Below are 113401 nucleotides of genomic sequence, written 5' to 3' on the forward strand. Positions count from 1 at the left end.
GCGAGCCGCCGAACAGCCTTGCTGCATTCCTCGGTCCCCGTGCAGACAGTGAACATACCCGGCGTAGTCGAGAGGGCGTCGCGCAGGTCCGGCGAGAGACCAACCGCGGGATCGGCGTGGCCGCCAATCATCGATAGCGGCTGGCCTGAGACCTTGATGCGCGGCCCTGGCACGCTGCCGTCACGGATCGCATCGCGCACCGCGATGGCAGATGTGCCGCTGGAGCCGACGTCGCGAACTGTCGTGAAGCCTGCGCGCGCCGTGATCAACGCGTTCTTGACGCCGGTGACGGCCGCGTAGCTTTCAGAATATTTGGGCCGGAGCGTCTCGTACCAGGGAAGGTTTGCGTCGCTGGTCAAATGAACGTGGACGTCGATCAGCCCAGGCATGACCGTCTTGTCGCGCATGTCGACCACCGTCGCACCGGCGGGTGCGGTGGCACCGTCGTCGATCCGGGTGATTCGTCCGTCGGTTATGATGAGGGTGGAGGCCGCACGCGCAGGGGCTGCCGCATCGACGATCAGCCGACCTGCCTGAATTGCATAAGTCTCGGCCTGAGCGGCGGCGGTGGCGAGCGCGAGCGCGATGGCGGCGATGGCTTTCAGCACGTGAATATCCCCAATCTAGGCAGCGCTTAATAGCGTGCTCGATACAGTGCGTTTGGTGCGCGAGAGGTCGCATATTGTCCAGCGCTATGGGCGCTTGTTTCCGACGTTGAGACCGCCGCGCGATGGCGCCAAGCGCGATCTTACCGCGACGATCGACCCTGAGCTCGTATGGGTGGCCTGGGCGACCAAGGGACAAAGGTGCCCGATGCGCTTTCTTGGCGAGATTTACGAATTCGCGACGCGAGCTCGCCCCTTCGCAGCCCGACGGATTAATCGCTGTACCGTGGGGCGGACACGCAGGAAGCCGATATATGCCGTCTCGAGTGTCCGCAGCACCGTGGGTGAGCGCGCGACCAATCCCAGTGGACGTAGCAGTGGGATCGCTCGCCACATTGCTGCGAATGCCGCTGCGCCCGACAACAATTCACCGTCCTCGTTTGCATGAAAGCGAGCCAGGAGCGCTCCTCGATCAAGGGGGCAGGCGTCGGCATCCGCCTTGATTACGTCGACAAAGTGGATCGCACCGCGCCTATCGAGACGGCGGATCAACGCAATTTCTGCGCGGCAGAGCGGACAGTCGCCATCGTGCCAGACGGTGAGGTTGGTCATTCGAGGCATATAGGACGCTCGCCTACGAAACGCATCAGTCCCACGGTGCGGTTCGCCCCCGGAATCATTGCTGGTTCAGAGAAGGCGCGCTTGTTGAGAAGCCGAATATGCGGACGATCGAGCCCAGGAGAAGACGCTCAGAATAGCCGACTATGAAACTTGCCGGCAGCGAGCGCGCCGGCATTGGCCGGACCGGTTACTTATCCACGGTGGTTCCAGGCGCAACGATTCTCCCGAAATCGACGCGAGTGCCTAAGCTATTTATTTGACGGCTAACCACATCGGAAGGCCCGCGTTAGCGGGTCGCCGGCACCCGCTCAACGACCCGCCCGAGCGCAACGCGCAGCGCCGCGAACGCAGCAGTATCGTCTTGGGTCTTGCCGAGCCGCACGAGCACAAGGTTCTGGTCCGGCGATGCGATGACAAACTGGCCGAGATGCCCGAGGCACGACACTAGCGTTGCCGGACCATGGCCTGGAAACAGCGCTGGGCGCGGGTCGCGCCCGCCTGCGCGGTTCAGCCACAGCTGGCCACCATATTCGGGGTTGTCGGGCGAAGGCGTCTTCATGAACGAGAGCCAATCAGGCGATACAATTTGTGTTCCGTCCGGCGCCTTGCCCGCGAGCAATATCTGACCAAGCCGCCCATAATCGTCGAGCGTCATGTAGATCAGCGATCCGCCGATCTGGGTTCCGGCACCGTCGAACTCGAGCACCGCGCTTGTGATCCCGGCAGGCCCGAACAACCGCTGGGTGGCGAAGCTGCGATACGCCTCGGCTCGTACCCGGGTATCGCTGCTGGACGTCAGCGTCCGCGTGATGATCTCCGCCAAGATGATCGTCGTGAGCGAGCTATATTCGAACTTGGCACCGGGTCGTGCTTCCAGCGGCACCCCGATCGCGCGCGCGGCCATCTTTTGGGTCCCGCTGACGAACAGCACCTGATTCGTGTCCGACGCTTCGACCGGATCGCCGACTTCGGTATGTTGCAGCCCCGACGACATGTTGAGCAGCATCCGCAGCGTGATCGCGCCACGCGGATCGTTCGCACGATGCCATTCGGCGATCGGCGCTGGCGCGTCGAGCGACAACTTGCCTTCCGCGACCAGCTCGCCGACGAGGATCGCGGTTACCGTGTCGTCGTGAGCGAGCTATATTCGAACTTGGCACCGGGTCGTGCTTCCAGCGGCACCCCGATCGCGCGCGCGGCCATCTTTTGGGTCCCGCTGACGAACAGCACCTGATTCGTGTCCGACGCTTCGACCGGATCGCCGACTTCGGTATGTTGCAGCCCCGACGACATGTTGAGCAGCATCCGCAGCGTGATCGCGCCACGCGGATCGTTCGCACGATGCCATTCGGCGATCGGCGCTGGCGCGTCGAGCGACAACTTGCCTTCCGCGACCAGCTCGCCGACGAGGATCGCGGTTACCGTCTTTGCCATCCTCCTGGCCAGTCAGGAGTCCCCAGTTTGCTCCCATTCGTGCGCGGTCCAGCGTTAAGAGTGCGAGATTGGCTGGTCGTGTTAGAGTATCGTTCCGATCGCTTCCGAAGGCCACGTAACGCTTACCTGGAACCATGGACACAAGATCCACAGGATTTGCCGATTCGTTGATTAGGTCGATCGAGTATAAAACCAGCTCCCTCAATGCGATATTAAGCGCACCAGAGCTCAGCCCGTTTGCGGCGCTTGCCTTGACGCGTTCATAGCGAGCACGAAGCGTGGCGAGGGTGTGAGGTGGTTGTCCCATCGCGCTAAAGTCCGACAGATTTAGTCGGAAGTCAAAGCAGCCGAACGAATAACTTTCCGAATGATCGCACGTCAATCGACTGAGCGTGACCCCGATCCCGGGTTTTCGCGCTGAAAGCACCGCGCCCGTGCAGATAGTTATGCGTCAAGCACAGCGTCGACACCAAAAACCCCAGCAATCCGACGTTTCTTTCTGAGCGACCAGCAGATCGTTTAGCGCATTGGAGCGCACCAGAGACCCAAGTTATGCCCGGAGTTATGCCCGGTTCCGAGAGCCAATATCGGCATCTATCAGGAATAAATCGTTTGTTTTCAGTAGCTTAGGCTACTGGTGACCCCTACGGGATTCGAACCCGTATTTCAGCCGTGAAAGGGCCGCGTCCTAACCCTTAGACGAAGGGGCCAACGGGGCGTCGACTAGGCGAAGGGGGCGGGGGGGTCAAGATGGTGTGTGCGTTGGCGTGCGGAAGTTGGTCAATCGGCCCAGGCGGCGTCCTCGAGGTGCATCTCGGCGGCGGGGCGGCTGCCCCAGTCGTCGATCTTGATGCGGCCCGCGAGCCACAGCCGGCGGTGCGGGGGGGCGGCGAGCAGCGCCTGGCCGAGCGCGGTGTCGGCGGCGCGGAACGCGACCGCCTTCAGGCTGGGGCCGTCGCCGCCGCTCGCGATGACGCGGACATGGCCGTTGCCGACGATATCGGCCTTGATGATGCGGACCGGCCCCGCCGCGATCCGGGGCGCGGGCCAGCCCATGCCGTAGGGGCCGCCGACCTCGAGCGACTCGACCAGTGCGGGGTTGACCCCACCGGTCGCGAGCACCGCATCGACGAGCAGCGCGCGGTCTTCGCGCGCGCGATCGACGGTGGCGGCGAGGCGATCCTCGAGGAAATCGGCGAAGGCGGCGATCCGGTCGGCGGAGACCGTCAGCCCTGCGGCCATCGCGTGGCCGCCGCCTGCCTCGATCAACCCATGTTCCTTGGCGGCGAGGATCGCGGCACCGAGATCGACCCCCGCGATCGAGCGGCCCGAGCCCTTGCCGACGCCGTGGTCGTCGATCGCGATGACGATCGCGGGACGGCCGAGGCGTTCCTTGAGTCGGCCCGCGACGATACCGATGACGCCAGCGTGCCAGCCCGACCCCGCGACGACGACGACGCGGCGGGCGGGGTCGGCCAGCGCGTCGGCCTGAAGCTGGACGTCGCCCTCGATTCCGCGGCGCTGGTCGTTGAGCGCGTCGAGCTCGGCGGCGATGGCGCGCGCCTCGGCGGGGTCGCGGGTGGTGAGGAGGCGGACGCCGAGGTCGGACTTGCCGACGCGCCCGCCTGCGTTGATCCGGGGGCCGAGCGCGAAGCCGAGGTCGCTGCAGGTCGGCGCGCGGGTGAGGCGTGAGGCCTCGATCAGCGCGGCGAGGCCGATGTTGCGGCGCTGCGCCATCACCTTGAGCCCCTGCGCGACGAACGCGCGGTTGAGGCCGCGGAGCTGGGCGACATCGGCGACCGTGCCGAGCGCGACGATATCGAGCAGGTCGATCAGCCGGGGTTCCGCACGATCCGCGAAGAAGCCGCGGGCGCGCAGGGTGCGGACCAGCGCGGCGGCGAGGAGGAAGCAGACCCCGACCGCGGCGAGGTGGCCGTGCGCCGCGCCGCCGCCGTCGCCCGGGGTCTCGTCGAGGCGGTTGGGGTTGACCAATGCGTGCGCGATCGGGAGCGCGGCGGTGCATTTGTGGTGATCGACGACGACGACGTCGATCCCGGCGGCGTGCGCGGCGGCGAGCGCGTCGAAGCCTTGCGCGCCGCAATCGACGGTGACGATCAGCGACGCGCCCTCATGGCCCAGGCGGAGCAGCGCGGCGGCGGTGGGGCCATAGCCCTCGCGCATCCGATCGGGGATGTAGGGGCGCGCCTCGATGCCGAGGTCGCGCAGGACGAGGACGAGGAGCGCGGCGGAGGTGGCGCCATCGACGTCGTAATCGCCGAAGATCGCGACGTTTTCGCCCGCCGCGACCGCGTCGGCGAGGCGGGTGGCGGCGCGGTCCATGTCGCGGAAGACCGAGGGATCGGGCATGAACGCGCGGATCGAGGGCGCGCGATTATCGTCGAGCGCGGCGCGCGAACAGCCGCGCGCGAGGAGCAGCTGGGTGACCAGATCGTCGGTCCCGAACCCGTCGCGCGCATCGGCGGCGAGCGCGCGCCACCGCCACGGCTGGCCGAGGATCGAGTGGGTGACGTTGAGGACGGTGGTCATCGCCCAGGGTCTTATCGCAACGCGGGGAGGAGGCAATGGACGCGGCGAAGTTCACACAAGGTCACGCCAGGACGCGGTGCGGACCGGGCCGGTCGACGCGCCGGGCCAGCGGCAAAGGTCACATAAGGTCACGCCAGTACGATGGCGGGGGCAGGGCAGTCGACGCGCCGGGGCAGGCGCAAAGTTCACACAAGGTCATGCCAAAACGTACGCCGGGCGGAGGGTTGGTGCCCGCGCGGTGACGTGGACGAGTTTGACGAAGTTGACGAGTTTGACGAAGTTGACGATCTTTACAGGGGCGAATATTTTTTGGGTTTCCCTGTCGGATGCGACCGGATGCGACGGACGCAGGTCGGCAGTGCGGACGCGATGGTGAGGCGGGCGTATCGAGCGGGCAGACAATAAATAATTTCTAAAGCATATTTGGGGGCTGTAGGACAGCGGTAAACGGGGGCTCGTATCTGCGTGCAGTTAACCGTTCCACGCGCAGCGCTTTAGCATCGTCCGATCTCGGCAGGGGCGAGCCTGAGAATTTTACAAATTCCATGACGGAACGGTGCAAGATTACAATTCAGTATCGGAATGAAAGCGATGATCGAGTTTAACTTGCACGGTCGTCATTTTCGGGCAAGATAAGCGCATTGAGGGGTTCAGATGCACAGCACAAGTATGACCGACCACGACGAGGCTTATCTGCTTACATCGTTGCGCGAAGGGCGTGTCGTCATCGTGCTCGGCGCGGGCGCATCCATGTCCAGTCGTAGCGGGAAGGGGGCGGTCCCTAACAGCGCCCAGCTTGCCGCCATACTAGCTGGGCGAGCGGCTCTACCGTATGCTGAAGAGTCCTTAACGGAAGTACTTTCCGCAGTTCAGCCAATTATCGGCGATCTTGGAATCAGAAGCGTTTTGGATTCTGAATATAAGGGCGTGGAGCCATCCAGATAACTTCAAGCACTTTTTAGATATAGTTGGAAGCATCTGTACACATGGAACATTGATGATGCTCTCGATAGCGTGAGAGGTCATCGAGCTCAGGCTGCTGTAACTTATAATGGAATGGTTGACCGAGCGGCAGAAACCTCTGGACCTCAGCGTTTACAGATAGTTTATTTACATGGTCAAGTGTCGCGGCCAGAGCATGGTTTAATTATGACCGAGGTTGAATATGCGAGACAGATAAAAAGCGATCGACATTATTGATACCAGGAAGCGGCAAAAGACTATTTAACTTATACACCGGTTTTTATCGGTTCATCGATGAACGAACCAATATTAACAGCAGAACTTGAACGGGCCAAGAGAGAGGGTGAACTGGCATCGGGGTGTGCTTATTTGGTGACGCCGGACGACCTTAGCCCTATACGGCAAGCTGGACTGAAGGCTCGCGGAATCGTGCACTTTCAGGGGACACTGGAGATATTTACAAACTGGTTAGCGCGCCAGTTTCCTAGCGGACTTTTACCGAGAGATATTGTTGCAGCATCGAATCATTATTCACCGGATGCGCTTGCAACGCTTACGCCAATGGATCTTGAAGCAGCTCAGTCACTTAAACCGATCTATCCATCGGAAAAACTGAACCTCGCTCGCCAAATGGACGAGGGGCAAAAGGCGCAGCTTGCGCGGCAGTTTCTGCAGGGATTTCCTCCATCGTGGACTGTGGCAGCGTCAGATATTCCGGTTGAACTCGATGCGATTGGCGGCCTGAAACGTAATATTGAGGCAGCTCTGGCAATTAGTGCTGAGTTGGTAGTCGCTACTGGACAATCAGGGAGCGGGAAATCAACCGCGGTAATGATTTGTCTGCTCCGTATAGTCGCAGAAAACGAAAACCTGGCTCTCTATGATCTTAGTCACGAGACTAAGTCTGTCACAAACGCATTCTCTGTCTTAAGACGAGTAGAGTCAAAACGGGTGATTGTACACGTCGGTGATTTATTCATTTTTGGAGGCTCTCTGCGAACGGATCTCGAGTCATTATTTGGCCAGGATGTACTAGTGGTAGGTACTGCTCGTAGCGGAGAGTGGAATGAGCATCTTTCGAGGTATCTGGATGATGTTGCAATTGTACACGATTTTCAAAGGTTCGTGAGGACAGACTTCGACCCGCTTATAAAGCGTTTGGTCCAATACGTTCCGGCTCCTATTTTCAGAAGAATGACCGACGCTCAGCGTAAAGCGAAGTTTGCGAGCTCTAAAAGCCAGCTGTTGATAGCTCTCCGTGAGGCAACAGACTCGACGAATTTCACGGACACCATTTCTAGCGAATTTGAAAATCTTCCGGACGACGAGACAAAGCGTTTGCTTGTGATGGTTGGCATAGCCACTATCGCGCGCGTTGGAATGAGCGAGGCAATGGCGCGGGAGGCTTACGAGCAGAGCGCCTCGCAGCGATCGTTTGATCAAGCTCTTTCTGCGCTTGGTGGTATCGTCGCGGACGCGGGCGGTGGCCGACTATTTGCTCGTCACGAACTCTATGTGCGTCACATCCTTGAATCTCTTACGCCAAGAGATGAGTTCTTCTACTGTATGTCTCGTATTCTCAAGACATTTGTAAAGTATGATACGCCAATCATTAAGTACGTTAATAGACAAGATGCTGCTCTGTTTAGATTCCTGCTGAACCATTACTATATATTCGAAAGCACAAAAAGATTCCGTTCTGAAACTCTGGGGATCGGCCATTATGGAGAAAACGAGATTTCCTTTCAGCTCGATGGCCACTTCTGGCTTCAATATGGGCTATTTATGGGGCGTCTTGGAAAGGATGAAGTCGCAGTTGAATTATTGACGAAGTCGATACGGGCCTACCCAGATAACATTTTTGCTTCGCACGCGCTCGCCGATATTCAGCTCAAGATGGCTCGAAGTCGCCCTGTCTATGACGCAAAAACAAAAGCGTTGATCAGCGATGCAGTTACGAACTTGCTCGCCCAAGATGCGAGGCATGAGACGCGAACAGATCAATATCCCATAGTGACGCTCTGTAATGGGCATATAGGCGCGCTTCTTGCCCACGGGCAAACAGGCGAGGCCACCGAGCTCGCGCCGAGTTATTACGATAAATTAACGCAGTTGGAGAAGACGGTAGCGGCTCCTATGGTGACATCAGCTAGACAACGCATGTTGCTGTTTGCTTCCACTGGGGAGTGGAATTTGCCGCTTCGTGATCTCCACGAATATGATGGGCGTGCTGCAAACCCGTCGCTGCGGAGCAGTGCGCGGAAAGGGCGAGTTGGTCGGGATCACGATCGAGGAAAATCGCGGAAGCGATAGATCAACTACGCTCGATTACTATAATAGGTCAGGCGGCAAACGGAAAGCATCCGACGTTCGACAGCGGTACGAATTTGAACTACTCCCCCCGCACCACCACGCCCCCCTTCATCACGAACCGCACCGCTGTCGTCGCTGCGACGTCGCGGGTCGGGTCGCCTGCGAGGCCGACGAGGTCGGCGAGGAGGCCGGGCTTGATTGTGCCGCGGTCGGTGAGGTGGAAGGCGTGGGCGTTGCCGGAGGTCGCGGCGATCATCGCCTGGGGGGCGGGCATCCCGGCGGCGACCATCAGCGCGATCTCGCGCGCGTTCTCGCCGTGGGGGAAGACGCCGACGTCGCCGCCGACGCACAGCTGTACGTGCGCGGCGAGCGCGGCGGCGAAGGCGGTTCGGCTGGTGGCGACGCCGGTGGGGGCGGGATCGGCGCCGCTCCACCCGGCGTAGCGCGCGGTCGCGTCGGCGGCGGCGAGGGTGGGGCAGAGCGTGGTGCCGTGGTCGTGCATCGCGCGGAAGATTTCGGGGGTGCCGCCATAGCCGTGTTCGATCGTGTCGGCGCCCGCGTCGATCGCGCGGCGCATCCCCTCGGGCGTCGAGGTGTGGACCGCGACGGTTCGGCCCGCATCGTGCGCGGCGGCGACCGCGGCGGTCATCTCGGCCTGGCTGAAGGTGGCGCGGCTCGGCTCGCCGGGTCCCCAGCGATAATCGCCGTAGAGCTTCACGACATCGGCCCCCGCGGCGATCTGGCCACGGACCGCGGCGACGATGCCCTCGACGCCGCTGGCTTCCTCCGCGCCCTGCGGCACGATCACGCCGGGCTCGAAGCCCTTGGGGCCATAGGCGCCCCTGGCGACGATCGCGCGGGTCGCGGCGAGAATGCGCGGTCCGGGGACGATGCCCTGTCTGATCGCCTCGCGCAGGCCGACATCGGCATAGCCCGCGCCCTCGGTGCCGAGATCGCGGGTGGTGGTGAAGCCCGCCATGAGCGTGCGGTTGGCGGCGACGACCGCGCGCGCGGTGCGGAGCGCGAGGGGTTCGTGGAGGACCTGATCGTCCCACTTCGCTTCGTTGTACGGGTGGAGGAAGAGGTGGCTGTGGCCCTCGATCATGCCGGGGATCAGCGTCTCGCCGGGGAGGTCGATGGTGCGGGTGCCGGGCGGGGTGGCGAGCGACGGGCCGACCGCGGCGATGGTGTCGCCGGTGACGAGCACCTGCCAGCCGGGGTGGGGAAGGGGGTCCTCGCCGTCGAAGACCTGCGCGGGGCGGAGGAGGATCGATGGGGGTTCTGCCGCGAGTGCTGGGGCTAGGGTTGGTGCGGCGATAAGCACGAACAGAGCGGTGATGAGTGATCGCATGTTGTTTCCCCGGCGTGGCCCCGATAGCCTTTGCCTATGGATAGACCCGCACGCGCGCTCCGCAACCCGCTCCCTGTTTCGTTTGTCGCCGTGATGCTGCTGGCGGCTGCCCCGGCTCAGGCGCAATCGCCCGACCTGGCGCGGTGGCGGGCGGAGGCGGCGCGGGTGACGATCACGCGCGACGACTGGGGGATCGCGCATGTCCATGGGAAGAGCGACGCCGATGCGGTGTTCGGCGCGATCTATGCGCAGGCGGAGGATGATTTCGCGCGGGTCGAGGCGAATTACCTGACCGCGCTGGGGCGGACCGCGGAGGCGCCAATTGAAATGGGGGGCGGAGAAGGCGCGATCTGGGCCGATCTGCGCCAGCGGCTCTATGTCGATCCGGTTGCGCTGCAGGCGGAATATCATCGCAGTCCGGCGTGGCTGCGCGGGCTGATGGATGCGTGGGCGGATGGGTTGAATTTCTATCTGGCGACGCATCCGGGGGTGCATCCGCAGGTGCTGACCCGGTTCGAGCCGTGGATGGCGCTGTCGTTCACCGAGGGGAGCATCGGCGGGGATATCGAGCGGATCTCGCTCAGCGAACTCGCGAGCTTCTATGGGGGCACGCCGGTGGCGATGACCGACGAGGAGCTGGGGCGGCGGCCGCAGGAGCCCAAGGGATCGAACGGGATCGCGATCGCGCCGAAAAACACCGTCGACGGCCACGCGCTGCTGCTGATCAACCCGCACACGAGCTTTTATTTCCGCAGCGAATTGCAGATGACGAGCGATGCGGGGCTGAACGCGTACGGCGCGTCGACCTGGGGGCAGTTCTTCATCTACCAGGGGTTCAACGCGCACGCGGGGTGGATGCATACCTCATCGGGGGTCGATAACGTCGATGAGTTCGCCGAGACGGTGGCGGCGGGGCGGTATCGGTATGGTAAGGCGCTGCGACCGCTGACGACGCGCGCGATCACGCTGCGGTTTCGGCGGGCGGACGGGACGATGGGGAGCCGCACCGTCACCACCTATGCGACGCATCACGGCCCGATCGTGGCGAAGCGCGGGACCACGTGGATCGCGGAGGCGCTGATGTGGCGGCCGATCCCGGCGCTCGAGCAGAGCTGGCTGAGGACGCGGGCGACCGATCTGGCGAGCTATGTGACGGTGGCGCAGCGGCAGGCGAATTCGTCGAACGACACGATCTTTGCCGACGCCAAGGGCGAGATCGCGTATCTCCACCCGCAATTCGTGCCGATCCGCAGCGAGCGGTTCGATTATACGCGGGCGGTGGATGGCGCGGACCCGGCGACCGACTGGCGCGGGCTCACCCCACTCGCCAAGCTGCCGCAGGCGGTCGATCCGGGGACGGGCTATGTCGCCAACAGCAACAATGCGCCGTGGACCGCGGCGGGGGCGGACAGCCCCAAGGCGGCGGATTTCCCGGCGTATATGGATACCGCGGGGCAGAACGCGCGCGGGGTCCATGCGGCATTGCTGCTTGAGAACCGGCATGACTTCACGCCTGAGCGGCTGATGACCGCGGCGTTCGACAGTTATCTGCCCGCGTTCGCGACGCTGATCCCGCAACTCGTCGCGGCGTATGATGCGCTGCCCAAGGGGGCCGCGCGGCGTGCGCAGTTGGCCGAACCGATCGCGCTGCTGCGCGGGTGGGATTATCGGTGGGGTGCCGCCTCGGAGCCGACGTCGCTGGCGGTGTTCTGGGGCGATACGCTGTGGCGCGATGTCGGCGAGTTCGCGCGCGCGGAGCGCGTCAACGTGCCCGATTATATCGCGACGCGGGTGACGCACGAGGTGAAGCTCGCGGCGCTGCAGGCGGCGGTCGACCGGTTGACGCGCGATTTCGGGAATTGGCGCGTCGCGTGGGGAACGATCAACCGGTTCCAGCGACTGGACGATGCGATCGACCCGCATTTCGACGACGCCCGCCCGAGCACACCCGTCCCCTTCACCTCGGCGCAATGGGGCAGCCTCGCCTCGTTCGGCGCGCGGGCGTACGACAACACCAAGCGCTATTACGGAACGAGCGGGAACAGCTTCGTCGCGGTTGTCGAGTTCGGGCCGAAGGTGCGGGCTTGGGCAGTGACCGCGGGTGGTGAAAGCGGCGATCCGGCGTCGCCGCATTTTCGCGACGAGATCGATCGGTATGCGGGCGGTAAACTCAGGCCGGTGTATTTCTATCCCGAGGATCTGACGGGGCATGTCGAGCGGCGCTATCGGCCGGGGGAGCGGAAGTAGGGCGTAGCGGCGGCTATCGCCCAATTTCAGTCGTCGCGAGATTTCTCCCGCTAGCCAAAAGGTGCGATTTTCGGCCCGCGATTTTGACGCTCTGAAACACGGATGAATCCGCTGCCCGCAACTTCGCGACCGGCCAACTCTTGCATAGAGCCGAACGATCAGGCTTGACCCATGCGAAAGACATCGATCCTTGGCCGAACTCGATTGAGTGGAAAATCACATCCCTGTTCGCTGTCGAGCTCAAGCAGCTTCGCGCCGGCTTGCCCATTTTGACTTCGCCGCCGCGTTACGCCGCCACCGGCAACGGCTCGTCCGGTAGCAACCGTTCTAATACTGCGATCAGCGCCTCACGCGTATAGGGCTTTCTGAGCGCCGGGCGGTCCTCGAGATCGGGACGATCGCCGTGGTCGCGATAACCAGTCGAGAAAACAAACGGAATGCCGCGCTGTGCCAGCGCATCGGCGATCGGATAGCTTTTCTCCCCGCCCAAGTTGACGTCGAGGAACGCGGCGTCGAAGTCGTGGCTGCCAAGCAAGGCCAGCGCTTCTGCGACGCTGGCTGCGGCGTGGATCTGGGAGCAGCCAAGATCCTCGAACGCCATCTCGATATTCATCAGGACAAGCATCTCGTCCTCGACGACGAGCATTTGGCGGCCAGCGAGGAGGCCGGTCATTGCTTCACCGGGTTGGAAGTGGGGATGTCGATCGTGCAGGCCACCCCGTGGCTATGATAGTCGAGCGTGACCTTGCCGCCCAGCTCGTGCGCCAGACCGCGCTCGATGACCCATGAGCCGAAGCCTTTTCGCGACGGCGGCGTCACTGCCGGGCCATCGCGCTCCTGCCACCGCAGCACCAGGCGATCGCCCGCTGTGTCCGGCACCACCGTCCAGTCGATCGCGATCGTTCCAGCGTCGTTCGAGAAGGCCCCATACTTGACCGCGTTGGTCGCGAGTTCGTGGATCGCGATCGCCAGCGAGAGCGTGGTCTTGGGTGATAATCGCACATTCTCGCCGACGACCGTGAAACGCTCGGGGCGGCCCGCGATCACCTCGAACGGATGTAGGGCGGTGTCGACCAGATCGTGCAAGCCCGATCCGTCCCAATTGCCGATCGTGAGCAGGTCATGTGACCGCGACAGAGCGAGAATGCGCGACTCGATTGCCTCACGGACCGCGGCGGGCTCGGCTGGCCTGCGGAGCGCTTGGGTCACGATCGACTGCACCGTCGATAGCGTGTTCTTCACCCGGTGATTGAGTTCGTCGATCAGCATCTTGCACCGCGCGTTCTCCCGCCGATGATCGGTTAGGTCGACGAGTGAGACGAACTGCTGCACGATCGCGCCGGTATCATCGCACACCGGGCTGACGAACATCGATGCCCAGAACTCGCTGCCGTCATTGCGCTTGTAATGAATCTCGGGATCGGTCTCGCACTCACCTCGGAACGCCGCTTCGACAATCGGCATCGTTTCCGCATCGACACCAACCGCCAGGAGCGATTGGAAGCTTTTGGCTAACACCTCATCGCGCGCGTAGCCCGTCAGCGCCAAAAAGGCGTCGTTCGCGAAGATGACAGGGTGACCGGGCTCCTCGCCTGTGAACACCATTGGCATGCGGGTCTTTTCGGCGGCCACTACGAACGGGCCAAGATCCCGGCGAAACGCGTCGACCGAGGCTTCGTCCTGTTGCTGAACGTCTGATTTTGCCGTTACGTCCGCCATTCGAATATCCCTAGTTGGGGTCGGCTTACTCCTTAAAAATCAGTCCACCTAAGTTTACTTGGCACCTCAGCGGTGGGCCGCCGTGCGAAGGCCCTCTGAGGCAATCGTGCGCAGCATGAACGAGCGCCGGCGTTCACCCTTGGTTGAGGGTACCGTCAGTGGCAGATTGTAAGCGGCCACTCGCAGTATCCCCGCGAATGGCAGCTCCCCCCAATTCCAGACATTTCTATCCCACTGGCCCGTAACCCAGCAGCGTCACCCCGTGATCCACGGCCTCTCGCGAAACCATTTGGTGATGATGTATTTGGTGCCTTCGACCACCGCCATGCCTTCGTGGAGCGTCAACAGGTTGGGGCTGCCGTCGGGGTTCATGTTGTTCCACGTCAGGAGCAGGCCCTTGCGCGGCATGACCTTGATCCCCGCTTGCGGGAACCACGTGGCGCCGCCTTCGGTCACGTCGTTGAGGTAGATCATCGCGGTCCAGGTGCGCTGGCCGCCCGATTTCTCCATCGCCTTCCAATAGCTTTCGCTGTCGTGGAAATAATCGTGATGCGCGCGGAATTGCTGGCCGGGGGCGTAGCGCTGGCCCTGCATCGTCTCGCCGTGATCGGGGGGAATGCCGAGCGCGGCGGCGATCGATTCGTCGATCGGGCGAACCTGGGGGTCGTGGCGCGCCATGTCGCAGCTTTCGCTGGTGCGGAAGCCCGCACCCGCCTTTTCGGACAGCAAGGTCGAGGGGCGGCGGTGGGTGTCGATCATCGCGACCAGCGCGTCGCACTGCGCGGTGTCGAGGAAATCGAGGCAGTGATAGATCTGCGCGGTGGGCATGTCGGCCTTCACCATCCGCGGATCGCTGTCGAGCCGTTGGGCGACCTCCGCGCCGAAGCGCTGACGGGTGGGGTCGGCCCCGGTGGCCTTCGACTTCCTGCGACCGAACATGGCATTCGGATTGGCGTCGCGACGCGCGGAAGGCAAGCGGCAATCGGGCGGCGGAACCCCGCCGCCCGACCGGACGAACGCTTAGTAGAAGATGCCGTACACGCTATCGACGACCCGTCCGCTGCGAATGTCGATCAGCAGCGCGTCGTCGTAATAGCGGACCCAGCGATAGGGGCCGTACGCCTCGGGCAGCCGATAGGCATAGGGATCGTCGATCCAGTAATTCTGATCCCACAGGAACGACGACAGCGTCACCCCGATCGAGAAGCGACGATAGCCATAGCCCCAGTTGGACGGCGCATAGTAGCGCGGCAGGCGATAGGCGCCGCGGTTCGACGTGCGGTAGCTGTTGTAATTGTAGCGGTGGTCGCCGCGCCAATCGCGGTTCCACGTCCCGCGGTTGTCGGACCGAGTGCCGTAGCGGTTGCCGTATCGCTGCGCGGTATCGCGGTCGTCGCGCCTGTCCTGCCGGCCGCGCGCGATGTCGCGGCGACTGTTCTGGTAGCGTTGCACCGCATCGGCACCATTGTCGGCGCGCTGGACTTCACCGCGGCGGCGTTGGTCGCCCCAACGGTTCTGATCGGTCGGCGTCCGATAGGTGGGAGCCTGATAGGCTTGGGGTTGTTCGACGCGGCCCTGATAACCGCCGCGGTTCGCGTCGCCCCGACGGTGCTGGTGATCGCGCCGATCGTCTGGTTGCACGACGGTCGGTTGGGCCTGGACCTCGGCTTGTAGCCGCGCCTGGGCTTGCGGCTGGGTGTCGACACGGTTGCGCCACTGGCCGCGTTGGCCCCCGCGCGTGGTGCCGTCGCCGTCGCGGTCGGCACGCGTCTCGCCCTGGTCGCCGCGGTTCTGCCAGGTCGCGTTCTGCGCATAGGCCGCCGCGGGCAACAACGTGGTCGCCGCCAGCAATGCCTTGATCACGGTCTTCATGGGTCTCGTCCTCAACATGCCGGCGCACGAGCCGGCCCCGATGATGGCGCCGTTATGTACCACGCGGGTTGAGCGGAAGCTGAATTCGTTGGTCAGCGTTGCGACAGCTAATCGCGCGCCGGGGTGAGCGCGGGAACGACGCGCGCGGCGTCGGCGGGGTCGATGCCGGGGCGCGCGCCCGCGGGAATCGTTTCTTCGCCGCGGGCGGCTCGCCCGGCGCGCTGGATCGCGTCGATCAGTCGGGGATAGACGCCGCAGCGGCAGATGTTGGTGATCGCGGCCTTGATCGCGTCTTCGCCGGGATTGCCATCGCGTTTGAGCAGCACCGCGGCGGCCATGATGACGCCGGGGATGCAGAACCCGCATTGCGGCACGTTGGCGGCGATGAACGCGAGCTGGAGCGGATGCGCGCGCTCACGCGAGAGGCCCTCGATCGTGGTGACGAAACTGCCCTCGATCGCGGCGATCGTCACCATGCACGATTTCACCGCAGCGCCGTCGACATCGACGATGCACGCGCCGCAATGCCCCGTCCCGCAGCCATATTTGGTGCCGGTGAGGTTCGATGCGTCGCGCAGCGCCCACAGCAGCGGGGTCGCGGGATCGAGCTTATATTCGATCGGCTGGTTGTTGACGGTAAAACGGGTCACGGTAAGCGTTGTAGGCGATCCGGCGCACCGCAAGCCAGCCCGTATGTCGCGCTTGCGAGCGTCGCGGCGCGCGGCCTATGCCTCGTCACCGAGAGTGGGCGAGAGGGGCCGGATTCCATGGTGATGCACGTCGATACTAGCAGCATGGGCAATCCGGCGGCGGGCGATCCGGCGGCGGCCGGCGATCCGGCGGCGGCGGGCGATCCGCAGCATGGCTATGACGCGCCCGACCTGCGCATCTTCGTCTTCGCGCTGTTCTTCACCTTCGGCGGGATCACCAGCCTCAACGACGTGATCATTCCCAAGCTGAAGGAACTGTTCACGCTCAATTATGCGCAGGCGTTGCTGGTGCAATCGGCGTTCTTTGCGGCCTATGCGATCGTGTCGATCCCCGCGGCGGCGATCGTGCGGCGGGCGGGCTATATGCGGTCGGCCGCGATCGGATTGCTGACGATGATGGTCGGGTGCCTGTTGTTCATCCCGGCGAGCGCGTCGGCGACGTTCGGGGTGTTCCTGTTCGCGCTGTTCGTGCTCGCGGCGGGGATCACGATCGTCCAGGTCGTGGCAAACCCGCTGATCTCGCTGCTCGGCAAGCCGAATACCGCGCACAGCCGGTTGACCTTCGCGCAGGCGTTCAATTCGCTCGGCACGACGATCTTTCCCTATGTCGGATCGGTACTGATACTCGGCGGGCTGGCGAGCATGGACGCCTCGACGCTGACCGGCGCGGCGCTCGATGCGTATCGCGCGGCGGAGACCAAGACCGTCGTCCACACCTATATCGGGCTCGCGATCGCGCTGGCGATCGTCGCAGCGGTGATCTGGACGCGGCGCAACCGGTTGCGCGAGGAGCAGAGCGAGCAGGGCAGTATCCTCCAGGCGTTCGACCTGCTCGCGCGGCCGCGGTTCGGCATCGGCGCGGCGTGCATCTTCCTCTATGTCGGCGCGGAAGTCGCGATCGGGTCGCTGATCGTCAATTACCTGATGCAGCCCGGCGTGATGGGGCTGACCGGTCAGGAGGCTGGCAAGCATGTACCCTTCTATTGGGGCGGCGCGCTGATCGGGCGGTTCATCGGCGCGTATGTGCTGAGCCGGGTATCGCCGGGCAAGGTGCTCGCGACCGTCGCGACCGGATCGATCGCGCTGATCCTGATCTCGGCGAACACCACGGGGCTGGTGTCGGGCTGGTCGCTGCTCGCGATCGGGCTGTGCAATTCGATCATGTTCCCCACCATCTTCAGCCTGGCAAGCGAAGGGCTCGGCAAGCGCGCGGCGGAAGGATCAGGGGTCATCGCGACCGCGATCGTCGGCGGCGCGATCATCCCGCCGCTGACCGGCGCGCTGGCCGATGCGAGCGGGTCGCTCCACTTCGCGCTGATCCTGCCCGCGGCGTGTTATGCGGTGATCCTGGGGTATGGGCTGTACGCGCGGCATCCCGCGCCCGAGGTGGTCGCGGCGACGGCCTAATCGGCCGTTTCCGTTCGTCCTGAGCTTGTCGAAGGGCATCGACGGCAACGGTGCTTCGACGGGTTCAGCACGAACGGTAATTGATTGGTACTAATGGCCCAGCGCCGCGATCTCGGCGGGGTCGAAGCCGAGGTCGGCGAGCCATGCCGCATCTTTGCGCGCGCCGGCCATCACCGGGCGGACGGTGTCGCTGGCCGAATAACGCGGGGCGGGGGCGGGCTGGTGGACGCCGCCCGCCTCGACGAAGGTGTCGCGGGCGCGGTTGTGGTCGTGGGCAAGCGCCTCGTCGAAATCGAGGACCGGGGCGAAGCAGACCTCGTGCCCCGCAAACGCCGCGACCCACCCGTCGCGGGTCTTGGTGCGGAAGCGGATGGTGAGTTCGGCTTTCAGGCCGGGCCAGCTTGCCGGGTTCAGCTGCGCGTCCCACGCCGGATCGTCGAGTTCCATGACGCGGCGGAAGGCGGCGTAGAATTGCGGCTCGATCGCGCCGAGCGAGATCCATTTGCCGTCCGCGGTCTCGTAAGTGTCGTAGAAATGCGCGCCGGTATCGAGCAGGTTGGTGCCGCGCTCGCCCGACCAGCGACCCATACCGCGGAAGCCCCAGATCATGCTCATCAATAACGCCGATCCGTCGGTCATCGCGGCGTCGACGACCTGACCCTGGCCGGTCTTGCCCGCGTGGAGCAACGCGGCGAGCATCCCGAACGCGAGCATCATCGCGCCGCCGCCGAAATCGCCGACCATGTTGATCGGCGGGGTCGGTTTCTCGCCGCTGCGGCCATAGGCGTGGAGCGCGCCCGAGATCGCGATGTAATTGATGTCGTGGCCGGGTTCGTGCGCCATCGGCCCGGTCTGGCCCCAGCCGGTCATCCGGCCGTAGACGAGCTTTGGGTTGGCGGCGATCAGTATGTCGGGGCCGAGGCCGAGCCGCTCCATGACGCCGGGGCGGAAGCCTTCGATCAGGCCATCGGCGGTGGCGACGATGCGCTTGACCGCGGCGACGCCCTCCGGCGTCTTGAGGTCGAGCGCGATCGATTTGCGGGTGCGCAGGAGGGGGTCGTGACTGTCGATCGTGAGCCCGCCAGCCTTGGCGCGATCGATCCGGATCACCTCGGCGCCGTGATCGGCGAGCATCATGCCGCAGAACGGGCCGGGGCCGATGCCCGCCATCTCGACGATGCGGAGGCCGTGGAGGGGGGGGTGGGTCATCATGCGCTCCATTCGTCATGCCGGACTTGTTCCGGGGTGACGGGGTCAGTCGTGTTCGCCCAGCATCGGTGCTGGCTTGCCCGTGACGAGCGTCGCATCCGAGAACCGGATGGGCGTGCGCAGGCCATCGATCTTGTCGCCCTTCGTCACCATGCCGCGCGCAACGATCTGGGGGTCGGTTAGCGCCTGTTCGACGGTGTTGATCGGGCCGGCGGGGACGCCGACCGCCTCGAGCTTGGCGAGCAGGTCGTCGCGGGCGACGGTTTTGGTCACCGCGGTGATCGCTGCGAACAGCGCGGGCTTGTGTTCGAGCCGCCCGGCGTTGGTCGCCCATTCATCGCGCGCCTCGATCCCGGTGACCGCGCAGAAGCGGCGGAACTGCGCGTCGTTGCCGACCGCGAGGATGAACCAGCCGTCGGCGGTTTCGAACACTGCATAAGGCGACACGTTCATGTGCGCGTTGCCGACGCGGGTCGGGGTGACGCGCTTGGCGAAATAATTGGCGGCCTGGTTGGCGAGGACGCCGACCATCGTATCGAGCAACGCCATGTCGATATGCTGGCCGCGCCCGGTCGTCGCGCGCTGGTGGAGCGCGGCCTGGATCGCGATTACCGCATAGAGCCCGGTGGTGATATCGGCCATCGCGACGCCGATTTTCTGCGGCGCGCCGTCGGGGTCGCCGGTCAGGTCCATCATCCCGCTCATCCCCTGGATGATGAAGTCGTAGCCCGCGCGCGGCGCATACGGGCCGTCCTGACCGAAGCCGGTGATCGAGCAATAGACGAGGCGGGGGTTGAGCGCTGACAGGGTGGCGTAGTCGAGCCCGTATTTGGCGAGGCCGCCGACCTTGAAATTCTCGATCAGCACGTCGGCATCGGCGGCGAGATCGCGGACCTGCTGCTGGCCTTCGGGGGTGGTGAAGTCGATGACGAGCGAGGATTTGCCGCGGTTGCAGGCGTGGTAATAAGCGGCGTCGCGGGTGCCGTCGGGGTTTTCGATCCACGGTGGGCCCCAGGTGCGGGTGTCGTCGCCCTGCGGGGATTCGACCTTCGTCACGGTCGCGCCGAGATCGGCGAGGACCTGGCCTGCCCAGGGGCCGGCGAGGATGCGGGCGAGTTCCAGGACGCGAAGGCCCTTCAAGGGTGGCTCGCTCATTTTTTCACCACCCCGGCGGACGCCGGGGCCCAGTGGGGAATGTGGTGGTGACGGAGCGCAAGGTTCAACAAGTGATGTTCACCAACTGGGCCCCGGCGTGCGCCGGGGTGGTAGAAGGATTAGAACGCGGCGATGCCCGTGATCGCGCGGCCCAAAATCAGCGCGTGGACGTCGTGCGCGCCTTCGTAGGTGTTGACCGTCTCGAGGTTCATCAGGTGGCGCATGACATGATATTCGCCGCTGATGCCGTTGCCGCCGTGCATGTCGCGGCTCATCCGCGCGATGTCGAGCGCCTTGCCGACGTTGTTGCGCTTGACGATCGAGACCATCTCGGGCGCGAACCGGCCCTCGTCCATCAGGCGGCCGACGCGGAGTGACGCCTGAAGGCCGAGCGCGATGTCGGTTTGCATGTCGGCGAGCTTCTTCTGGTACAGCTGGTTGGCGGCGAGCGGCTTGCCGAACTGGTGGCGGTCGAGGCCATATTGGCGCGCGGCGTGGAAGCAGAATTCGGCGGCGCCGAGCGCGCCCCAGCTAATCCCGTAGCGCGCGCGGTTGAGGCAGCCGAACGGACCCTTGAGGCCCTGGACATCGGGGAGCAGCGCGTCCTCGCCGACCTCGACCTCGTCCATCATGATCATCCCGGTGATGCTGGCGCGAAGCGAGAGCTTGCCCTCGATCTTGGGGGCGACGAGGCCCTTCATGCCTTTTTCGAGAATGAAACCGCGGATACCGTCGCCATGCGCCTCGCTCTTCGCCCACACGACGAAGACGTCGGCGATCGGCGAATTGCTGATCCAGGTCTTCGCGCCCGAGATGACGTAGCCGCCGTCGACCTTTTTGGCACGCGTGGTCATCCCGCCGGGGTCGGAGCCCGCGTCGGGCTCGGTGAGGCCGAAGCAGCCGATCCATTCACCGCTCGCCAATTTGGGCAGGTATTTGCGCTTCTGCTCCTCGGAACCATAGGCGTGGATCGGGTACATCACGAGGCTCGACTGGACGCTCATCATCGAGCGATAGCCGCTGTCGACGCGCTCGACCTCGCGCGCGACCAGACCATAGGCGACATACCCTGCGCCGACCCCGCCATATTCCTCCGGAATCGTCGGGCCGAGCAGCCCGAGTTCGCCCATTTCGCGGAAGACGTCGGGATCGGTATGCTCGTTCTGGAACGCATCGACGATCCGCGGCCCGAGCTTGTCCTGCGCATAGGCCGCCGCGGTATCGCGAACCATGCGTTCGTCCTCGGTCAGTTGATCGTCGAGGAGGAACGGGTCCGCCCAATCGAACTTGCCCATACCGGCCATTCCAATTCTCCTTTGGCCGACCGGTTAAGCGGCGGCGTGGGGGATGTAAATGGCCAGCGTCGCGATACCGCGCGCGTCAAATATCCTTGGAAATCCCGACGAAGAGGCCGCGGCGCGGGCCATATTGGGGGGCGCCGACGCCGATCCCCGACCCGTCGCGGATCTGATAGACATGGTCGGCGACGTTGATCACGTCGAACCGTAGCTGGAGCCCGGCGCTGGGGATGCGGTAGCTGGTCGAGAGGTTGAGCTGCACATAGGGGGGGAGCTTGCCGCCGTTGGGGACATCGCCGTCGCGGCGCAATCCGGAGCCGTAGATCAGGTCGCCGCCGAGCTGGACGCCGCTCAGCATCCCCTGGTCGACCTTGTACGAGAGGCCGCCCGAGCCGGTGTAGGTCTGGTCGTGGTCGAGATAGATGAACTGGCGGCTGATCGCGGCGAGGTCGGCGGGATCGAAGTTGAAATTGCTCGAAACGATGTTGCGACCCTGCGCCTTCGAATAAGCGAGATTGGCGTAGGCGAGGAAGGGGCCATGCGCGTAGCTGGCGTTCGCCTCGACGCCGTCGATCCGGCCCTTGGCATAGTTGAACGGGGTCAGGATGATCGGCGCGCCGAACTGGCCCTCGTCGACCAGATTGGTCGAGCGGCGGTGATAGCCGTCGACGCCGAAGGTCACGCGGCCGAGCACCTGTTGAAATCCGACGTCGACATAATCCTGGCGCTCGGCATAGGGCACCGCGCCTTGCGTGCCGGGGGCAGCCGCGCTGGTGCCGACGAACCGGGCGACCGTCGTCAGCGCGACGTTTTCGAACGGCGCGGGCGAGAAATAGCGCGCATAGCCGGCGTGGATCGCGAGCCCCTTGGCAGGTTGCCAGACGCCGTTGATCCGCGGGCTGAGCTGCTGTTCGCAGCGATAGCCGCAATAATGATCGAACCGTGCGCCGTAGTTGATCGTGACGCTGGGGGTCAGCTTCCATTCGTCCTGCGCGTAGACGCTTTCGGTCCATTCGGTCTTGCCGCTGCGATCGGCGATCGTCAGCGGCCCACCGGTCTGTGCGCCCGTGGCGTCGACCGGGAAGACGTAGCTGGTCGTGTCGCTCGCGCCGCGGTCGCGCGTCACCAGCACGCCGCCGCGCAGCGTATGCGCGTCGCCGAGCCGATAGACCGCGTCGACCTGGCCGCCCGCGGTGAAATCCTGCTTGAATGCGCGTTGCGCCTGGCCGTTGAAGAGCAGCTCGCCGACCATGTCGGGGCGATAGGTCAGCGCCGAATAGCGCGCGAACAGCGAGGTCTGGACGGTGAGGTTGCCCGCGTCGTGGAGCAGCGCGAGCTGGCCGAAGCCGGTGCGTTCGAGCTGGCGTTCGTCCAGATCGTCGCTGAGGAAATCCCTGCGGCCATTGACCGCATAGCCCGGCCCGACGAGCGCGGCGTGCAGCCCGCGCGGGTTGGGGATCTGGAAATACTGGTTGGCGTAGCCGCCCACGAAGGACACGCGGTTTGCGTCGTTCAGGATATGATCGACATAGGCGAAGCCCTGATATTGGTCGGTCTTGTCGTGGATCGCATCGCGGCGGCCGTCGACGCGCTCGATGCCGACATCGTCGTGGCGATAGTCGCCCGACACGAAGTAATTGGTCGACCCGGTCGACCCGCCATAGGTGAGGCTGGGTTCGATCGTGCCGTTCGATCCGCCGTAGATCGAGACGTTGCCGTTGTTGGTGAAGCCGGTCTTCGTCGTGATATCCAGAATCCCCGCGGTGCGCAGGCCATATTGCGCGGGCAGCGCGCCGGTGAGCAGGTTGAAGCTCTGGATCAGCCGCGGCGACAGCGTCTGGCCGAACACCGCGACGCCTTCCGGCAGGATCGTGCCGTTGATCCGGTATTGCAAATTGTTGTGGTCGTTGCGGACGTGGAACTGGCCACCGCCGTCCTGGACGACGCCGGGCAACTGGAGGACGATCTGGTTGAAATTCTGGTTGTCGCCGCCGGGGAGCGCCTGGATCGTCGCGTTGGTGATGCCGTAGCTGGTCGCGCCGAGCGAGGGCTGGATCGCCGCGCGCGCCGCATCGAGCCGTGCGCCGGTGACGACGATATCCTTCGCGGCTGCGGCGGTCGGCGCGGTGGTGCCGGGTGTCGCCTGGTCCGGATCGGTCGCGGGGGCGGCGCGATCGACCATCGCGGGCGACTGCGCGGTGACGGGCGCGGGGACGGTTTGGGCGGCGATCGGGGCTGTGATGATCAATGTCGAAGCGAGCAGGGCGGCTTTGAGGAGCAAGGCGATTTCCTGTGTGGCGAGTCGCTGCTCCCTAATGGCAATGATACGTTATATCAAAATGAAATTCGCGTCATGTTTCCCCGGTGCGACCAACGGTGTCAGAGCGAGGTCCGGACGTCGAGCAGCTCGGGAAAGAAGCGTTGTTCGATGACCTTGGCGAGATAGGGCACCCCCGCGCTGCCGCCGGTGCCGCGCTTGAACCCGATGACGCGCTCGACCGTCTTGAGGTGGCTGAACCGCCACAATTGGAGGTGATATTCGAGGTCGACGAGCTTTTCGGCGAGCTCGTACAGATCCCAATAGCGATCGGGATCGGCGTAGACCGTCGCCCAGCACGCCTCGACCTCGGGGGATGGGGTGACACGGTCGGCGGGGACCGGCAGGCCGCGCCGGCCGAGCAGCGCGATCGCTTCGTCGTACAGGCTGGGGCGCGCCAGTTCCGCCTCGAGCCGCGTGCGCACCTCGGGCTCTTCGAACACCGCGACCAGCGCAGGATTGCGGCTGCCGAGCAGGAATTCGAGCTCGCGATACTGGTCCGACTGGAAGCCCGAACTCGCGCCCAGGGTGCCGCGCATCGCGGCGTAATCGGCGGGGGTCATCGTCGCCAGCACCTCCCACGACTGGATCAGCTGCGCCTGGATGCGGCTGACCCGCGCCATCATCTTGAGCGCGGGCTGGAGGTCGTCGCGCGCGATCCGGCGGCGCGCCTCGCGGAGTTCATGGAGGCACAATTTCATCCACAGTTCGGACGCCTGGTGGATCGTGACGAAGAGCAGTTCGTCATGGACCCCCGAGCGCGGCGACTGGACCGCGAGCAGTTCGGGGAGCCTGAGATAGCTGCGGTAGGTGAGGGTGGTCATCCACCACCCTTATCCTAGTGCGATTCGAGCGTCACGATCTCCAGCGTCACGCGGTCGTCGTCGGCGGCGAGGATCGCGGGGGGCAGCGCGATATGACCGCGCATCGGCAGCTCCGCCTCGGCGAGCCCCGCGAGCCAGCGATAGCGCGCCGGGCCAGCGGGGAGCCCGAGCTCGATCCGGTGGCGCGCGCCGATGTAGGTCGCGCTCGCCCACGGCTGCTCGGTCGCGGAGAGGACCAGCGCATCGAGCCCCGCGGTGACGGCGGACAACCGCAGCGCGCGCGCCAAGCGACGGCCCGCGCCGGTGAAGGCATCGAGTTTCATGCGTGGTTTTCCCGCATGAAAAGCTCGATCCGGCGGCGCACCCGTTCGCCGACTTGTCGGCCGCGGCGCAAATCGCTGACCAGCCGTGGATCGTTGACCGCGCGCCGCCCGAACAGCGTTTCGGGCATGTCATGGGCGCGCAGGTAGCGATCGATCACGATCGAAAGCGCAGGCGTCATCTTCAGTCTCCCCGAGTCGCGTAATATGTTCTTGCTCTGTTCTGATTTCCAACTTGTCTAGGAAAATTTCCTGCGGTATGGAGGAAGACGATGGCGGCGATCGATCCACGGGCGCGGTTGCGCGAACTGGCGGCGGCGCGCGGGGACAGCCTCGCGGCGCTGTCGGCGATGCTCGGGCGCAACCTGGCGTATTTGCAGCAATTCGTGACGCGCGGGTCGCCGCGGCGGCTGGCGGACGACGACCGGCAGCGGCTGTCGGATTATTTCGGGGTCGACCCGACCGAGCTGGGCGGCGAGGCGGCGCCCGCGGGATTCGCGGTGCCGCGACTCGCGATCGGGGTGTCGGCGGGGGCGGGGGCGTTCGTCGACGAGGAGGTGACGATCGGCGCGACGATGCTCGACCCGCGGCTGGCGCGCGAGCTGGGGCTGCGCGAGGGGCAGGCGGGGATCGTCCGGGTACGCGGCACGTCGATGGAGCCGGGGCTGATCGAGGGCGACCTGATCGTGGTCGATCAAGCGACGCGGTCACCGGGGGTGCGCGGCGAGGTCCATGTCATCCGGGTCGACGGGGTGACGATGGTGAAACGCGTGCGCCGCGAGGGCGGACGGATCGTAGCGTCGAGCGACAATCCCGCCGCACCGCCGGTGGCGGGGACGATCGAGGTGATCGGCAAGGTCGTGTGGCTGATGCGCGCGCCGCGTTAGCGCGAACGGGTCAAAGCTACGCGTTAGCGGGTGCGGTGACGCCACCAGATCGCGAGGGCGGCGAGAATTCCCAGCGTGATACCGATCAGGAAACCGGGAGTCGCCTGACCCACGGCGAATCCGATCGCGGCGCCACCCAGGGCGCCGATCATGATCAGCACGCCGCCCGCGGGCGGCGAGGGGGGGGTGGGCGAAGAGCGAGGCGTCGGCATCGCCGCGCCCTGCCACGTCCCGTTGCGAGACGCCAGCGTCCCGCGCCGGGACGCGTGGGGCAGCGCGCCGAGCGCGGTTTACCATCGTACCCTGCGCGGCTCCGAACATGCGCGATCGTGGCACGATCCGTGTGTGGAGGCCTGAAGGTCGCTCACGGCCCGTGCGGAGTATGCGATGAACGACCTCTACCTTACCGATGCGCGTCAGGTGTCCGATGCGACCGCGCTGATCGCGACCTATGGTGAGACCGCGGCGGCGGAGGCGGCGACGCGTGCCGATCGCAGCGCGACGATCGGCAATGCCATCGCATTCTGCCGGTGGCGGCAGATCGAGCGGCTGATCGAGGTGATGGCCGCGACCGAGGCGTGCGGCACGATCCACTGATTGCGGCGGACGCGGTCATCGCTCGCTGGCGCGCATGATCGCTTACTGGCGCCGGGGCGGCGGGGTTGCTAGAGCGCGGAAATGGTGTCGCATTCAGGGTGGGTCGGACTCGGCGCGGCTACCGCATTCCTGGTGCTGACCACGCCGGTCGGCGCACAGACGACCGCGGCCACGCCGGTGCCTGCGCAACCCGTCCCCGACGCGCAAATTCCGCTCGATCCCAATTCGCCGCTGGCGCCGATGCCCGACATCGGCGTGGCCTGGCCCGAACTCGGCACCGACACCGCCGCGACCCCTGAAGCGCGCACCACCGATGTCGCCGCCGAAACGCGCTACGACTGGCGGGTCGATGGCATCGACGGCGTCGCGACGCCGTTGCTGCGCCAGCGGTTCGACCAGCTGTCGACGCTCAACGCCAACGACGGCAACGCCGCCAACGCCGCGCAGCTCGATCGCCGCGCGCGCGAGGATGCCGACCTGCTCAAGACGCTGTTGCGCGGCGAAGGGTTCTACGACGCAACGGTGACGACGCGGATCGAACCGGGCGAGACGCCGCGGGTCGTGATCGCAGCGGTGCCGGGGACGCTCTATACGTTCAAGGACGTGACGCTGAATGGGGTCGCGGCGGCGGGCGCCAAGGAAGACGAGCTGCGCCGCGCGTTCGGGGTGAAGGCCGACGATCCGGTCAATGCCGATACGATCGCGGCGGGCGAGGCGACGCTCAAGACGCAGATCGGGCGCGAGGGTTTTCCGTTCGCCACGGTCGGCGATTCGGCGATCGTGGTCGATCACGCCACCCATACCGCGACGCTCGACCTCGACGTCGCGCCGGGCGGGGCGCGGCGGTTCGGGCAGGTCGTCGCGCTGCCGGGCAACGGTGTGTTCGGGGCGGATCACGTCCAGGAGATCGCGCGCTTCGTGCCCGGTGACCCGTATGATTCGGGGTCTCTCGACGACCTGAAGCGCGCGTTGATCCAGACCGGGCTGGTCTCGTCGGTCGAGGTCAAGCCGATCGACAGCGCGGATCCCGCGGTAGTCGATGTCGGGGTGAAGCTGGACCCCGCGCCGCCGCGAACCATCGCGGGCGAGCTGGGCTATGGCACCGGGGAGGGCGCGCGCGCCGAAGTGAGCTGGACCCACCGCAACCTGTTCCCGCCCGAAGGCGCGCTGACGCTCCGGTCGGTGCTGGGGACGCAGGAACAGCTCGGTTCCGTCGTCTTCCGCCGCAACAATTTCAATGGCCGTGACCGCGTCCTGACGCTCCAGGCCGCGGCGGCGCACCTCAACCGCAACGCGTATGACGCGAAGACCTATTCGCTGTCGGGCACGCTCGAACGCCAGACCAACATCTTTTTCCAGAAGGCGTGGACGTGGTCGCTCGGCGCCGAACTCGCGGCGTCCGACGAGCGCGACGTGATCGTGTCGACCGGCCAGCCGCGGCGGCGGACGTTCTTCATCGGGGCGCTGCCGACCAGTCTGAATTACGACGGGTCGGATGATCTGCTCAACCCCACGCGAGGGTTCCGCCTCGGCGGGCGGTTCAGCCCCGAAGTGTCGCTGCAGGGGGCGGTGTTCGGCTATGCGCGGACCCAGGTCGATGCGTCGGTCTATGTTCCCACCACGAAGAGTGTCGTCGTTGCCGGTCGGATCCGCGCGGGCACGATCCTGGGCGCGCCGCGCGACCAGATCGCGCCGTCGCGGCGGTTCTACGCGGGCGGCGGGGCGTCGGTGCGCGGCTATGGCTATCAGGCGATCGGGCCGCGCGACGTCAACAACGATCCGATCGGCGGGCGCAGCCTGGCCGAATTCTCGATCGAGGCGCGGGTCAAGGCGTTCGGCAATTTCGGCGTCGTGCCGTTCCTCGACGGTGGCAATATCTATACCTCGCCGCTGCCGCGCTTCACCGATTTCCAGTACGGCGCGGGGATCGGGGTGCGCTATTATTCGAACTTCGGGCCGATCCGCCTCGACGTCGGCACGCCGCTCAATCCGCAGCCGGGCGATAGCCGGATCGCGGTCTATGTGTCGCTGGGGCAGGCGTTTTGACGCGGCTGATCGCGTGGGTGCTGGGCGGGATCGTCGCGCTCGCGGTCATCCTCGGCGCGGCGCTGCTGATCGTCGACACCGATATCGGGCATCGCTGGGTCGCCGAGCGGATCGGCGCGATCAAGACCACCAACGGGTTGCGCTTTACCGTGGGGCGGATCGAGGGGTCGCTGTATTCGAACACGCGGCTGGCGGACCTCAAGGTCTATGATCTCGACGGGCTGGTGTTCGAAGCGCCGGTGGTCGCGCTCGACTGGTCGCCGCTGCATTGGGCGCGCAACCGGCTCGACATCGATCGGCTCGCGATTCCGCGCGCGACATTGTTCCACCAGCCGCACACCCGAAAATCGGCGAAGCCCGGCCCGATCCTGCCCGATTTCGATATTCGCATCGGCCAGCTGACGATCGGGCGGTTGGTGCTCGCCAAGCCCGTGCTCGGGCAGCAGCGCGTCGCGCGGCTGGCGGGGCAGGCGGATATTCGCGCGGGCCGCGCGATGGTGACCATCGACGGGCTGGTCGAAGGCACCGACCGACTAAGGCTGTCGATCGATGCCGAGCCGGCGCGCGACCGGTTTGCTATCGACGTCGCCGCGTTCGGGCGACGCGGCGGGGTGTTGTCGCGGTTGAGCGGGATCGGGCGCGATGTGCGGCTGACCGTCAACGGCCAGGGTCGCTGGGCACGCTGGCGGGGTACCGCGGTCGGCGAGGCGGGCGGGGCGAAGCTGCTCGATCTCGCGCTCGCGGCGGACGCGGGGCGGTACACGCTGTCGGGGGTCGTCGCGCCTGCGCCATACCTCAAGGGCAAGCTCCAGCGGATGACGAAGCCGCGGGTGCTGGTGAACGGCAGCGCGACCTATGCCGACCGGCGGTTGAACGGCAATGTGACGTTGCGCTCGCCGTCGCTGGCGGTCGACACAACCGGCGGAATCGATCTGGCGACGCGCGCGTACCGCAACGTGCGGATCAAGGCGCGGCTGTTGCGGCCCGCGGCGCTGTTCCCCAACATGACCGGGCGCGACATCGAGCTGCACGCGATCCTGGATGGCGGGTTCGCGACCGCGGCGTTCGATTATCGCATCGATGCGCCGCAGTTCGCGTTCGACAAGACCGGGTTCGAGGACGCGCACCTCGTCGGCAAGGGGCGGTTGTGGAAAGCGCCGGTGATGGTGCCGATGCGGTTCGTCGCGGCGCGGGTGACCGGGGTCGGCGATGTCGCGGGCGGCATCCTGCGCAATTTGAGCGTCGACGGTATCCTGCGCGTCACGCCGACGCTCGTCAGCGGGGACAATCTCCGGTTGAAATCGGACCAGCTGACCGGGCGGATCAACGTCACGCTCGATCTGCGCAATGGCCGGTTCGAGGTCGGGATCAACGGCGCGCTCGGGCGGTATCTGATCCCCGGGCTCGGCATCGTCGATGTCACCTCGCGCCTCAGCGTCGTGCCGGGGCCGGGCGGCAAGGGCAGCCGGGTGATCGGGACGGGGACCGCGCAAATGGTGCGGCTCGACAACGCGTTCTTCCGCAGCCTGGCGGGCGGATTGCCGCGGATCGTCACCGATCTCGAACGCGGCGCGGACGGCGTGCTGTATTTCAAGAATCTGGTGCTGACCGCGCCCCAAATCAGCCTGCGCGGCAATGGCTATCGCCGCCGTGACGGAACATTCCATTTCGAGGGCGGCGGGCGTCAGGCGACCTATGGCCCGGTGCAACTCGTACTCGACGGCAAGATCGACAAGCCGACGCTCGACCTCGTCTTTGCCAGTCCCAATGCGACGTTGGGGCTGACGGGCGTCCGCGCGCATCTCGACCCGACGCCCGCGGGCTTCGCGTTTCGCGCGGTGGGGGGTTCGCGCCTGGGGCCGTTCACCGCGAGCGGATCGATCCTGTTACCGCGGGGGCAGGGCGCGACGATCGCGATCGCGCAACTCGATGTCGCGGGCACGCGCGCGACCGGTAATCTGGCAGTGGTGAGCGGCGGGTTCGATGGGCGGCTCGCGGTGGCGGGCGGGGGACTGACGGGCGAGCTGCTGTTCCGCCCGGTCGGCACCGTCCAGCGCGTCGAGGCGCATCTCGATGCGCGCAACGCGACGCTGGCAGGGGCGACGCTGCGCCAGGGGCATCTCGATCTCGTGACGCTGCTCGATCCGGCGGGAACGTCGATCGAGGCGACCGCGACCGGCCAGGGGTTGCGGCAGGGACGGCTCAGCCTGGCGCGGTTCGCGGGTAATGCGCGGCTGCGCGGCGGCGTCGGGGAAGTGCGCGCCTCGATCTCGGGATCGCGCGGGCGTGCGTTCGATATCCAGACCGTGACCCAGGTGACCCCCGATCGCTATGCGATCAGCGCGCAAGGCACGCTCGACGGGCGCGCGTTGAAGCTGCTGACCCCCGCGGTGGTCAGTCGCGACGGTAAGGGGTGGCGGCTCGCCCCGACCAAGCTCAGTTTTTCAGGGGGAGCGGCAGAGGTCGGGGGGCGGTTCGCGAATGGCGCGACCGACATCACCGCATCGCTGACGCGGATGCCGCTGGCGATCCTCGACATCGGCTATCCGGGGCTGGGACTCGGTGGCAGCGCGTCGGGCACGCTCAGCTATGCGACGCGGGGCGGCGCCGCGCCGACGGGCCGGATCGCCATGACCGTCCGCGGGCTGAGCCGTGCGGGCCTTGTCCTGACGTCACGCCCGGTCGATGTCGGGATCGCGGGCGTGCTCTCCGCTGATCGGCTCGGGGTGCGCGCGGTCGCGGCGTCGGGGGGCAAGACGATTGGGCGCGCGCAGGCGCTGCTCACCCCGCTCGGCCCAGGATCGGAATCGGGCGACCTCGTCCGCCGCCTGCGCGCCGCGCCGCTGTTCGCGCAGCTGCGTTATGTCGGCCCCGCCGATACGCTGTGGCGGCTGACCGGGGTCGAGCTGTTCGACCTGTCGGGGCCGGTATCGATCGGCGCCGACGTGCGCGGGCGGCTGGCGTCGCCGACGATCAGCGGCACCGTCACCGCGAACGGCGCGCGGATCGAGAGCGCGACGACGGGGACGGTGCTGACCAACATCCAGGCGTCGGGACGGTTCGGGGGATCACGGCTCCAGATCGATCGGTTCGCCGCCGATGCGGGCCCAGGAAGAGGGGGGGGCGGGCGCGTGACCGGCACCGGCGGGTTCGATTTCGCCGCGAAGAACGGGATCGGGCTCGACCTGCGGCTGGCCGCGGATCACGCGGTGATGATCAACCGCGACGATATCGGCGCGACCGTGTCGGGGCCGCTCACCTTCACCTCGGATGGCCGCGGTGGCCGGATCGCGGGCGAGGTGACGCTCGATCGCAGCCGCTATCGGCTGGGCCAGGCGAGTGCGGCCACCGCGGTGCCGCAGCTCAACATCCGCGAGATCAACCTGCCCGGGGGCGCGGAGGAGGACGACGCGCCCAAGAGCCCCTGGACGCTCGCGATTCATGCGCGTGCGCCCAATCAGGTAATGGTGAGCGGGCTCGGGCTGTCGAGCGAATGGTCGGCCGACCTGCAGATCGCGGGTGCGCCCGCCAACCCTGCGATCACCGGGCGCGCGACGTTGATCCGCGGCGATTATGAATTTGCGGGGCGCGAATTCCAGCTCAACCGCGGCATCATCCGGTTTGCGGGCGAAACCCCCGCCAACCCGGCGCTCGATATCGAGGCGAACGCCGGTGCGACCGGGCTGAACGCGACGATCCGCGTCACCGGCAACGCGGTGAAGCCCGAGATCACCTTCGCCAGCGTCCCCGCGCTGCCGCAGGACGAGCTGTTGTCACGGCTGTTGTTCGGCACGTCGATCACCAACCTGTCGGCACCCGAGGCGCTGCAACTCGCTGCCGCGGTCGCGGCGTTGCAGGATGGCGGCAACGGGATCAACCCGATCAACGCGGTGCGCCGCGCGGCGGGGCTCGACCGACTGCGGATCCTGCCCGCCGACCCGCAGACCGGGCAGGGCACCTCGATCGCAGCGGGCAAATATGTGACGCGGCGGCTGTACGCCGAGATCGTCACCGACGGGCAGGGCTATTCGGCGACGCAGGTCGAATTCCAGGTGACCCGCTGGCTGTCGCTGCTGTCGAGCATCTCGACGCTCGGCCGGCAGAGCGTTAACGTCCGGGTGTCGAAGGATTATTGAGCGGCGGTTACGCGGCCAGCCGGTCCTCGGTGACATCGCGGTCGTCGTCGCTCGCGCCGGTGTCGGCAACCGCGACGAGCGACGCGCTGGCGGGCTGGACGGCGGGGAACAGGAACCGCGCGGCATAAACCGCGACGCCGAGCGCGACATAGGTGCCGATCACGAACACCGGGTTCCACATCAGCCCGACCCCGAACGCGATCCGCAGGAGGTTGGGATGGATGCCGAAATCGCGGCCGAGCCCTTCGCACACGCCGAACAGCGTATCGGAGCGATCGAAGAGCGGGGTCTGGTTGGGCACGTAGGGTCTCCTTGGCATTACCGGCGATCCGACGCCGGGACTGATGCCCGAGGGATCGCAAAGCCTGTGCCAGTTCACATTTACGCCGCGGTTACAGGTGGATGGATGAATAAGACCTTGCCAGTGGACCGATTGATGACCGCCGGTGCGCCAAAAAATGGTGAAATCCACCACCTTCCCGATCCGGTGCGCTACCTTGTCCGCAGGTTGCGCGATTTCGGCGGAACCGAATCGCCGCTACCGTTGTTGAGCCGCAACGAATGACGATCCCCCAATATCTTTCGATCGCGACTCTGGTCGGGATGATGGAGCTCTTCGTCTGGGGCCGGTTCCGGTACGACGTCACCGCGATCATCGCGTTGCTGGTCAGCCTGGCGCTCGGGATCGTCAGCCCGAAACAGGCCTTCACCGGGTTTTCCGATGACATCGTCATTATCGTCGGCTCGGCACTGGTGATTTCGGCGGCGGTCGAGCGATCGGGGGTGATCGAGCGGCTGCTCAAATTGCTGTCGAAACGGGTGACGCGGGTACGCTCGCAACTCGTCGTGCTGACCGCGTCGGTCGGGTTCGCGTCGGCGCTGGTCAAGAACATCGGCGCGCTGGCGATGATGATGCCCGCGGCGTTCCAGATGGCCAAGAAGAACGACGCCAGCCCATCGGTCTTCCTGATGCCGATGGCGTTCGCGTCGCTGCTCGGCGGATTGATGACATTGGTCGGCACCTCGCCCAACATCATCGTCAGCCGGGTGCGGCAGGAAATGCTCGGCAAGCCATTCACGATGTTCGACTATCTTCCGGTTGGGCTCGGGCTGGTGCTGATCGGGCTGATCTACCTGCGGTTCGCTTATCGCCTGCTTCCCAAGGACCGCCGCGCCGCACCGACGATGGGCGATGCGCTCGACATCAAGGGCTATGTCACCGAGGCGACGATCAGCGAGGGGTCGCCCGCGATCGACGAGACCGTCGGTGATTTCCTCGAACGCCACGAGCACGAGGTAACGATCGCGCAGCTGCTCCGCGCCGACATGCGCGGATCGCCCAAGTCGGCGACGGTGCTGCGCGCGGGCGACGTGCTGATCCTGGGCGGCGAACCCGACGCGCTGGAACGCGTGATCGCGGGCGACAAGCTGGCGCTCGAGGGTGAGGATCGCGAGGCTGCGGAAAAGACCAAGGACAATGAGATCGGGGTCATCGAGGCGGTGGTCAACATCGATTCCCGGCTCGTCGGGCAGACCGCGGGGCGGCTCGATCTCCAGGCGCGCTACGGGGTCAATCTGATCGCGATTTCGCGGCAGGGGGAGCGGCTGTCGAAGCGGCTCGCCGAGACGCGGCTGCGGGCGGGCGACGTCATCGTGCTCCAAGGGCCGCTCGACGTGCTGCCCGAGAAATTGCAGGAACTCGGCTGCCTGCCGCTCGCCGAGCGCGAGCTGCGGCTGGGGATCACCCGACGCACGCTGTTGCCGATCGCGATCCTCAGCGTGGCGATGTTCGCGACCGCGATGGGGTGGGTGCCGGTGGCGGTCGCGTTCTTTGCGGCGGCAGGGGTGATCCTGGTGGTCGGCGCGCTGCCGGTGCGCGATGCGTATGAGCGGATCGAATGGCCGATCCTGATCATGCTCGGCGCGCTGATTCCGGTGAGCGATTCGCTGCGCACGACGGGCGCGTCGCAGGTGATCGCGGGGTGGCTGAGCCATGTTGCGGCGACGCTGCCGCCATGGGGCGCGGTGGCGCTGATCCTGGTCGCCGCGATGGCGGTGACGCCGTTCCTGAACAACGCCGCGACGGTGCTGGTGATGGCGCCGATCGCGGCGACCTTCGCCGGGAAACTCGGCTACCAGCCCGACGCATTCCTGATGGCGACCGCGGTCGGCGCGGGGTGCGACTTTCTCACGCCGATCGGGCACCAGTGCAACACGCTGGTGTTCGGGCCGGGGGGGTATAAGTTCGGCGACTATGCCAGGCTCGGCGCGCCGCTGTCGCTGATCGTGATTTTGCTGGGGACTCCGCTGATCCTCTTCTGGTGGCCGCTGAGTTAGAGTCTGAGGCCTTCATATCGATCCGTTCGTGCTGAGCTTGTCGAAGCACGGTAAGACCCACCGCCCTTCGACACGCTCAGGGCGAACGGGTTTGAGTCCGAGTGAACGAGCAGTAGCATGCTCCAGCCCGTGGGGGACCTGCCGCGCGGGGCGGGCGTTGATGCCGACGAAACAGTCTGGAGACACGTATGCTTAGCTCCTTCCTCATGGGCCTCGTCGGCGGTCAGCGCGCGATGACGCCATTGGCGATGGTATCGGTCGCGGCGGCGCGCGGGGAGTTGCCCGACGATAATGGCGCCCCTGCGATTATCGCGCATCCGCTCGTCGCCGCTGGGTTGGTGGCGCTTGCGGTGGGCGAGATGGCGGGCGACAAGCAGAAGACCGCGCCCGACCGGATCGTACCAATGGGGCTGGCGGCGCGATTTATCACCAATGCGATCGCGGGTGCGGCGCTGGTGCCGCGGCGGCAACGCTGGTTGGGCGCCGCGGTTGGCGGGCTGACCGCGATCGCAGCGTCCTATCCGGGTTGGCGTGCGCGGATGGCGGCGATGCCGCGCTACGGCCAGACCGTGACCGGCGCGATCGAAGACGCCGCGGTACTGGCGGGCGCGGCGACGATCGTGCGCGGGGCCGGGGTGTCGGCGACAGCCTGACCCTCGGGCCCGCGCTCGATTGCGTCAGGCTTCCTCAGTTTGGCGCGCCGACGATCGCCTTGATCTCCATGAAGTCGGCGAGCCCGAATTTGCCGCCCTCGCGACCGTTGCCGGATTGCTTGAAGCCGCCGAACGGGGTGCCCATGCCGCCCGACCAGCCATTGATCGTGACCATGCCCGCGCGCAACCGGGGCGCGACCTTGGCGGCGGCGGCGGGGTCGCCGGAGATCGTCGCGGAGAGGCCGTAGTCGGTGTCGTTGGCGAGATCGATCGCCTCTTCCTGGCCGTCGTACGATGTGATCGTCGCGACCGGGCCGAAGGTTTCCTCGCGCCAGATCCGCATCTCAGGCGTCACATCGGTGAACAGCGTCGGCTGGACATAATAGCCCGCGTTGCGGCCGTCCGGACGCCCGGTGCCGCCGGTGACGAGCGTCGCGCCCTCGTCGATCGCGGACTGGATCAGATCCTGGATCTTGTCGAACTGCGCCTTGTTGACGACCGGGCCGATGTGCGCGCCCATCTCCGCCGGATCGCCGACCTGCACCTGCTCCATGATCGCCTTCACGACGCCGGTGGCGTCCTCGACCTGGCTCTTGTGGACCAGCAGCCGGGTCGGCGCGATGCAGCTTTGTCCCGAATTGGCGAGCACGCCCTGGACCGTGGGCGGAAGGACGGTGCCGAGATCGGCGCCTTCGAGGACGAGGTTGGGGGCCTTGCCGCCCAGTTCCTGGTGGACGCGCTTGACCGTCGCGGCGGCAGCCTGCGCGACCGCGATGCCCGCGCGGGTCGAGCCGGTGAAGCTGACCATGTCGACGCCCTTGTGCTTCGAGAGCGCCGCACCAACGCCGGGACCATCGCCGTTGACGAGGTTGAAGACGCCCGCGGGAACGCCCGCCTTGTCGAGAATCTCGGCGAGAATGATCGCGTTCGAGGGGGCTTCTTCTGACGGTTTGAGGATCATGGTATCCCCGGCGGCGAGCGCGGGGGCGATCTTCGCGCAGATCTGGTTGAGTGGCCAGTTCCACGGCGTGATCATCGCGACGACGCCCAACGGCTCGTGGACGACCTTGTTCTTGCCGACCGCTTCCTCGAATTTGAATTCCTTGAGCGCGGCGAGCGTGCCCATGAAATAGCCGAGCCCTGCCGGGGCCTGTGCGGCAGCCGCGAAGCCGACGGGGGCGCCCATTTCCTCGCTGGTCGCCTTGGCGAGGTCGGGAATCCGCGCCTTATATTCCTCGATGATGCGTTCGAGCAGCGCGACGCGATCGGCGACGCTGGTCTGCGAATAGGTCGTGAAGGCTTTGCGTGCGGCGGCGACCGCCTTGTCGACATCGGCCTGGCTGCCGAGCGTGATTTCGGTGACGGGCTGTTCGGTCGACGGATCGATCACCTCATGGCGCGTGCCGCCTTCGCTCTCGACCCACTGGCCGTTGATGAAATGCTTGAGGTGGCTGTTCATGGCGCGCTCTCCTATTTTCGAATATCGGGTTTGGACCAGCTTTGCGACCCTGGCGTGACGGTTGCAACCCGAAACGCATCGCCGCGTTCGAGTAACGATCATATATCAGGAGAAACATCATGGCCGGCTTCACGGGAAAGACCGTCATCGTCACCGGCGCGGGGTCGGGGATCGGCGCGGCGATCGCCCAACGCTTCCACGATGAGGGCGCGAACCTCATCGTGATCGGGCGAACCGAGGACAAGCTGCGCGACGCGACCAAGGCGTTCGATGACGCGCGCGTCGCGATCCACGCGGGCGATGTTGCCGATCCCGCGGTGGGGGAGGCCGCGGTAAGACTCGCGATCGATCGGTTCGGCGGCCTCGACGTCTTGGTGAACAACGCGGCGACCGCGATGGGGGGCGATGTCGAATCGACCTCGATCGAGGATTTCGACCGGATCATGGCGACCAATGTCCGCGGCTATTTCGCGATGGCAAAGGCGGCGATGCCCGCACTCAAGAAGACCAAGGGTTCGATCGTCATGACCTCGTCCGCGTCGGGGCGGGGCGGCGACTGGGGGATGCTGGCGTATAACATCTCGAAAGGCGCGGTCGACAATATGGTCCGCGCGATGGCGCTCGATTCGGGGCGGCACGGGGTCCGCGTCAATGCGGTCAGCCCGAGCCTGACCGCCACCCCGATGGCCAAGAACCTTCAGAACGAGGCGTTGCTCGCGAAGTTCATGGATCGCATTCCGATGCGGCGGGTCGGCCAGCCAGACGATGTCGCCAAGGTGGTGCTGTTCCTCGCCAGCGACGCGGCAGGATTCGTCACCGGCGTGATGATCCCGGTCGACGGCGGCGTGTCCGCGTCGAACGGCCAACCCAACATGCGGAGCTGAAGCCATGGTGACGACTGCGTATATCGCGCGAACCGGGGGTCCAGAGGTCATCGAGTGGCGCGAGCATGATCTGCCTGATCCGGGGCGCGGCGAGGTGCGAATGCGCAACACCGCGATCGGGCTCAATTATATCGACGCCTATCACCGCAGTGGGCTTTATCAGATCGACCTGCCCGCCGGGCTCGGTTCGGAGGCCGCGGGCGTGGTCGACCGGGTGGGCGAGGGCGTCGAGGGCGTTGCGCCGGGCGACCGGGTCGGGACATTCGGCCCGGCACGCGGCGCCTATGCGACCGCGCGCAACGTGGCCGCGGATCACCTCGTCAGCTTGCCCGACGACGTCGATGATCGGACCGCGGCGGCGTTGCTGTTGAAGGGGGCGACTGCGGCGTTCCTGATCGAAAGCTGTGCCAGGGTCCGGTCGGGGCAGGCGGTGCTCGTGCATGCCGCGGCGGGCGGGGTCGGACACATCCTGGTCGGCTGGCTCAAGGATGTCGGTGCGACCGTGATCGCGAGCGTCGGGACCGACGAGAAGATGGCGATGGTGCGCGATCTGGGTGCCGATCACGTCATCAACCACAAATGCGAGGATGTCGCGGCGCGCGTCCGTGCGATCGTGCCCGACGGCGTTCCGGTCGTGCTCGACGGGGTCGGCAAGGCGACCTGGCCGGTGTCGCTCGCCAGCGTGGCGCGGCGCGGGCTGGTCGTGAGCTATGGCAACGCGTCGGGCGCGGTCGAGGGAGTCAATCTCGGCATCCTGGCGGCGAAGGGGTCGATCTTCGTCACGCGCCCGACATTGTTCGATTATGCGGTGACGCGTGCGGAGAAACAGCAATTGGTCGACCGGGTGTTCGCGATGCTCGGCAAGGGTGCGATTACGCCCGAGATCGGGCAGGAATTCGCGCTGACCGATGCCGCGGCGGCGCATCGCGCGATGGAGGCGGGGGAGACGCATGGGAGCACGATCCTGATCCCCTAGATTTGGCGTCGATCAGGTCGGCGCCTCGTCGTTGAGCAGGAGCGCCTCGCCCGCGAGATAGAGCGAGCCCGCGATCAGGACGAGCGGCGCGCCGCCGACGGAATCGGCGAGGCGCGCGATCGCGTGGTCGATGCCGTCGGCGGTCTCGGCGGCCAAATCGAGTTGGTGCGCGATCCCGGCCAGCGCCGCGGGCGCGTGGTGCGCGTGGCCGGGGACGGGGATCGCGATGACGCGGGTCAGCGAAGCGGCGAGCGCGGCGAGGATGCCCTCGGCGTCCTTGTTCGCGAGCATGCCCGTGATCATCACGACCGGGCGACCGCGCGCGAGGGTGCGCAGTGCGCGCGCGATCGGGACCGCGGCGGCGGGGTTGTGCGCGCCGTCGAGCCACAGCTCGCTGCCGGATGGTAGCGTTGCCACAAGCGGGCCATCGCCAAGCCGCTGCATCCGCGCGGGCCAGATCGCCCAGTCGGCGGCGGCGCGCAGCGCGGCTTCGGGGATCGACAGCGCGCCCTGGTGACGGAGCATCGCGATCGCGAGCGCGAGGTTGCGCGCCTGGTGCGCGCCGACGAGGCGGGGGCGGTGGGTGACGATGCTGAACCCCGCATCCTGATAGCGCATCGTCGAATGGGCGGTGTCGCTGGTCCAGGCCTGGTTGCGCGCGACGACCGGCGCGCCCGCCGCCGCCGCGACCGCGGCGATGCGCGCGCGGATCGCGCTGGGGTAGTTCATCGTGACGAGGGGCACGCCGGGTTTGGCGATCCCCGCCTTCTCCGCGGCGATCTCGATCAGGCGATCCCCGAGAAACGCCTGGTGGTCGATGCCGAGTTGCGCGATTCCGGTGACGACGGGGGTGACGACGTTGGTCGCATCGAGCCGCCCCCCCAACCCGACCTCAAGGATCGTCGCGGCGGCGGGGGTGCGGCTGAAGGCGAGGAAGGCGGTGGCGGTCGTGACTTCGAAGAAGCTCGCACCGATGCCGTCGGCGACATCCAGAACTTCCTCGAGCAGCGCAGCCAGCGCGTCGTCTTCGATCAGCCGCCCGGCGAGCCGGATGCGTTCGTTGAAGCGGACGAGGTGCGGCGAGGAATAGACATGGACGCTGTGCCCGGCGGCTTCGATCGCGGCGCGCAGGAAGGCGCAGGTCGATCCCTTGCCGTTGGTGCCCGCGACGTGGAACACCGGCGGGAGCGACCGGTGCGGATCGCCGAGGCGCGCCAGCAGCGCGGTGATCCGTTCGAGCCCGAGGATATCCGCGCCGGGTGACAGCGCGGTGAGCCGGTCGAGCTGGCGCTGGACCGCGGGGGAGGATGAGGTGGCGTGGTCGGGCATGGGATTCATGCGGGGTTTTGCACCCCATCCATAGAACGTATTGACGGCAAATCGTTTCATACTCTGCCCCGTTCGTCCTGAGCCGGTCGAAGCCTGTCCTGAGCTTCGCCGAAGGGGGCCTGAGTCTCACCATGCTTCGACAAGCTCAGCACGAACGGTGTTGTGCGGATCATTTGGCACCAAACCCTCCGAGGGTCACGCCGCCTTCCGGTTCCCGCACAGATAGCCGATCGTCCGCGCCAGTTCGGCCTTCAGCGCCTGGCGGTGAACGACCATGTCGATCAGGCCGTGGTCGAGATAATATTCGCTGGTCTGGAAATCTTCGGGGAGTTTTTCGCGGATCGTGCTTTCGATCACGCGGCGCCCGGTGAAGGCGAGCGTCGCCTTGGGTTCGGCGATGTGGATGTCGCCGAGCATCGCGTATGCCGCCATGACGCCGCCCGAGGTCGGATCGGTCAAAACGACGATATAGGGTAGCCCCGCGTCGTGGAGCATCTGGATCGCGACGGTGCTGCGCGGCATCTGCATCAGGCTGAGGATGCCCTCCTGCATCCGCGCGCCGCCGCTGGCGGTGAAGATGATATAGGGACAGCGATCCACGATCGCATTCTCGACGCCGCGGACGAACGCCTCGCCGACCGCCAGCCCCATCGATCCGCCCATGAACGCGAAATCCTGGACCCCGACGACCGCGGCGTGGCCGTCGATCGTACCGCGCGCATTGATCAGCGCATCCTGCTCGTTGGTCGCGGCGCGCGCCGCCTTGATCCGATCCGAATAGCGTTTCTGGTCGCGGAATTTCAGTGGATCGTCGGGAACGCGCGGCGTTGCGAGTTCGGTATAGCTGCCCGCGTCGAAGATCTGTGCGAAGCGCACCTTGGGGCCGATCCGTTCGTGGTGGTCGCATTTGGGGCAGACATAGAGATTTTCCTCCAATTCCTTGGAGAAGACCATCTGGCCGCAACCCTTGCACTTGTGCCAGAGATTCTCGTCCGATGCGTCGACCTTGCGCGACCCGAAGGAGAGGGCGTTGCGGACGCTGCTGATCCAGCTCATGCGGTTACCTTTCGGGCCGACGCGACCGCATCGGCGAGGCTCTTGATATAGGCGGTGACGGCCGCGGGCGCATCGGCGCCGTGCTGCCCGACCAGCTCGACGATCGCGGAGCCGACGACGACGCCATCGGCGACGCGCGCGACCGCGGCGGCCTGATCGGGGGTGCGGATGCCGAACCCGACCGCGACGGGGAGGGTGGTCGCGGCCTTGAGGCGCGCGACCGCGTCGTCGATCGACGCCTGCTGCGCCTGTTGCAGCCCGGTGATTCCCGCGACCGAGACGTAATAGATGAACCCGCTCGCGCCATCGAGCACGGTCGGGAGGCGCGCGACGTCGGTGGTGGGGGTGGCGAGGCGGATCAGGTCGATTCTCGCGGCGCGGAGCGCGGGGCCGAGCGCATCGTCTTCCTCGGGCGGCACGTCGACGCAGATCACGCCGTCGACTCCCGCGTCGGCGGCGGCGTGCGCGAACCAGTCGGCCCCGCGGCGGAGCATCGGGTTGGCATAGCCCATCAGGACTAACGGGACGTCGGGGTGGCGGCCACGAAAACCCTTGGCGATCAGCAGGATATCGGCGGTCGTGGTGCCTGCGCCGAGGCTGCGCAGGTTCGCCGCCTGGATCGCGGGGCCGTCGGCCATCGGGTCGGTGAACGGCATCCCGAGTTCGATCACGTCCGCGCCGCCCGCGACCAGCGCGTCGAGGATGGCGCGCGTCGGTCCGTCCCCCGCAGTCACAAAGGCGACGAGGGCGGGATGGGATTTCTCGAAGGCCCCGGCGAGGCGGGTCACGGGGCCTTCGGCTTCACGACAAGATTATAGATCGCAAGCGCCACCACAACGCTGACAACGTTGCCGGTCCATCGTATCGCCGCGCCGCCGCGCAGCCCGGGCAGGATTAAAGCAAGCAGCGCTTCTACCACCAGACTTGCCAGGATACCTGCCGCGACGGCACTCAGCATAAGAGCGGCCCGCTTCATATCTCCACCCCCAGCGCTTCCGCCACCGTGAAGATGTCCTTGTCGCCGCGGCCGCAGAGGTTGGCGAGGATGATCTGGTCTTCGCGCATGTCGCGTGCCCTACGCGTCACTGCTGCGATCGCGTGTGAAGGTTCGAGCGCCGGGATGATGCCTTCGGTGCGGCACAACAGCTGGAAGGCGTCGAGCGCCTCGGTGTCGGTGGCGCTGTCATATTCGACGCGGCCGATGTCCTTGAGCCAGGCATGTTCGGGACCGATGCCGGGATAGTCGAGCCCCGCCGAGATCGAATGCGCCTCGGTGATCTGGCCGTCGTCGTCCTGGAGCAAATAGGTTTTGTTGCCGTGGAGGACGCCCGGGAAACCGCCCGCCAGGCTGGCGGCGTGTTCCTTGTCGAGCCCGTGACCTGCCGCTTCGACGCCGAGCATCGCGACATCGGGGTCGTCGAGGAAGGGGTGGAACAGCCCGATCGCGTTGCTGCCCCCGCCGATCGCGGCGACGAGCAGGTCGGGGAGGCGCCCCGTCCGCGCGAGCATCTGCGCGCGCGCCTCGGTACCGATCACGCTTTGGAAATCGCGGACCATTTCGGGATAGGGGTGCGGCCCAGCGGCGGTGCCGATGATGTAGAAGGTGTCGTGGACGTTCGCGACCCAGTCGCGCATGCCTTCGTTCATCGCGTCTTTGAGCGTGTGCGCGCCGCTGGTGACCTGGCGGACTTCGGCGCCCAATAGCTTCATGCGGAACACGTTGGGCGCCTGCCGCTCGATGTCGCGGGCGCCCATGTAGATCACGCACGGCAGGCCGAAGCGCGCGCAGACGGTGGCGGTGGCGACGCCGTGCTGGCCCGCGCCGGTTTCGGCGATGATCCGCGTCTTGCCCATCCGCATCGCGAGCAGGATCTGGCCGATGCAATTGTTGATCTTGTGCGCGCCGGTATGGTTGAGCTCGTCGCGCTTGAACCAGATTTGCGCACCCATGGTTTTGGGCGCGGATTGGCGGAGCGACTCGGTCAGGCGTTCGGCGTAGTAAAGCGGGCTCGGGCGGCCGACATAATGTTCGAGCAGGTCGTCGAACTGGGCCTGGAATGCCGGATCGGCCTTGGCGGCGCGATAGGCGCGGTCGAGGTCGAGGACGAGTGGCATCAGCGTTTCTGCGACATAGCGTCCGCCGTAATCGCCGAAATGGCCGCGGTCGTCGGGTTGAGCCTTGAACGAATTGGGGGGGAAGGACGGAGGTGCGGTCATGCGGCGAGGGCTTTAAGGAACGCGGTGATCTTGTCCACATCCTTGACCCCCGCCGCGGTCTCGACGCCCGAGGAGACGTCGACCAGCGTGGCGCGGGTTTGCCGGATCGCGGCGGTGACGTTCGTCAGGTCCAGCCCGCCCGACAGCGCCCAGGGCAGCGGGTGGCGGAAGCCGTCGAGCAGCGCCCAGTCGAAGCGGACGCCCATCCCGCCGGGCAGCGCGGCGCCAGCGGGGGTCTTGGCGTCGTAGAGCAGGCGATCGGCGGCGGTGGCGTAGGCGCGCGCGCCATCGAGATCGGTGCGGGTCTTCACCGCGATCGCGGCCCAGGTTTCGCGCGCGAAGCGGGTGCGGATCGCAGCGGTGCGAGAAGGGGTGGCGCCGTGGAGCTGGATCACGTCGAGCTGGCCTGCGGCGATCGCGCGATCGAGCAGGTCGTCGTCGGGGTCGACGAAGATTCCGACGCGCGCGACATGGCCGGGGACGCGCGCGGCGAGTCGTTCGGCGAGCGCGAACGAGACGTAGCGCGGCGAGGGCGCGTAAAAGTTGAGCCCGATATGACTCGCGCCACCGCGGATCGCGGCGTCGAGCGTCTCGGGCGTCGACAGACCGCAGATCTTGGCGGTGACCCTCATGCGCGGTTCGCGGCGCTGAGCACCGCGCGGACGCTGGCGGTGGCGATGTCGGTGTCGAGGCCGACGCCGAAGATGGTGCGGCCATCGGGGGTCCGGCATTCGACATAGGCCGCGGCCTGCGCGTCGGCGCCATGGCCGATCGCGTGTTCGTTGTAATCGATCACGTCGAGCACGGAGCCGGTGCTCCCTGCGATCGCCGCGATCACGCCGGAGATGAGGCCGTTGCCGCGTCCCGAGATCGAGCGCTCCTCGCCGTCGACCGCGACATTGCCAACGAACACGCGCTGGCCCGCGGTGCCGCTCTCCTCGTAGTCGCGCAGCACGAAGCGGTCGCGCTCACGCGGCAGGTAGGTGCTCTCGAACCGTGCCCATATATCGGCGGCGTTGAGTTCGCGGCTGGTTTCGTCGGCGAGCGCCTGGACGTGGCGGCTGAAATCGGCCTGGAGGCGCTTGGGGAGTTTCAATCCCTTGTCCTGTTCGATGACCCAGGCGACGCCGCCCTTGCCGCTTTGCGAATTGACCCGGATCACGGCTTCGTAGCTGCGGCCGAGGTCGGCGGGGTCGATCGGGAGGTAGGGCACCTCCCAATAATCGTCGTTGCGCGCGTCCTGCGCGGCGAAGCCCTTTTTGATTGCGTCCTGGTGGCTGCCCGAAAACGCGGTGAAGACGAGGTCGCCCGCATAGGGGGTGCGCGGGTGAATGGGGATGTTGGTGCAATAGTTCACGGTCTTCACGACATCGTCGATGTCGGAAAGATCGAGGCGCGGATCAATGCCTTGCGTGTACATGTTGAGTGCAATCGTCACGAGGTCGCAATTGCCGGTGCGCTCGCCATTGCCGAGCAGACAGCCCTCGACCCGGTCGGCGCCCGCCATCATCCCCAGTTCCGCCGCGGCGACTCCGGTGCCGCGATCGTTATGCGTGTGGAGCGAAATGACGACGCTGTCGCGATTCGGGATATGCCGCGCAAACCATTCGATCTGGTCGGCATAGACGTTGGGGGTCGCGCATTCGACCGTCGCGGGCAGATTGAGGATGATCGGGGTTTGCGGAGTCGGGCGCAGGATGTCCATCACCGCGGCGCAGACCTCGACCGAGAAATCGAGTTCGGCGGTCGAGAAGGTTTCGGGGCTGTATTCGAACTGCCATTTGGTGTGCGGGCGCTTGGCGGCCTCGTCGCGGAGTACCTTGGCACCGTCGATCGCGATGCCGCGCACCTCGTCGCGAGTCATGCCGAACACGATCCGGCGCCACGCGGGGCTTACCGCGTTGTAGAGGTGGACGATCGCCGAGTGCGCGCCGTCGAGGCTCGCGAAGCTGGTCTCGATCAGGTCGCGGCGCGACTGGGTGAGAACCTGGATCGCGACGTCGTCGGGCACGCGATCCGATGTCACGAGCCCCGAGATGAAGTCGAATTCGGTCGCGCCCGCCGCGGGAAAGCCGACCTCGATCTCCTTCAGACCGACGCGGACGAGCAGGTCGAAGAACCGCGTCTTCTTTTCGGCATCCATCGGGTCGATCAGCGCCTGGTTGCCGTCGCGCAGATCGGTCGAGAGCCAGCGGGGCGGCTGGGTGATCGTTCGCGACGGCCATTGGCGGTCGGGCAGATCGATCGGCGGGAAGGGGCGGTATTTGGTCGAAGGATCGCGCAGCATCGGGGTGTCTTCCGGGATGATCGGAGCGGGGATTACCCTTAGGCGCGGCAGGCGGGGAATACCCGCACGGGATCGGTAGCGCGCCTAAGGGCGCGTAAGTCGCAGGGGAAGGCGGACGCGCCACATCATCGGCATCCGCGATACCGCGGCGGGGTGGCGCGTGTCCACCCCGCGGCTGGCATCACTTCTGAAACGCCGCGGCGATGGCGAGGTGGACGTTGTCGGACACCACCGGGACGCCGAAGCCGAGCCCGAAATCGGATCGCTTGATATCTGCGGTCGCGGAGAACCCGACATTCACCTTGCCGCCCATCATCGCGGGCGCCTTGCCCGCGCCGTAGAAGGTGGCGGCGAGCGTGACCGGTTTGGTGACGCCGTTGAGCGTCAGGTTGCCGGTGATCGTGGCGGTCATCCCCGTGGCGACGACGCGGGTCGACACGAAGGTGGCGTCGGCGGGCGAGGCGCCAAAGAAATCGGGCTTGGCGCCGTCCTTGCCGGGGCGGAGCAGGTGGTGGCTGAGCTCGCCCGCGGTGGTGACCTTCGCCACCGGGATGGTCATGCTGACCGTGGCGGCGGACAGGTTCTTGGGATCGAGCGTCAGCGTGCCCGACACGTCGCCGAAGATGCCGGTGTAGGGCGAAAAGCCCATGTGATTGAGCGTCCAGACCACCTGGGTGTGGTTCGGGTCGGCGGTATAGGTGCCCGCGGTGATCGACGCGGTGCTCTTCGACCCCGGCGGCGCGGACGGCATCTGCGCGAGCGCGGGGACGGCGGCGAGGGCGATCAGGGCGGGAAGGGCTAGGCGCATGAGCGGGACTCCTGTTGACGGCGGTCATGCTGGCGCGACGCGGCGCTGGCGTCAAATGCCGACTGGTCCGAAATCCTCCCCCGCCAGGGGGAGGTGGCAGCGACGCTGACGGCGGGGGAGGACGCGGAACGATGGCCGATTGCGGCCCGCCCCCTCCGACCCGCTGCGCGGCCCCCTGGCGGGGGCGGATTGAAGGACCTAGTTCTTGTCTTTGTCGACCAGCTTGTTCGCGCCGATCCACGGCATCATCGCGCGCAGTTCGGCGCCCACTTTCTCGATCGGGTGCGCGGCGGCGCGCTTGCGGCTGGCCTTCAGCTCTGGCTGGCCGGCGCGGTTGTCGAGGACGAACTTCTGGACGAAGCGGCCCGACTGGATGTCGTCGAGGACGCGCTTCATTTCCTGCTTGGTTTCGTCGGTGATGATCCTGGGGCCGGTGACGATGTCGCCATATTCGGCGGTGTTGCTGATCGAATAGCGCATGTTGGCGATGCCGCCTTCGTAGAGCAGATCGACGATCAGCTTGGTTTCGTGGAGGCATTCGAAATACGCCATTTCGGGCGCGTAGCCGGCCTCGGTCAGCGTTTCGAACCCCGCCTGGATCAGATGCGTGATGCCGCCGCACAGCACGGCCTGTTCGCCGAACAGATCGGTTTCGCATTCCTCGCGGAAGTTGGTCTCGATGATGCCGCTGCGGCCGCCGCCGACGCCGCTGGCATAGGCGAGCGCGATGTCATGCGCGTTGCCGCTCTGGTCCTGATCGATCGCGATCAGGCAGGGGACGCCGCCGCCGCGGACATATTCGCTGCGCACGGTGTGGCCGGGTCCCTTGGGCGCGATCATGATCACGTCGAGATCGGCGCGCGGCTCGATCAACCCGAAATGGACGTTGAGCCCGTGCGCGAAGGCGATCGTCGCACCCTGTTTCATATGTTCGTGATAATCGGCGGCGTAGATCGCGGCCTGATGCTCGTCGGGGGCGAGGAACATCACGATGTCGGCCCATTTAGCGGCGTCTTCGTTCGATTTCACCGCAAACCCCGCGTCGATCGCCTTCTTCGCGGTCGCCGAGCCTTCGCGGAGCGCGATCGCGACGTCCTTGGCGCCCGAATCGCGCAGGTTCTGGGCGTGGGCGTGGCCCTGCGAGCCGTAGCCGACGATGGCGATCTTCTTGTCGGTGATCAGGTTCAGATCGGCGTCGCGATCGTAATAGACACGCATGTTGGGCTCCTTGTCTCGAATTCCATATCGTCACCCCGGACTTGTTCCGGGGTCCATCTCTCCCCCGGAACGGACGCCCAGGAGGCACGATGGACCCCGGAACAAGTCCGGGGTGAGGGTGATGGTGGTGTAACGTTAAGCCGCTTCTTTCCCCCGCGCGATCGCGGCGATGCCGGTGCGCGCGACTTCGACGAGGCCGACTTCGCGCATCAGTTCGAGAAACTTGTCGATCTTGTCGACCCCGCCGGTCACCTCGAACACGAAGCTCGACGTGGTCGCGTCGACGACGCGGGCGCGATAGACCTCGGCGAGGCGGAGCGCCTCGATCCGCTTGTCGCCGGTGCCCGCGACCTTCACGAGCGCCAGTTCGCGTTCGACGTGCGCGCCCGCGACGGTGAGGTCGGTAACGGTGTGGACGGGTATCAGCCGTTCGAGTTGGGCGATGATCTGCTCCATCACCGGCGGCGAGGCACTGGTGACGATCGTGATCCGGCTGACCGCCTTGTCCTCGGTGATCTCGCTGACGGTCAGGCTCTCGATGTTATAGCCGCGCGCGGTGAACAGCCCCGCGATCCGTGCGAGGATACCCGGTTCGTTGTCGACGACGACCGCGAGCGTGTGGCGCTCGGCGGGTTGCTGGGTGATGTGCATCACACCAGCGCCTTGGCTTCGTCGTCCATCTCGCCCGAGACTTCGTTCGCCTGGAGGATCATATCGGTGTGGGCGGCGCCCGAGGGGATCATCGGGAAGCAGTTCGCGAGTTTGGCAACGCGGCAATCGACGATCACCGGGCCGTCATGATCGAGCATCGCCTGGATGCTGTCGTCGAGATCGGCGAGCGCATCGATGCGGATACCCTTCCAGCCATAGGCTTCGCCGAGCTTCACGAAGTCCGGCAGGCTCTCGCTGTAACTCTCGGAATAGCGGCTCGAATAGGTCAGTTCCTGCCACTGGCGGACCATGCCCATATATTCGTTGTTGAGGATGAATATCTTGACCGGCAACCGGTATTGCATCGCGGTCGCCAACTCCTGGATGTTCATCTGGATCGACGCCTCGCCCGCGATGTCGATGACGAGCGCGGTCGGGTTGCCCAATTGCGCGCCGATCGCGGCGGGAAGACCATAGCCCATCGTGCCGAGGCCGCCGCTGGTCAGCCATTTGTTGGGTGCTTCGAAGCCGAAATGCTGCGCGGCCCACATCTGGTGCTGGCCGACTTCGGTCGTGATGATCGGGCTGCGCTTGTGCGTGGCTTCCCATAGCGCGCGGACCGCGCGCTGCGGCATGATCTCCCCCTTATTTCCATTGGGGCTCGTTTCGGGGAAGTCGAGGCTCTTGACCGCGCGCCAGCCCGCGATCCGGCGCTGCCAGTCGGCGGTGTCGGGTTTGGGGTGCTGGCGTGACTTCCAGATGCGGACCATGTCCTCCAAAGCGTGGCCCGCATCGGCGATGATCGCGAGATCGACGCGGACGTTCTTGTTCACGCTCGACCGGTCGATATCGATGTGGACCTTGCGGCTGTTCGGGCTGAACGCGTCGAGGCGGCCCGTCACGCGGTCATCGAAGCGGCTGCCGATCGCGACGACCAGATCGGCCTGGTTCATCGCCATATTGGCTTCGTAGGTGCCGTGCATCCCGAGCATACCGAGCCATTGGTCGCCGCTCGCGGGGTAAGCGCCGAGGCCCATCAACGTCGAGGTCACGGGCGCGCCGGTGATCTTCGCGAGCTCGCGCAGCAATTGCGACGCGCCGGGACCGGAATTGATGATCCCGCCGCCGGTGTAGAGCACGGGACGTTCGGCGGCGGCGAGCATGTCGACGAGCTGTTCGATCTGCGCCTTGTCCGCCTTGAGCGCGGGGCGATAGGTCTTGTGCTGGATCGGGCCGGGCCTGGTATATTTCGCGGTCGCGACCTGCACATCCTTGGGGATGTCGACGACGACGGGGCCGGGACGACCCGAGGTGGCGATATGGAACGCCTCGTGGATCACGTCGCCCAATTTGGCGGGATCCTTGACGAGGTAGTTATGCTTCGAGCAATGGCGGGTGATGCCGACGGTGTCGGCCTCCTGGAACGCGTCGGTGCCGATCAGCGCGGTCGGCACCTGCCCGGTGATGACGACCATCGGGATCGAATCCATCAGAGCATCGGTGATCCCTGTCACCGCATTGGTCGCGCCGGGGCCGCTGGTGACGAGAACGACCCCGGGTTTGCCGGTCGAGCGGGCATAGCCCTCCGCGGCGTGGGTCGCGGCCTGTTCGTGGCGGACGAGGATGTGTTTCAGCCGCTTGCTGCGGAACATCGCGTCGTAGATCGGCAGTACCGCGCCGCCGGGATAGCCGAACACGATCTCGACGCCGAGATCGCATAGCGCCTCGACGAGGATATCGGCTCCGCTTTGCTCGGTCACGTCTGGCTTCCTTCGATTAGAGGATGGCGGGCGGCTACACGCCAAGAAACTGCGCGTCAACCCGTGCTAACGTAATTTAGTTACAAAATACGCGCTTATATCATCAGATTCGGTTAGGATCGTCCAGTCCTCGGGTGGTTGATTGCGAAACCAGGTATATTGGCGCTTGGCGTAGCGCCGGGTGTCGAGCGCGATCCGGTCGCGCGCCTTGGCGAGCGTTGTGTCGCCAGCGAGATAGGCGGCGAGCGCGGGAACGCCGATCGCGCGGCGGATCGCGGCGCTAGGAGGGACGTCGTCGCGCGCCAGCAGTGCCGCGACCTCGTCGAGCGCCCCGCCTGCCAGCATCGCGTCGGTGCGCGCGTCGATCCGGTCGAACAGCGGGAAGCGATCGGGCAGCAGGATCGCGGCGGTCAGCGTCACGCTATCACCGATGCCGCCGCTCAGTTTCAGGTGCCAGTCGGCGAGCGCGCGTCCGGTCGAGCGGACGACCTCGAGCGCGCGCGCGACGCGGGTGGTGTCGGCGGCGGCAAGCCGCGCGGCGGCGGGCGGGTCTTCGCGTTTCAGCGCGGCGTGCGCGTCGGCGACGGGCAGCGCGCGGACCGCGGTGCGGATCGCGGGATCGATCGCGGGGACGGGGGCGATGCCGTCGATCAGCGTGCGCAGATACAGGCCGGTGCCGCCGACCAGGATGGGGAGCTGGCCCGCGGCGTGGACGGCGGCGATCGCTGCCTTGGCCTCAGCGGCCCAGCATGCCGCAGAATAGCCGGTCTCGGCGGCGTCGACATCGCCGAACAGGCGGTGCGGGACGCGGGCTTCGTCGGCGGCTGAAGGGCGGGCGGTGAGGATGCGGAGATCGGCATAGACCTGGCTCGCGTCGGCGTTGACGATCACGCCGCCGTGGCGCTCGGCGAGGCGGATCGCGAGCGCGGACTTGCCGCTCGCGGTCGGCCCTGCGATGAGCGCGAGGCCGGGTTTGGCATCGGGTTTGGAGGACGCAGTGTTCACGGCGACGCTGATAGCAGCAACCCTGCGCGACGGGGATATTTCGGCGGCGCGCGATCGGCTGGCCGCGGCGGGGTGCGCGCCGGGCGGATCGAGGTGGATCGACACGGGCGTTGCGGCGGATATCGCGTTCGCGGTCGATCCGGCGGCGGCGCGGCGCGTGCTGGAGGGCGCACTGCCCGCCACCGACGTCATCGTCCAGCCGCGCGACGGTCGCCGCAAGGCACTGCTGATCGCGGACATGGATTCGACGATGATCACGGTCGAATGTATCGACGAACTCGCGGATTATGCGGGGATCAAGCCGCAGATCACCGCGATCACCGCGGCGGCGATGCGCGGCGAGCTCGATTTCGAGGCGGCGCTCGACGCGCGGGTCGCGTTGCTGGCCGGGCTCGACGAGGCGGTGATCGAACGCTGCCTTGCCGAGCGCGTGACGATCATGCCGGGCGCGAAGGCGCTGGTCGGTACGATGCGCGCGAACGGAGGCTATGCCGCGCTAGTGTCGGGCGGGTTCACCCGCTTCGCCGATCCGGTGGCGGCGGACATCGGGTTCGATCGCGCCATCGCGAACCGGCTGCTGGTCGAGGGGGGCACGCTGACCGGGATGGTCGCGAAACCGATCGTCGGCGCCGATGCCAAGCTGGCGACGTTCCGCGCGGCGATGGCGGCGCGCGGGATCGACTCGTCGGCGACGCTGGCGGTGGGCGATGGCGCGAATGACCTCAAGATGATCGCTGCGGCGGGGCTGGGCGTCGCGTATCACGCCAAGCCGATCGTCGCGGCGGCGGCGGGGGCGCGGATCGATCACGGCGACCTGTCGGTGTTGCTCTACGCGCAGGGGTACGCGCGGCGCGAGTGGGTGGACTAACTCAACCCGCCCGCCTTCGCAGGCACCCGCTTACGGCGCCACCACGACGCAGCTGACGCCGCTGGCCGAGCAGGCGCGCTGTGCTTCGGCCTTGGAGGCGAAACCACCGGCCTGCAACCGCACGATCTTGCCCGCCCGGACATAATAGGGCTGCGCGCCGCGGAGTTTGCCGCCTACCTGCGACCATCGGGTTTCGGCATTGCCCTGGCTGCTGAACGCGCCGAGCTGGACCCGCCACGAGCCGCGGGTGCGGGCGGGTGGCGTCGGTTCCGGCGTCGGCGCGCGAACGACCGCGGGGCCCGAGGTGCGGGGCAGCCGTTCGGGCGCGGGCACGCGCGCCGGTCGCGACGGGGGCAAGGGAGTCGTCGCGACGGCGTGCGGCGTCTTTGCCGCGCTGTCGCGCGTTGGGGGCGACACGATCAACGGCTTCGCCTGCGCCGCCATCTGCTGCGCCATTGCGATCCCCTGTTGGCGATCCTGCGCCGAGATATACTGGTCCATCTGCGCGAGCGTTTCGGAGGCCGAGGTCATGCCCTGCTGCGAGGCGCGGGTCATCAGTGCATAGGCGCGCGGATAATCGCGCGGCACCCCGTCGCCGTTGAAGAGCATCGTCCCGAGCACGAGCTGGGCGCGGGGTTCGCCGCGCGCGATTGACTTGTCGAGCCATGGCACCGCGTCGGCCTTCTTGCCCGCGGTAAACAGCGCGAGGCCGTAATTGTCTTCGGCCTGGAGATGTCCTTGCAGCGCCGCCTTGCGGAACCAGCTTTCGGCGAGCCCGGGATCGACCGGCACGCCGCGGCCGAGCTTATAAGCCTGGCCGAGGTTATATTGCGCATCGGCATCTCCCGCCAGCGCGGGGCCGCGCCACTGATCGACCGCCGCCCGGTAATCGCCGCGGGTCCAAGCATCGACCCCGGTCTTCACATTCTGCGCTGCGGCGGGTGCCGCTACCAGCACCGCCACCACCGTCGCCAGTCGAAACAGGTTACGCATCATCATACCCCATAGCATTGCCCGGTCCTGCGCGACCCGATGCCAGCAGGCGCGTGACCGCCAGCTTAACGGAACCCGGCGCAGCACGCGACCACGTTAACCGGTTCTTAGCCTTGAGCATGGCAATCCCTGTCGCGAACAGAGGAGTGTCGGGGACCTATGCGCGTATTAGCGTTGGCATCGCAGAAGGGCGGTTCGGGCAAGACCACCTTGTCCGGGCACCTCGCCGTGCAGGCACAGCGGGCGGGGCATGGCCCTGTCGTGCTGATCGACATCGATCCCCAGGGCAGCTTGGCCGATTGGTGGAACGAGCGCACCGACGATTATCCCGCATTCGGCCAGACCACGGTCGCGCGGCTCGCCGCCGATCTGGAAGTGCTGCGTCAGCAGGGGTTCAAGCTCGCGGTGATCGATACCCCGCCCGCGATCACGATGGCGATCCAGAGCGTGATCAACGTCGCCGAACTGATCGTGGTGCCGACCCGCCCCAGCCCGCACGATCTGCGCGCGGTGGGCGCGACAGTCGACCTGTGCGAACGCGCGGGCAAGCCGCTGATCTTCGTCGTCAACGCCGCGACGCCCAAGGCGCGGATCACCAGCGATGCCGCGGTCGCGCTGTCGCAGCACGGCACCGTCGCGCCGATCACGCTGCACCAGCGGACCGATTTCGCGGCGTCGATGATCGACGGCCGCACCGTGATGGAATGCGACGCCAACAGCAAATCCGCCCGCGAGGTGGTGGCGCTGTGGGAGTATATCGCCGACCGACTCGAAAAGAATTTCCGCCGCACCGTGTTCAGCGTGCCGACCGCGGTACCCGGCTTCGGCGCGCGTCCCGCGGGCGGCGGCTTCGGTCGTCGCGTGGTGGGAGGCTGACATGACCCCCAACGCCAAACCATTCGCATCGCTGTCGTCGGGCCTGCTCGCCAGCAAGGGCCATGCGCGCCCCGCGATGCGCAGCCAGGGCTTCGGCGGCTTCGGTGGGGTCAACCAGGGCCTCGACGACCTCGGCTGGAACGACATGGGGCAGAACGACGCGCTCCCGCTCGACACGCCATCGATTGCGCCGACCCGCGTCGACCTGCCGCGCGCCGAACCGGCCCGCAGCCCTGAACCGGTCCGCAGTCCTGAGCCGACCAACAATCATGTCGTCGAAGCTGCGTTGCCGGTGCCGCCGGTGCTCGTCGAGCGCGAGGCGCTGAAGGCGACGATCGAGGCACCGTCGGTCGAACGCAGCGTTTCGGTTCCGACCGCGACGCGGTTGCGCAAGGAAACCGAGCATCAGGCGAAGGCCGCGTTCACGCTGCGCGTCGATGCGACGCGTCACCTCAAGCTGCGGCTCGCGAGCGCGCTGACCAACCGGTCGGCGCAGGATCTGGTGACGCAGGCGCTCGATGCGCTGATCGATTCCGTACCCGAAGTCGCGACGCTGGTCGCGCAACTGCCCAAGGCCACACCGGGCCGTACACGGTGACGAGGGGGAGACATCCGATGAAGACACGCATGACCGTATCGCTGGGGCTGTCCGCCCTGATCGTTGGCGGCACGATGGTGGGCTGTACCGCCGGGGGCGGGCAGGGCATCGCCTCGGCGAGTGATCGCAGCGTGGCGGTTGCCGACCAGCAAGCCGCGGTGAATGCGGCCAAGGCCGACAAGGCGCTCGGCAAGCACGATGCCGCCGACGCGGTTCGCTACGCCGAGGCCGCGGTCCAGCTCAGCCCGCGCGATGCGGGGTATCGGATGATCCTGGCACAAAGCTACCTTCAAGCCGGACGCTTCGTGTCGGCACGCCAGGCCTATTCGGACGTGCTCGAGCTGGTGCCCGACGATCACGCGGTGGTCGGCAAGGCGGCGCTGAACCTGGCGCTGGCCGAAACCGCCGCGGGCGACTGGGCGACCGCCCGCAAGACGCTCGACGATCACGCGACCGACATTCCGGTCGGCGACCTCGGCCTGGCGCTGGCGCTGGCGGGTAACCCCGCGGGCGGGGTCGCGATCCTGACCCAGGCGGCGCGGTCCGATCAGTCCGATGCCAAGCTGCGGCAGAATCTGGCGCTGAGCTTCGCGCTCGCGGGGAATTGGAACGCCGCGCGGGTTACTGCCGCGGTCGATATGTCGCCTGCGGATGTCGATGCCCGACTGGCGCAATGGGCGACCTTCGCGCAGCCGCAGCGCGCGTCCGATCAGGTCGCCTCGCTGCTCCGGGTGACGCCGGTGGCGGATCAGGGGCAGCCGATGGCGCTGGCGCTCAACGCGTCGGTGCCGATGGGGGTCGCGGTCGCGCCGGTCGCGGTGGCCGAGGTGTCCCAGCCGGAACCGGCCGCTGCGCCCGAGATGGTCGCGGCGGTGGCGCCGGTGAGCGCGCCGACGAGCGTGGTGTTCGGTCCGTCGCATGAAGTCGTCCAGGCGCTGCCGGTGCGGCTGATCCGCGCCGATGCCCGCGCGACCAAGGTCGCGGTCGCCGCCGTCAAGGTCGCGACCCCCGTGGCGGTGGTTGCGCCCAAAACCGAATGGGCGAAGGGCGAATGGTTCGTCCAGTTCGGGGCTTATGACAACGCGGCGGTGGCGCACGACGGATGGGGGCGGATCCAGCGGCGCTACGCCGCGCTCGGCGATCTTAATCCGACGGGGATGAATTTCACGTCGAAGGCGGGGTCGTTCTATCGGCTGTCGGTCGGCGGGTTCGCACGCGCCGATGCGGATCGGCTGTGTCGGATGGTGCGTGCCAAGGGCGGCAACTGCTTCGTCCGCAAGGATGCGGGCGACAGGATCGCGCAATGGCTGGCGCCGAAGAACACGCAGGTCGCGTCGCGCTAACGCGCGATGGCATTACCTAATTCCGTTCGTGCTGAGCTTGTCGAAGCACGGTGAGACTCATGCCCTTCGATCCGGCCCCGTGAAAGTAATACTTTCATGGGAACCCGAGAGGCTCAGGGCGAACGGTCGTGCGCTAGCGGCTAGGCCGCGCGGATTTCGCGGCCGCCCTTCCATAGCCTGAGCACGCGGCCTTCGACGGGAAGGCCGTCGAACGGCGTGTTGCCCGCGGCGGCGAACCGCTCGCCGTCGATTCGCCACGGCGCGGCGGAATCGAACAGCAGCAAGTCGGCGGGCATCCCGGTGCGCAGCGTTCCCGATTCGAGGCCGAGCACGCTAGCCGGATTACGCGCCAGCAGCGCGAACAGGCGGTCGAGCGACACCTGGCCGTCGCGCACCAGCATCAGCGACAGCGCGAGCAGCGTTTCCGCGCCCGCCATCCCCGGCGACGAGTCGGCAAAGGGGAGGCGTTTTTCCTCCGGCCCGCGCGGATCGTGCCCCGAGGCGATGACGTCGATCGTGCCGTCGGCGATCGCGGCGATCGCGGCCCGGCGATCCGATTCGGCGCGCAACGGCGGCGACAGATGCGCGAAGGTGCGGAAATCGCTCATCGCGATGTCGGAGAGGTGGAGGTGCGCGGGCGTGATCCCGCAGGTGACGCGGACGCCGCGGCGCTTGGCGGCGCGGACGAGATCCAACCCGGCTTTGGTCGTGACCTGGCGGATGTGGAGCCGCGCGTCAGCGGCCTCGGCAAGCATCAGGTCGCGTGCGATCGCGAGTGCCTCGGCGGTCGCGGGCGCGCTGGGGAGGCCGAGCCGGGTCGCGGTCTCGCCGTCGGTCGCGACCGCGCCCGCGGTCATGCCGCCATCCTCGGCATGGGTCACGACCGCGATGTCGAGGTCGTGGGCATAGGCGAGGACGCGCGCCATCACCCCCGAATCGGCGATCCAGTGCCGCCCGGTGCCGACCGCCTTCGCGCCCGCCGAACAGCAGATCGCCATTTCGGCGAGATCGCGCCCGTCGAGCCCGCGGGTCGCGGCGGCGATCGGATGGATCCACAGGTCGGGCTTGCCCATCAGCGCGACACGCTGGACGATGCCGGGGTCGTCGAGGACGGGCACGCCGTCGGGCATCAGCGCGACGCGGACGATCCCGCCCGCGCGACACGCGGCGGCGTCGACGGTCGCGACGCCGAAGTCGATGATGCCGGGGGCGAGCGTCTTGCCGCGGCAGTCGATCGTATCCGCATCATCGAGCGAATCGACGATGACGCCGTCGTCGACGAACAGGTCGCCGTCGCGTACCCCGGTGTCGGGGCAGACGATGCGCGCGTTGGTGAAGCGCAGTTTCATGCCCAGCCTTCGACGCGGCGCGCGCGGCGGGTCAGCACATCGAGGCACGCCATCCGCACCGCGACCCCCATTTCGACCTGTTCGGTGATCGCGGATTGCGCGCCGTCGGCGACGGCCGAATCGATCTCGACCCCGCGGTTCATCGGGCCGGGATGCATCACCAGCGCGTCGGGCAGTCGCGCGAGCCGATCGGCGGTCAGCCCGTAGCGCAGCCGGAATTCGCGGCTCGAGGGGATGTAGCCGCCGGTCATCCGTTCGTTCTGGACGCGCAGCATCATGACGACGTCCGCACCGACCAGCGCGCGGTCGAAATCGGTGAAGGGGGTGACGCCCATCCGCTCGACCTCTGCGGGCATCAGCGTCGAGGGCGCGCAGACGCGGACCTCGGCGGCGAGCGCGGTGAGCGCCAGGATGTTCGAGCGCGCGACGCGGCTGTGGAGCAGGTCGCCGCAGATCACGACGCGTTGCCCCGCGACCGACCCGCGGCGGCGGCGGATCGTCAGCGCGTCGAGCAGTGCCTGGGTCGGATGTTCGTGGCGCCCGTCGCCCGCGTTCAGCACCGCGCAATCGACCTTGTCCGCGATCAGCCGCACCGCTCCGCTCGCCATGTGGCGGATGACGATGATGTCGGCGCGCATCGCGTTGAGCACCTGCGCGGTGTCGATCAGCGTTTCGCCCTTCTTTACCGAACTCTGCGCGGCGTGCATGTTGACGACGTCGGCGCCGAGGCGTTTGCCCGCGATCTCGAAACTCAGCAACGTGCGGGTCGAATTTTCGAAGAAAGCGTTGATCTGGGTCAGGCCATCAAGCCGCTTGTCAGGGGTGGCGTGCGCGCGATTGGCATCGACCCAGCGTTCGGCCTCGTCGAGCAGGAACATGATCTCATGCGGCTGGAGGCCGTCGATTCCGGTGAGATGCCGGTGCGGAAAAACCGCGCCGCCATCGATGAGGGCCGCGGGACGATGATCGGAGGCTGGCATTAAAGCCGCTGGTTAGTGCGGCGCAGGGCAGGGGGCAAGCGTCAGACGCCGACCAGCGCGTCGATCGCGGCCTGGAGGATGTGGGCGGCGGCGAGGTTGTCGATCCGTGTCGCGCGCTTGGCGCGGCTCATGTCCTGTTCGATCATCGTGCGTTCGACCGCGACGGTCGACCAGCGTTCGTCCCACAGGAGGATCGCGCCAAGATCCTCGATATTCCTGGCGAAGGCGCGGGTCGACTGGCTGCGCGGGCTTTCGCTGCCATCGAGATTGAGAGGCAGGCCGAGGACGATGCCCGCGACCTGCTGGCGCGCGATCAAGGCGGCGAGCGCGGTCTTGTCCTGCTGAAATTTGGTACGGCGGATGAGGTCGGCGGGGCTCGCGAAGCTCCACCCCGCATCGCACAGCGCGGTGCCGATCGTCTTGGTGCCGAGATCGAGCCCGATCAATCGCCCTGCGTTCGGGAGGGCAGCGCGGAACACGGCGCGGTCGGCGGTGATCATCGCGCGGTGAACGCGGCCAGCCGCCGCGCGGCATCGGTGCGGACATTGGCCCAGAACAGGCTGTAATCGTAGACGTGGTAGTTGTTGCCGGGCAGCACATAGGCACCGACGTCAGGGGGATCGCCGATCAGCAGAAAACCGCGGGGGCCGCAGGTCGCCGGGACCTGACCCGGGCGGATGTCGGCGGTCGCGAGGTCCTTGGCGGGGAACAGCGTGCCGAGATTGGCGGTCGCGGGCGCGGCGGCATCGGCGGTTCCGGTCAGCGGGTTGGTGCAGACCATCGGGGCGTCGCGGCGCGGCTGGCCATCGAACCCGGTCGACGCATCATATTTGTCGAGGATCAGCGACGGGTCGGCGGGCGTCGCGAAGCTCTGCCACGACAGGATGCAACCCGCCTGATCGGCGGCGGTGCATTCGGGCAGGCCGAGCGCGGGCAGATCGGTGCGGCGCGAGATCGGCCAGCCGACCACATACGCCGCGACGATGCGTTTTCTGAGCGCGGTGTCGGTCGCGATGCGGTCGCGGAGCAGGCGGATCAGGTGGATGCTGCCCTGGCTATGCCCGGCGAGGATGATCGGGCGTGTCGGGCCGACCTGGCGCAGGAAGGCATCGAACGCGGCGGCGACGTCGCGATACGCCAGCGCGAGCGCCCGGTCGGCGTCGGCCGCGCTGGTCAGGAACGCGCCGAACGTCGCCTGGCGATAGCGCGGTGCCCAGATATCCCCCGACGCGTTGAACGCGCTCGCCTGCGCACGCAGGAACAACGCGGCGCGGTCGTTCGCCTCGACATCGTCGAGCGGCGCGTTCCAGTGCGCGCGGTTGAGGTAGGAGGTGGGGTGGATGAAGAAGATCGCGGCGCCCGTCCCGCGGTGGCCGCGATGATAGCCCGCCGGGGTCCATCGCGCCGGATCGGTCGCCAGCTCGGGGCGCGCGAGCCACATCTTTGGGTCGTCATACGCCTTGCTCGCGAGCGACGGCTGCGCCTGGAACGCCTCGCCCGGGGTCATCGCGATCCGCATCATGTCGACGCCCCAGATCCGATAGGCGAACATCCCGGCGATCGCGAGCACGACAAGTGCCGCCATGACATAAAGGAATTTGCGCGCCACTCGATCATCCTTCGTCGCGTCAGGGGGCCTGCACCGGCAGGCGCGCTGCCCGTGCCGCACGGCTGCAGCGAATGCAATCGTGCGGCATGGTGGCACCAAAGCCGTTGCGCGGGCGGAGCGCGCGGTGCTAGCCGCTCCGCCATGTCCGTAGACACCACCACCGTAAAGAAGATCGCGAGCTTGGCCCGGATCGCGATCACCGATGAGGACGCCGCGCGGATCGCGCCCGAACTCGACAACATCCTCGGCTGGATCGAGCAACTGGGCGAGGTCGACACCAGCGGGGTCGAGCCGATGACAGCGGTGATCCCCAACACGCTGCGGCTCCGCGACGATGTGGTCGACGCCGACCCGCTGACCGGCGGCGGCAAGCGCGACCAACTCATGTCCAACGCGCCGCAAGGCGAGCACGGGTTCTTTACCGTGCCCAAGGTGATCGAATGATGACCGACCTGACTGACCTCGGCATCGCCGCGATCCGCGACGGCGTGCGAGCGGGAAGCTTTTCCGCGGTGGAAGTGGCTGACGCGTTCGTCGTCAAGGTCGCGCGCGCCAAGGCGCTCAATGCGTTTCTGGTCGAGACCCCGAATCACGCGCTCGCCGCGGCCAAGGACGCCGACGCGGCGCGCGCGGCGGGCGAGGTGCTGAAGCCGCTCGCGGGCGTGCCGATCGGAATGAAGGACCTGTTCTGCACCGCGGGCGTGCCGACCACCGCGGGGAGCGATATCCTGGCGGGCTTTACCCCGACCTACGACAGCACGATCAGCCAGAATCTGTGGGATGCGGGCGCGGGGATGCTCGGCAAGCTCAACATGGACCAGTTTGCGATGGGATCGTCGAACGAGACCAGCGCGTTCGGCAATGTGATCTCGCCGTGGCGGCGCAGCGGCGGCAGCAACGCCGACCTCGCGCCGGGCGGGTCGTCGGGGGGCAGCGCAGTGGCGGTCTCGGCGCGGCTGTGTCCGGGCGCTACCGGCACCGACACCGGCGGGTCGATCCGCCAGCCCGCCGCGTTCACCGGGATCAGCGGGATCAAGCCGACCTATGGCCGCTGTTCGCGCTGGGGGACGATCGCGTTCGCGTCGAGCCTCGACCAGGCGGGACCGATGGCGCGCGACGTGCGCGATTGCGCGATCATGCTCGCGGCGATGGCCGGGTTCGATGCGAAGGATGCAACCTCGCTGAAGCTCGACGTCCCGAAATGGGAACATGGCCTGTCGAGCAATCTCAATGGCCTGCGGGTCGGTATTCCCAAAGAATATCGGATCGATGGCACGCCCGAGGAGATCGACGCGTTGTGGCAGCGCGGGATCGACTGGCTACGCGATGCGGGGGCCGAGATCGTCGACGTGTCGTTGCCGCACACCAAATATGCGCTGCCCGCCTATTATATCATCGCGCCCGCCGAAGCCTCGTCGAACCTCGCACGGTACGACGGCGTCCGGTACGGGCTGCGCGACCTGCCCGAGGGGGCAGGGTTGCAGGACATGTATGCCGCGACCCGCGCCGACGGCTTCGGCGAAGAGGTCAAGCGGCGGATCATGATCGGCACTTATGTTTTATCTGCAGGGTTTTACGATGCGTATTTCACGCAAGCGTCGAAAATTCGTACGCTGATCGCGCGTGATTTCGAACGCGCGTTTGAGCAATGCGACGTGATCCTGACGCCGACCGCGCCGTCCGCCGCGTTCGCGCTGGGCGAAAAGAGCGACGATCCGCTCGCGATGTACATGAACGACGTGTTCACGGTGCCGTCGAGCCTGGCCGGGCTGCCCGCGATGAGCGTGCCAGGCGGGCTCGACAAACACGGGTTGCCGCTGGGACTGCACCTGATCGGTCGACCGCTCGACGAACAGGGCGTGCTGAATGCGGGGCTGGCGATCGAAGAGCGCGCCGGGTTCGTCGCGCGGCCGGAGGCATGGTGGTAAGATGAGCGACTATCGTATCCAGGGCGACACCGGCGAATGGGAGGTCGTGATCGGCCTCGAGGTCCACGCGCAGGTCACCTCCAACGCCAAGCTGTTTTCGGGCGCGTCGACGACGTTCGGCGCGGAGCCCAACACGCAGGTCAGCCTCGTCGATGCGGCGATGCCCGGCATGCTGCCGGTGCCCAACCGCGAATGCATCCGCCAGGCGGTGCGCACCGGGATGGCGATCGATGCGCAGATCAACACATGGTCGCGGTTCGACCGGAAGAATTATTTCTACGCCGATCTGCCGCAAGGTTATCAGATCAGCCAGCTTTACCACCCGCTGGTCGGCGAGGGATCGATCGAGGTCAGTCTCGACGAGAAGAACCCTGACGGCGCGACGAAGGTGATCGGGGTCGAGCGGATCCACGTCGAGCAGGATGCGGGCAAGCTGATGCACGATCAGCATCCGACGCGCAGCTATGTCGACCTCAACCGGTCGGGGGTGGCGCTGATGGAGATCGTCAGCCGTCCCGACATGCGATCGCCTGCGGAAGCAGGGGCTTACGTCCGGAAGCTGCGCGCGATTCTGCGCTATGTCGGCAGTTGCGACGGCAATATGGAAGAGGGATCGATGCGCGCCGACGTCAACGTCAGCGTGCGTAAGCCCGGTGACGAACTCGGCACGCGGACCGAAACCAAGAACGTCAATTCGGTCCGCTTCGTGATGGCGGTGATCGAACAGGAAGCCAGGCGCCAGGTCGAAGTGCTCGAATCGGGCGGCCGGATCGTCCAGGAAACCCGCCTCTACGATCCCGATCGCAACGAGACGCGATCGATGCGGTCGAAGGAAGACGCGCATGATTATCGCTATTTCCCCGATCCCGATCTGTTACCGCTCGAACTCGACGACGCATTTCTCGCGGAATGCCGCGCGTCGCTGCCCGAACTGCCCGACGCCAAGCGGCACCGCTTCGAATCACTCGGGATCGCGCCGTATCAGGCGGGGGTGCTGACCGCGGAGGTCGAGGCGGCGCGCTGGTTCGATACGCTGCTCGACGCGGGCGCACCACCGGTCGCGGCGGCGAACTGGACGACGTCCGAATTGTTCGGCGCGCTGAACCGGACGGGGCGCGACATCACCGATTCGCCGGTCGGCCCCGCGCAGGCCGCCGAACTGCTCGCGCTGGTCGCCGACGGGACGCTGTCGGGCAGCCTCGCCAAGCAGGTGTTCGAGGTGATGCTCGAGACCGGCGAGTCGCCCGCCAAAATCGTCGAGGATCGTGGGCTCAAGCAGACCAGCGATACCGGCGCGATCGAGGCGGTGATCGCCGAGGTGATGGCCAAGAACCCGAACCAGCTCGAACAATATCGTGGTGGCAAGGAGGCCTTGTTCGGTTTCTTCGTCGGGCAGACGATGAAGGCAATGGGGGGCAAGGCCAACCCCGCGGTGGTCAACGCATTGCTCAAGAAGGCGCTTGCCGCATGACTTGGCTCGCCGCGATGCTGCTGACGCTCATCGCGGTGCCCGCCGCAGCGCAGGTTGCCACGCCGCCGGTCGATCCGTCGCTGCCGCGGGTCGCGATCCACACCAGCGCGGGCGATTTTACCGTCGCGGTCGAGGTGGTGAAGGCGCCGATCACCGCCGCCAATTTCTTGAAATACGTCGACGAGAAGCGGCTCGACGGGGTGAAATTCTATCGCACCGTCAAGGTCGGCGACCGGTTCGGGTTCGTCCAGTTCGGGGTCGACAACGATCCCAAGCGGGTGCTGCCGCCGATCAAGCATGAACCGACGACGCTGACCGGCCTGTCGCATACCGACGGCACCCTGTCGGTCGCCCGGTTCGAACCGGGGACTGCACGCGGCGATTTCACGATCAGCCTGGGTGACCAGCGCTATCTAGACGCCGATCCCGCCAAGCCTGGCGACAATCTGGGCTATGCGGCGTTCGCGCATGTCGTCGATGGGATGGACACCGTCCTCACGATTTTCGATGCGCCTGTGTCGCCGACCAAGACCCAGCGCGGATCGTTCAGGGGCGAGGTGCCCGAAGAAGCGGTGACGCTGATCAGCGCGCGGCGGTTAATGCCAGGACAGTAACCGCCATCGGTGGCGACCCGATTGCCGAAAGTATTACGAGCCGATACGCTGGCCAAATCGAAGTCACTGGGGGGTGTTTATGAAAATCGTGAAGGTTGCGGCGCTGTGCCTGGCGCTGACGGTATCGACATCGGTGCTGGCGCAGGAAGTATTGACCAACGAATCCGTCACGTCGCTGATCGCCGCGGGACTGGGCGAACAGACCGTGGTGGCGAAGATCAAGGCATCGCCCAGCAGTTTCGATACGAGCGCGACCAAACTGGTCGAGCTGAAAAAGGCCGGCGTGTCCGACGGCGTGATCGCGGCGATGATCGAGGCGGGATCGGGATCGAACGTGTCCGCGTTGGCGATGGGGGCCAGTGATTCGCCCAATCCGCGCGCGCCGCACGCGTCGGGTATCTATCTGCTCGGAAACCAGACGCCCGCCAAGATGATCCGGATCGATGCCACCAGCGCCAATCAGACCAAGACTGGCGGTTTTCTGGGCTATGCGTTGACCGGCGGCATCGCCAAGATGAAGATCAACACGGTGATCCCCGGCAATTCGGCGCGGGTCGTCACCGCCGCGCCGAGACCAACATTCTATTTCTATTTCGACCAGGCCGGGGCGAGCCTATCAAACGGCGCGTCGGGGAATTTCTGGCTGGCGGGGCCGGGCGCGGCGATCACGTCGCCGAGCGAATTCTCGCTCGTCAAGTTCAAGGTGAAGAAGGATCGCCGCGAAGCCGCGGTCGGATCGTTCAACATCGCGGGCGCCAAGTCGGGGGTGCAGGACAACCAGCGGATCGCGCTGACTTATGTCGATGTGCGTCCCGGGGTGTTCGAAGTGACGCCGCAGGCCGATCTTGAACCCGGTGAATATGGGTTCGTGTATTCGACGACAACCGGCGGCGGGTTTGGAGCTTATAGTGCGGGGGCGACGATGTCGCGGATCTTCGATTTTTCGGTGACCCCAAAGTAACGTGCTTATGCAAACGGGCGCGTGCCGTGGTGTCACGCGCCTGTCAGCCATCGTTATTGCGCGTCGCGACCCTGGTTCTTGGTGACGCCGCCGGTGCCGCCGACACCATCGGGCATGCCGGGATCAGTCAGCGTTTCCGGCTCAGGGCCGCCTTCGCCGCGTGCGACCGCGTCGGCGCGCGACGCGACCTTTTGTTCGATGTCGCTGCGCTGGTCTTCGTCGCGGTCGATGGGTCGCGTGTTGGGATCGGTTCCTGCGTGGCTGGTATCGGTCATGATCACCTTTCAGATTTCGGCGGGTTGCTGGGTGCCGGGATCGCCCGCTGGCGTACCGGGGGAGGGCTGGTCGAAATCCGGGCTCGGCGGGTTGAATTCGGGGGGCGGCGCACTGGGCTGCACCGGCTGGGCTGGCTGGACGGGGGTTTCGGGGGGCGGTTGGGTGGCCACGGGTCTGTCTCCTTCTTTCCGCCCAACGCGCGGTTTTCGCTGGAGTTGCCTCGCCGCTTGCTCCAGAGCGCCCGGCTGGTATAGACGCGCGCCAAAGGGATCCCGGCAATCGGTTTTTGCAGGGAGCCCGAGCGGCGGTGTCCTCGATGCGGGCGTGGCGGAACTGGTAGACGCAGCAGGTTTAGGTCCTGCCATCGCAAGATGTGGGGGTTCGAGTCCCTTCGCCCGCACCAGTCCCGTCGTTCGCGGGGGGATGGACGCCAAGAGATTTCTCCAGACCAAAAAGGCCTGAAATGCAGACTGTCGAGACGTTGAACGAGGGCCTCAAGCGCGCCTACACGCTGACCATCACCGCCAAGGACATCGACCAGAAGGTCGATGCCGAGGTGAAGCGCGTCGCCCCCCAGATCAAGATGCCCGGCTTTCGCCCCGGCAAGGTGCCCGCCAACCTGGTCCGCAAGATGCACGGCGAGGCACTGGCGCAGGACGCGCTGAATTCGGCGATCCAGGAAGGCGTCCAGGGCCTGATGGCCGAGCAGCAGCTCCGCCCCGCGATGCAGCCCTCGGTCGAACTGACCGACGGCTATGCGCCGGGCAAGGATGCCGAGGTCAAGGTCGAGCTCGAAGTGCTCCCGACGATCCCGACGCCGTCGATCGATTCGCTCACGCTCGAGCGGCTGACCGTGCCGGTCGCCGACGATGCGGTGACCGAGCAATTGCAGAAGTTCGCCGACCAGCAGAAGAGCTGGAACGACACCAAGGCGACGTACAAGGCGAAGATGGGTGACCTCGTCACCGTCGATTCCATCGGCAAGACCGCCGACGGCGTCGCGTTCGAGGGCGGCACCGGCGAGGACATGGGCGTCGAGCTGGGATCGGGTCGGTTGATCCCGGGGTTCGAGGACCAGCTGGTCGGCGTGAAGACCGGCGAGGAGAAGGTGCTCAACGTGACCTTCCCCGCGGATTATGGCGCGGAAAACCTCGCCGGGCAGCCCGCGACGTTCGATATTACCGTCAAGTCGGTCCAGACCGCGGGCACGAGCGAGATCAACGAAGACCTCGCCAAGAACCTGGGGCTCGAGAGCCTGGAGCAGCTGACCGGGCTGTTGAAGGGCCAGATCGAGCAGGAGCATAACGGGCTCACCCGCACGCACATGAAGCGCAAGCTGCTCGACCAGCTGGCCGAGGGGCATGATTTCGAAGTGCCGCCGTCGATGGTCGAGGCCGAATTCGCGCAGATCTGGCAGCAGCTGGAACATGAGGCGACGCACGAGGAAGACCCCGACGCGGCGCTGAAGGAAATGGAATCCGAGCGCGACGATTACCGCAAGATCGCCGAACGGCGCGTCCGTTTGGGGCTGTTGCTGTCCGAGATCGGCCAGGCGAACGGCGTCGAGGTCAGCAGCCAGGAAATGCAGCGGCTGATCGCGCAGGCCGCGCAGCAATACGGCCCCGAGGATCGTCAGCGCTTCGTCCAGTACGTCCAGCAGGACCCGATGGCCGCCGCGCAACTGCGCGCGCCGCTGTACGAGGACAAGGTCGTCGATTTCCTGTTCGAGAAGGCCGCGGTCACCGACCGCGAGGCGACCCGCGAGGAACTGGAAGCCGCGATCGAGAGCGAAGAGGGCTTCTCGACCGGCACGCACAGCCACGATCACGACAACCACAAGCCGAAGAAGAAGGCCGCCGCGAAGAAGGCCTCGGCCAAGCAGGCTGCCGCCGAACCCGCCGATGGGGATGAAGCGGCGACCGCGAAGAAGAAGCCAGCGGCCAAGGGCGCGAATGCCGGGGCCGCGGACGAGAAGGCACCCGCGGCGGCCAAGCCGGCGGCCAAGAAGCCCGCCGCCAAGAAGGGTGCGCCGGTCGAAGCCGAGACCGCGGTGACCGAATCCTCGCCGGTCGCGGCGGAGCAGGCCGAAGGCGCGGGAGAGAAGCCCAAGAAGGCGCCCGCCAAGAAGCCTGCGGCGAAGAAGGCGACGAAAACCAAGGCGTAGGATCTTCTTATCCGTCATGCCGGACGTGTTCCGGCATCCATCGGGCGGCGGACGCACCCGCCGTTTGAGTCGCGGCACGATGGACCCCGGAACAAGTCCGGGGTGACGAAGTGGGGATGTTAGGGGTTCCGCGCTAAGAGGCCGTACCATGACCGAACCGACGATCGCCGTGCTGCTGCCCAGCTATAACGAAGAGGCGGCGATCGCGCAGACGGTGGCGGGGTTCCGCGCCGCGCTGCCGGGCGCCGTCGTCTATGTGTACGACAATAATTCGACCGATCGCACGATCGAGGTCGCACGAGCCGCGGGCGCGATCGTGCGGCGCGAGCGGATTCAGGGCAAGGGCGCGGTGGTGCGGCGGATGTTCGCCGATGTCGACGCCGACATCTATATCATGGCCGATGGCGATGCGACCTATGACGCGGCCTCGGCGCCGCGGCTCGTCGCGCAGTTGATCGACGAGCAGTTCGACATGATCGTCGGCAGCCGGATCAGCCAGGCGCAGGAAAGCTATCGGCGCGGGCACCGGTTCGGCAACGCACTGCTGACGGGGATGTTGGCGCGGCTGTTCGGGCGCAGCTTCACCGACATCCTGTCGGGCTATCGCGTATTCTCGCGCCGGTTCGTGAAGAGCTTTCCCTCGCTGTCGGCGGGGTTCGAGATCGAGACCGAAATCAGCGTCCATGCGCTCGAACTCAAGATGCCGTGCGCCGAGGTGGAAACCCCGTATTTCGCGCGTCCCGAGGGGTCGACGTCGAAGCTGAACACCTATGGCGACGGCTGGCGGATCCTGCGGACGATCATGACGCTGTATCGGATCGAACGACCGCTGCTGTTCTTCGGCGCGATCGGTGCGCTGCTCGGCGTGGTTGCGTGCGTGCTCGCGGTGCCGCTGGCGATCACCTATATGCAGACGCACCTGGTGCCGCGGTTCCCCACCGCGATCCTGGCGACGGGACTGGTGATCATCGCGGCGTTGTGTTTCTTCACAGGGCTGATCCTCGATACGGTGGTGCGCGGGCGGCGCGAGGTGCGGCGGCTGGCGTATCTGAGCCATCGCGCGCCGTCGCGGGAGCGGACGGTGGGGGACTGGGCGGCGGGGGCTTGAACTCGTTTCGGGTAGCGCCGATGTTGGCGGTTCCAAGGGCATAAGAGAGTTCCACCCCCATGCATAATCCGTTCGAGACCGGCGATTTCGCGAGTCCGCTGGCCACTGCCGGCGTCGGCTTGCAGCAGACCCAGAACGGTCTGGTGCCGATCGTCATCGAACAGTCGAACCGCGGCGAACGCTCGTTCGACATCTTCAGCCGCCTGTTGCGCGAACGCATCGTGTTCGTGACCGGCGGGGTCGAGGACGGAATGGCGAGCCTGATCACTGCGCAGCTGCTCTTCCTCGAGTCCGAGAACCCGAAGAAGGACATTTTCATGTATATCAACTCGCCGGGCGGTGTCGTCACGGCGGGCATGGCGATCCACGACACGATGCAATATATTCGCCCGCGCGTCGGCACGGTGTGCCTGGGGCAGGCGGCGTCGATGGGGAGCTTCCTGCTGGCGGCGGGCGAGCCGGGGATGCGCGTTGCGATGACCAATTCGCGGATCATGATCCACCAGCCGTCGGGCGGGGCGCAGGGCATGGCGAGCGACATCGAAATTCAGGCGCGCGAGATCCTGCGGATCAGGGCGCGGATGAACGAGCTCTACGCGCATTACACCGGCAAGCCGATCGAGGAGATCGAGAAGGCGATGGACCGCGACAAGTTCATGTCGTCGAACGAGGCCAAGGAATTCGGGCTGATCGACGAGGTATTCGACAAGCGCCCGGCACCGACCGAGGATACCGGCAAGCCGGCCTGACCGCCACGAAGCGCCATCGGCGTACGCCGAGCCGATGGCGTTAGTGACGTTTGTCGATTGTAGTTTGCGTAACGACCGGGCTACGATGTTCGGCCAGGAAGCGGGGTGTGCCCCCGTGCGAAGGATGGATTGAATGACGAAACTGAGCGGTGGCGACTCGAAGAGCACCCTCTATTGCTCGTTCTGCGGCAAATCGCAGCATGAGGTACGCAAGCTGATTGCGGGTCCGACCGTCTTCATCTGCGACGAGTGTGTCGAGCTGTGCAACGACATCATCCGCGAGGAGACCAAATCCGCGCTGGTGAGCAAGAAGGACGGCGGCGTGCCGACCCCGCAGGAAATCTGCGACGTCCTCGACGATTATGTCATCGGCCAGGTGCGCGCGAAGCGCGTCCTGTCGGTGGCGGTGCACAATCATTACAAGCGGCTCAACCATGGCGCCAAGGGTGCCGATGTCGAGCTTGCCAAGTCGAACATCCTGCTCGTCGGGCCGACCGGGTGCGGCAAGACGCTGCTGGCGCAGACGCTGGCGCGGATTCTCGACGTGCCGTTCACGATGGCGGACGCGACGACGCTGACCGAAGCCGGTTACGTCGGCGAGGATGTCGAGAACATCATCCTGAAACTGCTCCAGGCGTCGGATTACAACGTCGAGCGCGCGCAGCGCGGGATCGTCTATATCGACGAGATCGACAAGATCAGCCGCAAGGCGGAGAACCCCTCGATCACACGCGACGTGTCGGGCGAGGGCGTTCAGCAGGCGCTGCTCAAGCTGATGGAAGGCACCACCGCGAGCGTTCCACCGCAGGGCGGGCGCAAGCATCCGCAGCAGGAATTCCTCCAGGTCGACACGACCAACATCCTGTTCATTTGCGGCGGCGCGTTCAACGGGCTCGAGAAGATCATCGGTGATCGCCTGCAGGGCAAGTCGATCGGCTTCGGCGCGTATGTCGCCGCGCCCGAGGAACGCCGGACGGGCGAAATGCTCCGCCAGACCGAGCCCGAGGATCTGCTGAAGTTTGGCCTCATCCCCGAATTCGTCGGTCGTTTGCCGGTGATCGCGACGCTCGAGGATCTCGACATCGACGCGCTAGTAAAAATCCTCAGCGAGCCCAAGAACGCGCTGGTCAAGCAATACCAGAAGCTGTTCGAGATGGAGGATGTCGACCTCGGCTTTACCGACGACGCGCTCGTCCAGGTCGCCAAGAAGGCGATCGAGCGCAAGACCGGCGCGCGGGGCCTGCGATCGATTCTCGAGAGCATCCTGCTCGACACGATGTTCGACCTGCCCGGAATGGACGGGGTCGACGAGGTGATGATCGACAAGGACGTGATCGAGGGCCGCAAGGAACCGATCCGCGTCTATGCCGAAAAGAAGAAGGCTGCCGACGACGCGGCCTGAAGTCGCGCACGTCGGCTAGGGGAAAAGGGGCGTCGGCGATTCCGACGCCCTTTTGATGTCGGCGATCGCTTCCGGTCGGCGCGATCATTGCGCGGAGGAAACAAAGGCGCGCCCGTCCGTTCTGCCTCCACGCGTATCAGTGAGAGGATCCAAACACATGCGAACATCAGTAAAGCTAGCGACCGTTCTGGCGATGACATTGCCACTTACGGTGGCGGCTCAATCGCCCAAGCCATCGACGACCCCAGCGGCCGCCGGGCTCGATCGCAACACGCTTCATGTGCAGGTGATTCTCGATCATCTTGGGTTCGGTCCCGGTGTGCTCGATGGGCGTCAGGGGCAGTCGCTGGTCGCGGCGCTGAAGGGATTTCAGGAAGCCAAGGGGCTGCCCATCACCGGCAAGGCCGATATCCGGACGCTTCAGGCGCTCTATCCGTATCGCGCTCTCCGTCCCGAGGCGGAGGTGACGCTGACGCCCGCGATGCTTGCTGGCCCCTATACTAAGCCGTTCCCCAAGGATCCGCAGGAACAGGCGCAGCTTGCGACATTGGGCTACAAGAGTCCGATGGAAAAATTGGCGGAGATGTTCCACACCACCCCGGCGGTGCTGCTCGAGCTCAACAGCCCGACCACGCGGTTGGCGCCGGGCAGCAAGATCGTGGTGCCGAACGCGCTGCCGCAGGCGCAGAATTATGACTCGTCGCTCGACCCGCAATGGAAGCAGACGTTGACGACGCTCAACGTCGATTCGAACCAGCCCAAGGCGGACCATATCGTCGTCGACAAATCGGACGGCGTGCTGCGGATGATGGACGCCAACGACAAGCTGATCGCGCAATTTTCGGCGACGATGGGATCGAGCCACGATCCGCTGCCGCTCGGCACGTGGAAAATCAACGGCAACGACTATAATCCCAAGTTCCGGTACAATCCCGCGCTGTTCTGGGACGCGAGCAAGACCGCCAAGGGCGCGATGCTGCCGCCGGGGCCGAACGGGCCGGTCGGGGTGGTGTGGATGGACTTGTCGAAGGAGCATTACGGCATCCACGGCACGCCCAATCCCGAGACGATCGGGCGCGCCGAAAGCCATGGCTGCATTCGCCTGACCAACTGGGACGCGGCGCGGGTCGCGATGATGATCCATTCGGGGATCAAGGCGGTATTCCAGGCGTGATCGCATGACGCGGCTGGGCTGGGCGATCCTGGGACTGATCGTGCTGGCGATCGCCGGGTTTCTGTCGCTGACGCGCTTTGGCGGCGGGGGACCGCACGCATCGCAGCGTGCGGCGATCGTACCCGTGGACGAGGCCAAATCCCCAATCCCCGGCCGCCTTGCGGTGCCCGTGCGCGGCTATCCGCGCAACGCGATCCGCGACAACTGGGGCGACCCGCGCGGCGACGGGACGCGGGCGCATCACGGGACCGACATCATGGCGCCCGCCGGCGCGACCGCGGTTGCGGTCGCGCCGGGGCGGATCGAAAAGCTGTTCGACAGCAAGCTGGGCGGGACGACGCTGTATCTCCGGTCGCGCGATCGACGGTGGATCTATTATTACGCGCATTTGGCGGGTTATGCGCCGGGGGTGGTCGAGGGCATGGCGGTAACGACTGGTACGCCGTTGGGCTATGTCGGCGATACCGGCGATGCGGGGCCGGGCAATTACCATCTTCATTTCGGGATGCAGCGGATGCGCGCCGACGAACGCTGGTATCAGGGCGAGGATGTCGATCCCTACCCGATGCTTGCCGCTGGCGGGGCGGGGGGCTAAAGCGTGGCGTATCGGGCGCGCTCCGTCGTGCGCCACTCGCTCTTTCCAGCAGGTATCCCATGAAGATCAACGCGGTCGAGATTCGTCCCGGCAACATCATCGAATATGAAGGCGGCATCTGGCGCGCGGTGAAGACGGCGCATACCCAGCCCGGCAAGGGCGGCGCGTATATGCAGGTCGAATTGAAGAACCTGATCGACGGCCGCAAGAACAACATCCGCTTCCGCTCCGCCGAGAGCGTCGAGAAGGTTCGGCTCGATACCGTCGATTTCCAGTTCCTGTTCCGCGACGGCGACACGCTGACGTTCATGGACAAGGTCAATTACGAGCAGATCACGCTCGACGCCGATATCCTGGGCGACGCCGCGGCGTTCCTGCAGGACGGGATGGATGTCGTGATGGAACTGTACGACGAAAGGCCGATATCGGTGCAGCTGCCGAGCACGATCGAAGCGATGATCGTCGAGGCGGATGCGGTGGTGAAGGGCCAGACCGCCTCGTCGAGCTACAAGCCCGCGGTGCTGGAAAACGGCGTGCGCGTGATGGTGCCGCCGCATATCGGCGCGGGGACGCGGATCGTCGTCGACGTGTACGAACAGACCTATGTGAAGCGGGCGGACTGAACTTTTCATAGCCCTCTCCCGCTTTCGCGGGAGAGGGTTGGGTGAGGGTCTTCTGCTTTGCGCCCCGCCCGAGAAGAAGACCCTCACCTCCCACCGGCTGCGCCGGCGGGTCCCTTCTCTCCCGCGAAGGCGGGAGAGGGCTTTGGAGCGCTACCATGCCATCCCATTCCGGCCTCATGACGGTCATCGAACGTGCCGCGCGCAAGGCGGCGCCGCGGTTGCGGCGCGACTTCAACGAGGTTCAGCAGCTTCAGGTCAGCCGCAAGGGGCCTGCCGATTTCGTGACGATGGCGGACCAGCGCGCCGAGCAGACGATCTTCGAGGAACTGAGCCACGGGCGCCCCGATTGGGGATTCCTGATGGAGGAGCGCGGCGAAGTTGCGGGCGATCCGAACAAGCCGCGCTTCATCGTCGATCCGCTGGATGGCACCTCGAACTTCCTTCACGGCATCCCGCATTTCGCGATCTCGATCGCGGTCGAGGAGCCGATGCCGAGCGGCAAGCGCGAGATCACGACCGCGCTGGTCTATCAACCGCTGACCGACGAGAGCTTCTGGGCCGAAAAGGGCCGGGGCGCCTGGCATACCGACCAACGGTTGCGGGTGTCGGCGCGCCGCGACCTGAGCGAGGCGTTGATCGCGACCGGGATTCCGTTCCTGGGGCATGGCGATTTTGTCCAGTGGAGCCGCATTTTCGGCGCGGTCGCGCCGCAGGTGGCGGGGATCCGGCGGTTCGGCGCGGCGTCGCTCGATCTCGCCTGGGTCGCGGCGGGGCGGTACGACGGGTTTTGGGAATCCTCGCTCCAGCCGTGGGACGTCGCGGCGGGGTTGCTGCTGATCAAGGAAGCCGGCGGGTTCGTCACCGACTTCCGCGGCGGCGACAAGCCGATGGAGCGCAACGAATTCCTGGCCGCGAACGATGTGCTGCATTCGAAGCTGCACAAGCTGGTCGCGGGGGCGCTGCGGTAACGTCCGTACCCCTCTCCCCTTGTGGGAGAGGGCGGGAGGGTGAGGGGGGCAAACTCAAAGGCCAGTTGCCACTCCCCCTCATCCGGCGCTTCGCGCCACCTTCTCCCTCAAGGGGAGAAGGAAGACTTTGCGAGTGATTCTCATCGGCTCCGGCCTTGCCCGGTAAGCCGGTGCGGCCTAAAGCCCACCCCATCCTTCGCACCTGCGAGAAAGCCTTTGTTCGATCTGTCGCACTATCTGCCGATCCTGATGTTTCTGGGCGTGGCGCTGCTTTTGTCGAGCGCGTTCGTGTTCCTGCCGATGATCGTCGGCCGCCTGACTGGCGCGCACCAGCCCACCGAGCAGAAGCTCAGCGAATATGAGTGCGGGTTCCCTGCGTTCGAGGATCCGCGCAGCCAGTTCGACGTGCGCTTCTACCTGATCGCGATCCTCTTCATCATCTTCGATCTGGAGGCCGCGTTCCTTTATCCGTGGGCGGTCAGCGTGTTCACGCTAGGCTGGACCGCGTGGATCAGCATGATGGTGTTTATCGCCGAGCTCGCGCTCGGTCTGGTCTATGCCTGGAAGAAGGGAGCGTTGGATTGGGAATGACACCGACCTCCGGATACCCGACATCGGGACCCGTCGAGCTCGATCGATCGGCACAAGCCAGGTCGATCGTGCCGCCCGACCAGGGATTCTACGACAGCCTGAACGGCGAACTGACCGACAAGGGATTCCTCGTCACGTCGACCGAGGACCTGTTCCAGTGGGCGCGGACTGGATCGCTGTGGTGGATGACGTTCGGGCTCGCGTGCTGCGCGGTCGAGATGATCCACGTCAATATGCCGCGCTACGACCTCGAACGCTTCGGCGCGGCACCGCGCGCGAGCCCGCGGCAGTCCGACGTGATGATCGTGGCGGGCACGCTGTGCAACAAGATGGCCCCCGCGCTGCGCAAGGTCTACGACCAGATGTCGGAGCCCAAATACGTCATCTCGATGGGCAGCTGCGCCAATGGCGGCGGCTATTATCATTACAGCTATTCGGTGGTGCGCGGGTGCGACCGGATCGTGCCGGTCGACATCTATGTCCCCGGCTGCCCGCCGACCGCGGAGGCGTTGCTGTACGGGATCATGCAGTTGCAGCGTAAAATCCGCCGGAGCGGGAGTATCGAGCGTTGAGGGCCCCCGCGCCTGCCTATGCCGATCTGAACGGCGAGACGATCGAGGTTGCGAAGGCGACGCTCGGCGCGGCGCTGATCGACGCGACCGATCGGGTCGGTGAGGTCGCGCTATACGTCGGGCGCGCGGATATCGTCGCCGCGCTGACCGCACTGCGCGATACGCCGGGGCTGGAATATCAGCAGCTGATGGACATCGCGGGGGTCGATTATCCGAGCCGACCCGAGCGGTTCGAGGTCGTCTATTGCCTGCTCAGCCTGACGCGGAATCATCGGATCCACGTCCATGTCGCGACCGACGAGGTCGGGCCGGTGGCGTCGGTGACGGGCATCTGGCCGGTCGCGGGCTGGCTTGAGCGCGAAGTGTACGACATGTACGGCGTGCTGTTCACCGGCAACGCCGATTTGCGCCGCATTCTGACTGATTATGGCTTTCGTGGGCACCCGCAGCGCAAGGACTTCCCGCTGACCGGGTTCGTCGAGCTGCGCTATTCGGAAGAGCAGAAGCGCGTCGTCTATGAGCCCGTCCAGCTGGCGCAGGATTTCCGCAGCTTCGATTTCATGAGTCCCTGGGAAGGCGCGCAATATGTGCTGCCCGGCGACGAAAAGGGGCTGTTGCCCGAAGCCAAAGGCGCGCCGACGCCGCTGTCCGCCGCCGAGATCGTAAAGGCCGACAAGGCCCAAAGCCCGGTCCAGTCGCCCAAGGCGCCGAGCGAGCCCTATGCCAAGAAGGATGCGCAGAGCACCGCCGACACCGGCAAGGGCGATCCGCACCCAGGCAACAGAGCCGACGAGAAGCCGGTCGATTCCGATGTGATCCCAGCCAAGGATAGGGGGCAGAACCAGTGAGCGCGCCCGTCACGATCAATCTCGCCGACAAGTTCGCCGCGTTCAGCGACCGCTGGAATCCGCGGATCGTCGGCACCTACAACGGCAACGAACTGCGCGTCGCGAAGCTGCAGGGTGATTTCACCTGGCATAGTCATGCCGATACCGACGAGCTGTTTTTCGTCGTCGAGGGGAACCTGGGAATCGAATTCCGCGACGGCGTGCGGCGGATCGGCGCGGGCGAAATGCTCGTGGTACCCAAGGGCACCGAGCATCGCCCGTTTGCCGAGGACGAGGCGCTGGTCTTCCTGATCGACCGCGAAGGCGAGCCGAATACCGGGATCAACCCCTCCGACCTGACCCGCGCGTCGCTGGAGACGCTATGATGACCGACGCCCCCGCGACGACCACGATCGACCCCTATGTCGACGAGCTGCTCGACGAGAAGACGCCCGCCGATCCGACCACCGGCGACGTCGCGATCCAGAACTACACGATCAACTTCGGGCCGCAGCATCCCGCGGCGCACGGCGTTCTGCGGCTGGTGATGGAGCTCGACGGCGAGATCATCGAGCGGATCGATCCGCATATCGGGCTGCTCCATCGCGGCACCGAGAAACTGATCGAATACAAGACCTATGCGCAGGCGTTGCCGTATTTCGACCGGCTCGATTATTGTTCGCCGCTGTGCATGGAGCACAGCTTCGTGCTGGCGATCGAGAAGCTGCTCGATCTCGAGGTGCCCGAGCGCGCGCAGTATCTGCGGGTGTTCTTCGCCGAGCTGACGCGCATTTCGAACCATATGCTGAACCTCGGCAGCCATGTGATGGATGTCGGCGCGATGACGCCGAACCTGTGGCTGTTCGAGATCCGCGAAGATTGCATGAACTTCTTCGAGCGCGTCAGCGGCGCGCGGATGCACGCGAATTATTTCCGTCCCGGTGGCGTCCATCAGGACGCGCCGTTGAAGCTGCTCGCGGATATCGGCGATTGGCTCGACACCCGGCTGCCGCGATTGTTCGAGGACGCGATCTCGCTGGTCGCGGACAACCGCATCTTCAAACAGCGCAATGTCGACATCGCGACCGTCAGCCGCGACGATGCGATCGCCTGGGGCTTCTCCGGCCCGATGATCCGCGCCGCGGGGATTCCATGGGATCTGCGCAAGTCGCAGCCGTACGACGTCTATGCCAAGATGAATTTCGACGTTCCGGTGGGCACCCGCGGCGATTGCTACGACCGGTTCATGGTGCGGGTCGAGGAGGTCCGCCAGTCGGCGCGGATCATGAAGCAATGCCTCGCCGAGATGCCCGAAGGGCCGATCGCGAGCCTCGATCGCAAGGTCGTGCCGCCCAAGCGCGCCGAGATGAAACAGTCGATGGAAGCGCTGATCCATCACTTCAAGCTCTACACCGAAGGCTATCACGTCCCCGCGGGCGAAGTGTATGTCGCGACCGAAAGCCCCAAGGGCGAATTCGGCGTGTTCCTGGTCGCGGACGGGTCGAACAAGCCGTATCGCTGCAAGATCAGGCCGACCGCGTTCAGCCATTTGCAGGCGATGGATTTCATGAGCCGCGGACACATGCTGGCGGATACGACCGCGATTCTGGGTGCGATGGATATCGTGTTCGGGGAGTGTGATCGGTGAAGTTCATGCGACGGCATATGTGGATCGGCGGCGCACTGCTTCTCGTCGCCGCGGCGGCGTATCTGGCTTATTTTGCGAGCTATCGGCTCGGTTATTTCGCAGGGTCGAACTGATGGCTGACGCCCCCACCATCCCCGACGAGGCCGAAACCCGCGCGCGGTGGGGGTCGTTTGCGTGGACGGACGAGAACCAGACGCGCGCGAACGAGATCGTCGCACGCTACCCCAAGGGTCGCGAGCAGTCGGCGTCGCTGCCACTGCTCGATCTCGCGCAGCGCCAGGTCGGTACGGAGACGCAGACGCAGGGCTGGCTCCCTGTCCCCGTCATCGAATTCGTCGCGCGCGCGATCGGCGTGCCGTATATGCGGGTGTATGAGGTCGTGACCTTCTACACGATGTTCAATCTGGCGCCGGTCGGCCGCTATCACGTCCAGGTCTGCGGCACGACGCCGTGCATGCTCGCGGGCAGCGACGACGTGTTCGCGGCGTGCAAGAACCGCGGGCTGGTCAAGGGCGGGACGACGCCCGACGGGCTGTTCACGCTGACCGAGGTCGAGTGCATGGGCACGTGCGCCAACGCGCCGATGGTCCAGATCAACGACGATAATTACGAAGACCTCGATTACGATCGCACCGCCGCGGTGCTCGATGCGCTGGCGAAGGGCGAGCATCCGCAACCCGGATCGACGATCGGTCGTCAGACGAGCAGCCCTGAGGGTGGCCCGACGACGCTGATCGCGATGGTCCGCGAGAACCATGATTATCGGGGGGAGTGGGCGTGAGCGAGGAGGATAATACGATCAGCTTCCTGGCTGAGCAATTTCGTCGGATAAATGCGCGTTTCGATGAGATGGGCGAGCGTTTCGATCGTGTCGATGAGCGCCTCGCCCAGATCGAACGGCGGCTGACTGCTTCTACGCATTTGGAGCAGGGCTTGGTGGCGCACATGGCGAGCGTCCACGAAAGCATGGACAATTTTCGCGCGAACATGGCGGCGATCGATCGCCGTGTCGCAGGACTGGAAGCGCGCTGATGCTCGCCGATAAGGACCGCATCTTCACCAACCTCTACGGCTTTCAGTCGTGGCGGCTCGATGCCGCGCGGGCGCGGGGTGATTGGGACGACACCAAGGCGCTGATGGCCAAGGGCCAGGACGCGATCATCGATATCGTCAAGGCGTCGGGCCTGCGCGGGCGCGGCGGGGCGGGGTTTCCGACCGGGACCAAATGGAGCTTCATGCCCAAGGAGCCCCAAGTCGGTAAAGGGGGGGCGGATCGGCCCAATTTCCTCGTCATCAACGCCGACGAATCCGAACCCGGATCGTGCAAGGATCGCGAGATCATGCGCCACGATCCGCACAAGCTGATCGAGGGCGCGCTGATCGCGGGCTATGCGATGCGCGCGCGGGCGGCGTACATCTACATCCGCGGCGAGTATATTCGCGAGGCCGAGGTGCTCTTCGCGGCGGTCGCCGAGGCGTATGACGCCGGGCTGATCGGCAAGAATGCGTGCGGGTCAGGCTACGACTTCGACGTGTTCGTCCATCGCGGCGCGGGCGCCTATATCTGCGGCGAAGAGACCGCGATGCTCGAAAGCCTGGAGGGCAAGAAGGGCCAGCCGCGGCTGAAGCCGCCATTTCCCGCGGGCGCGGGACTGTATGGCTGCCCGACGACGGTCAACAATGTCGAATCGATCGCGGTGGTGCCGACGATCCTGCATCGCGGCGCGGACTGGTTTTCGAGCTTTGGCGCGGAGAATAACCGCGGCACCAAGCTGTTCCAGATTTCGGGGCATGTGAACAAGCCCTGCGTCGTCGAGGAGGCGATGAGCATCCCGTTCCGCCAGCTGATCGACGAACATTGCGGCGGCATCCGCGGCGGCTGGGACAATCTGCTCGCGGTGATTCCGGGCGGATCGTCGGTGCCGCTGGTGCCCGCCAAGGACATTATGGACGCGCCGATGGACTTCGACGGGCTGAAGGCGGTCGGATCGGGGCTCGGCACCGCGGCGGTGATCGTGATGGACAAGTCGACCGATATCGTCCGCGCGATCAGTCGGATCAGCTATTTCTACAAGCATGAAAGCTGCGGGCAGTGCACCCCGTGCCGCGAGGGCACCGGCTGGATGTGGCGCGTGATGGAACGGTTGCGGACCGGCGAGGCGGACATCAGCGAAATCGACACGCTGCAACAGGTGACCAAGCAGGTCGAGGGTCATTCGATCTGCGCGCTGGGCGATGCCGCGGCATGGCCGATCCAGGGGCTGATCAAGCATTTCCGGCCCGAACTGGAGCGGCGGATCGTCGAGCGTAGTGGCGATACCGCACCGATGATGGAGGCTGCGGAATGAAGCTGTCTGGTTGTCTCGCCGTCGTTGTAACAGTCCTTCCGGCAGTCATCGCCTCCGCGCAGGTTCCGGTCGGTCATTTCAGCCCGCCCACCACCTTTGACACGCTATCGGCACGGTCGAAGAAGATTGCGCACTGTGTGTTGGATCGCGCGCGCAAATCTTCGCAAGGGATCGTGGAGGCCCGGGACGAGGCGACCGCCAAACGATTTAAACCGGGGATCGAAACCGCGCTTCGCGGCTGTATGAGCGCGCGCGATCGGTCTATCACGCTACGGGCGTTCGATCTGCGCGGCGATCTGGCCGACGAATTACTGACCGAAGCCGATGGAGCGGCGCTGCGGGTCGCCCGGACCCGGCGTGCGATTGCGCCGACCCGCCTGCAACGCGCGGACGGCGACCAGAATGAGGCGGTTGTCGGCTGTGCGGTGGCCGCCGATCCAGTCGATGCCTCAGCCCTGATCGAATCCGGCGCAGCGACACCGGCGGAAATAGCGGCTTTTCGTCAGTTAGTTCCCGCGATTCAGGCTTGCGTGCCGACCGACTATTCCCTTCACCTCAAGCCCTTCGAAGTGCGTCGGTTGGTCGCGATCGCGCTGTACCGCTATGTTGCCGATCAGAGCGGAGGGCAGAGCTAGATGCCAACGCTTCATCTCCACGATGTCGAAATCGACCCGCTGCAAGGGGTTACCAAGCAGGTCGAGGGCCATTCGATCTGCGCACTGGGGGATGCCGTGGCATGGGCGACCCAGGGTCTGATCAAGCATTTCCGGCCTGAACTGGAGCGGCGGATCGTCGAGCAAGGCGGGGGCGATCTGACGCCCATGCAGGAGGCGGCGGAATGATGCTGTTCGCCTTATTGGCATTGGCTCAGCCAGCGGCGCTCTCTTCCGCTCAGGTAGAGAAAAAGACTGGGCACACGATGCCCCGGCCACCGTCGAATTTGCCCGAAAACTTCGAAACGAAGACAGTCGCCATCGATCGGATCGCTGACTGCCTAATCAAGCACGCGTCCAAGGACGCGACTAAATTTCTTCAAACTCCGCTGTTGAGCGGCGACGAGCAAGTCAAAGGGCGGCATCTGTTGTCCGCGCACGCCAGTTGTTTCGGGCGCGCGTTCCTGTTTGCAACACCAGTTCCTGTGCTCCGCGGCGCGTTGGCTGAGCGTCGGTTGGCGTCGACGTCAGGCGCGCTCGACAGTTTTGCCCGCCGCACGCCTGCCCAGTTCGGACGGGTGCCTTCGATCGACGGACGCCCGTTTCTTGTCGGTTATGCGGGATGCTTGGCGGTTACCCAACCGGGGTGGACCTCCGCGTTTCTGCGCGCGCCTCGCGAATCGGCGACCGAGCGAAGGCAGTTTATGCAGTTCGGCGATTCATTGAAGGCCTGCATGCCGGTGGATGCGACCTATCATGTCGATATTCCCGCCCTTCGGGATGAGATGGCGGCAGTGGTCGAATTGATGATCGCCCATGGCGACGGAGCGTAACGACGATGCCCAAAGTTAAAGTCGATGGTGTCGAAATCGAGGTGCCGCAGGGCGCTACCGTGCTGCAGGCGTGCGAGCTGGCGGGGAAGGAAATTCCGCGCTTCTGCTATCACGAGCGCCTCAGCATCGCGGGCAATTGCCGGATGTGCCTGGTCGAGGTGAAGCCGGGGCCGCCCAAGCCGCAGGCGAGTTGCGCGCTGCCCGCGGCGGACAACCAGGAAATCTTCACGACCACGCCGATGGTGAAGAACGCGCGCGAAGGAATGATGGAGTTTCTGCTCATCAACCACCCGCTCGATTGCCCGATCTGCGACCAAGGCGGCGAATGCGATCTGCAGGACCAGTCGATCGCCTATGGTCGCGGGCATTCGCGCTACACCGAGAACAAGCGCGCGGTGACCGAGAAATATATGGGGCCGATCGTCAAGACGGTGATGACGCGGTGTATCCAGTGCACGCGCTGCATCCGCTTTGCCGAGGAGGTCGCGGGGGTCGAGGAAATCGGCGCGATCTATCGCGGCGAGAACATGCAGATCACGAGCTACCTCGAAGAGGCGGTGACGAGCGAACTATCGGGCAACGTCGTCGACCTGTGTCCGGTCGGGGCGCTGACGAGCAAGCCCTACGCCTATGAGGCGCGGCCCTGGGAATTGAAGAAGACGCTGACGATCGACGTGATGGACGCGGTCGGCACCAACATCCGGCTCGACAGCCGGGGGCGGCAGGTGCTGCGCTGCGTTCCGCGGATCAACGACGACGTCAACGAGGAATGGGCAACCGACAAGACCCGCCACGTCGTCGACGGGCTGGTGCGGCGGCGGCTCGACCGACCCTATGTGCGGCGCGACGGCAAGCTTGTCGAGGTGACGTGGGACGAGGCGTTCGCGGCGATCAAGGCAGTCGACGCCGGGTCGAGCGTCGCGGTGGTCGCGGGCGATCTGGTCGATTGCGAGACGATGTACGCCGCCAAGGCGCTGGCGCGCGGGATGGGATCGTCGCTGCTCGAAGGGCGGCAGACCGGAATGGCGTACGACACGTCGAGCCTGGCGGCGGTGAATTTCAACACCACGATCGCGGGCGTCGAGCGCGCGGACGCGATCCTGCTGGTCGGCACGAATTTGCGCTGGGAAGCGCCGCTGGTGAATACTCGCGTGCGGAAAGCGATCAAGCAGGGCGCGAAGGTCTTCGCCATCGGGCCGGAGACCGACCTGACCTATAAGGCCGAGTGGATCGGCGACGATCTGGCGCTGCTGGGCGACCTGCCCGAGGCGGTGACCGAGGTGTTTGGCAAGGCGGAACGCCCGATGGTGATCGTCGGCGGTGGTGCGTTGAAGGGTGGTCATGGCGCGGCGCTGGCGCTGGTCGACACGCTGGGGCTCGTCACGGATGACTGGAACGGCTTCAATGTCGTCCATATGGCGGCGAGTCGGATGGGCGGGCTGATGCTCGGCTATGCGCAACCGGGCGGAATCGCGGATGTGATGGGGGCGAAGCTCGGCTTCTTCCTCGGCGCGGACGAGATGGATCACAGCCGGTTCGCTGGCTTCAAGGTGTTTGTCGGCCATCACGGCGACACGGGGGCGCATCATGCCGATGTGATCCTGCCGGGCGCGACCTATGCCGAGAAATCGGGGACGTGGGTGAATCTCGAGGGGCGCGTCCAGCGGGGCGAGCGCGCGGTGTTCCCACCGGGCGACGCGCGTGAGGATTGGACGATCCTGCGGGCCTTGTCCGAAGTGTTGGGCCACACGCTACCGTTCGATAGCCTGGCTGGGCTGCGCGAGGCGATGGCGACCGAGGTGCCTGCGCTGCGCGAACCGGGGCTGGCCAGCTTCGATTGGAACCCGCCATCGCTCGATGCAAAGGGTGAGGGCGTGATCGAGGGATATCCGATCAAGGATTTCTACCTGACCAACGCGATCTGCCGGGCGAGCCCGACGATGCAGCGCTGCTCGGCCGAATTGATCCACGGCCAGGATTTCGCGGAGGCGGCGGAGTGAGCGTTACTACACCACACCGCGTAAGGCGTTTGGCCAGCGGAGCCTTGGAACATTATTTTCCAGATCCTGACGATCAAGGAATGTACGAGCTTGGCGACCCAAAAAAGGGAGCTGTAAAGCATCATAAAGTAAATTCGATATTCGTAGGCTCCATCGAGATGGCATTGTATCTGGTTCGTGAGTACGGATTTTCGATCAGAATGCGCGGCAACATCTCCGGCCAGAGAAATTTGATTTCTGCTGACAAGATTGAGTTCCTCAGATGACCGCCTTCTTCAACACCACGGTCGGCATGTCGTACGACTGGGCGTGGTTCACCGCGACGATCGTCGGCATCCTGGTCATCGCGCTGCCGTTGATGCTGGCGGTCGCGATGATCATCTATGCCGACCGCAAGATCTGGGCGGCGATGGCGCTGCGGCGGGGGCCGAACGTGGTCGGGCCGTTCGGGCTGCTCCAGTCGTTCGCGGACGGGCTCAAGGTCTTCCTGCAGGAAACGATCATCCCGTCGGCGGCGAACCGCATGCTGTTTCTGCTCGCGCCGATCATCACCTTCACCGTCGCGCTGATCGTGTGGGCGGTGATCCCGTTCCAGGCGGGGGTGGTGCTCGCCGACATCAACGTTGGGTTGCTCTACATCCTCGCGGCGTCGAGCCTCGGTGTGTACGGGATCATCCTGTCGGGCTGGGCGTCGAATTCCAAATATCCGTTCTATTCGGCGTTGCGCGCGGCGGCGCAGATGGTGAGTTACGAAGTCGCGATCGGGTTCATCCTGATCTCGGTCGTGCTGTGGTCGGGGACGTTCAACCTTTCCGGCATCGTGATGGCGCAGCAGAGCACGCTCGGCCTCCATATCAACGCGTTCGGGATCAACCCGCTGCTGTTCCCGATGGCGGTGATGTTCTTCATCTCCAGCCTCGCCGAGACGCAGCGCGCGCCGTTCGACCTGACCGAGGCGGAGAGCGAACTCGTCGCGGGATATCAGACCGAATATTCGTCGATGAGCTTCGCGCTGTTCTGGCTCGGCGAATATGCCAACGTGCTGTTGATGTGCGCGCTCAACGCGACATTGTTCTGGGGCGGGTGGCTGCCGCCGATCGACTGGGCGCCGCTCTACGCCGTGCCGGGGATCATCTGGCTGTTCGCCAAGATCCTGTTCTTCTTCTTCCTGTTCAGCTGGGTGAAGGCGACGGTGCCGCGCTATCGCTACGACCAGTTGATGCGGCTGGGGTGGAAGATATTCCTGCCCGTGTCGCTGTTCTGGGTTTTCCTCGTCTCGGGCGTGCTGATGTGGCTGCGCGTAGGGTTTCAATCATGAACGTCGCGCAGATCATCAAATCGTTCACTTTGTGGGAATTCGTGAAGGCGCACGCGCTGACCTTGCGCTATTTCTTCAAGGCGAAGGCGACGATCAACTACCCGTTCGAGCGCAACCCGGTATCCCCGCGGTTCCGCGGCGAACATGCGCTGCGCCGCTATCCCAACGGCGAGGAACGCTGCATCGCGTGCAAGCTGTGCGAGGCGGTGTGTCCGGCGCAGGCGATCACGATCGAGGCCGAACCGCGCGATGACGGTAGCCGCCGCACGACGCGCTACGACATCGACATGACCAAATGCATCTATTGCGGGTTGTGCGCGGAGGCGTGCCCGGTCGATGCGATCGTCGAGGGGCCGAACTACGAATTCTCGACCGAAACCCGCGAGGAATTGATCTACGACAAGGCCAAGCTGCTCGACAATGGCGATCGCTGGGAAAGCGCGATCGCCGCGAACCTTGCCGCCGATGCGCCGTATCGGTAGGCGCAGCGCGATGATTCTGATGAACCAATTCCTCCCCGCAACGGGGAGGTGGCGCGCCGACGGCGTGACGGAGGGGCGGCCACAAGCGATGCGCCTGGAACTGCCCCTCCACCACGCGCTGCGCTCGCGGTCACCCTCCCCGGGCCGGGGAGGTATGGCGCTGTGATTCAGGCCATCGCCTTTTACCTGTTCGCGATCGTCGTGGTCGGATCGGGCGCGATGACGATTTCGTCGCGCAACCCGGTCCATTCGGTGATGTGGCTGATCCTGGCGTTCTTCAACGCGGCGGGACTGATGGTGCTCGTCGGCGCCGAGTTCATCGCGATGCTGCTCGTCATCGTCTATGTCGGTGCGGTCGCGGTACTGTTCCTGTTCGTGGTGATGATGCTCGATATCGATGTCGCGGAAATGCGCGCGGGCGTCGCGCGCTATTTCGCGGTCGGGCTGGCGCTCGCGGTGGCGTTGGCGGCCGAAATACTGATCGGGATCGGCGCGTGGGAAGCCGGCGGGGTCAAGATTTCGCGGCGCGCGGCGCCGATCGACAGCGCGGTGCCCAACATCCAGGCGATCGGCGACCTGCTCTACACGCGCTACCTGTTCGTGTTCGAAGGTGCCGGGCTGGTGCTGCTGGTCGCAATGATCGGCGCGATCGTGCTGACCCACCGCCAGCGCAGCGGCGTTCGTCCGCAGAATATCAGCCGCCAGAACGCACGCCGTCCGCAGGACGCGACGCGCAACGTCCAGCCGCCGGTGGGCGAGGGGGTGGAATTGTGATCGGTCTTACCCATTATCTCGTCGTCGCGGCGATCCTGTTCACGATGGGGGTGCTCGGCATTTTCCTCAACCGCAAGAATCTGATCGTCATCCTGATGGCGATCGAGCTGATCCTGCTCGCGGTGAACCTCAACCTCGTCGCGTTTTCGGCCTATCTCCACGATCTGGTCGGGCAGGTATTCGCGATGTTCGTCCTCACCGTCGCGGCGGGCGAGGCGGCGATCGGGTTGGCGATCCTGGTCATCTATTTCCGGAGCCGCGGGACGATCGCGGTCGACGACGTCAATCGGATGAAGGGCTGACCGTGATCCTCTTCATCGTGTTCCTCCCGCTGCTGGCCGCGATCATCGCGGGCCTTGGCAACAAGTCGATCGGCGCGGTTCCCGCCAAGCTGGTGACGACCGGCGCGCTGTTCGCCAGTTGCGCGCTGAGCTGGCCGATCTTCATCGGCTATCTGATGGGCACGACGACCGCCGGGGTGACCCCGGTGCTTCACTTCATCCAGTCGGGGACGATGGACGTCGCCTGGGCGCTGCGCGTCGATGCGCTGACCGCGGTGATGCTGGTGGTGATCACGACCGTGTCGGCGCTCGTCCACCTGTATAGCTGGGGCTATATGGAGGAGGACCCCGATCAGCCGCGGTTCTTCGCGTATCTGTCGCTTTTCACCTTCGCGATGCTGATGCTCGTCACCGCGAACAACCTCGTCCAGATGTTTTTCGGCTGGGAAGGCGTGGGCCTCGCCAGCTATCTGCTGATCGGGTTCTGGTTCAGGAAGCCAAGCGCTAACGCGGCCGCGATCAAGGCATTCGTCGTCAACCGCGTCGGCGACCTTGGCTTCATGCTCGGGATCTTCGGGACGTATCTGGTGTTTCACACCGTCTCGATCCCGGAAATTCTCGCCGCGGCGCCGGGCATGGCCGGATCGACGATCGGATTCCTCGGCTACCGCTTCGACACGATGACGGTGCTGTGCCTGTTGCTGTTCGTCGGCGCGATGGGCAAGTCGGCGCAGTTGGGCCTCCACACCTGGCTGCCCGACGCGATGGAGGGACCGACCCCGGTATCGGCGCTGATCCACGCCGCGACGATGGTCACCGCGGGCGTATTCATGGTGTGCCGCCTGTCGCCGATGTTCGAGACCAGCCCGACCGCGCTGCACTTCGTCACCTTCATCGGCGCGGCGACGTGCCTGTTCGCGGCGACGATCGCGATGGTGCAGACCGACATCAAGCGCGTCATCGCCTATTCGACGTGTTCGCAGCTCGGCTACATGTTCTTCGCGGCAGGCGTCGGCGCATACGGCGCAGCGATGTTCCACCTGTTCACCCACGCCTTCTTCAAGGCGCTGCTGTTCCTGGGCGCGGGATCGGTGATCCATGCGATGCACCACGAACAGGATATGCGCTATTATGGCGGCTTGCGTAAGCAGATCCCGGTCACCTTTTGGGGGATGATGGCGGGGACGCTGGCGATCACCGGGGTAGGCCTACCCGGCGTGTTCGGGCTGCCCGCGATCGGGTTCGCCGGATTCCATTCGAAAGATGCGATCATCGAGGCGGGCTGGGCGTCGGGCAATCCGGGCGTGTGGTTCGTCGGCGTGCTCGTCGCGCTGATCACCAGTTTCTATTCGTGGCGGCTGATGTTCCTGACCTTTTGGGGCGCGCCGCGCTGGGCCGCGAGCGAGCATATCCAGCATGCGCTGCATGACGCGCACGGGCATCACGGCGACGAGCATCATCCCGAAGAGGCGCACGGCAATTCGCCCGAGGCCGAGGATGCGGGCGAGCATCCGCATGCCGATGGTGCGCATCACGAGGAACTGCCCCACGGCACCGGCGGCTATCACCCGCATGAGAGCCCGTGGTCGATCCTGATCCCGTTGATCATCCTGTCGATCGGTGCGGTCGCGGCGGGGTATGTGTTCCACAGCTTCTTCATCGAGCCCGCGTCGGGCGAGGAATATTGGAAGGGGGCGATCGCGTATCGCGAGCAGCTAATGCACGCGATGCATGGCATCCCGACCTGGGTGAAGCTGTCGGCGACGGTGGCGATGCTGATCGGGCTGGGCACCGCATGGTATGCGTATATCCGCAATGCCGATTTCCCCGCGGCGGTGGCCGACCAGTTCCGCGTCATCTATCGCTTCCTCGCGCACAAATGGTATTTCGACGAACTGTACGATCTGTTGTTCGTGCGCCCCGCCTTCGCGATCGGGCGGTTCCTGTGGCATCGCGGTGACGAAAAGACGATCGATCGGTTCGGGCCGAACGGATCGGCCTGGATCGTCGTGCGCGGTGCGCGCGTCGCGGGGCGCCTCCAGTCCGGATATGTCTATACCTATGCGTTCGTCATGCTGATCGGGCTTACCGCGGCCGTTACCTGCGTGATCGCGAAGTGAGCGGGTTCTCAAACAATGCCAACTCAGCCGCCGTTCGCCCTGAGCCTGTCGAAGGGAGCTTTCGGGACCCGTGCTTCGACAAGCTCAGCACGAACGGCAAAAGGGCGATAGCGCGATGAGCGGCTTCCCGATCCTCTCCATCATGCTCGCCGTTCCGGCGATCGCGGCGATCGCGTGCCTGCTGCTGAGCGCGGAGAATGCGCGGCGGGTGGCGCTGGTCGCAACGCTGGTCGACCTCGCACTCGGGGTCATGCTGTGGGCGAATTACGACATCGGCGGCGCGCAATGGCAGTTCGTCGAGCACGGGATCAACGTCGGTCGGTTCGGCTGGGATCTCGGCATCGACGGCTTCGCGCTGTTGCTGATCATGCTCAGCGTGTTCCTGATGCCGATCTGCATCGGCGCGAGCTGGCAGGCGATCACGACCCGCGTCCCCGAATATATGGCGGCGTTCCTGTTCACCGAAGTGCTCATGATCGGCACCTTCGCGGCGCAGGATCTGTTCCTGTTCTATATCTTCTTCGAGGCCGGGCTGATCCCGATGTACTTGATCATCGGGGTCTGGGGCGGCGCGAACCGGATTTACGCGAGCTACAAATTCTTCCTCTACACGCTGCTCGGCTCGGTGCTGATGTTCGTCGCGATGCTCTACATGGCGCACACTGCGGGGACGACGAGCATTCCCGCGCTGATGAACTACGATTTCCCCAGCGGGGTCCAGACCTGGCTGTGGCTCGCGTTCTTCGCCTCATTCGCGGTCAAGATGCCGATGTGGCCGGTCCATACCTGGCTGCCCGACGCGCACGTCCAGGCGCCGACCGCGGGATCGGTGATTCTGGCAGGCGTGCTGCTGAAGCTGGGCGGTTACGGCTTCCTGCGGTTTTCGCTCCCGATGTTCCCGGAAGCATCGGCGCAGCTGACGTGGCTGATCTTTGCGCTGTCGGCGGTGGCGGTGATCTATACCAGCCTCGTCGCGCTGGTGCAGAACGACATGAAGAAGCTGATCGCCTATTCGTCCGTCGCGCACATGGCGATCGTGACGATCGGGCTGTTCGCGTTCAACCGGCAGGGGATCGAGGGTGCGATGCTCGTGATGCTCAGCCACGGGCTGGTGTCGGGCGCGTTGTTCCTGTGCGTCGGCGTGATCTACGACCGGCTGCATACCCGCGAGATCAGCCGTTATGGCGGGCTGGCAATCAACATGCCGCGCTATGCGCTGTTTTTCCTGCTGTTCACGATGGCGTCGATCGGGTTGCCGGGGACGAGCGGGTTCGTCGGCGAATTCCTGTCGTTGATGGGCACATACCAGCTGTCGACCGGGATCGCGCTGCTGTGCACGACCGGGATCATCCTGGGTGCGGCGTATATGCTGTATCTGTATCGCCGGGTCGTGTTCGGCGAGATCAAGAGCGACGATGTCGCCGCGATGCCGGACGTCTCGACGCGCGAACTGTGGCTGCTCGCGCCGATCGCGGCGGTGGTGTTGTGGATGGGGGTGTATCCCGAAAGCTTCATCGCGCCGATGCGCAAGGATGTCGGCGTGCTGCTCGCGCGGATCGACCGCGCGACACCGATCAGCGATTCCCGACCGACCGCGGGGAAGCCCGCCGCCATTACCGCAGCGCATGAGGGCGCTCACTGATGTCCTATGCTGCCAATCTTGCGATGACCCTGCCCGAGATCGTGCTCGGGCTCGGCGCGATCGCGTTGATGCTCGTTGCGGCCTGGGGCGGGAGCGCCTCGACCAAGGCGGTGTCCTGGGCATCGGTCGCGGTGCTGGTGGGCGCGGGGATCGCGCTGATCGGGCCGGCGTCGAGCGGGGGCGAGGCGTTCGGCGGGCTGTATCGCGCCGACGGCTTCGCGGCGTTCGCGAAGGTGCTGATCTATGCCGCCGCGGCGGTCGCGATCATGATGGCACCGTCGTTCTTCGAACGGACCAGCGGCGACGATCTGCGCCCCGAATATCCCGTCCTGATCCTGCTCAGCGCATGCGGGATGGGGATGATGGTGTCGGCGAGCGACATGCTGACGCTGTACGTCGGGCTCGAGCTGCAGAGCCTTGCGGCGTATGTGCTCGCGAGCTTCATGCGGCGCGATGCGCGCTCGGCGGAGGCGGGACTCAAATATTTCGTGCTCGGCGCGCTCGCGAGCGGGATCCTGCTCTACGGGATCAGCCTCGTCTATGGGTTCAGCGGGACGACGCTGTTTTCGGGCATCGCCGACGCCTATGCGGGATCGCGGTCGATCGGACTGATGGTCGGCCTCGTGTTCGTGTTCGCGGGTCTCGCGTTCAAGATCAGCGCGGTGCCGTTCCACATGTGGACGCCCGACGTGTACGAAGGCGCGCCGACGCCGGTCACCGCATTCTTCGCCTCCGCCCCCAAGGTCGCGGCGATGGCGCTGAGCGTCCGGGTCGCGGTCGATGCGATGGGGCCGGCGACCGACCAGTGGCGCCAGATCGTGATCTTCGCCAGCCTGGCCTCGATCATTCTCGGCGCGGTCGCGGCGATCGGGCAGACCAACGTCAAGCGGCTGCTCGCCTATTCGTCGATCAACAACATCGGTTTCGCGCTGGTCGGTCTGGCGGCGGGGACACGCGAGGGTGTCGCATCGGTGCTGTTCTACCTCACCGTGTATATCGTGATGACGCTCGGCAGCTTCCTCGTCGTGCTCCAGATGCGCGATGAGGCGGGTGAACCGGTCGAGACGATCGCGAGCATGGCCGGGTTGTCGCGGACCAAGCCGCTGCTGGCGCTCGCGATGGCGATGTTCATGTTCAGCCTGGCGGGGATTCCGCCGCTGCTGGGGTTCAACGCGAAGCTCGCGGTGTTCTCGGCAGCGGTCGATGCGGGGCTGTTCCCGCTCGCGGTGGCGGGCTTCGTCGCTTCGGTGATCGGGGCGTATTATTATCTGCGCGTCATCAAGGTGATGTATTTCGATGACCCGGCCCCTGCCTATGGCGGCGAGGCGGGGATCGTCGAGGGCGGGCTGATCGCGGCGGCCGCGGTGTTCGTATCGCCGGTCGGCTGGCTGCTGCTCGCGCCGCTGGGCGTTGCAACGCTGGGCGCGGCGCGGTCGCTGCTCTGAGCACGATCCGCACCGTCGCGGAGACGGGGTCGACCAACGCCGACATGCTCGAACTCGCGCGCAGCGGTGTCGCGGAAGGGCTGTGGTTGCGGGCGGAGCGCCAGACGCTGGGGCGGGGGCGGCAGGGCCGTGCGTGGGAGTCGCCGATCGGCAACTGCTATGCGACTAATCTGGTCAGGCTGAGGCCGACCGATCCGCCGGCCGCGACGCTGGCGCTGGTCGCGGCGGTAGCGTTGGCGGAGGCGGTATCGGTTTATACGCGCCGACCGTCACCACGGCTCAAATGGCCTAACGACCTGCTGATCGACGGCGCAAAGCTGTCGGGCATCCTGCTCGAACGCGCCGATGATGCGGTGGTGATCGGGATCGGCGTGAACCTGGCGCATCACCCCGATTTGGCTGAGCGCCCGACCACCAGCCTGGCGGCGCACGGCGTGGTCGTGGCACCCGAGAACTTTATCGACACGCTCGCCGACAGCGTCGCGCGCTGGCTGTCGCGCTGGCGCAGCGAAGTGCTCGCGCCGGTGCGCCAGCGCTGGCTCGACCTCGCGCACCCGATCGGCACCGCGCTGACCGTGCGCCTGCCCGATGGCACCGCGATCGACGGGCTGTTCGATGGGCTCGATTCGGACGGCGCGCTGATCCTGCGCTTGGCGGACGCGACCCGGCGTGTCATTCACGCCGCCGACGTCTTCCTGCTGTAAGGAACCCCATGCTGCTCGCGATCGATGCCGGGAATACCAATGTCGTCTTCGCGCTGGTGGCGGGGCGCGAGATCAAGGCGCGCTGGCGGATCGCAACCGATCCGCGCCGAACCGCGGACGAATATGCGGTGTGGCTGAGCCAGCTACTGTCGCTCGAAGGGTTCGACCGCAGCGATGTCGATCGCGTCGTGATCGCGACCGTCGTGCCGCGCGCGATGCACAACCTCCAGGTGCTCAGCTCCAAATATTTCAAGACCGAGGCGATGATCGCCGGGCGCGCGCCGCTGGAATGGGGGATCGCGATCGACGTCGACGAACCCGCCTCGCTCGGCGCGGATCGCGCGATCAACACGATCGCGGCGCACGCACTCCACGACGGCGATTTGATCGTGATCGATTTCGGGACCGCGACGACGTTCGACGTCAGCGATTATTCGGGCGCGTACAAGGGCGGGATCATCGCGCCGGGGATCAACTTGTCGCTCGATGCGCTGGTCACCGCCGCGGCGAAGCTGCCCCGCATCGCGATCGAGGCGCCCGCGATTCCCGGCGTGATCGGGCGCAATACGGTCGACCAGATGTCGATCGGGGTGTATTGGGGCTATATCGCGATGATCGAGGGACTGGTTGCGCGGTTGAAAACCGAGGTCGCGCGGCCCGTCAAGGTGATCGCGACGGGCGGATTGGCCACTCTTTTCGAACGACATACCAACGTGTTCGACGTGATCGAACCAGACCTGACCATCCAGGGGCTGGCGATCATGGTCGACAATGCCCATATCACCCCGTGACGCGCTCGCGCCGACCTGGCCTGCGGGCGTCCACGACATTCCTGAAAGTATCGAATGACCCCCAAGAATAACGAATTGCTCTTCTGTGCCCTCGGTGGCTCGGGAGAGATCGGCATGAACGTCAATCTCTATGGCGCGAACGGCAAATGGCTGATGGTCGATTGCGGCATCACCTTCGCCGACGCCGCCTATCCGGGCATCGACGTGATCCTGCCCGACCTCGCGTTCATCGAAGAGCGCGCCGCCGACCTCGTCGGTATCGTGCTGACGCACGGGCATGAAGATCATATCGGCGCGCTGCCGTACCTCGCGGAGGATCTGGGCGTGCCGCTCTACGCCACGCGCTTCACCGCGGGGCTGATCCGCGGCAAGCTCGACGAGGAAGGGATCGCGAACCGCGTCTCGCTCAAAATCGTCGAGACCGGCAAGGCATTCAAGGTCGGGCCGTTCGGCCTCACCTTCGTCGAACTGTCGCATTCGATCCCCGAACCCAATGCGCTGATCATCGACACCCCCGCGGGGCGGGTGTTTCACACCGGCGACTGGAAGCTCGACGCGACCCCGGTCATCGGCAAGCCGACCAGCCCCGAAGCGCTCGCAGCGATCGGCGATGAAGGCATCGACGTGCTGGTGTGCGATTCGACCAACGTCTTCAACCAGGAGGCATCGGGCTCCGAAGCGAGCGTCCGGGTTGGGCTGACCGAGACCGTGGCGAAGGCGAAGGGCCGCGTGCTCGTCACCACCTTCGCGTCGAACGCGGGGCGGCTGCATACGCTGGGGCAGGTTGCCAAGGAGACCGGGCGCAAGCTGTGCGTGACCGGGCGGTCGCTCGACCGGATCCTGAAGGTGGCGCAGGCGACCGGCTATCTGCTCGATTTCCCCGAGACGGTCGATCCCGACACCGCGATGCGGCTGCCGCGTAACACGGTGCTGATCGTCGCAACCGGCGGGCAGGGCGAACCGCGCGCTGCGCTGGCGCGGGTGGCGGAAGGATCGCATCCGATCAAGCTCGAGAGCGGCGACACCGTCATTTTCTCGTCGAAGCAGATTCCCGGCAACGAGGTCGCGATCGGGCGGATCCAGAACACGCTCGCGGGACGCGGCGTCGAGATGGTGACCGAACGCCAGGCGCACGTCCATGTCTCGGGCCATCCCGGACGGCCCGAGCTCGCCAAGATGTACGACTGGATCAGGCCCGACGTGCTCGTGCCCGTCCATGGCGAGATGCGCCACATGATGGAACATGCGCGGTTCGGGCTTGCCGAGGGCATCCCCGAAACGATCGTCCAGTCCGACGGCGATATCTTGCGCCTGCTGCCCAAGGTGGCGAAGATCGGCAACGCCACCGTCGGGCGGCTGGTGCTCGATGGCGACGTGATCCTCCCCGCCGATGGCGGCACGATGAACGAGCGCCGCAAGCTGGCGCTCAACGGCCAGATTTCGGTCGCGATCGCGCTCGACAAGGGCGGGCGCATCATCGGCACGCCGCAGGTTCGCATCCAGGGCATCCCGGTCGAGGAAGATCGCGCCGATTTCGTCAGCGATGTGATCGCGGCGGCGGGAGCGGCGGTGAAGAGCGGCAATCGCGACGTCGAGCGGCGGCGCGAGGATATCCGCTTGGCGGTGCGCAAGATCACCACCCGCTGGACCGGCAAGAAGCCGATCGTCGACGTGCTGCTGATCCAGGGCTGATCGGCGATGAAGCTGACGTCGATGATCGCGATCTACGCCCTGATCTGGGCGTTTTCGGTCTTCCTCGTCCTGCCGTTCGGGGTGCGCACGACGCGGGAAATGGGGGGCGACCTGATCCCGGGTCAGGCCGAGAGTGCCCCCCACGAACTGCACCTCGGCAGGATCGCGGTGCGCGTCACGATCGTCGCGACGCTGGTGTTCCTGCTATTCCTTGCGAACTATGAGTTTGGGTGGCTCACCACCGACGCGTTCAACGGCTATGCCCAGCGGGCGGTCGGCACGACCTAGCGCAGCCGCTGGATCGCCTGGGCGAGCGCGACGTAGAGCTTGCCCATATCCGACGACAAGAGGGTGATCCCGAGCGGCGAACCGTCGCGCTGCGCGAGCACCGCGCGGAGCATCGCCTCGAAATCGTGGATGTAACGGTTGACGCTTTCGCGGAACGACGCGTCGTCGTCGTAGAGCCGCGCGATGTCGCGGGCGTCGCCGGGCTCCAGGATACGGACCGCGCGGCGGGTGAACACGCCGCGATCGCCCTTGAGATAGGCCGCCCATGCGCTGTCGGACACGTCGGGAGCGAAGGTCTTGGCGATGTCGATCGAGGCCGAATTGAGCGATTCGATCAGCAGCGAAACGCGCCGCGAGAAGGTGTCGCGGTCATGGTCCTCGCGTTCGGCGCGGGCATCCTCGAACCGGGTTTCGAGAATCGCGGTCTGGTCCGCGATTTCGCGGACCTGATCGGCGAGCAGTTCGGTCGCGCGGGTCGCGGCATCGACCGCGGTCGCGGTGGCATCGCCGATCGCGGCGACCTGGCGCTCGACGGTGTCGCTCGTCGCGCGGCGCATCGCGTCGGCGCTCGCGGCACCCAGCGCATCGGCGGCTTCGGGGATGACCGTCGCGAGCGTTTCGCGCGCCTTGTCGGCGGCGACCGCGGCGGTATCGCGGACCCGGAGTAGCGCGTCGATCAGCCGCGGCGCGGCTTCTTCGGCGAAGGCGTGGGTCTTGCCGATCGTGCCGTCGACCATCGCGCCGAGTTCGTCCGCCTTTTCGCGCCCTTCGGTCAGCGTATCGAGCAGCGTTTTCGACAGGTGATCGAGCGTCCGCCGCTGTTCGGCGATGACGCCCGCGATCGCCTCGATCGCATCGTGGGTGCTTTCGGCGGCGGTGACGAGCGCGAGCAGTTCGGGTTTCGCCTGGACGACGACCGCCTTGCTCGCCGCGACCTTCGTGTCGAGCCGGCTGAGCGCGTCGGGGAGCGTTTCGTCGATTTCGCGCGCCGCGGAATCGAGTGCGATGAGCAGGGTTTCGGTGGTGCCGATCGTGCGCGTGGCCATCGCTTCGCCCGCCTTCAGCGCTTCGGTCATCGCGTCCGCCGATCCGCCGAGCGCGCTGATCGAAGCGGCCAGGTGCTGGGATTTGCCAACACCCTGTTCGTGGAGCGCGTCGATCCGCAGTTCGACGCGACCGATCCCCGAATCGAGCCCTGCAAGCAGATCGTCGGTCGCGGCGCGCTGGCCTTCGAGGCGCTGGGTGACGCGGTCGATCACCGATTCGACCGTGGCGATCCGTTCGGCCAACGCCTCGGCGCTGTCGCGCGCGGCGTGATCGAGTGCGGCCTGGTTGGCACCGACCATCGCGAGCACCGCTTCGCCCTGCGCCGCGATCCCCTGACGGGCCTGGTCGACCGCGTCGGCGGTGCGCCCGAGCAGCGCATCGACCGCGGTCGACATGTCGCCAGTGACCGTTTCGAGCCGGGCGCCCGCGGTCTCGCTGGTCGCCTCCATCCGCGCAATATGCGCGGCGAGGCGCTGCGCCGCACCGCCCGCGACGCCATCGGCTTCGCGGCCGCGTTCGGCGAGCGCGGCGAGTTGCGCATCGAGCGCGGCGGCGTGCTCGCTCGCCGAGAGCCCGGTGGCTTCCAGCCGATCCGCGATTGCGCTGGTTTCGGCCTGCGCGCGCGGGAGCGAGGCGAGGAGAATCTCGAGGCTCTGCTGTGCGCCGCCCGCGGCGTCACGCAGCGCGGCGGCGTGCGAATCGGCCTGGCCGATTTCGAGCGCGAGATGGCGGCCGATCGAGGACAGCCGCTCATTGGCACCGTCGCCCATCGCCATCAGCGTCGTGATCTGCTCCGCGAGCGCGCGCCGATTCGCTTCGAGCGTGGCGGCGATGGCGGAAACGGTGCGTTCGAGGCTCGCGGCCTCGGCGTGCATCGCGCGTGCGGTGTTGCCGAAGCGCCGCGCCTCGCGCCGACTCGTTCGCATCGCGAGCAGCCAGACGATGCCGAGCAGCGCCGGGATCGTCGCCAGCGCCGCGACGAACTGCGCGAGCGCGACGGGGCCGAGCGTGGCAAGCGAATCGCGCGCGAACCACAGCATCGCGGCGATCCATGCCACGCCCGCGACGACCGCGACCGCGCCCAGCGAGCGATACGACCCCGCCGCGGGCTCTTCTTCGTGCTCGGCGACGGTGGTGAGGTCGAATCCCGAATCGCCCTGGTCGATCGCACCATCGGTGTCGCTTGGCGCCTGCGGCTCTGTTTCCGCGCGGATATCTACGATCATGGAACCCCCGTTCATCGCCGATATTTACCACGTTTGGGCGAGTCACAAAGCGATAACGCAATGATTGCTTAACCAGCCGCCGATTAGACCGACGCGATGGCCTATGATCCCGGTGCAATCGATGCGACTCTGGCAGCCGCGGTGGGCGACGAGCCCGGGCTGATCGCGGAGCTGCGGATGGCGTTCGTCGAGAGTGTCGAGCGCTCGCTCGCGGCGCTGGGCACCGCCGAAGACGCCGTGGCGTGGCGCGACGCGGCGCTGCGGCTGAAGGGATTGTCCGCGAGTTTCGGTGCGATCCGGCTGATGGCGCTGGCGAGCGATGCGGAGACGCGGCCGTTCGATACCGATATCCTCAGCAAGCTGACCCGGTCGATCGCGCGACTCTGACCCCTTACGGGATCGCGGGCGGGGTTTGCATCCGGGGTTGCACGCCCTAACAGCCGGACATGCTTGCCGGCCTCATTATCGCCACCCACGACGCGGCCGATCGATCGCAGATGCTCACCGCCACCCTGCCGTTCGGTGGCGTGACGCTGATCGAATATCAGGCGAGGCTGTTGATCGGGGCAGGGGCCTCGCAGATCGTCGTGATGGTCGCGCGACTGACCCCCGAACTGCTGGGCGCGATCAACCGGATCGGTCGACGTGACGTGACCGTCGACACGGTGCGATCGGCGGCGGAAGCGGCCGAGAAATTCCATCCACTCGCGCGAGTGTTGATGCTGGCAGATGGCCTGACGACCACCCCCGATGTCGTCGCCGCGATGGCGCACGAAGGGGGCGATGCGTTGCTCGTCGTCGGCGAAGACGAGCGCGACGGCGCGTTCGAACGCGTCGGTGGCGGCATGGCGTGGGCCGGCATCGCGCGGCTCGATCCCCGGCGGATCGCCGAACTGGCCGCGTTGCCGCGCGATTACGACATGGAATCGACGCTGGTTCGGCTCGCGTCGCAGGCACGCGCGACGCACGTCGAACTGCCTGCGGGGGCGCTCACGCGCGGGCATGGCATCGATCACGGTGGCGCGATCATTGCCGAGCGCGGCCGCAGCGTGTTGCGCGATGCGCTGTCGGCCGGATCGACCTGGTTCGACCGGCTGGTGATCGCGCCGCTCGCGCGGGTGCTGGTGCCGGTGGCGGTGCGGCGCGCGATTCCGGTGGTGATGATCGGGCTGGGCGGGGTGGCGCTGGGGCTGGGCGGACTGATTGCACTATGGTGGGGCAAGCCCGCGCTGGGAACGGTGACGGCGTTGATCGGCGCGATCGTCTTTGCGTTGACCGCGCGGCTTGCAATGTTGCGCGACGAGCGCGCGCAGGAGGGGGCGCTGGAGGCGGCGGCGTTGGCGCTGCCGATGTTGGCGATCCTGGTCGATGGGCACGCGATGATGCTTGCCCAGGCCAATGGTGGTCCCCAGATCGTGGCGGTGGCCACGGTGACCGCGAGTGCGCTCGCCGAGCGTGCGGCGACCGCGATCGAGCGACCTTGGTGGGGCGCGAATCCCGCCTGCTGCCTGGCGGTCGCGGCAATCGGCGCGCTGGTCGGCTCCCCCGTTGCCGGGCTGGCGCTGGCGGCGCTAGTGGCGACCGCGACGCTGGCGGGAGAAATCGAGTTACTGCGGCGGCAAGCTTAGCAGCGTTTTAACGAGGCGAGCGGTAGGGACGGACGATGTCGGTCGAACCAGACCCTGCAGGCAACGGGATCGATGCCCGTCTAGCCGCCGCGCGCGGTGCGTCGGCGCGCGCCGATTCGCGGCTGACCGGATCGATCGACGATTTCTTTTTGGCCGGCGACGCGCGGCTCGACGAACGGACTCGGATTCTGGTCGGGCGGCTGCTCGGCGGGATCGTGCACGGCATCGAGACCGATATCCGTCGCGATGCTGCGCGCGTCCTGGCGGGGCGCAAATCGACCGATCGCGCGGAGGCGCTGTTGCGCGGGCATGACGATGTCGTCGAGCGGTTGTCGCGCGCAGGCTTGCTACGCGATCGCGCGTTGATGGACGAACTGATTGCGCGGGTGCGCGGCGACATCGTCGCGGGCGCGCTGCCGATCGATGCGGTCGAACCCGATGCGCCGAGCGTGCTCGTGCGCTTGGCGGACAGCGGCGACGGAGTCGTGGCAGCCGCCGCGCGCGCGCTGCTCAGCGCGGAAACGCGGCGGCGGACGACATCCGATGATGCGATCCTGCCAAGCGATCTGCCCGCGGAACTTCACCACCGATTGATCTGGTGGATCGCGGCGACGATCCGCGAGGCCAGCGTCACCACGAACGGCGAGGACGGATCGACCGACCGCGCGATCGTCGAGGCGGCCCAGCGCAGCCTTGCCGCGCACGACGAGGGCGATCGTGCCGAGGCGATCGCGATGAGGCTTGCGCTCGCGATCGACCCGCGCGCCGACGAGCTGGCGCCACTGTTGATCGAGGCGCTGCGCGACCGGCGGCTGATCTTGTTCATCGCGTGCATGGGGCGCGCGCTCGACCTGGATTACGACAGCGCACGCGCGATCGTGCTGGAGCCCGAGGGCGATCGGCTGTGGCTGGCGCTGCGTGCGCTCGATCTCGATCGGCCAACGGTGGCGCGGATCGGACTGTCGCTCGCCGAGGCCGATCCGCGCCGCGATCTCGACCGGTTCGCCGATGAGATCGACGCAATCGCGGCGATTCCGGTCGAGGTGGCGCGGTCGGCGCTGGCGCCGCTGACGTTGCATCACGACTTGAGGCTGGCGATCGACGCGCTGACCCGGCGGGGAATGCGATGAAACCCGACGGCTTGCCCGAAATCCCGGTGTCGCATGCGCTGATCGATGCGACCGGTCGGCTGATCGCCGCGGACCCCGCGATCGAGGCGCTCAACGACGCGGCGGGGGGCACGATCGGTGCGCCGCTGGCGGTGCCGCCGCTGGCGACGATCGTGCGACTCGCGCGGCGGCTGGATATTCTGGTGTCGCGCCGGGTGACGGTGGCGGATGGCGAATCGGACCTCGAACTGTGGGTCCGGGCGCAGCCCGAGGGCGACGAGACCCGGCTCGCGATCAGCGGCTGGCGCGAGGTGCGGCCCGCCGCTTCGCCGACCGCCTCGACGGTCGGCGCGCCGATCGATGCCGAGCTGCGCTGGGACGTCGATGCCGCGTTGCGGCTGACGTTCGTGTCGATCGATGCGGCCCGCCGCTGGGGGATCGATGCGATCGCGTTGCTCGGCCAGCCGCTGACCGCACTGTTCGCCTTTTCGGATGAGATGATGCCGATCCTCGATGCGATCGCGCGGCAACGCCCGTTCGAGGAACAACGCGCGGTGGTGCGCGGCACCGATCGCCACGTCATCGTCGATGCGATCGTGCGGCAGGATGCGGGGGGCGCGTTCGCCGGGATGGTCGGTGGTGCCCAAACTGCGGATACTGAGCCAGCCGCGCGTGCGCCAGGCGATGCGCCGACCGCGGCGTTCACCCAGGGACTCGACAAGGCGCTGCGCGCGCCGCTCGCGCGGATCATCGCCAACGCCGACACGATCAACGCCGCGCCCGATGGCCCGGTCGGCGACGGCTATACGGGGTATGCCGCGGATATCGCGAACGCGGGCCGACACCTGCTCGGGCTGGTCGACGATCTCGTCGATCTGCAGGGGATCGAGCGCGACGGATTCAGTCTGGACGTCGAGCCGATCGACCTCGCCGATATCGCGCGCCGCGCCGCGGGATTGCTGGCGGTGCGCGCGGGCAACGCCGAGGTGGCGATCGCGAAGCCACTCGAGGACATGCGCGTGCCCGCGCACGGCGATTTCCGCCGGGTACTACAGATTCTGGTCAATTTGATCGGCAATGCGATCCGCTATTCGCCCGCCGGGTCGGTCGTGATGATCGCGGCGGGGGTCGCCCACGGCCAGGCCTTCGCGACGGTCAGCGACCAGGGGAAGGGGATCGCGGTCGAGGACCAGGCGCGGATTTTCGAGAAATTCGAACGGATCGATCCGAGCGAGCCGGGCGGCAATGGCCTTGGCCTCTACATCGCGCGGCGGCTGGCGAGTGCGATGGCGGGGGATCTGGTCGTGGAGAGCGCCCCTGACGAGGGCGCACGGTTCACGCTGACGCTACCGGCGGACCCGGCGCGCGATCAGGATCAGCACCAGCCCTAACACCGCCAGGGCCGCGCCACGATCCGCCCACGGCCGCTGATCGAGCATGAAGCTCGACGCGGGCCAGTGGATATAGCCCAGCCCCTGCCCGATCCAGAGCAACCCCATCAGCGTCACAAGGACGCCGACGACGAGCAGGATCGACCGGAGCGGGCGCCGCATCAGCGCTCGCCGACTGGCACGTAGGGGCGCTGGGTCGGGCCGTTGTAGAGCTGGCGCGGACGCCCGATCTTCTGGTCGGGATCGGTGATCATCTCGTTCCATTGCGCGACCCAGCCGACGGTGCGGGCGAGCGCGAAGAGGACGGTGAACATCGAAGTCGGGAAGCCGATCGCCGACAGGATGACGCCCGAATAGAAATCGACGTTGGGAAACAGCTTCTTCTCGACGAAATACGGATCGTTGAGCGCCATCTCCTCGAGCTGGAGCGCGACGTCGAACACGGGATCCTTGACGTTGAGCGCGCTCAAGACCTCGCGGACGGTCTGCTGCATCACCGTCGCGCGCGGATCGTAGTTCTTGTAGACGCGGTGGCCGAAACCCATCAGGCGGAACGGATCGTTCTTGTCCTTGGCGCGCGCGATGAATTCGGGGATGCGATCGGGCGTTCCGATCTCGCGCAGCATGTTGAGCGCGGCCTCGTTGGCGCCGCCGTGCGCTGGCCCCCATAGGCACGCGATCCCCGCCGCGATGCACGCGAACGGGTTCGCGCCCGACGAACCCGCGAGACGGACGGTCGAGGTCGAGGCGTTCTGTTCGTGATCGGCGTGGAGGATGAAGATCCGGTCCATCGCCTGCTCGACGATCGGGTTGACCTCATAGGGCTCGGCGGGAACGCCGAAGGTCATTCGCAGGAAGTTGCCGGTGTAGGACAGCGAGTTGTCGGGATAGAGGAACGGCTGGCCCAGGCTGTACTTGAACGCCATCGCGGCGAGCGTCGGCATCTTCGCGATCAGCCGGTGCGACGCGATCGTGCGCTGCTGCGGATCGTGGATGTCGGTCGAATCGTGATAGAAGGCCGACAGCGCGCCGACGACGCCGCACATGATCGCCATCGGATGCGCATCGCGCCGGAAGCCGCGGAAGAAGGTCGCAAGCTGTTCGTGGACCATCGTGTGGCGGGTGATCGTCCAGGTGAAGGTGTCGAGTTCCTCCTTGGTCGGCAATTCACCGTTGAGGAGAAGGTGCGCGACCTCCATGAAGCTCGATTTCTCCGCCAGTTCGCCGATCGCATAGCCGCGATGGAGCAAGACGCCTTCGTCGCCGTCGATATAGGTCAGTTTCGACTGGCAACTCGCGGTCGAGGTGAAGCCGGGGTCGTAAGTAAAGGCGCCGGTGTTTGCGTAGAATTTGCGGATATCGACGACGTCCGGGCCGACCGAGCCCGTCATGATCGGATAGCTCCCATCCTTGTCGTGGAGTGAGATGCTGGCTGAGTCCGTCATGTTGGTCCTTCCTGTCAGGCTGCCATCTGGTCGTTGATCCGACCGAGGCTTTCCTCGCGGCCTAAGACTACGAGGACGTCGAAAATGCCGGGCGAGGTCTTGCGCCCGGTGAGTGCGGCGCGGAGCGGCTGGGCGACCTGGCCGAGCTTGACGCCGCGGTCTTCCGCCACCTGCCGTACCGCAGTTTCCAAAGCCTCCGTATCCCAGTGGTGCACTGCGTCAAGCGCAGCGTGGACACCGGCCAGGATCGACGGCGCCTCTCCTGCCAATAGATCGGCGGCGGCGGGGTCGATGGCAAGGGGGCGGGTCGCGAACAGGAAGGCGGCGTTGGTCGCCAGCTCGTTCAGATTGGCGGCCCGGGCCTTTAACGACGGCATGGCACGGCGCAGCAATGGGATTGAATCGCTGCCATAGCCGCCGATCGCCGCGACCAGCGCCGCGAGCCGATCATCGTCGGCTTCGCGGATGTAATGGCCGTTGAGGTGTTCGAGTTTCTTGAGGTCGAACCGCGACGGGCTCTTGCCGACCGCGGCGAGGTCGAACCATTCGGTTGCCTGGGCGCGGCTGATGATCTCGTCGTCGCCATGGCCCCACCCCAGACGGAGCAGATAATTGCCGAACGCTTCGGGCAATATGCCGAGTTCGTCGCGATACGCCTCGACCCCGACCGCGCCGTGGCGCTTCGACATCTTCGCGCCGTCGGTGCCGTGGATCAGCGGGATGTGCGCGTAGATCGGATCGGGCCAGCCGCCTTCGACCGCGTTCATCGCGCGATAGATCGGGAGCTGGCGGAATGCGTTGTTGAGGTGGTCGTCGCCGCGGATGACATGCGTTACGCCCATGTCGTGATCGTCGACGACGACCGCGAGCATATAGGTCGGCGTGCCGTCGGAGCGCAGCAGGACCATGTCGTCGAGTTCGGCGTTCTGGACCGTGACGATCCCCTGGACCAGGTCGTCGATGGCCGTCGCGCCATCGCGCGGGGCCTTCAGGCGGAGCACGAACGGCTGATCGGCGGGGGCGGTGGCGGGATCGGCGTCGCGCCACGGGCTGCGGAGGCGGAGCGGCTGCTTCGCCGCCTGCGCCGCGGCGCGCTGCGCGGCGATCTCGTCCTGCGTCATGTAGCAGCGATAGGCGTGGCCACTCGCGACCATCGCGTGCGCAACCGCGGCATGGCGGTCGGCGCGCGCGAACTGGAAGATCGCATCGCCGTCCCAATCGAGCCCGAGCCAGCGCATGCCGTCGAGGATCGCGTCGATCGCGGGCTGGGTCGAGCGCGCGCGGTCGGTATCCTCGATGCGGAGGAGGAAGGTGCCGCCATGATGGCGCGCGAACAGCCAGTTGAACAACGCGGTGCGCGCGCCGCCGAGATGGAGGTAGCCCGTCGGCGACGGGGCGAAACGGGTAACGACGCGGGCGCCGTCGGAGGAGGTCGGTCCGGACACGTCGTCCGCGACCATTTCAGGTGTTGCGCCCAATCGCGGGTGCTCCCAAGCTACGGAATCGATGGCCAGTACAGCCGCCGCGCCCCCTAGCATGCGCCCTTGGCGGCGACAAATGCCGCGTGTCCGCGGATTGGCCGATCGCGTCGAGCGGTGGCTGGAGGCGGAGCGCGATCAATTGCCGCTGTGGATTCCGGTCGCACTGGGCGCGGGGGTGTCGGCGTGGCTGATCCTCCGCGACGCGCGGCAATGGGACATCGCGGCGCTGATGCTCGCGGCGATCGCGTTCGGTGCGCTGGCGGCGGGGCTGCACGGACGCGCGGGGCGCGTGATCGGAATCGGCGCGGCGCTAATGCTGGTGGGCCTTGCGATGCTGTGGTGGCGCGCGGAACGCATCGCGGCGCCGGTGCTGGCGCATCCGGCGGTGGTGATGCTGCGCGGGACAGTGGTGCGCGCGGAGACGTTGTCGGCGCGGGGGCTGGTTCGCGTGACGCTGGCGACCGCCGTCGCGGGCGTGCCGCCGCGGGTGCGCGTCAATCTTGCGGAGAAGGATGTGCCCGCCGGACTGGGCCGCGGGGCGGTGATCGCGCTGAAGGCGAGGTTGATGCCGCCGCCACCGCCCGCGGTGCCGGGGGCGTATGATTTCGAACGGGTTGCGTGGTTTGCGCGATTGGGCGCCACCGGGCGCGGGTTCGCGCCGGTCACGGTCGTGACGGCTGCGCGTGCCGGGTCGGACCTGCGATCGGCGCTGACCGCGCATATCACCGCGCGATTGCCGGGGAGCGCGGGCGGGGTCGCGGCGGCCCTGGCGACGGGGGACGAGGGCGCGATCACCGAAGAGGACGCCAACGCGATGCGCCGTGCAGGGCTGGCGCATCTGCTGTCGGTGAGCGGGCTCCACATCACCGCGGTCGTCGGCGCGACGATGCTGCTTGTGCTGCGGGTGCTGGCATTGAGCCCGTGGCTGGCATTGCGGGCGCGGTTGCCGTTGATCGCGGCGCTGGCGGGGGCTGGGGCGGCGGTGGGCTACACGCTGCTGACGGGGAGCCAAGTGCCGACGATCCGGTCGTGCGTCGCCGCGCTGCTCGTGCTGACGGCGCTCGCGATGGGACGCGAGGCGATGACGCTGCGGCTGGTCGCGTGCGGCGCGACCATCGTGCTGCTGCTGTGGCCCGAAACGATCGCGGGACCGAGTTTCCAGCTGTCGTTCGCGGCGATCACCTCGATCGTCGCGTTGCACGAACATCCGCGCGTGGTGCGCTGGTTCGAGCGGCGCGAGGAGTGGTGGCGGCGGCGGATGCTGCGCGCCGGCACGTCGTTGCTGCTGACCGGGCTGATCGTCGAGGCGGCGTTGATGCCGATCGCGGTCTATCATTTCCACAAGGCCGGGATCTACGGCGCGGTGGTCAATATCGTCGCGATCCCATTGACGACGTTCGTCATCATGCCGATCGAGGCGCTGGCACTGCTGGCGGATACCGTGGGTCTGGGCGCGCCGTTCTGGTGGCTGGGGGGCTACGCGCTCCACGCGCTGCTGTGGCTCGCGCATGTCGTGTCGGCGGCACCGGGGTCGGCGGCGATGCTGCCTGGGATGCCATCGGGCGCGTTCGCGGCGATGGTCGTCGGCGGGCTGTGGATCGCGCTGTGGCGGACGCGGTGGCGGCGCTGGGGGGTGGTCCCGCTCGCGATCGGCGCGGGGTGGGCGATGCTGACCCCCGCGCCCGACCTGCTCGTGACCGGTGATGGGCGGAATGTCGCGATCCAGACGCCGGTTGGACTAGCGCTGCTGCGCGAGCGCGCGGGGGACTATACCCGGAGCACCCTGGCCGAAAATGCGGGGTTCGACGGCGAACCGCTGGTGATCGACGATGTCGCGGGGAGCAGCTGTAGCCGCGACGCGTGCGTGATCGACTGGACTGGGGGCGGGCGGCAGTTGCGCATCCTCGCGACGCGGAGCGCGTATCCGATTCCCTTCGATGCGTTGATCGCGGCGTGCGCGCGCGCCGATATCGTGGTCAGCGAACGCGCGTTGCCGCGACGTTGCGCACCGCGCTGGCTCAAGCTCGATCGGCGCACGCTTGCCAACACCGGGGGAGTCGCGGTGACGTTATCGACCGGCGCCATCGCGACGGTCCGCCGGGCGGGCGACGCGCATCCGTGGCGGAACCCGCCGACGATCGCGCCGTCGGTCAATCGTAGCGGCGCAGGATACCCGAGAGCTTACCCTGGACGCGGACATGGTCGGGGGGATAGCGCTGCGGGTCGTAGGCGCGGTTGGCGGGATCGAGCCGGATCATCGCGCCTTCGCGACGGAAATATTTGAGCGTCGCCTCGCTGTCCTCGATCAGCGCGACGACGATCTCGCCATCGCGCGCGACATCGGTGCGGCGGATCAGTGCATAGTCACCGTCGAGAATACCCGCCTCGACCATCGAATCGCCCGACACTTCGAGCGCATAATGTTCGCCCGAGCCGAGCAACGCGGCGGGGACCGCGAGCATACTGCTACCCTCGAACGCCTCGATCGGCACGCCCGCCGCGATCCGGCCGTGGAGCGGGATTTCGACGACGTCGTTGGCGGGCTGCGGCATCGAGCGGACATTGGTCGGCGCGCTCGGGGTCGGCGCGCTCGGCTTGACGCTGCCCTTCTTCTCCGGCCGTTCGGGCATCCGAACGACTTCGAGCGCGCGCGCGCGATTGGGCAGGCGGCGGATGAAGTTGCGCTCCTCGAGCGCCGAAATCAGGCGGTGGACGCCCGATTTGGATTTCAGGTCGAGCGCATCCTTCATTTCCTCGAACGACGGCGAGATACCGGTTTCTTCGAGCCGATCGTTGATGAAGCACACGAGCTCGTGCTGCTTGCGGGTGAGCATGGCGTTCCTCCGTCCAGAACAGACGCGGAACTTCTAGGGAACAGTTGGCGCGGCGTCAAGCGATGACGAGGATGTCCGCGGCGTCGCCCGCGCGCGCCGCGGGGGCGTTGGCGGGGCGAATGACCAGACAATTCGATCGCGCCAGCGTGCGGAGCATCGAGCTGTCCTGGATCGTCGAGGCATAGGCGCGGATCCCTGCGGGTCCGGGGCGCAGTTCGGCACGGAGGTAATCGGTGCGCGCGTTGTTGGCGGGCAGGTCTTCACCGAGGATCGCATGCGTCGTCGTCGGGAACGGATCGCGCGCGCCGCCGAGGTGCGCGACGAGCGGGCGGACGAACAGCAGCGCGGTGACGAAGGCGGACACGGGATTCCCGGGCAGCCCGAGCATCATCGCGTCGCCGAGCCTGCCCGCCATCATCGGTTTGCCCGGACGCAGCGCGATCCGCCAGAAATCGATGCTGCCGCCCGCCGCCTCGAGCGCAGGGCGGACGAGATCGTGGTCGCCGACCGACGCGCCGCCGGTGGTGACGAGGAGATCGGCGTCGACCCGGCGGAAGGCGTCGGTCAGCGTCGCGAGGTCGTCCGGAAGAATTCCGAGCTGGACGATCTCGACCGGCAAATCGGCGAGCATGGCTCCGAGCATCGGGCTGTTCGATTCCGGAAGCGAGAGACCGTCGGTCACCATACCCGGCGCGACGAGTTCGTCGCCGGTCGAGACGATCGCGACGCGGACCTTGCGGCGAACGACCGCCTCGATCGCGCCGCCGGTGATCGCGACCGCAAGCCGTGCAGGCGTGATCCGCTGCCCCGGCTCGACCAGCGTAACCCCGGTCGCGAAATCAAGCCCCTTGCGGCGGGTGTTGCGGCCGCGGGTGGCGGGGCCGGCGCCGACCAGCGCGATCGCGGCGCCGTCGGCGGCGACCTCTTCCTGGATCATGACGGTGTCGGCACCCGCGGGCATCGCCGCGCCGGTGAAGATCCGGACGGTTTCGCCCGCGCCAACCTCGCCCGCAAAAGGGCGACCCGCCGCGCTTTCGCCGATTTGCCACCATGGTCCAGGCAGGTCGTCGAAGCGGATCGCATAACCGTCCATCGCCGACAGGTCCGCCGCTGGCTGGGTCCGGCGCGCGACGATCGGTTCGGCGGCGTAGCGCCCGGCGGCGGCGGTGATTGCGACCGTCTCGGTCCCGAGCGCCTTGGCGAGCGCGAACAGGCGGCGTTGCGCCTCGTCGATGGGGATGAGCGTCATGAATGGGCGAGCTTTTTGCTCTCGGCGATCGCCTTCGCAAAGCCGGGGCGCGCGAGCAGGCGATCGAGATAGGCCGATGTGCGCGGATGGGCATCGGTCAACAGGCGGAGCATCCGTGCGCTCCACAGCGTGAAGCCCATCATGACGTCGGCGGCGGAGAAGCTGTCACCGACGAGGAAATCGTCGTGCATCAGCGCCGTCTCGATCAGATCAAAATGCTGATGCGCCGCGTCGCGAAATCGACCAATGATATCCGCGTTGGCCGCTGCGTCCGAGCGATAGACCGCGAGCCAGACGTAGCTGTTAATCGGCGCCGCAACCGTCGCTTCGATGAAATGCAGCCAATGGAGATAGCGGCCCCGCAACGGCGATCCGATCGGTGGCGCGAACTTGCCATCGTCATATCGCTCGACCAGATACTGCACGATTGCACCCGATTCCGACACGACGGTATTGGCATCGACGATGACCGGGAATTTACCGCTCGGGGTCGCCTGCGCGAAGCCGCGTTCGCCATCGGCGTTGAAGGCGCGGGGTTCGAGCCGGTAGGGGAGCGCCATCTCCTCCAGCAGCCACATGATCCTGATCGATCGCGTCATCGGTGCAAAATACAGCGTGATCATCCCGCGTCGTCCGCGCGCCAGTCCGCCTTGCCGCCGGTCTTTTCGATCAGGCGGATGGTCTCGATGACCATCGTTTTGTCGAGTGCTTTGGCCATGTCGTAGATCGTCAGCAGCGCGACCGAGACCGCGGTCAGTGCCTCCATCTCGACCCCGGTCTTGGCATCGGTCGCGGTGGTCGCGGTGGCGGTGACGCCGCGGTCGTCGAGGTCGAGGTCGAGCGCGACGCGGGTGAGGGGAAGCGGGTGGCAGAGCGGGATGAGGTCGCTGGTCCGCTTGGCCGCCATGATCCCGGCAACGCGCGCGACCGCGATCACGTCGCCCTTCTTGGCGGTGCCGTCGCGGATCGCGGCGAGCGCGGCGGGGCTCATCGCGATATGGCCGGTCGCGACCGCCTGGCGCGTCGTCGCGGGCTTGCCGCCGACGTCGACCATGTGCGCTGCACCACTGGCGTCGAGGTGCGTCAGCCCGGTCATCCGACCATCGCGCGGGTCGCGGCCTCGATATCGCGCGCGCGCATCAACGCCTCGCCGATCAGGAAGCAATGGATGCCGCGTTCGGCCATCGTGTCGAGGTCGGCACGCGCGGTCAGCCCGCTTTCGGCGACGAAGGTGCAGCCCGCGGGCGCCTTGTCGACCAGCTCGTAGGTGCGCTGAAAATCGACCGTGAAGTCGCGCAGGTCGCGGTTGTTCACCCCGATCAGCCGCGATGTCAGGCGCAGCGCGCGGTCGAGTTCGTGTTGGTCATGGACCTCGACCAGCACGTCCATCCCGCAGTCTAGCGCCGCGGCCTCGATCTCCGCCATCCGCGCATCCTCCAGCGCGGCGACGATCAGCAGGATCGCGTCGGCGCCGATGCTGCGCGATTCGTGGACCTGCCAGGGATCGATCATGAAATCCTTGCGGATCACCGGCAGCGATACCGCGGCGCGCGCGGCTTCGAGATAGGCATCGCTGCCCTGGAACCATTGCTCGTCGGTCAGGATCGACAGGCACGCGGCGCCGCCCGCCTCATAGGCGCGGGCGTGCGCGGGGGGATCGAAATCCTCGCGGATTACGCCCTTGGACGGGCTCGCCTTCTTGATCTCGGCAATCAGCGCGTGGCCCGACCCGGTTCGCTGCCGGGCGTCGAGCGCGGCCCTGAAGCCGCGCGGGGGCGACTGCATCGCGATCGCGCGATCGAGATCGGCGAGGCTGGTCGACGCCTTTCGCGCGGCGACTTCGGCGCGCTTGGTCTGGATGATGCGGGTCAGGATATTCATCAGTAGGCGATCCAGGCGGCGAGCAGATGGGCGGCGCGGTGGTCGTCGAGCGCAGTGGCGGCGGTGACGGCGGCGGCCGTGAGCGCGTCGTGCGTGCCCGCGACGACCAGCGCCGCGGCGGCGTTGAGCAGGACGGCGTCGCGATACGCGCCGCGCTCGCCATCGAGCAGGCGCCGGAGCGCCGCGGCGTTATACGCGGGGTCGCCACCGCGGATTGCGGCGAGCGGATGGCTGTCGAGCCCGGCGTCGGCGGGCGTGATGTGGTTCTGCAACGACACTCGGCCGACCGAAACCGCGACGCTGGGGCCTGCGCTGGAGAGTTCGTCGAGGCCTTCGTCGCCCGACACCACCAGTGCGGCCTCGGTGCCGAGCTGTTCGAGCGCGGCGGCGTAGGGCGCGGCATAGTCGGGGCGCGCGATCCCGATGAGCTGGCGGGTGACATGCGCGGGGTTGGCGAGCGGCCCCATCAGGTTGAAGATCGTCCGGCGCCCGATCGCGCGGCGGATCGGGGTGATGCGCTTCATGACCGGATGATGGTTGGCGGCGAACAGAAACGCGATGCCGAGATCGGCGAGCGATCCTTCGGCGGTCGCCCCGGCGCGATCCATGTCGAGCCCGAGCGCTTCGAGCGTGTCGGCCGCGCCCGCCTTCGACGAAGCGGCCCGGTTGCCATGCTTGGCGACCGGCACCCCGCACGCGGCGACGACGAGTGCGACCGCGGTCGAGACGTTCAAGGTATGGTGGCCGTCACCACCGGTGCCGCACACGTCGATCGCGCCGGGCGGCGCATCGATCGGGATCAGCCGTTCGCGCAACGCGCGCGCGGCCTCCGCGATTTCGATGCTGGTCTCGCCGCGATCGCTGAGCGCGATCAGGAAATCGGCGATCGCGGCTTCGCTGGTCTTCGCATCGAGGATGTCCGCAAACGCCGCGCGCGCGGTTTCGCGCGACAGCGGGCTGGCGGGATCCGGAAGCAGCGCCAGTGTCGTCATGCCGCGCGCGCCATTACCGGCAATCCGGCGATACCGAGGAAATTGGCGAGCAGCGCGTGGCCGTGTTCGGTCGCGATGCTTTCGGGATGGAACTGCACGCCGTGGATCGGGAGCGTGGGGTGGCGAAATCCCATCACGATACCGTCGTCGGTCCGCGCATCGACGATCAGGCCGGCGGGAACGGCGTTGACGATGAGCGAATGATAGCGCGTCGCCATGAACGGGGAGGGGAGCCCGGCGAATACCCCTTCGCCATCGTGGACGATCGGCGACGTCTTGCCGTGCATCAGCCCGCCACGCTCGACCCGTCCGCCGAAATGCTGGCCGATCGCCTGGTGGCCGAGGCAGACCCCGAGCAGCGGCTTTGCCGCATCGGCGCAGGCAGCGACGAGATCGAGGCTGATCCCCGCAGAATCGGGGGTGCAGGGGCCGGGCGAGATCAGGAACGCGGCGGCACCGCTCGCCAGCGCGTCAGCGGCGCTCATCGCGTCGTTGCGGACCACCTTCACCTCCGCGCCTAGTTCCATCAGATAATGGACCAGGTTCCAGGTGAAGCTGTCGTAATTGTCGACGACCAGGATCATGCGCGCCGCCATAGCCGATGCGCACTGCCACGCAACAACGCGCGACTTTTCGCACGACGCCGTTCAGGCGGGAGCAACCGGCGGTGTCGGACGTTATGTTTCCCGAGGAGATTACCGATGCTGCGCCCGATCCTGTTCGCCATGCTGATGACCACACCCGGGCTGGCGGCGGCGCAATCCGCCCCCGCAGCCGATCCGCCGCAGCGCATCCGCAGCGTCACGCTGACGCCGGGGCAGGCGTGTCCCAAGGGGAGCGACGACGAGATCGTCGTGTGTTCGACGCTCGACCAGCCCTATCGTATCCCCAAGGGATTGCGCGACACCGGGCCGATCGCGGCGAAGAACCAGAGTTGGATCAACCGCGCGGCGACCGCCGATCAGGTCAGCCGAGTCGCTGGCGGCCTGCCGGATACCTGCTCGCCGATCGGATCGAGCGGCGGGACGGGCTGCGCGCTCCAGGCGAACCAGCAATGGGCGGCCGAACAGCGCGCCAAGCGATCGGGCAGTCCCAACGCGCCATGATCGCGCCAGCTGTGTAGCGCTGCTTTACTGACCGAAATCGGGAGTCGCGGCGCGCGTGATCGCGTCGCGCGCGGCGGCGAGGATCGCGCCCGCCTTCGCTTCACACTCGCGCTGCTCGGACAGCGGAACGCTGTCCGCGACGATCCCCGCGCCCGCCTGAGCATGAATAACGTCGTCCTTTACCACCGCGGTGCGCAACACGATGCACGAATCCATCGATCCATCGGGGGAGAAATAGCCAACCCCGCCCGCATAGGCACCGCGCCGTTCGGGTTCGAGTTCGGCGATGATTTCGCACGCGCGAATCTTGGGCGCGCCGCTGACGGTGCCCGCCGGAAACCCCGAAAACAGCGCGTCGAGCGCGTTGGTCTCAGCCGCTAGCTCGCCGACGACGGTCGAGACGATGTGCATGACGTGGCTGTAGAATTCGACGCCATAGCTGGCGGTGACCTTGACCGACCCGCGCGCCGCCGCGCGCCCGACGTCGTTGCGACCGAGATCGACGAGCATCAGATGTTCGGCGCGCTCCTTGGGATCGGCGAGCAGCTCGGCGCGATTCGCGTCATCCTCTGCCGCGGTCTTGCCGCGCGGCCGGGTGCCGGCGATCGGGCGGATCGTAATCTCGCCGTCGCGGACCCGGACGAGGATTTCGGGGCTCGACCCGATCAGCGCGAAGCCGGGCAGGTCGAGATGGTAGAGGAAGGGCGAGGGATTGATTCGCCGCAAGCTGCGATAGAGTTCGAACGGCGGGAGCGCGAACGGCGCGCTGAACCGCTGTGCGAGCACGACCTGAAAGATGTCGCCGCCGCGGATATACTCCTGCGCGCGTTCGACCATCGCCATATAGTCGGTCGGCGCGATTGTCGGGGTATAGGCGGGTTCGCTCGCGTCGGTCCTGACCCTGGCCGGGAGCGCGCGTTGCGCCAGCGTCGCGGCGACCGCGTCGAGCCGCTCGTCGGCGGCCGCGAGCTGCGCGTCGATGTCGGCGGCGGGATCGGGCCAGACCGGTGCGACGAGATACAATGTGTCGGCCAGCCGATCGAAGATCAGGATCACCGTCGGCCGGACGAACATCAGGTCGGGGAGCGCCAACGGGTCGTTCGGGGGCTGCGCCAGACGTTCGACCAACCCGATCG

109 protein-coding genes, 2 tRNA genes and 2 pseudogenes (1 of these 113 cut by a window edge) are annotated in these 113401 nt (G+C 66.3%); 60 read left to right on the top strand and 53 right to left on the bottom strand.

Annotated elements, in window-relative coordinates; translation table 11 throughout:
* From EAH84_RS07410 to recJ, 6 genes are all read right to left on the bottom strand, one after another.
* Window positions 1-608, bottom strand: a 608-nt coding sequence (locus EAH84_RS07410) for an amidohydrolase family protein (protein WP_140870059.1), incomplete at its 3' end; no start/stop codon positions are given.
* Window positions 609-833: 225 nt separating this feature from the next.
* On the bottom strand, window positions 834-1217 hold the full coding sequence (locus tag EAH84_RS07415; RefSeq protein ID WP_140870062.1) for a thiol-disulfide oxidoreductase DCC family protein: 384 nt from the start codon (window positions 1215-1217) through the stop codon (window positions 834-836).
* A 295-nt stretch (window positions 1218-1512) separates the two neighbouring features.
* Entirely contained in the window at window positions 1513-2307 is a 795-nt protein-coding gene (locus EAH84_RS07420; protein WP_241656501.1) for a serine hydrolase domain-containing protein, read from the bottom strand.
* A gap of 38 nt (window positions 2308-2345) precedes the next feature.
* The gene (locus EAH84_RS07425) at window positions 2346-2660 is read right to left on the bottom strand and encodes a serine hydrolase (protein ID WP_140870068.1); all 315 of its coding nucleotides are present in this window, start codon (window positions 2658-2660) and stop codon (window positions 2346-2348) included.
* 635 nt (window positions 2661-3295) lie between these two features.
* Window positions 3296-3370, bottom strand: a tRNA-Glu gene (locus EAH84_RS07430).
* 70 nt (window positions 3371-3440) lie between these two features.
* Entirely contained in the window at window positions 3441-5207 is a 1767-nt protein-coding gene (recJ, locus tag EAH84_RS07435) for a single-stranded-DNA-specific exonuclease RecJ (protein ID WP_140870071.1), read from the bottom strand.
* A gap of 1257 nt (window positions 5208-6464) precedes the next feature.
* Between recJ and EAH84_RS07440 the strand changes: the two genes are divergently transcribed.
* Window positions 6465-8483, top strand: coding sequence for a hypothetical protein (locus tag EAH84_RS07440; protein ID WP_140870074.1), 2019 nt, complete (start codon window positions 6465-6467; stop codon window positions 8481-8483).
* A gap of 79 nt (window positions 8484-8562) precedes the next feature.
* Here the strand turns inward: EAH84_RS07440 and EAH84_RS07445 are convergent, their stop codons facing one another.
* On the bottom strand, window positions 8563-9834 hold the full coding sequence (locus EAH84_RS07445) for a metal-dependent hydrolase family protein (protein ID WP_140870077.1): 1272 nt from the start codon (window positions 9832-9834) through the stop codon (window positions 8563-8565).
* Window positions 9835-9870: 36 nt separating this feature from the next.
* On the opposite strand from EAH84_RS07445, the gene EAH84_RS07450 reads away from it, so the two are divergent.
* Complete coding sequence (locus EAH84_RS07450; RefSeq protein WP_140870081.1) at window positions 9871-12081, top strand: penicillin acylase family protein; 2211 nt, start codon at window positions 9871-9873, stop codon at window positions 12079-12081.
* Between the two features lie 286 nt (window positions 12082-12367).
* On the opposite strand, the gene EAH84_RS07455 is transcribed toward EAH84_RS07450, so the two are convergent.
* From EAH84_RS07455 to EAH84_RS07475, 5 genes are all read right to left on the bottom strand, one after another.
* Window positions 12368-12754, bottom strand: coding sequence for a response regulator (locus tag EAH84_RS07455; RefSeq protein ID WP_140870084.1), 387 nt, complete (start codon window positions 12752-12754; stop codon window positions 12368-12370).
* Window positions 12751-13692, bottom strand: coding sequence for an HWE histidine kinase domain-containing protein (locus EAH84_RS07460; RefSeq protein ID WP_140870086.1), 942 nt, complete (start codon window positions 13690-13692; stop codon window positions 12751-12753). The genes EAH84_RS07455 and EAH84_RS07460 overlap by 4 nt, the downstream gene beginning before the upstream one ends.
* A gap of 363 nt (window positions 13693-14055) precedes the next feature.
* Entirely contained in the window at window positions 14056-14739 is a 684-nt protein-coding gene (locus tag EAH84_RS07465) for a 2OG-Fe(II) oxygenase (protein ID WP_140870089.1), read from the bottom strand.
* 81 nt (window positions 14740-14820) lie between these two features.
* Window positions 14821-15672, bottom strand: coding sequence for an RcnB family protein (locus EAH84_RS07470; RefSeq protein ID WP_140870091.1), 852 nt, complete (start codon window positions 15670-15672; stop codon window positions 14821-14823).
* A 107-nt stretch (window positions 15673-15779) separates the two neighbouring features.
* Window positions 15780-16322 (bottom strand): (2Fe-2S)-binding protein, encoded by a 543-nt coding sequence (locus EAH84_RS07475; RefSeq protein ID WP_140870093.1) that lies wholly within the window; start codon window positions 16320-16322, stop codon window positions 15780-15782.
* Window positions 16323-16466: 144 nt separating this feature from the next.
* Here EAH84_RS07475 and EAH84_RS07480 point away from each other — a divergent pair, with 144 nt between their 5' ends.
* Window positions 16467-17789 (top strand): sugar MFS transporter, encoded by a 1323-nt coding sequence (locus tag EAH84_RS07480; RefSeq protein WP_140870687.1) that lies wholly within the window; start codon window positions 16467-16469, stop codon window positions 17787-17789.
* A gap of 90 nt (window positions 17790-17879) precedes the next feature.
* Here EAH84_RS07480 and EAH84_RS07485 read toward each other — a convergent pair whose 3' ends face one another.
* The 7 genes from EAH84_RS07485 to EAH84_RS07515 form a co-directional block, all read right to left on the bottom strand.
* The gene (locus EAH84_RS07485) at window positions 17880-18998 is read right to left on the bottom strand and encodes a CaiB/BaiF CoA transferase family protein (RefSeq protein WP_194150374.1); all 1119 of its coding nucleotides are present in this window, start codon (window positions 18996-18998) and stop codon (window positions 17880-17882) included.
* Window positions 18999-19043: 45 nt separating this feature from the next.
* Complete coding sequence (locus EAH84_RS07490; protein WP_140870097.1) at window positions 19044-20153, bottom strand: CaiB/BaiF CoA transferase family protein; 1110 nt, start codon at window positions 20151-20153, stop codon at window positions 19044-19046.
* Window positions 20154-20272: 119 nt separating this feature from the next.
* Window positions 20273-21457 carry an acyl-CoA dehydrogenase gene (locus EAH84_RS07495; RefSeq protein WP_140870099.1) on the bottom strand — a complete coding sequence of 395 codons (1185 nt, stop codon included), beginning with the start codon at window positions 21455-21457 and terminating at the stop codon, window positions 20273-20275.
* A 76-nt stretch (window positions 21458-21533) separates the two neighbouring features.
* Window positions 21534-23633, bottom strand: a complete 2100-nt coding sequence (locus EAH84_RS07500) for a TonB-dependent receptor (RefSeq protein WP_161978370.1) — start codon at window positions 23631-23633, stop codon at window positions 21534-21536.
* 197 nt (window positions 23634-23830) lie between these two features.
* Complete coding sequence (locus EAH84_RS07505) at window positions 23831-24592, bottom strand: tryptophan 2,3-dioxygenase (protein ID WP_140870100.1); 762 nt, start codon at window positions 24590-24592, stop codon at window positions 23831-23833.
* Window positions 24593-24606: 14 nt separating this feature from the next.
* Complete coding sequence (locus EAH84_RS07510; RefSeq protein ID WP_140870102.1) at window positions 24607-24915, bottom strand: hypothetical protein; 309 nt, start codon at window positions 24913-24915, stop codon at window positions 24607-24609.
* On the bottom strand, window positions 24912-25094 hold the full coding sequence (locus EAH84_RS07515; RefSeq protein WP_140870105.1) for a hypothetical protein: 183 nt from the start codon (window positions 25092-25094) through the stop codon (window positions 24912-24914). Before EAH84_RS07515 ends, EAH84_RS07510 begins: the two co-directional genes overlap by 4 nt.
* 90 nt (window positions 25095-25184) lie before the next feature.
* Between EAH84_RS07515 and EAH84_RS07520 the strand changes: the two genes are divergently transcribed.
* Complete coding sequence (locus EAH84_RS07520; RefSeq protein ID WP_140870108.1) at window positions 25185-25799, top strand: S24 family peptidase; 615 nt, start codon at window positions 25185-25187, stop codon at window positions 25797-25799.
* 23 nt (window positions 25800-25822) lie between these two features.
* Here the strand turns inward: EAH84_RS07520 and EAH84_RS07525 are convergent, their stop codons facing one another.
* Window positions 25823-26011 (bottom strand): hypothetical protein, encoded by a 189-nt coding sequence (locus EAH84_RS07525; protein ID WP_140870110.1) that lies wholly within the window; start codon window positions 26009-26011, stop codon window positions 25823-25825.
* A gap of 175 nt (window positions 26012-26186) precedes the next feature.
* Here EAH84_RS07525 and EAH84_RS07530 point away from each other — a divergent pair, with 175 nt between their 5' ends.
* From EAH84_RS07530 to EAH84_RS07540, 3 genes are all read left to right on the top strand, one after another.
* Complete coding sequence (locus EAH84_RS07530) at window positions 26187-26396, top strand: hypothetical protein (protein WP_140870113.1); 210 nt, start codon at window positions 26187-26189, stop codon at window positions 26394-26396.
* Between the two features lie 81 nt (window positions 26397-26477).
* Window positions 26478-28442, top strand: a complete 1965-nt coding sequence (locus EAH84_RS07535) for an autotransporter assembly complex protein TamA (RefSeq protein ID WP_140870116.1) — start codon at window positions 26478-26480, stop codon at window positions 28440-28442.
* A gap of 5 nt (window positions 28443-28447) precedes the next feature.
* On the top strand, window positions 28448-32578 hold the full coding sequence (locus EAH84_RS07540) for a translocation/assembly module TamB domain-containing protein (protein ID WP_241656521.1): 4131 nt from the start codon (window positions 28448-28450) through the stop codon (window positions 32576-32578).
* A gap of 7 nt (window positions 32579-32585) precedes the next feature.
* Here the strand turns inward: EAH84_RS07540 and EAH84_RS07545 are convergent, their stop codons facing one another.
* Entirely contained in the window at window positions 32586-32879 is a 294-nt protein-coding gene (locus EAH84_RS07545) for a PspC domain-containing protein (protein WP_161978363.1), read from the bottom strand.
* Between the two features lie 105 nt (window positions 32880-32984).
* On the opposite strand from EAH84_RS07545, the gene EAH84_RS15950 reads away from it, so the two are divergent.
* The 3 genes from EAH84_RS15950 (at window position 32985) to EAH84_RS07555 (ending at window position 35568) form a co-directional block, all read left to right on the top strand.
* Window positions 32985-33143, top strand: coding sequence for a hypothetical protein (locus EAH84_RS15950; protein WP_161978364.1), 159 nt, complete (start codon window positions 32985-32987; stop codon window positions 33141-33143).
* A complete protein-coding gene (locus tag EAH84_RS07550) occupies window positions 33140-34915 on the top strand; it encodes an SLC13 family permease (RefSeq protein ID WP_140870122.1) in 1776 nt (591 codons plus the stop codon). The genes EAH84_RS15950 and EAH84_RS07550 overlap by 4 nt, the downstream gene beginning before the upstream one ends.
* Before the next feature lie 188 nt (window positions 34916-35103).
* Window positions 35104-35568 carry a DUF4126 domain-containing protein gene (locus EAH84_RS07555; protein WP_140870125.1) on the top strand — a complete coding sequence of 155 codons (465 nt, stop codon included), beginning with the start codon at window positions 35104-35106 and terminating at the stop codon, window positions 35566-35568.
* 34 nt (window positions 35569-35602) lie between these two features.
* On the opposite strand, the gene EAH84_RS07560 is transcribed toward EAH84_RS07555, so the two are convergent.
* On the bottom strand, window positions 35603-37027 hold the full coding sequence (locus EAH84_RS07560; protein ID WP_140870128.1) for an aldehyde dehydrogenase family protein: 1425 nt from the start codon (window positions 37025-37027) through the stop codon (window positions 35603-35605).
* A 119-nt stretch (window positions 37028-37146) separates the two neighbouring features.
* Between EAH84_RS07560 and EAH84_RS07565 the strand changes: the two genes are divergently transcribed.
* Together EAH84_RS07565 and EAH84_RS07570 are read left to right on the top strand one after the other, a co-directional pair.
* Window positions 37147-37911: an SDR family NAD(P)-dependent oxidoreductase gene (locus EAH84_RS07565; protein WP_140870131.1), complete on the top strand. Its 765-nt coding sequence runs from the start codon at window positions 37147-37149 to the stop codon at window positions 37909-37911.
* Between the two features lie 4 nt (window positions 37912-37915).
* Window positions 37916-38887, top strand: a complete 972-nt coding sequence (locus EAH84_RS07570; protein ID WP_140870134.1) for a quinone oxidoreductase family protein — start codon at window positions 37916-37918, stop codon at window positions 38885-38887.
* A gap of 12 nt (window positions 38888-38899) precedes the next feature.
* Here the strand turns inward: EAH84_RS07570 and EAH84_RS07575 are convergent, their stop codons facing one another.
* The 12 genes from EAH84_RS07575 to miaA form a co-directional block, all read right to left on the bottom strand.
* Window positions 38900-40216: a bifunctional folylpolyglutamate synthase/dihydrofolate synthase gene (locus tag EAH84_RS07575; RefSeq protein ID WP_140870137.1), complete on the bottom strand. Its 1317-nt coding sequence runs from the start codon at window positions 40214-40216 to the stop codon at window positions 38900-38902.
* Window positions 40217-40411: 195 nt separating this feature from the next.
* Window positions 40412-41272, bottom strand: a complete 861-nt coding sequence (gene accD, locus EAH84_RS07580; RefSeq protein WP_140870139.1) for an acetyl-CoA carboxylase, carboxyltransferase subunit beta — start codon at window positions 41270-41272, stop codon at window positions 40412-40414.
* Window positions 41269-42060: a tryptophan synthase subunit alpha gene (gene trpA / locus EAH84_RS07585; protein WP_140870142.1), complete on the bottom strand. Its 792-nt coding sequence runs from the start codon at window positions 42058-42060 to the stop codon at window positions 41269-41271. The genes accD and trpA overlap by 4 nt, the downstream gene beginning before the upstream one ends.
* Window positions 42057-42230 carry a hypothetical protein gene (locus EAH84_RS07590; protein WP_206663950.1) on the bottom strand — a complete coding sequence of 58 codons (174 nt, stop codon included), beginning with the start codon at window positions 42228-42230 and terminating at the stop codon, window positions 42057-42059. Before EAH84_RS07590 ends, trpA begins: the two co-directional genes overlap by 4 nt.
* Before the next feature lie 14 nt (window positions 42231-42244).
* The gene (gene trpB, locus EAH84_RS07595) at window positions 42245-43489 is read right to left on the bottom strand and encodes a tryptophan synthase subunit beta (protein WP_140870148.1); all 1245 of its coding nucleotides are present in this window, start codon (window positions 43487-43489) and stop codon (window positions 42245-42247) included.
* A complete protein-coding gene (locus tag EAH84_RS07600) occupies window positions 43486-44121 on the bottom strand; it encodes a phosphoribosylanthranilate isomerase (RefSeq protein WP_140870151.1) in 636 nt (211 codons plus the stop codon). The genes trpB and EAH84_RS07600 overlap by 4 nt, the downstream gene beginning before the upstream one ends.
* Window positions 44118-45776: a 2-isopropylmalate synthase gene (gene leuA, locus EAH84_RS07605; protein WP_140870154.1), complete on the bottom strand. Its 1659-nt coding sequence runs from the start codon at window positions 45774-45776 to the stop codon at window positions 44118-44120. The genes EAH84_RS07600 and leuA overlap by 4 nt, the downstream gene beginning before the upstream one ends.
* Window positions 45777-45957: 181 nt before the next feature.
* Window positions 45958-46584: a YceI family protein gene (locus tag EAH84_RS07610; protein WP_140870157.1), complete on the bottom strand. Its 627-nt coding sequence runs from the start codon at window positions 46582-46584 to the stop codon at window positions 45958-45960.
* 198 nt (window positions 46585-46782) lie between these two features.
* Window positions 46783-47802 (bottom strand): ketol-acid reductoisomerase, encoded by a 1020-nt coding sequence (ilvC, locus tag EAH84_RS07615; RefSeq protein WP_140870159.1) that lies wholly within the window; start codon window positions 47800-47802, stop codon window positions 46783-46785.
* 135 nt (window positions 47803-47937) lie between these two features.
* Window positions 47938-48453: an acetolactate synthase small subunit gene (ilvN, locus tag EAH84_RS07620; RefSeq protein WP_140870162.1), complete on the bottom strand. Its 516-nt coding sequence runs from the start codon at window positions 48451-48453 to the stop codon at window positions 47938-47940.
* Window positions 48453-50213 carry an acetolactate synthase 3 large subunit gene (locus EAH84_RS07625; protein WP_140870165.1) on the bottom strand — a complete coding sequence of 587 codons (1761 nt, stop codon included), beginning with the start codon at window positions 50211-50213 and terminating at the stop codon, window positions 48453-48455. Before EAH84_RS07625 ends, ilvN begins: the two co-directional genes overlap by 1 nt.
* Window positions 50214-50279: 66 nt before the next feature.
* A complete protein-coding gene (gene miaA, locus EAH84_RS07630) occupies window positions 50280-51218 on the bottom strand; it encodes a tRNA (adenosine(37)-N6)-dimethylallyltransferase MiaA (RefSeq protein ID WP_140870168.1) in 939 nt (312 codons plus the stop codon).
* Here miaA and serB point away from each other — a divergent pair.
* Complete coding sequence (gene serB / locus EAH84_RS07635) at window positions 51211-52086, top strand: phosphoserine phosphatase SerB (protein ID WP_140870171.1); 876 nt, start codon at window positions 51211-51213, stop codon at window positions 52084-52086. The two genes, miaA and serB, sit on opposite strands and share 8 nt — an antisense overlap.
* Window positions 52087-52116: 30 nt before the next feature.
* Here the strand turns inward: serB and EAH84_RS07640 are convergent, their stop codons facing one another.
* A complete protein-coding gene (locus tag EAH84_RS07640) occupies window positions 52117-53079 on the bottom strand; it encodes an SPOR domain-containing protein (RefSeq protein ID WP_140870174.1) in 963 nt (320 codons plus the stop codon).
* Window positions 53080-53238: 159 nt separating this feature from the next.
* Between EAH84_RS07640 and EAH84_RS07645 the strand changes: the two genes are divergently transcribed.
* From EAH84_RS07645 to EAH84_RS07655, 3 genes are read left to right on the top strand one after another with little or no spacing between them, the layout of a single operon-like run.
* Window positions 53239-53955, top strand: a complete 717-nt coding sequence (locus EAH84_RS07645; protein ID WP_140870177.1) for a ParA family protein — start codon at window positions 53239-53241, stop codon at window positions 53953-53955.
* 1 nt (window position 53956) lies between these two features.
* Window positions 53957-54553, top strand: a complete 597-nt coding sequence (locus tag EAH84_RS07650; protein WP_140870180.1) for a hypothetical protein — start codon at window positions 53957-53959, stop codon at window positions 54551-54553.
* A 17-nt stretch (window positions 54554-54570) separates the two neighbouring features.
* Entirely contained in the window at window positions 54571-55896 is a 1326-nt protein-coding gene (locus EAH84_RS07655) for an SPOR domain-containing protein (RefSeq protein ID WP_140870183.1), read from the top strand.
* A gap of 140 nt (window positions 55897-56036) precedes the next feature.
* On the opposite strand, the gene EAH84_RS07660 is transcribed toward EAH84_RS07655, so the two are convergent.
* Genes EAH84_RS07660 through EAH84_RS07675 form a run of 4 tightly spaced genes read right to left on the bottom strand, consistent with a single transcriptional unit; the run spans window position 56037 to window position 59834 of the window.
* On the bottom strand, window positions 56037-57245 hold the full coding sequence (locus tag EAH84_RS07660) for a dihydroorotase (RefSeq protein ID WP_140870186.1): 1209 nt from the start codon (window positions 57243-57245) through the stop codon (window positions 56037-56039).
* On the bottom strand, window positions 57242-58225 hold the full coding sequence (locus EAH84_RS07665) for an aspartate carbamoyltransferase catalytic subunit (protein ID WP_140870189.1): 984 nt from the start codon (window positions 58223-58225) through the stop codon (window positions 57242-57244). Before EAH84_RS07665 ends, EAH84_RS07660 begins: the two co-directional genes overlap by 4 nt.
* Window positions 58226-58266: 41 nt before the next feature.
* Window positions 58267-58725 carry a Holliday junction resolvase RuvX gene (ruvX, locus tag EAH84_RS07670; RefSeq protein ID WP_140870192.1) on the bottom strand — a complete coding sequence of 153 codons (459 nt, stop codon included), beginning with the start codon at window positions 58723-58725 and terminating at the stop codon, window positions 58267-58269.
* A complete protein-coding gene (locus EAH84_RS07675; RefSeq protein WP_140870195.1) occupies window positions 58722-59834 on the bottom strand; it encodes a DUF3089 domain-containing protein in 1113 nt (370 codons plus the stop codon). The genes ruvX and EAH84_RS07675 overlap by 4 nt, the downstream gene beginning before the upstream one ends.
* A 141-nt stretch (window positions 59835-59975) precedes the next feature.
* Here EAH84_RS07675 and gatC point away from each other — a divergent pair, with 141 nt between their 5' ends.
* The 5 genes from gatC to EAH84_RS07700 all read left to right on the top strand — a co-directional run bounded on the left by gatC (window position 59976) and on the right by EAH84_RS07700 (window position 64808).
* Window positions 59976-60278 carry an Asp-tRNA(Asn)/Glu-tRNA(Gln) amidotransferase subunit GatC gene (gene gatC, locus EAH84_RS07680; RefSeq protein ID WP_140870198.1) on the top strand — a complete coding sequence of 101 codons (303 nt, stop codon included), beginning with the start codon at window positions 59976-59978 and terminating at the stop codon, window positions 60276-60278.
* The gene (gatA, locus tag EAH84_RS07685) at window positions 60278-61762 is read left to right on the top strand and encodes an Asp-tRNA(Asn)/Glu-tRNA(Gln) amidotransferase subunit GatA (protein ID WP_140870201.1); all 1485 of its coding nucleotides are present in this window, start codon (window positions 60278-60280) and stop codon (window positions 61760-61762) included. The genes gatC and gatA overlap by 1 nt, the downstream gene beginning before the upstream one ends.
* A gap of 1 nt (window position 61763) precedes the next feature.
* Window positions 61764-63233, top strand: coding sequence for an Asp-tRNA(Asn)/Glu-tRNA(Gln) amidotransferase subunit GatB (gatB, locus tag EAH84_RS07690; RefSeq protein WP_140870204.1), 1470 nt, complete (start codon window positions 61764-61766; stop codon window positions 63231-63233).
* Window positions 63230-63847, top strand: coding sequence for a peptidylprolyl isomerase (locus EAH84_RS07695; RefSeq protein ID WP_194150375.1), 618 nt, complete (start codon window positions 63230-63232; stop codon window positions 63845-63847). Before gatB ends, EAH84_RS07695 begins: the two co-directional genes overlap by 4 nt.
* A gap of 79 nt (window positions 63848-63926) precedes the next feature.
* A complete protein-coding gene (locus EAH84_RS07700) occupies window positions 63927-64808 on the top strand; it encodes a hypothetical protein (RefSeq protein WP_140870207.1) in 882 nt (293 codons plus the stop codon).
* Between the two features lie 53 nt (window positions 64809-64861).
* Here EAH84_RS07700 and EAH84_RS07705 read toward each other — a convergent pair whose 3' ends face one another.
* Both EAH84_RS07705 and EAH84_RS16080 read right to left on the bottom strand, forming a co-directional pair.
* Complete coding sequence (locus EAH84_RS07705; protein ID WP_140870210.1) at window positions 64862-65083, bottom strand: hypothetical protein; 222 nt, start codon at window positions 65081-65083, stop codon at window positions 64862-64864.
* Between the two features lie 9 nt (window positions 65084-65092).
* Complete coding sequence (locus EAH84_RS16080; protein WP_170209849.1) at window positions 65093-65254, bottom strand: hypothetical protein; 162 nt, start codon at window positions 65252-65254, stop codon at window positions 65093-65095.
* A 148-nt stretch (window positions 65255-65402) separates the two neighbouring features.
* On the opposite strand from EAH84_RS16080, the gene EAH84_RS07710 reads away from it, so the two are divergent.
* The 33 genes and pseudogenes from EAH84_RS07710 (at window position 65403) to EAH84_RS07870 (ending at window position 94876) form a co-directional block, all read left to right on the top strand.
* A tRNA-Leu gene (locus EAH84_RS07710) sits at window positions 65403-65487 on the top strand.
* Window positions 65488-65547: 60 nt separating this feature from the next.
* On the top strand, window positions 65548-67248 hold the full coding sequence (tig, locus tag EAH84_RS07715; RefSeq protein ID WP_140870213.1) for a trigger factor: 1701 nt from the start codon (window positions 65548-65550) through the stop codon (window positions 67246-67248).
* Window positions 67249-67396: 148 nt separating this feature from the next.
* Complete coding sequence (locus EAH84_RS07720) at window positions 67397-68356, top strand: glycosyltransferase family 2 protein (RefSeq protein WP_140870216.1); 960 nt, start codon at window positions 67397-67399, stop codon at window positions 68354-68356.
* Window positions 68357-68415: 59 nt separating this feature from the next.
* Window positions 68416-69105 (top strand): ATP-dependent Clp endopeptidase proteolytic subunit ClpP, encoded by a 690-nt coding sequence (gene clpP, locus EAH84_RS07725; protein WP_140870219.1) that lies wholly within the window; start codon window positions 68416-68418, stop codon window positions 69103-69105.
* A gap of 133 nt (window positions 69106-69238) precedes the next feature.
* Window positions 69239-70507: an ATP-dependent Clp protease ATP-binding subunit ClpX gene (gene clpX / locus EAH84_RS07730; RefSeq protein WP_140870222.1), complete on the top strand. Its 1269-nt coding sequence runs from the start codon at window positions 69239-69241 to the stop codon at window positions 70505-70507.
* Window positions 70508-70664: 157 nt separating this feature from the next.
* Complete coding sequence (locus EAH84_RS07735) at window positions 70665-71681, top strand: L,D-transpeptidase family protein (protein ID WP_140870225.1); 1017 nt, start codon at window positions 70665-70667, stop codon at window positions 71679-71681.
* Between the two features lie 4 nt (window positions 71682-71685).
* Window positions 71686-72276 carry a M23 family metallopeptidase gene (locus tag EAH84_RS07740; protein WP_140870228.1) on the top strand — a complete coding sequence of 197 codons (591 nt, stop codon included), beginning with the start codon at window positions 71686-71688 and terminating at the stop codon, window positions 72274-72276.
* Between the two features lie 59 nt (window positions 72277-72335).
* Complete coding sequence (gene efp / locus EAH84_RS07745) at window positions 72336-72899, top strand: elongation factor P (protein WP_140870232.1); 564 nt, start codon at window positions 72336-72338, stop codon at window positions 72897-72899.
* A gap of 155 nt (window positions 72900-73054) precedes the next feature.
* Window positions 73055-73867 (top strand): inositol monophosphatase family protein, encoded by an 813-nt coding sequence (locus tag EAH84_RS07750; protein WP_140870235.1) that lies wholly within the window; start codon window positions 73055-73057, stop codon window positions 73865-73867.
* Between the two features lie 216 nt (window positions 73868-74083).
* Window positions 74084-74458 (top strand): NADH-quinone oxidoreductase subunit A, encoded by a 375-nt coding sequence (gene ndhC, locus EAH84_RS07755; protein ID WP_140870238.1) that lies wholly within the window; start codon window positions 74084-74086, stop codon window positions 74456-74458.
* Window positions 74455-75030, top strand: coding sequence for a NuoB/complex I 20 kDa subunit family protein (locus tag EAH84_RS07760; protein WP_241656502.1), 576 nt, complete (start codon window positions 74455-74457; stop codon window positions 75028-75030). Before ndhC ends, EAH84_RS07760 begins: the two co-directional genes overlap by 4 nt.
* Window positions 75027-75878, top strand: a complete 852-nt coding sequence (locus EAH84_RS07765) for an NADH-quinone oxidoreductase subunit C (RefSeq protein WP_140870241.1) — start codon at window positions 75027-75029, stop codon at window positions 75876-75878. The genes EAH84_RS07760 and EAH84_RS07765 overlap by 4 nt, the downstream gene beginning before the upstream one ends.
* On the top strand, window positions 75875-76243 hold the full coding sequence (locus EAH84_RS07770) for a cupin domain-containing protein (protein WP_140870244.1): 369 nt from the start codon (window positions 75875-75877) through the stop codon (window positions 76241-76243). Before EAH84_RS07765 ends, EAH84_RS07770 begins: the two co-directional genes overlap by 4 nt.
* The gene (locus EAH84_RS07775; protein ID WP_241656503.1) at window positions 76243-77505 is read left to right on the top strand and encodes an NADH-quinone oxidoreductase subunit D; all 1263 of its coding nucleotides are present in this window, start codon (window positions 76243-76245) and stop codon (window positions 77503-77505) included. The genes EAH84_RS07770 and EAH84_RS07775 overlap by 1 nt, the downstream gene beginning before the upstream one ends.
* 112 nt (window positions 77506-77617) lie before the next feature.
* Window positions 77618-78286, top strand: a complete 669-nt coding sequence (locus EAH84_RS07780) for a complex I 24 kDa subunit family protein (protein ID WP_140870246.1) — start codon at window positions 77618-77620, stop codon at window positions 78284-78286.
* Window positions 78283-78537 (top strand): hypothetical protein, encoded by a 255-nt coding sequence (locus EAH84_RS07785; protein WP_140870249.1) that lies wholly within the window; start codon window positions 78283-78285, stop codon window positions 78535-78537. The genes EAH84_RS07780 and EAH84_RS07785 overlap by 4 nt, the downstream gene beginning before the upstream one ends.
* Entirely contained in the window at window positions 78537-79853 is a 1317-nt protein-coding gene (gene nuoF, locus EAH84_RS07790; RefSeq protein WP_140870252.1) for an NADH-quinone oxidoreductase subunit NuoF, read from the top strand. The genes EAH84_RS07785 and nuoF overlap by 1 nt, the downstream gene beginning before the upstream one ends.
* Window positions 79850-80488, top strand: a complete 639-nt coding sequence (locus tag EAH84_RS07795; protein WP_140870255.1) for a hypothetical protein — start codon at window positions 79850-79852, stop codon at window positions 80486-80488. Before nuoF ends, EAH84_RS07795 begins: the two co-directional genes overlap by 4 nt.
* A gap of 27 nt (window positions 80489-80515) precedes the next feature.
* A pseudogene (locus EAH84_RS07800) lies at window positions 80516-80695 on the top strand (NADH-ubiquinone oxidoreductase-F iron-sulfur binding region domain-containing protein); the annotation flags it as partial.
* Window positions 80692-81339, top strand: coding sequence for a hypothetical protein (locus tag EAH84_RS07805; RefSeq protein ID WP_140870257.1), 648 nt, complete (start codon window positions 80692-80694; stop codon window positions 81337-81339). The pseudogene EAH84_RS07800 and the gene EAH84_RS07805, both read left to right, overlap by 4 nt.
* A gap of 5 nt (window positions 81340-81344) precedes the next feature.
* Window positions 81345-83339 (top strand): NADH-quinone oxidoreductase subunit NuoG, encoded by a 1995-nt coding sequence (gene nuoG, locus EAH84_RS07810; protein WP_140870260.1) that lies wholly within the window; start codon window positions 81345-81347, stop codon window positions 83337-83339.
* Window positions 83336-83605, top strand: coding sequence for a hypothetical protein (locus EAH84_RS07815; RefSeq protein ID WP_140870263.1), 270 nt, complete (start codon window positions 83336-83338; stop codon window positions 83603-83605). Before nuoG ends, EAH84_RS07815 begins: the two co-directional genes overlap by 4 nt.
* Window positions 83602-84657, top strand: a complete 1056-nt coding sequence (gene nuoH / locus EAH84_RS07820; RefSeq protein ID WP_140870266.1) for an NADH-quinone oxidoreductase subunit NuoH — start codon at window positions 83602-83604, stop codon at window positions 84655-84657. Before EAH84_RS07815 ends, nuoH begins: the two co-directional genes overlap by 4 nt.
* Window positions 84654-85139, top strand: coding sequence for an NADH-quinone oxidoreductase subunit NuoI (gene nuoI, locus EAH84_RS07825; RefSeq protein WP_140870268.1), 486 nt, complete (start codon window positions 84654-84656; stop codon window positions 85137-85139). The genes nuoH and nuoI overlap by 4 nt, the downstream gene beginning before the upstream one ends.
* Before the next feature lie 162 nt (window positions 85140-85301).
* Entirely contained in the window at window positions 85302-85913 is a 612-nt protein-coding gene (locus EAH84_RS07830) for an NADH-quinone oxidoreductase subunit J (RefSeq protein ID WP_140870271.1), read from the top strand.
* Entirely contained in the window at window positions 85910-86215 is a 306-nt protein-coding gene (nuoK, locus tag EAH84_RS07835) for an NADH-quinone oxidoreductase subunit NuoK (RefSeq protein WP_140870274.1), read from the top strand. Before EAH84_RS07830 ends, nuoK begins: the two co-directional genes overlap by 4 nt.
* Window positions 86212-88314 (top strand): NADH-quinone oxidoreductase subunit L, encoded by a 2103-nt coding sequence (gene nuoL / locus EAH84_RS07840; protein WP_140870277.1) that lies wholly within the window; start codon window positions 86212-86214, stop codon window positions 88312-88314. The genes nuoK and nuoL overlap by 4 nt, the downstream gene beginning before the upstream one ends.
* 115 nt (window positions 88315-88429) lie before the next feature.
* A complete protein-coding gene (locus EAH84_RS07845; protein WP_140870280.1) occupies window positions 88430-89956 on the top strand; it encodes an NADH-quinone oxidoreductase subunit M in 1527 nt (508 codons plus the stop codon).
* Window positions 89956-91401, top strand: coding sequence for an NADH-quinone oxidoreductase subunit NuoN (gene nuoN, locus EAH84_RS07850; RefSeq protein WP_140870282.1), 1446 nt, complete (start codon window positions 89956-89958; stop codon window positions 91399-91401). Before EAH84_RS07845 ends, nuoN begins: the two co-directional genes overlap by 1 nt.
* A gap of 5 nt (window positions 91402-91406) precedes the next feature.
* On the top strand, window positions 91407-92105 hold the full coding sequence (locus tag EAH84_RS07855) for a biotin--[acetyl-CoA-carboxylase] ligase (protein WP_140870285.1): 699 nt from the start codon (window positions 91407-91409) through the stop codon (window positions 92103-92105).
* Between the two features lie 8 nt (window positions 92106-92113).
* A complete protein-coding gene (locus tag EAH84_RS07860; RefSeq protein WP_140870288.1) occupies window positions 92114-92896 on the top strand; it encodes a type III pantothenate kinase in 783 nt (260 codons plus the stop codon).
* Between the two features lie 54 nt (window positions 92897-92950).
* Entirely contained in the window at window positions 92951-94588 is a 1638-nt protein-coding gene (locus tag EAH84_RS07865; RefSeq protein ID WP_140870291.1) for a ribonuclease J, read from the top strand.
* A 6-nt stretch (window positions 94589-94594) separates the two neighbouring features.
* Window positions 94595-94876, top strand: coding sequence for a DUF1467 family protein (locus EAH84_RS07870; protein WP_140870294.1), 282 nt, complete (start codon window positions 94595-94597; stop codon window positions 94874-94876).
* Here EAH84_RS07870 and EAH84_RS07875 read toward each other — a convergent pair.
* The gene (locus tag EAH84_RS07875) at window positions 94873-97149 is read right to left on the bottom strand and encodes a hypothetical protein (RefSeq protein WP_241656505.1); all 2277 of its coding nucleotides are present in this window, start codon (window positions 97147-97149) and stop codon (window positions 94873-94875) included. The two genes, EAH84_RS07870 and EAH84_RS07875, sit on opposite strands and share 4 nt — an antisense overlap.
* Before the next feature lie 96 nt (window positions 97150-97245).
* Here EAH84_RS07875 and EAH84_RS07880 point away from each other — a divergent pair, with 96 nt between their 5' ends.
* The 4 genes from EAH84_RS07880 to EAH84_RS07895 all read left to right on the top strand — a co-directional run bounded on the left by EAH84_RS07880 (window position 97246) and on the right by EAH84_RS07895 (window position 101277).
* Entirely contained in the window at window positions 97246-97536 is a 291-nt protein-coding gene (locus tag EAH84_RS07880; RefSeq protein WP_140870299.1) for an Hpt domain-containing protein, read from the top strand.
* 110 nt (window positions 97537-97646) lie between these two features.
* Window positions 97647-98777, top strand: coding sequence for a hypothetical protein (locus EAH84_RS07885; RefSeq protein WP_241656506.1), 1131 nt, complete (start codon window positions 97647-97649; stop codon window positions 98775-98777).
* A 35-nt stretch (window positions 98778-98812) separates the two neighbouring features.
* Window positions 98813-99907 carry a DUF2336 domain-containing protein gene (locus EAH84_RS07890; RefSeq protein ID WP_140870303.1) on the top strand — a complete coding sequence of 365 codons (1095 nt, stop codon included), beginning with the start codon at window positions 98813-98815 and terminating at the stop codon, window positions 99905-99907.
* The gene (locus EAH84_RS07895; RefSeq protein WP_140870306.1) at window positions 99904-101277 is read left to right on the top strand and encodes a sensor histidine kinase; all 1374 of its coding nucleotides are present in this window, start codon (window positions 99904-99906) and stop codon (window positions 101275-101277) included. The genes EAH84_RS07890 and EAH84_RS07895 overlap by 4 nt, the downstream gene beginning before the upstream one ends.
* Here the strand turns inward: EAH84_RS07895 and EAH84_RS07900 are convergent.
* From EAH84_RS07900 to gltX, 3 genes are read right to left on the bottom strand one after another with little or no spacing between them, the layout of a single operon-like run.
* On the bottom strand, window positions 101233-101439 hold the full coding sequence (locus EAH84_RS07900) for a hypothetical protein (protein ID WP_140870309.1): 207 nt from the start codon (window positions 101437-101439) through the stop codon (window positions 101233-101235). The two genes, EAH84_RS07895 and EAH84_RS07900, sit on opposite strands and share 45 nt — an antisense overlap.
* Window positions 101439-102722, bottom strand: a complete 1284-nt coding sequence (locus EAH84_RS07905) for a citrate synthase (RefSeq protein WP_140870312.1) — start codon at window positions 102720-102722, stop codon at window positions 101439-101441. The genes EAH84_RS07900 and EAH84_RS07905 overlap by 1 nt, the downstream gene beginning before the upstream one ends.
* A 14-nt stretch (window positions 102723-102736) precedes the next feature.
* On the bottom strand, window positions 102737-104182 hold the full coding sequence (gene gltX, locus EAH84_RS07910; RefSeq protein ID WP_140870701.1) for a glutamate--tRNA ligase: 1446 nt from the start codon (window positions 104180-104182) through the stop codon (window positions 102737-102739).
* A gap of 97 nt (window positions 104183-104279) precedes the next feature.
* Between gltX and EAH84_RS07915 the strand changes: the two are divergent.
* Window positions 104280-106349 (top strand): annotated as a pseudogene (locus EAH84_RS07915) (ComEC/Rec2 family competence protein); the annotation flags it as partial.
* A gap of 4 nt (window positions 106350-106353) precedes the next feature.
* On the opposite strand, the gene lexA reads toward EAH84_RS07915, so the two are convergent.
* The 7 genes from lexA to EAH84_RS07950 are packed head-to-tail and all read right to left on the bottom strand — an operon-like array spanning window position 106354 to window position 111743.
* Window positions 106354-107037, bottom strand: coding sequence for a transcriptional repressor LexA (gene lexA / locus EAH84_RS07920; protein WP_140870315.1), 684 nt, complete (start codon window positions 107035-107037; stop codon window positions 106354-106356).
* A gap of 55 nt (window positions 107038-107092) precedes the next feature.
* The gene (locus tag EAH84_RS07925; RefSeq protein ID WP_140870318.1) at window positions 107093-108286 is read right to left on the bottom strand and encodes a molybdopterin molybdotransferase MoeA; all 1194 of its coding nucleotides are present in this window, start codon (window positions 108284-108286) and stop codon (window positions 107093-107095) included.
* Window positions 108283-108909, bottom strand: a complete 627-nt coding sequence (locus tag EAH84_RS07930) for a glutathione S-transferase family protein (RefSeq protein WP_140870321.1) — start codon at window positions 108907-108909, stop codon at window positions 108283-108285. Before EAH84_RS07930 ends, EAH84_RS07925 begins: the two co-directional genes overlap by 4 nt.
* A complete protein-coding gene (gene moaC / locus EAH84_RS07935) occupies window positions 108906-109382 on the bottom strand; it encodes a cyclic pyranopterin monophosphate synthase MoaC (protein ID WP_140870324.1) in 477 nt (158 codons plus the stop codon). The genes EAH84_RS07930 and moaC overlap by 4 nt, the downstream gene beginning before the upstream one ends.
* Complete coding sequence (gene trpC, locus EAH84_RS07940) at window positions 109379-110167, bottom strand: indole-3-glycerol phosphate synthase TrpC (RefSeq protein ID WP_140870327.1); 789 nt, start codon at window positions 110165-110167, stop codon at window positions 109379-109381. The genes moaC and trpC overlap by 4 nt, the downstream gene beginning before the upstream one ends.
* Entirely contained in the window at window positions 110167-111159 is a 993-nt protein-coding gene (gene trpD, locus EAH84_RS07945) for an anthranilate phosphoribosyltransferase (RefSeq protein ID WP_140870329.1), read from the bottom strand. Before trpD ends, trpC begins: the two co-directional genes overlap by 1 nt.
* On the bottom strand, window positions 111156-111743 hold the full coding sequence (locus EAH84_RS07950) for an anthranilate synthase component II (protein ID WP_140870332.1): 588 nt from the start codon (window positions 111741-111743) through the stop codon (window positions 111156-111158). Before EAH84_RS07950 ends, trpD begins: the two co-directional genes overlap by 4 nt.
* Window positions 111744-111860: 117 nt before the next feature.
* Between EAH84_RS07950 and EAH84_RS07955 the strand changes: the two genes are divergently transcribed.
* Window positions 111861-112265, top strand: a complete 405-nt coding sequence (locus EAH84_RS07955) for a hypothetical protein (RefSeq protein WP_140870335.1) — start codon at window positions 111861-111863, stop codon at window positions 112263-112265.
* A 24-nt stretch (window positions 112266-112289) separates the two neighbouring features.
* Here EAH84_RS07955 and trpE read toward each other — a convergent pair whose 3' ends face one another.
* Window positions 112290-113401, bottom strand: partial view of an anthranilate synthase component I gene (trpE, locus tag EAH84_RS07960; RefSeq protein WP_140870338.1) — the 3' portion only. It continues 382 nt past the right edge of the window; the window shows 1112 of its 1494 coding nt (coding positions 383-1494); its start codon lies off the right edge, out of view; the stop codon is at window positions 112290-112292.

It is taken from the genome of Sphingomonas oligophenolica, from assembly GCF_006438955.1.
In the GTDB taxonomy this organism is placed as follows: Bacteria; Pseudomonadota; Alphaproteobacteria; order Sphingomonadales; family Sphingomonadaceae; genus Sphingomonas; species Sphingomonas oligophenolica_A.

Bases quoted from the DNA above. Each gene is read 5' to 3' on its own strand.
- EAH84_RS07415 (WP_140870062.1), bottom strand. From the start codon at position 1,217: ATGACCAACCTCACCGTCTGGCACGATGGCGACTGTCCGCTCTGCCGC.
- EAH84_RS07425 (WP_140870068.1), bottom strand. From the start codon at position 2,660: ATGGCAAAGACGGTAACCGCGATCCTCGTCGGCGAGCTGGTCGCGGAA.
- recJ (WP_140870071.1), bottom strand. From the start codon at position 5,207: ATGACCACCGTCCTCAACGTCACCCACTCGATCCTCGGCCAGCCGTGG.
- EAH84_RS07440 (WP_140870074.1), top strand. From the start codon at position 6,465: ATGAACGAACCAATATTAACAGCAGAACTTGAACGGGCCAAGAGAGAG.
- EAH84_RS07445 (WP_140870077.1), bottom strand. From the start codon at position 9,834: ATGCGATCACTCATCACCGCTCTGTTCGTGCTTATCGCCGCACCAACC.
- EAH84_RS07450 (WP_140870081.1), top strand. From the start codon at position 9,871: ATGGATAGACCCGCACGCGCGCTCCGCAACCCGCTCCCTGTTTCGTTT.
- EAH84_RS07455 (WP_140870084.1), bottom strand. From the start codon at position 12,754: ATGACCGGCCTCCTCGCTGGCCGCCAAATGCTCGTCGTCGAGGACGAG.
- EAH84_RS07460 (WP_140870086.1), bottom strand. From the start codon at position 13,692: ATGCCAATGGTGTTCACAGGCGAGGAGCCCGGTCACCCTGTCATCTTC.
- EAH84_RS07465 (WP_140870089.1), bottom strand. From the start codon at position 14,739: ATGTTCGGTCGCAGGAAGTCGAAGGCCACCGGGGCCGACCCCACCCGT.
- EAH84_RS07470 (WP_140870091.1), bottom strand. From the start codon at position 15,672: ATGAAGACCGTGATCAAGGCATTGCTGGCGGCGACCACGTTGTTGCCC.
- EAH84_RS07480 (WP_140870687.1), top strand. From the start codon at position 16,467: ATGGGCAATCCGGCGGCGGGCGATCCGGCGGCGGCCGGCGATCCGGCG.
- EAH84_RS07485 (WP_194150374.1), bottom strand. From the start codon at position 18,998: ATGACCCACCCCCCCCTCCACGGCCTCCGCATCGTCGAGATGGCGGGC.
- EAH84_RS07490 (WP_140870097.1), bottom strand. From the start codon at position 20,153: ATGAGCGAGCCACCCTTGAAGGGCCTTCGCGTCCTGGAACTCGCCCGC.
- EAH84_RS07495 (WP_140870099.1), bottom strand. From the start codon at position 21,457: ATGGCCGGTATGGGCAAGTTCGATTGGGCGGACCCGTTCCTCCTCGAC.
- EAH84_RS07500 (WP_161978370.1), bottom strand. From the start codon at position 23,633: ATGGTCGATCGCGCCGCCCCCGCGACCGATCCGGACCAGGCGACACCC.
- EAH84_RS07505 (WP_140870100.1), bottom strand. From the start codon at position 24,592: ATGACCACCCTCACCTACCGCAGCTATCTCAGGCTCCCCGAACTGCTC.
- EAH84_RS07510 (WP_140870102.1), bottom strand. From the start codon at position 24,915: ATGAAACTCGATGCCTTCACCGGCGCGGGCCGTCGCTTGGCGCGCGCG.
- EAH84_RS07515 (WP_140870105.1), bottom strand. From the start codon at position 25,094: ATGACGCCTGCGCTTTCGATCGTGATCGATCGCTACCTGCGCGCCCAT.
- EAH84_RS07520 (WP_140870108.1), top strand. From the start codon at position 25,185: ATGGCGGCGATCGATCCACGGGCGCGGTTGCGCGAACTGGCGGCGGCG.
- EAH84_RS07525 (WP_140870110.1), bottom strand. From the start codon at position 26,011: ATGCCGACGCCTCGCTCTTCGCCCACCCCCCCCTCGCCGCCCGCGGGC.
- EAH84_RS07530 (WP_140870113.1), top strand. From the start codon at position 26,187: ATGAACGACCTCTACCTTACCGATGCGCGTCAGGTGTCCGATGCGACC.
- EAH84_RS07535 (WP_140870116.1), top strand. From the start codon at position 26,478: ATGGTGTCGCATTCAGGGTGGGTCGGACTCGGCGCGGCTACCGCATTC.
- EAH84_RS15950 (WP_161978364.1), top strand. From the start codon at position 32,985: ATGAATAAGACCTTGCCAGTGGACCGATTGATGACCGCCGGTGCGCCA.
- EAH84_RS07550 (WP_140870122.1), top strand. From the start codon at position 33,140: ATGACGATCCCCCAATATCTTTCGATCGCGACTCTGGTCGGGATGATG.
- EAH84_RS07555 (WP_140870125.1), top strand. From the start codon at position 35,104: ATGCTTAGCTCCTTCCTCATGGGCCTCGTCGGCGGTCAGCGCGCGATG.
- EAH84_RS07560 (WP_140870128.1), bottom strand. From the start codon at position 37,027: ATGAACAGCCACCTCAAGCATTTCATCAACGGCCAGTGGGTCGAGAGC.
- EAH84_RS07565 (WP_140870131.1), top strand. From the start codon at position 37,147: ATGGCCGGCTTCACGGGAAAGACCGTCATCGTCACCGGCGCGGGGTCG.
- EAH84_RS07570 (WP_140870134.1), top strand. From the start codon at position 37,916: ATGGTGACGACTGCGTATATCGCGCGAACCGGGGGTCCAGAGGTCATC.
- EAH84_RS07575 (WP_140870137.1), bottom strand. From the start codon at position 40,216: ATGCCCGACCACGCCACCTCATCCTCCCCCGCGGTCCAGCGCCAGCTC.
- accD (WP_140870139.1), bottom strand. From the start codon at position 41,272: ATGAGCTGGATCAGCAGCGTCCGCAACGCCCTCTCCTTCGGGTCGCGC.
- EAH84_RS07590 (WP_206663950.1), bottom strand. From the start codon at position 42,230: ATGCTGAGTGCCGTCGCGGCAGGTATCCTGGCAAGTCTGGTGGTAGAA.
- trpB (WP_140870148.1), bottom strand. From the start codon at position 43,489: ATGACCGCACCTCCGTCCTTCCCCCCCAATTCGTTCAAGGCTCAACCC.
- EAH84_RS07600 (WP_140870151.1), bottom strand. From the start codon at position 44,121: ATGAGGGTCACCGCCAAGATCTGCGGTCTGTCGACGCCCGAGACGCTC.
- leuA (WP_140870154.1), bottom strand. From the start codon at position 45,776: ATGCTGCGCGATCCTTCGACCAAATACCGCCCCTTCCCGCCGATCGAT.
- EAH84_RS07610 (WP_140870157.1), bottom strand. From the start codon at position 46,584: ATGCGCCTAGCCCTTCCCGCCCTGATCGCCCTCGCCGCCGTCCCCGCG.
- ilvC (WP_140870159.1), bottom strand. From the start codon at position 47,802: ATGCGTGTCTATTACGATCGCGACGCCGATCTGAACCTGATCACCGAC.
- ilvN (WP_140870162.1), bottom strand. From the start codon at position 48,453: ATGCACATCACCCAGCAACCCGCCGAGCGCCACACGCTCGCGGTCGTC.
- EAH84_RS07640 (WP_140870174.1), bottom strand. From the start codon at position 53,079: ATGCGTAACCTGTTTCGACTGGCGACGGTGGTGGCGGTGCTGGTAGCG.
- EAH84_RS07645 (WP_140870177.1), top strand. From the start codon at position 53,239: ATGCGCGTATTAGCGTTGGCATCGCAGAAGGGCGGTTCGGGCAAGACC.
- EAH84_RS07650 (WP_140870180.1), top strand. From the start codon at position 53,957: ATGACCCCCAACGCCAAACCATTCGCATCGCTGTCGTCGGGCCTGCTC.
- EAH84_RS07655 (WP_140870183.1), top strand. From the start codon at position 54,571: ATGAAGACACGCATGACCGTATCGCTGGGGCTGTCCGCCCTGATCGTT.
- EAH84_RS07660 (WP_140870186.1), bottom strand. From the start codon at position 57,245: ATGAAACTGCGCTTCACCAACGCGCGCATCGTCTGCCCCGACACCGGG.
- EAH84_RS07665 (WP_140870189.1), bottom strand. From the start codon at position 58,225: ATGCCAGCCTCCGATCATCGTCCCGCGGCCCTCATCGATGGCGGCGCG.
- ruvX (WP_140870192.1), bottom strand. From the start codon at position 58,725: ATGATCACCGCCGACCGCGCCGTGTTCCGCGCTGCCCTCCCGAACGCA.
- gatC (WP_140870198.1), top strand. From the start codon at position 59,976: ATGTCCGTAGACACCACCACCGTAAAGAAGATCGCGAGCTTGGCCCGG.
- gatA (WP_140870201.1), top strand. From the start codon at position 60,278: ATGACCGACCTGACTGACCTCGGCATCGCCGCGATCCGCGACGGCGTG.
- gatB (WP_140870204.1), top strand. From the start codon at position 61,764: ATGAGCGACTATCGTATCCAGGGCGACACCGGCGAATGGGAGGTCGTG.
- EAH84_RS07695 (WP_194150375.1), top strand. From the start codon at position 63,230: ATGACTTGGCTCGCCGCGATGCTGCTGACGCTCATCGCGGTGCCCGCC.
- EAH84_RS07700 (WP_140870207.1), top strand. From the start codon at position 63,927: ATGAAAATCGTGAAGGTTGCGGCGCTGTGCCTGGCGCTGACGGTATCG.
- EAH84_RS07705 (WP_140870210.1), bottom strand. From the start codon at position 65,083: ATGACCGATACCAGCCACGCAGGAACCGATCCCAACACGCGACCCATC.
- tig (WP_140870213.1), top strand. From the start codon at position 65,548: ATGCAGACTGTCGAGACGTTGAACGAGGGCCTCAAGCGCGCCTACACG.
- EAH84_RS07720 (WP_140870216.1), top strand. From the start codon at position 67,397: ATGACCGAACCGACGATCGCCGTGCTGCTGCCCAGCTATAACGAAGAG.
- clpP (WP_140870219.1), top strand. From the start codon at position 68,416: ATGCATAATCCGTTCGAGACCGGCGATTTCGCGAGTCCGCTGGCCACT.
- clpX (WP_140870222.1), top strand. From the start codon at position 69,239: ATGACGAAACTGAGCGGTGGCGACTCGAAGAGCACCCTCTATTGCTCG.
- EAH84_RS07735 (WP_140870225.1), top strand. From the start codon at position 70,665: ATGCGAACATCAGTAAAGCTAGCGACCGTTCTGGCGATGACATTGCCA.
- EAH84_RS07740 (WP_140870228.1), top strand. From the start codon at position 71,686: ATGACGCGGCTGGGCTGGGCGATCCTGGGACTGATCGTGCTGGCGATC.
- efp (WP_140870232.1), top strand. From the start codon at position 72,336: ATGAAGATCAACGCGGTCGAGATTCGTCCCGGCAACATCATCGAATAT.
- EAH84_RS07750 (WP_140870235.1), top strand. From the start codon at position 73,055: ATGCCATCCCATTCCGGCCTCATGACGGTCATCGAACGTGCCGCGCGC.
- EAH84_RS07760 (WP_241656502.1), top strand. From the start codon at position 74,455: ATGACACCGACCTCCGGATACCCGACATCGGGACCCGTCGAGCTCGAT.
- EAH84_RS07775 (WP_241656503.1), top strand. From the start codon at position 76,243: ATGACCGACGCCCCCGCGACGACCACGATCGACCCCTATGTCGACGAG.
- EAH84_RS07780 (WP_140870246.1), top strand. From the start codon at position 77,618: ATGGCTGACGCCCCCACCATCCCCGACGAGGCCGAAACCCGCGCGCGG.
- nuoF (WP_140870252.1), top strand. From the start codon at position 78,537: ATGCTCGCCGATAAGGACCGCATCTTCACCAACCTCTACGGCTTTCAG.
- EAH84_RS07795 (WP_140870255.1), top strand. From the start codon at position 79,850: ATGAAGCTGTCTGGTTGTCTCGCCGTCGTTGTAACAGTCCTTCCGGCA.
- EAH84_RS07805 (WP_140870257.1), top strand. From the start codon at position 80,692: ATGATGCTGTTCGCCTTATTGGCATTGGCTCAGCCAGCGGCGCTCTCT.
- nuoG (WP_140870260.1), top strand. From the start codon at position 81,345: ATGCCCAAAGTTAAAGTCGATGGTGTCGAAATCGAGGTGCCGCAGGGC.
- nuoH (WP_140870266.1), top strand. From the start codon at position 83,602: ATGACCGCCTTCTTCAACACCACGGTCGGCATGTCGTACGACTGGGCG.
- nuoI (WP_140870268.1), top strand. From the start codon at position 84,654: ATGAACGTCGCGCAGATCATCAAATCGTTCACTTTGTGGGAATTCGTG.
- EAH84_RS07845 (WP_140870280.1), top strand. From the start codon at position 88,430: ATGAGCGGCTTCCCGATCCTCTCCATCATGCTCGCCGTTCCGGCGATC.
- nuoN (WP_140870282.1), top strand. From the start codon at position 89,956: ATGTCCTATGCTGCCAATCTTGCGATGACCCTGCCCGAGATCGTGCTC.
- EAH84_RS07860 (WP_140870288.1), top strand. From the start codon at position 92,114: ATGCTGCTCGCGATCGATGCCGGGAATACCAATGTCGTCTTCGCGCTG.
- EAH84_RS07865 (WP_140870291.1), top strand. From the start codon at position 92,951: ATGACCCCCAAGAATAACGAATTGCTCTTCTGTGCCCTCGGTGGCTCG.
- EAH84_RS07870 (WP_140870294.1), top strand. From the start codon at position 94,595: ATGAAGCTGACGTCGATGATCGCGATCTACGCCCTGATCTGGGCGTTT.
- EAH84_RS07875 (WP_241656505.1), bottom strand. From the start codon at position 97,149: ATGATCGTAGATATCCGCGCGGAAACAGAGCCGCAGGCGCCAAGCGAC.
- EAH84_RS07880 (WP_140870299.1), top strand. From the start codon at position 97,246: ATGGCCTATGATCCCGGTGCAATCGATGCGACTCTGGCAGCCGCGGTG.
- EAH84_RS07885 (WP_241656506.1), top strand. From the start codon at position 97,647: ATGCTCACCGCCACCCTGCCGTTCGGTGGCGTGACGCTGATCGAATAT.
- EAH84_RS07890 (WP_140870303.1), top strand. From the start codon at position 98,813: ATGTCGGTCGAACCAGACCCTGCAGGCAACGGGATCGATGCCCGTCTA.
- EAH84_RS07895 (WP_140870306.1), top strand. From the start codon at position 99,904: ATGAAACCCGACGGCTTGCCCGAAATCCCGGTGTCGCATGCGCTGATC.
- EAH84_RS07900 (WP_140870309.1), bottom strand. From the start codon at position 101,439: ATGCGGCGCCCGCTCCGGTCGATCCTGCTCGTCGTCGGCGTCCTTGTG.
- EAH84_RS07905 (WP_140870312.1), bottom strand. From the start codon at position 102,722: ATGACGGACTCAGCCAGCATCTCACTCCACGACAAGGATGGGAGCTAT.
- gltX (WP_140870701.1), bottom strand. From the start codon at position 104,182: ATGGTCGCGGACGACGTGTCCGGACCGACCTCCTCCGACGGCGCCCGC.
- lexA (WP_140870315.1), bottom strand. From the start codon at position 107,037: ATGCTCACCCGCAAGCAGCACGAGCTCGTGTGCTTCATCAACGATCGG.
- EAH84_RS07925 (WP_140870318.1), bottom strand. From the start codon at position 108,286: ATGACGCTCATCCCCATCGACGAGGCGCAACGCCGCCTGTTCGCGCTC.
- EAH84_RS07930 (WP_140870321.1), bottom strand. From the start codon at position 108,909: ATGATCACGCTGTATTTTGCACCGATGACGCGATCGATCAGGATCATG.
- moaC (WP_140870324.1), bottom strand. From the start codon at position 109,382: ATGACCGGGCTGACGCACCTCGACGCCAGTGGTGCAGCGCACATGGTC.
- trpC (WP_140870327.1), bottom strand. From the start codon at position 110,167: ATGAATATCCTGACCCGCATCATCCAGACCAAGCGCGCCGAAGTCGCC.
- trpD (WP_140870329.1), bottom strand. From the start codon at position 111,159: ATGACGACACTGGCGCTGCTTCCGGATCCCGCCAGCCCGCTGTCGCGC.
- EAH84_RS07950 (WP_140870332.1), bottom strand. From the start codon at position 111,743: ATGATCCTGGTCGTCGACAATTACGACAGCTTCACCTGGAACCTGGTC.
- EAH84_RS07955 (WP_140870335.1), top strand. From the start codon at position 111,861: ATGCTGCGCCCGATCCTGTTCGCCATGCTGATGACCACACCCGGGCTG.